This is a genomic window from Lentihominibacter hominis, from assembly GCF_014385065.1.
In the GTDB taxonomy this organism is placed as follows: domain Bacteria; phylum Bacillota; class Clostridia; order Peptostreptococcales; family Anaerovoracaceae; genus Lentihominibacter; species Lentihominibacter hominis.
In genome coordinates, this window is the sequence record NZ_JACRTA010000001.1 from 980,416 (window position 1) to 1,095,758 (window position 115,343).

The 115,343-nt window shown below is 40.7% G+C and carries 106 protein-coding genes (1 of these 106 running past the window's edge); 84 read left to right on the top strand and 22 right to left on the bottom strand.

The annotated features are described in order from the left end of the window. Window positions 1-361: the 3' end of an agmatinase gene (gene speB, locus H8692_RS04585; protein ID WP_187525072.1), read on the top strand. 551 nt of this gene lie to the left of the window's left edge; the window shows 361 of its 912 coding nt (coding positions 552-912); the start codon falls outside the window, past its left edge; its stop codon occupies window positions 359-361. 88 nt (window positions 362-449) lie between these two features. On the opposite strand, the gene H8692_RS04590 is transcribed toward speB (H8692_RS04585), so the two are convergent. Further along, a complete protein-coding gene (locus H8692_RS04590; RefSeq protein ID WP_177267509.1) occupies window positions 450-662 on the bottom strand; it encodes a cold-shock protein in 213 nt (70 codons plus the stop codon). A 295-nt stretch (window positions 663-957) separates the two neighbouring features. Here H8692_RS04590 and H8692_RS04595 point away from each other — a divergent pair, with 295 nt between their 5' ends. Then, on the top strand, window positions 958-2,616 hold the full coding sequence (locus H8692_RS04595) for a putative manganese-dependent inorganic diphosphatase (protein ID WP_187525073.1): 1,659 nt from the start codon (window positions 958-960) through the stop codon (window positions 2,614-2,616). Between the two features lie 121 nt (window positions 2,617-2,737). Here the strand turns inward: H8692_RS04595 and H8692_RS04600 are convergent, their stop codons facing one another. Next, a complete protein-coding gene (locus tag H8692_RS04600; protein ID WP_177267507.1) occupies window positions 2,738-4,093 on the bottom strand; it encodes a butyryl-CoA:acetate CoA-transferase in 1,356 nt (451 codons plus the stop codon). Window positions 4,094-4,305: 212 nt separating this feature from the next. Further along, complete coding sequence (locus H8692_RS04605) at window positions 4,306-5,832, bottom strand: helix-turn-helix domain-containing protein (RefSeq protein WP_177267506.1); 1,527 nt, start codon at window positions 5,830-5,832, stop codon at window positions 4,306-4,308. A gap of 185 nt (window positions 5,833-6,017) precedes the next feature. Between H8692_RS04605 and H8692_RS04610 the strand changes: the two genes are divergently transcribed. The 6 genes from H8692_RS04610 (at window position 6,018) to panC (ending at window position 12,673) form a co-directional block, all read left to right on the top strand. Continuing rightward, window positions 6,018-7,385, top strand: a complete 1,368-nt coding sequence (locus H8692_RS04610) for an APC family permease (protein WP_187525074.1) — start codon at window positions 6,018-6,020, stop codon at window positions 7,383-7,385. A 5-nt stretch (window positions 7,386-7,390) separates the two neighbouring features. Next, window positions 7,391-8,035, top strand: coding sequence for a cyclase family protein (locus H8692_RS04615; protein WP_177267504.1), 645 nt, complete (start codon window positions 7,391-7,393; stop codon window positions 8,033-8,035). A 12-nt stretch (window positions 8,036-8,047) separates the two neighbouring features. Beyond that, window positions 8,048-9,457 (top strand): aminotransferase class I/II-fold pyridoxal phosphate-dependent enzyme, encoded by a 1,410-nt coding sequence (locus H8692_RS04620; protein ID WP_187525075.1) that lies wholly within the window; start codon window positions 8,048-8,050, stop codon window positions 9,455-9,457. Window positions 9,458-9,687: 230 nt separating this feature from the next. Continuing rightward, a complete protein-coding gene (locus H8692_RS10910; RefSeq protein ID WP_346727745.1) occupies window positions 9,688-10,644 on the top strand; it encodes a Rossmann-like and DUF2520 domain-containing protein in 957 nt (318 codons plus the stop codon). A gap of 342 nt (window positions 10,645-10,986) precedes the next feature. Next, window positions 10,987-11,820, top strand: coding sequence for a 3-methyl-2-oxobutanoate hydroxymethyltransferase (gene panB, locus H8692_RS04630; protein WP_177269783.1), 834 nt, complete (start codon window positions 10,987-10,989; stop codon window positions 11,818-11,820). 1 nt (window position 11,821) lies between these two features. Beyond that, the gene (gene panC / locus H8692_RS04635; RefSeq protein ID WP_177269781.1) at window positions 11,822-12,673 is read left to right on the top strand and encodes a pantoate--beta-alanine ligase; all 852 of its coding nucleotides are present in this window, start codon (window positions 11,822-11,824) and stop codon (window positions 12,671-12,673) included. Between the two features lie 62 nt (window positions 12,674-12,735). Here the strand turns inward: panC and H8692_RS04640 are convergent, their stop codons facing one another. After that, the gene (locus tag H8692_RS04640) at window positions 12,736-13,893 is read right to left on the bottom strand and encodes an MFS transporter (RefSeq protein ID WP_187525077.1); all 1,158 of its coding nucleotides are present in this window, start codon (window positions 13,891-13,893) and stop codon (window positions 12,736-12,738) included. 350 nt (window positions 13,894-14,243) lie between these two features. Between H8692_RS04640 and H8692_RS04645 the strand changes: the two genes are divergently transcribed. From H8692_RS04645 to H8692_RS04665, 5 genes are all read left to right on the top strand, one after another. Then, complete coding sequence (locus H8692_RS04645) at window positions 14,244-14,807, top strand: ECF transporter S component (protein WP_346727734.1); 564 nt, start codon at window positions 14,244-14,246, stop codon at window positions 14,805-14,807. Window positions 14,808-14,818: 11 nt separating this feature from the next. Next, entirely contained in the window at window positions 14,819-15,955 is a 1,137-nt protein-coding gene (locus H8692_RS04650) for a pyridoxal-phosphate-dependent aminotransferase family protein (protein ID WP_177269776.1), read from the top strand. Window positions 15,956-16,056: 101 nt separating this feature from the next. Beyond that, complete coding sequence (locus H8692_RS10850) at window positions 16,057-17,064, top strand: helix-turn-helix domain-containing protein (RefSeq protein ID WP_283242289.1); 1,008 nt, start codon at window positions 16,057-16,059, stop codon at window positions 17,062-17,064. 91 nt (window positions 17,065-17,155) lie between these two features. Beyond that, window positions 17,156-18,814 carry a carboxylesterase/lipase family protein gene (locus H8692_RS04660; RefSeq protein WP_187525078.1) on the top strand — a complete coding sequence of 553 codons (1,659 nt, stop codon included), beginning with the start codon at window positions 17,156-17,158 and terminating at the stop codon, window positions 18,812-18,814. 173 nt (window positions 18,815-18,987) lie between these two features. Next, entirely contained in the window at window positions 18,988-19,917 is a 930-nt protein-coding gene (locus tag H8692_RS04665) for an NAD(P)-dependent oxidoreductase (RefSeq protein ID WP_187525079.1), read from the top strand. Window positions 19,918-20,011: 94 nt separating this feature from the next. On the opposite strand, the gene speB (H8692_RS04670) is transcribed toward H8692_RS04665, so the two are convergent. Beyond that, complete coding sequence (gene speB, locus H8692_RS04670; RefSeq protein WP_177269770.1) at window positions 20,012-20,911, bottom strand: agmatinase; 900 nt, start codon at window positions 20,909-20,911, stop codon at window positions 20,012-20,014. 138 nt (window positions 20,912-21,049) lie between these two features. Between speB (H8692_RS04670) and H8692_RS04675 the strand changes: the two genes are divergently transcribed. Genes H8692_RS04675 through H8692_RS10915 form a run of 3 tightly spaced genes read left to right on the top strand, consistent with a single transcriptional unit; the run spans window position 21,050 to window position 23,483 of the window. Next, window positions 21,050-21,715, top strand: coding sequence for a response regulator transcription factor (locus H8692_RS04675; RefSeq protein ID WP_187525080.1), 666 nt, complete (start codon window positions 21,050-21,052; stop codon window positions 21,713-21,715). After that, on the top strand, window positions 21,716-23,107 hold the full coding sequence (locus tag H8692_RS04680) for a sensor histidine kinase (RefSeq protein WP_177269766.1): 1,392 nt from the start codon (window positions 21,716-21,718) through the stop codon (window positions 23,105-23,107). Further along, window positions 23,100-23,483, top strand: coding sequence for a PepSY domain-containing protein (locus H8692_RS10915; RefSeq protein ID WP_207722943.1), 384 nt, complete (start codon window positions 23,100-23,102; stop codon window positions 23,481-23,483). Before H8692_RS04680 ends, H8692_RS10915 begins: the two co-directional genes overlap by 8 nt. A 15-nt stretch (window positions 23,484-23,498) precedes the next feature. Here the strand turns inward: H8692_RS10915 and H8692_RS04690 are convergent, their stop codons facing one another. Together H8692_RS04690 and H8692_RS04695 are read right to left on the bottom strand one after the other, a co-directional pair. Continuing rightward, window positions 23,499-23,825 carry a branched-chain amino acid transporter permease gene (locus H8692_RS04690; RefSeq protein ID WP_177269763.1) on the bottom strand — a complete coding sequence of 109 codons (327 nt, stop codon included), beginning with the start codon at window positions 23,823-23,825 and terminating at the stop codon, window positions 23,499-23,501. Window positions 23,826-23,848: 23 nt separating this feature from the next. Next, complete coding sequence (locus H8692_RS04695) at window positions 23,849-24,559, bottom strand: AzlC family ABC transporter permease (protein WP_177269761.1); 711 nt, start codon at window positions 24,557-24,559, stop codon at window positions 23,849-23,851. Window positions 24,560-24,841: 282 nt separating this feature from the next. On the opposite strand from H8692_RS04695, the gene H8692_RS04700 reads away from it, so the two are divergent. From H8692_RS04700 to H8692_RS04710, 3 genes are all read left to right on the top strand, one after another. Continuing rightward, on the top strand, window positions 24,842-25,735 hold the full coding sequence (locus H8692_RS04700; protein ID WP_187525081.1) for a hypothetical protein: 894 nt from the start codon (window positions 24,842-24,844) through the stop codon (window positions 25,733-25,735). A gap of 45 nt (window positions 25,736-25,780) precedes the next feature. Continuing rightward, a complete protein-coding gene (locus tag H8692_RS04705; protein WP_177269757.1) occupies window positions 25,781-26,215 on the top strand; it encodes a hypothetical protein in 435 nt (144 codons plus the stop codon). Window positions 26,216-26,292: 77 nt separating this feature from the next. Next, window positions 26,293-26,685: a putative ABC transporter permease gene (locus H8692_RS04710; RefSeq protein WP_177269755.1), complete on the top strand. Its 393-nt coding sequence runs from the start codon at window positions 26,293-26,295 to the stop codon at window positions 26,683-26,685. Here the strand turns inward: H8692_RS04710 and H8692_RS04715 are convergent. Next, window positions 26,627-28,039 carry an alanine/glycine:cation symporter family protein gene (locus H8692_RS04715; protein ID WP_177269753.1) on the bottom strand — a complete coding sequence of 471 codons (1,413 nt, stop codon included), beginning with the start codon at window positions 28,037-28,039 and terminating at the stop codon, window positions 26,627-26,629. The two genes, H8692_RS04710 and H8692_RS04715, sit on opposite strands and share 59 nt — an antisense overlap. A 214-nt stretch (window positions 28,040-28,253) precedes the next feature. Here H8692_RS04715 and H8692_RS04720 point away from each other — a divergent pair, with 214 nt between their 5' ends. Together H8692_RS04720 and H8692_RS04725 are read left to right on the top strand one after the other, a co-directional pair. Beyond that, a complete protein-coding gene (locus H8692_RS04720) occupies window positions 28,254-29,798 on the top strand; it encodes a phosphohexomutase domain-containing protein (RefSeq protein WP_187525082.1) in 1,545 nt (514 codons plus the stop codon). Between the two features lie 4 nt (window positions 29,799-29,802). Next, window positions 29,803-30,672, top strand: coding sequence for an NAD(P)H-hydrate epimerase (locus H8692_RS04725; protein ID WP_177269749.1), 870 nt, complete (start codon window positions 29,803-29,805; stop codon window positions 30,670-30,672). A 67-nt stretch (window positions 30,673-30,739) separates the two neighbouring features. On the opposite strand, the gene H8692_RS04730 is transcribed toward H8692_RS04725, so the two are convergent. Genes H8692_RS04730 through H8692_RS04740 form a run of 3 tightly spaced genes read right to left on the bottom strand, consistent with a single transcriptional unit; the run spans window position 30,740 to window position 33,009 of the window. After that, window positions 30,740-31,156 (bottom strand): MazG family protein, encoded by a 417-nt coding sequence (locus H8692_RS04730; protein WP_187525083.1) that lies wholly within the window; start codon window positions 31,154-31,156, stop codon window positions 30,740-30,742. Between the two features lie 33 nt (window positions 31,157-31,189). Further along, complete coding sequence (larE, locus tag H8692_RS04735) at window positions 31,190-32,038, bottom strand: ATP-dependent sacrificial sulfur transferase LarE (RefSeq protein ID WP_187525084.1); 849 nt, start codon at window positions 32,036-32,038, stop codon at window positions 31,190-31,192. A gap of 29 nt (window positions 32,039-32,067) precedes the next feature. After that, the gene (locus H8692_RS04740; protein WP_177269743.1) at window positions 32,068-33,009 is read right to left on the bottom strand and encodes a DMT family transporter; all 942 of its coding nucleotides are present in this window, start codon (window positions 33,007-33,009) and stop codon (window positions 32,068-32,070) included. A 510-nt stretch (window positions 33,010-33,519) separates the two neighbouring features. Here H8692_RS04740 and H8692_RS04745 point away from each other — a divergent pair. The 11 genes from H8692_RS04745 (at window position 33,520) to purD (ending at window position 46,942) form a co-directional block, all read left to right on the top strand. After that, window positions 33,520-34,140, top strand: a complete 621-nt coding sequence (locus H8692_RS04745; RefSeq protein WP_177269741.1) for a histidine phosphatase family protein — start codon at window positions 33,520-33,522, stop codon at window positions 34,138-34,140. A gap of 17 nt (window positions 34,141-34,157) precedes the next feature. After that, entirely contained in the window at window positions 34,158-35,075 is a 918-nt protein-coding gene (gene cysK / locus H8692_RS04750) for a cysteine synthase A (protein ID WP_177269739.1), read from the top strand. Between the two features lie 439 nt (window positions 35,076-35,514). Then, the gene (locus tag H8692_RS04755; protein ID WP_177269737.1) at window positions 35,515-39,279 is read left to right on the top strand and encodes a phosphoribosylformylglycinamidine synthase; all 3,765 of its coding nucleotides are present in this window, start codon (window positions 35,515-35,517) and stop codon (window positions 39,277-39,279) included. 31 nt (window positions 39,280-39,310) lie between these two features. Continuing rightward, on the top strand, window positions 39,311-39,802 hold the full coding sequence (gene purE, locus H8692_RS04760; protein ID WP_177269735.1) for a 5-(carboxyamino)imidazole ribonucleotide mutase: 492 nt from the start codon (window positions 39,311-39,313) through the stop codon (window positions 39,800-39,802). 26 nt (window positions 39,803-39,828) lie between these two features. Then, entirely contained in the window at window positions 39,829-40,536 is a 708-nt protein-coding gene (gene purC, locus H8692_RS04765) for a phosphoribosylaminoimidazolesuccinocarboxamide synthase (RefSeq protein WP_177269733.1), read from the top strand. Window positions 40,537-40,561: 25 nt separating this feature from the next. Beyond that, a complete protein-coding gene (gene purM, locus H8692_RS04770; protein ID WP_177269731.1) occupies window positions 40,562-41,611 on the top strand; it encodes a phosphoribosylformylglycinamidine cyclo-ligase in 1,050 nt (349 codons plus the stop codon). A gap of 12 nt (window positions 41,612-41,623) precedes the next feature. Further along, the gene (gene purN, locus H8692_RS04775) at window positions 41,624-42,208 is read left to right on the top strand and encodes a phosphoribosylglycinamide formyltransferase (RefSeq protein WP_177269729.1); all 585 of its coding nucleotides are present in this window, start codon (window positions 41,624-41,626) and stop codon (window positions 42,206-42,208) included. Then, a complete protein-coding gene (locus H8692_RS04780; RefSeq protein ID WP_177269727.1) occupies window positions 42,208-43,674 on the top strand; it encodes an amidophosphoribosyltransferase in 1,467 nt (488 codons plus the stop codon). Before purN ends, H8692_RS04780 begins: the two co-directional genes overlap by 1 nt. Window positions 43,675-43,678: 4 nt before the next feature. Then, a complete protein-coding gene (locus tag H8692_RS04785; RefSeq protein ID WP_177269725.1) occupies window positions 43,679-44,392 on the top strand; it encodes an IMP cyclohydrolase in 714 nt (237 codons plus the stop codon). Window positions 44,393-44,407: 15 nt separating this feature from the next. Then, window positions 44,408-45,583, top strand: a complete 1,176-nt coding sequence (locus tag H8692_RS04790) for a phosphoribosylaminoimidazolecarboxamide formyltransferase (protein WP_177269723.1) — start codon at window positions 44,408-44,410, stop codon at window positions 45,581-45,583. 36 nt (window positions 45,584-45,619) lie between these two features. Continuing rightward, on the top strand, window positions 45,620-46,942 hold the full coding sequence (gene purD / locus H8692_RS04795; protein ID WP_187525085.1) for a phosphoribosylamine--glycine ligase: 1,323 nt from the start codon (window positions 45,620-45,622) through the stop codon (window positions 46,940-46,942). A 144-nt stretch (window positions 46,943-47,086) separates the two neighbouring features. On the opposite strand, the gene H8692_RS04800 is transcribed toward purD, so the two are convergent. Both H8692_RS04800 and H8692_RS04805 read right to left on the bottom strand, forming a co-directional pair. Continuing rightward, on the bottom strand, window positions 47,087-48,352 hold the full coding sequence (locus tag H8692_RS04800) for an MFS transporter (protein ID WP_187525086.1): 1,266 nt from the start codon (window positions 48,350-48,352) through the stop codon (window positions 47,087-47,089). A gap of 17 nt (window positions 48,353-48,369) precedes the next feature. Continuing rightward, window positions 48,370-50,079 (bottom strand): amidohydrolase, encoded by a 1,710-nt coding sequence (locus H8692_RS04805; protein ID WP_187525087.1) that lies wholly within the window; start codon window positions 50,077-50,079, stop codon window positions 48,370-48,372. Window positions 50,080-50,294: 215 nt separating this feature from the next. Between H8692_RS04805 and H8692_RS04810 the strand changes: the two genes are divergently transcribed. The 4 genes from H8692_RS04810 (at window position 50,295) to H8692_RS04825 (ending at window position 55,772) form a co-directional block, all read left to right on the top strand. Next, a complete protein-coding gene (locus H8692_RS04810; protein WP_187525088.1) occupies window positions 50,295-52,070 on the top strand; it encodes a helix-turn-helix domain-containing protein in 1,776 nt (591 codons plus the stop codon). 84 nt (window positions 52,071-52,154) lie between these two features. Next, window positions 52,155-52,775 carry a cytidylate kinase-like family protein gene (locus tag H8692_RS04815; RefSeq protein ID WP_177269713.1) on the top strand — a complete coding sequence of 207 codons (621 nt, stop codon included), beginning with the start codon at window positions 52,155-52,157 and terminating at the stop codon, window positions 52,773-52,775. A 19-nt stretch (window positions 52,776-52,794) separates the two neighbouring features. Then, window positions 52,795-54,729 carry a methionine--tRNA ligase gene (gene metG, locus H8692_RS04820; RefSeq protein WP_187525089.1) on the top strand — a complete coding sequence of 645 codons (1,935 nt, stop codon included), beginning with the start codon at window positions 52,795-52,797 and terminating at the stop codon, window positions 54,727-54,729. Window positions 54,730-54,920: 191 nt separating this feature from the next. After that, the gene (locus H8692_RS04825) at window positions 54,921-55,772 is read left to right on the top strand and encodes a TatD family hydrolase (RefSeq protein WP_177269709.1); all 852 of its coding nucleotides are present in this window, start codon (window positions 54,921-54,923) and stop codon (window positions 55,770-55,772) included. Between the two features lie 132 nt (window positions 55,773-55,904). Here H8692_RS04825 and H8692_RS04830 read toward each other — a convergent pair whose 3' ends face one another. The 4 genes from H8692_RS04830 to H8692_RS04845 all read right to left on the bottom strand — a co-directional run bounded on the left by H8692_RS04830 (window position 55,905) and on the right by H8692_RS04845 (window position 58,720). Then, the gene (locus H8692_RS04830; protein ID WP_187525090.1) at window positions 55,905-56,465 is read right to left on the bottom strand and encodes an NAD(P)H-dependent oxidoreductase; all 561 of its coding nucleotides are present in this window, start codon (window positions 56,463-56,465) and stop codon (window positions 55,905-55,907) included. 18 nt (window positions 56,466-56,483) lie between these two features. Beyond that, entirely contained in the window at window positions 56,484-56,780 is a 297-nt protein-coding gene (locus tag H8692_RS04835; protein ID WP_177269705.1) for a Dabb family protein, read from the bottom strand. Between the two features lie 15 nt (window positions 56,781-56,795). After that, window positions 56,796-57,650 (bottom strand): aldo/keto reductase, encoded by an 855-nt coding sequence (locus tag H8692_RS04840; protein ID WP_177269703.1) that lies wholly within the window; start codon window positions 57,648-57,650, stop codon window positions 56,796-56,798. Between the two features lie 191 nt (window positions 57,651-57,841). Continuing rightward, window positions 57,842-58,720, bottom strand: coding sequence for a LysR family transcriptional regulator (locus tag H8692_RS04845; RefSeq protein ID WP_177269701.1), 879 nt, complete (start codon window positions 58,718-58,720; stop codon window positions 57,842-57,844). Between the two features lie 231 nt (window positions 58,721-58,951). Between H8692_RS04845 and H8692_RS04850 the strand changes: the two genes are divergently transcribed. The 13 genes from H8692_RS04850 to H8692_RS04910 all read left to right on the top strand — a co-directional run bounded on the left by H8692_RS04850 (window position 58,952) and on the right by H8692_RS04910 (window position 73,582). Beyond that, complete coding sequence (locus H8692_RS04850) at window positions 58,952-60,769, top strand: SpoIIE family protein phosphatase (protein WP_207722944.1); 1,818 nt, start codon at window positions 58,952-58,954, stop codon at window positions 60,767-60,769. 86 nt (window positions 60,770-60,855) lie between these two features. Beyond that, window positions 60,856-61,911: a tRNA lysidine(34) synthetase TilS gene (tilS, locus tag H8692_RS04855; RefSeq protein WP_177269697.1), complete on the top strand. Its 1,056-nt coding sequence runs from the start codon at window positions 60,856-60,858 to the stop codon at window positions 61,909-61,911. A 136-nt stretch (window positions 61,912-62,047) separates the two neighbouring features. Then, a complete protein-coding gene (gene ftsH, locus H8692_RS04860) occupies window positions 62,048-64,288 on the top strand; it encodes an ATP-dependent zinc metalloprotease FtsH (protein WP_177269695.1) in 2,241 nt (746 codons plus the stop codon). Further along, window positions 64,288-65,856, top strand: coding sequence for a PucR family transcriptional regulator (locus tag H8692_RS04865; RefSeq protein WP_177269693.1), 1,569 nt, complete (start codon window positions 64,288-64,290; stop codon window positions 65,854-65,856). Before ftsH ends, H8692_RS04865 begins: the two co-directional genes overlap by 1 nt. Before the next feature lie 52 nt (window positions 65,857-65,908). Further along, on the top strand, window positions 65,909-67,162 hold the full coding sequence (locus H8692_RS04870) for a serine hydroxymethyltransferase (protein ID WP_177269691.1): 1,254 nt from the start codon (window positions 65,909-65,911) through the stop codon (window positions 67,160-67,162). Window positions 67,163-67,261: 99 nt separating this feature from the next. Beyond that, window positions 67,262-68,809, top strand: coding sequence for an acyl-CoA carboxylase subunit beta (locus tag H8692_RS04875; RefSeq protein ID WP_177269689.1), 1,548 nt, complete (start codon window positions 67,262-67,264; stop codon window positions 68,807-68,809). A 12-nt stretch (window positions 68,810-68,821) separates the two neighbouring features. Then, entirely contained in the window at window positions 68,822-69,244 is a 423-nt protein-coding gene (locus tag H8692_RS04880) for an OadG family protein (RefSeq protein ID WP_187525091.1), read from the top strand. A gap of 23 nt (window positions 69,245-69,267) precedes the next feature. Continuing rightward, entirely contained in the window at window positions 69,268-69,666 is a 399-nt protein-coding gene (locus tag H8692_RS04885; RefSeq protein WP_177269685.1) for a biotin/lipoyl-containing protein, read from the top strand. Between the two features lie 98 nt (window positions 69,667-69,764). Further along, the gene (locus H8692_RS04890) at window positions 69,765-70,613 is read left to right on the top strand and encodes a type III pantothenate kinase (protein ID WP_177269683.1); all 849 of its coding nucleotides are present in this window, start codon (window positions 69,765-69,767) and stop codon (window positions 70,611-70,613) included. Continuing rightward, on the top strand, window positions 70,594-71,565 hold the full coding sequence (gene dusB, locus H8692_RS04895; protein WP_177269681.1) for a tRNA dihydrouridine synthase DusB: 972 nt from the start codon (window positions 70,594-70,596) through the stop codon (window positions 71,563-71,565). The genes H8692_RS04890 and dusB overlap by 20 nt, the downstream gene beginning before the upstream one ends. 164 nt (window positions 71,566-71,729) lie before the next feature. Further along, window positions 71,730-72,071, top strand: coding sequence for a PadR family transcriptional regulator (locus H8692_RS04900; RefSeq protein WP_177269679.1), 342 nt, complete (start codon window positions 71,730-71,732; stop codon window positions 72,069-72,071). Beyond that, a complete protein-coding gene (locus H8692_RS04905; RefSeq protein WP_177269677.1) occupies window positions 72,064-72,732 on the top strand; it encodes a DUF1700 domain-containing protein in 669 nt (222 codons plus the stop codon). Before H8692_RS04900 ends, H8692_RS04905 begins: the two co-directional genes overlap by 8 nt. Continuing rightward, window positions 72,725-73,582 (top strand): DUF4097 family beta strand repeat-containing protein, encoded by an 858-nt coding sequence (locus H8692_RS04910; RefSeq protein WP_177269675.1) that lies wholly within the window; start codon window positions 72,725-72,727, stop codon window positions 73,580-73,582. Before H8692_RS04905 ends, H8692_RS04910 begins: the two co-directional genes overlap by 8 nt. A 70-nt stretch (window positions 73,583-73,652) precedes the next feature. Here H8692_RS04910 and H8692_RS04915 read toward each other — a convergent pair whose 3' ends face one another. Continuing rightward, complete coding sequence (locus H8692_RS04915; protein WP_177269673.1) at window positions 73,653-74,468, bottom strand: response regulator; 816 nt, start codon at window positions 74,466-74,468, stop codon at window positions 73,653-73,655. A 178-nt stretch (window positions 74,469-74,646) separates the two neighbouring features. Between H8692_RS04915 and H8692_RS04920 the strand changes: the two genes are divergently transcribed. From H8692_RS04920 to H8692_RS04990, 15 genes are all read left to right on the top strand, one after another. After that, window positions 74,647-75,333 (top strand): prepilin peptidase, encoded by a 687-nt coding sequence (locus H8692_RS04920; RefSeq protein ID WP_177269671.1) that lies wholly within the window; start codon window positions 74,647-74,649, stop codon window positions 75,331-75,333. A gap of 84 nt (window positions 75,334-75,417) precedes the next feature. Next, window positions 75,418-76,221, top strand: a complete 804-nt coding sequence (gene truA, locus H8692_RS04925) for a tRNA pseudouridine(38-40) synthase TruA (RefSeq protein WP_187525092.1) — start codon at window positions 75,418-75,420, stop codon at window positions 76,219-76,221. 29 nt (window positions 76,222-76,250) lie between these two features. Further along, window positions 76,251-76,709 carry a deoxycytidylate deaminase gene (locus tag H8692_RS04930; protein WP_177269667.1) on the top strand — a complete coding sequence of 153 codons (459 nt, stop codon included), beginning with the start codon at window positions 76,251-76,253 and terminating at the stop codon, window positions 76,707-76,709. Continuing rightward, entirely contained in the window at window positions 76,709-77,797 is a 1,089-nt protein-coding gene (locus H8692_RS04935; protein ID WP_187525093.1) for an MraY family glycosyltransferase, read from the top strand. The genes H8692_RS04930 and H8692_RS04935 overlap by 1 nt, the downstream gene beginning before the upstream one ends. Next, window positions 77,794-79,173, top strand: coding sequence for an MATE family efflux transporter (locus H8692_RS04940; protein WP_187525094.1), 1,380 nt, complete (start codon window positions 77,794-77,796; stop codon window positions 79,171-79,173). The genes H8692_RS04935 and H8692_RS04940 overlap by 4 nt, the downstream gene beginning before the upstream one ends. Before the next feature lie 185 nt (window positions 79,174-79,358). Then, window positions 79,359-79,676, top strand: a complete 318-nt coding sequence (locus H8692_RS04945; protein WP_177269661.1) for a hypothetical protein — start codon at window positions 79,359-79,361, stop codon at window positions 79,674-79,676. Continuing rightward, window positions 79,676-80,353, top strand: a complete 678-nt coding sequence (gene atpB, locus H8692_RS04950; protein ID WP_177269659.1) for a F0F1 ATP synthase subunit A — start codon at window positions 79,676-79,678, stop codon at window positions 80,351-80,353. The genes H8692_RS04945 and atpB overlap by 1 nt, the downstream gene beginning before the upstream one ends. 152 nt (window positions 80,354-80,505) lie before the next feature. Further along, window positions 80,506-80,727, top strand: coding sequence for an ATP synthase F0 subunit C (gene atpE, locus H8692_RS04955; RefSeq protein ID WP_177269657.1), 222 nt, complete (start codon window positions 80,506-80,508; stop codon window positions 80,725-80,727). Between the two features lie 40 nt (window positions 80,728-80,767). After that, window positions 80,768-81,274, top strand: coding sequence for a F0F1 ATP synthase subunit B (gene atpF / locus H8692_RS04960; RefSeq protein WP_187525095.1), 507 nt, complete (start codon window positions 80,768-80,770; stop codon window positions 81,272-81,274). Next, window positions 81,262-81,801 (top strand): ATP synthase F1 subunit delta, encoded by a 540-nt coding sequence (gene atpH, locus H8692_RS04965; RefSeq protein WP_177269653.1) that lies wholly within the window; start codon window positions 81,262-81,264, stop codon window positions 81,799-81,801. The genes atpF and atpH overlap by 13 nt, the downstream gene beginning before the upstream one ends. A 12-nt stretch (window positions 81,802-81,813) precedes the next feature. Beyond that, on the top strand, window positions 81,814-83,361 hold the full coding sequence (gene atpA, locus H8692_RS04970; protein ID WP_177269651.1) for a F0F1 ATP synthase subunit alpha: 1,548 nt from the start codon (window positions 81,814-81,816) through the stop codon (window positions 83,359-83,361). Window positions 83,362-83,372: 11 nt separating this feature from the next. Continuing rightward, complete coding sequence (gene atpG, locus H8692_RS04975) at window positions 83,373-84,239, top strand: ATP synthase F1 subunit gamma (RefSeq protein ID WP_177269649.1); 867 nt, start codon at window positions 83,373-83,375, stop codon at window positions 84,237-84,239. A gap of 9 nt (window positions 84,240-84,248) precedes the next feature. Continuing rightward, window positions 84,249-85,640 (top strand): F0F1 ATP synthase subunit beta, encoded by a 1,392-nt coding sequence (gene atpD / locus H8692_RS04980; RefSeq protein ID WP_177269647.1) that lies wholly within the window; start codon window positions 84,249-84,251, stop codon window positions 85,638-85,640. A gap of 15 nt (window positions 85,641-85,655) precedes the next feature. Further along, complete coding sequence (locus H8692_RS04985; protein ID WP_177269645.1) at window positions 85,656-86,093, top strand: F0F1 ATP synthase subunit delta/epsilon; 438 nt, start codon at window positions 85,656-85,658, stop codon at window positions 86,091-86,093. 16 nt (window positions 86,094-86,109) lie between these two features. Beyond that, window positions 86,110-86,361 carry a TM1266 family iron-only hydrogenase system putative regulator gene (locus tag H8692_RS04990; protein ID WP_177269643.1) on the top strand — a complete coding sequence of 84 codons (252 nt, stop codon included), beginning with the start codon at window positions 86,110-86,112 and terminating at the stop codon, window positions 86,359-86,361. Between the two features lie 157 nt (window positions 86,362-86,518). Here H8692_RS04990 and H8692_RS04995 read toward each other — a convergent pair whose 3' ends face one another. Then, the gene (locus tag H8692_RS04995) at window positions 86,519-87,877 is read right to left on the bottom strand and encodes an MATE family efflux transporter (RefSeq protein ID WP_187525096.1); all 1,359 of its coding nucleotides are present in this window, start codon (window positions 87,875-87,877) and stop codon (window positions 86,519-86,521) included. A 108-nt stretch (window positions 87,878-87,985) separates the two neighbouring features. After that, window positions 87,986-89,188 carry a ferrous iron transporter B gene (locus H8692_RS05000; protein WP_187525097.1) on the bottom strand — a complete coding sequence of 401 codons (1,203 nt, stop codon included), beginning with the start codon at window positions 89,186-89,188 and terminating at the stop codon, window positions 87,986-87,988. Between the two features lie 113 nt (window positions 89,189-89,301). Here H8692_RS05000 and H8692_RS05005 point away from each other — a divergent pair, with 113 nt between their 5' ends. Continuing rightward, window positions 89,302-90,444: a radical SAM protein gene (locus tag H8692_RS05005; RefSeq protein WP_187525098.1), complete on the top strand. Its 1,143-nt coding sequence runs from the start codon at window positions 89,302-89,304 to the stop codon at window positions 90,442-90,444. 195 nt (window positions 90,445-90,639) lie between these two features. On the opposite strand, the gene H8692_RS05010 is transcribed toward H8692_RS05005, so the two are convergent. Beyond that, a complete protein-coding gene (locus H8692_RS05010) occupies window positions 90,640-91,449 on the bottom strand; it encodes a DUF368 domain-containing protein (protein WP_177269635.1) in 810 nt (269 codons plus the stop codon). A 458-nt stretch (window positions 91,450-91,907) separates the two neighbouring features. On the opposite strand from H8692_RS05010, the gene H8692_RS05015 reads away from it, so the two are divergent. The 19 genes from H8692_RS05015 to gap all read left to right on the top strand — a co-directional run bounded on the left by H8692_RS05015 (window position 91,908) and on the right by gap (window position 114,136). Further along, window positions 91,908-93,281, top strand: coding sequence for a putrescine aminotransferase (locus H8692_RS05015; RefSeq protein WP_346727747.1), 1,374 nt, complete (start codon window positions 91,908-91,910; stop codon window positions 93,279-93,281). A gap of 205 nt (window positions 93,282-93,486) precedes the next feature. Beyond that, on the top strand, window positions 93,487-94,290 hold the full coding sequence (locus H8692_RS05020; protein ID WP_187525099.1) for a segregation and condensation protein A: 804 nt from the start codon (window positions 93,487-93,489) through the stop codon (window positions 94,288-94,290). Then, on the top strand, window positions 94,280-94,885 hold the full coding sequence (gene scpB / locus H8692_RS05025) for an SMC-Scp complex subunit ScpB (protein WP_177267625.1): 606 nt from the start codon (window positions 94,280-94,282) through the stop codon (window positions 94,883-94,885). Before H8692_RS05020 ends, scpB begins: the two co-directional genes overlap by 11 nt. A gap of 124 nt (window positions 94,886-95,009) precedes the next feature. Continuing rightward, window positions 95,010-95,861 (top strand): D-alanyl-D-alanine carboxypeptidase family protein, encoded by an 852-nt coding sequence (locus tag H8692_RS05030; protein WP_177267626.1) that lies wholly within the window; start codon window positions 95,010-95,012, stop codon window positions 95,859-95,861. Between the two features lie 66 nt (window positions 95,862-95,927). Then, the gene (locus H8692_RS05035) at window positions 95,928-96,953 is read left to right on the top strand and encodes a hypothetical protein (RefSeq protein ID WP_177267627.1); all 1,026 of its coding nucleotides are present in this window, start codon (window positions 95,928-95,930) and stop codon (window positions 96,951-96,953) included. 63 nt (window positions 96,954-97,016) lie between these two features. Then, window positions 97,017-98,777 (top strand): sensor histidine kinase, encoded by a 1,761-nt coding sequence (locus H8692_RS05040; protein WP_177267628.1) that lies wholly within the window; start codon window positions 97,017-97,019, stop codon window positions 98,775-98,777. Next, the gene (locus H8692_RS05045; protein ID WP_187525100.1) at window positions 98,764-99,528 is read left to right on the top strand and encodes a response regulator; all 765 of its coding nucleotides are present in this window, start codon (window positions 98,764-98,766) and stop codon (window positions 99,526-99,528) included. The genes H8692_RS05040 and H8692_RS05045 overlap by 14 nt, the downstream gene beginning before the upstream one ends. Window positions 99,529-99,701: 173 nt before the next feature. Beyond that, window positions 99,702-101,234 (top strand): amino acid permease, encoded by a 1,533-nt coding sequence (locus tag H8692_RS05050; protein WP_177267630.1) that lies wholly within the window; start codon window positions 99,702-99,704, stop codon window positions 101,232-101,234. 225 nt (window positions 101,235-101,459) lie between these two features. Beyond that, the gene (locus tag H8692_RS10855) at window positions 101,460-101,594 is read left to right on the top strand and encodes a hypothetical protein (protein WP_283242291.1); all 135 of its coding nucleotides are present in this window, start codon (window positions 101,460-101,462) and stop codon (window positions 101,592-101,594) included. A 42-nt stretch (window positions 101,595-101,636) separates the two neighbouring features. Continuing rightward, on the top strand, window positions 101,637-103,019 hold the full coding sequence (locus tag H8692_RS05055; protein ID WP_177267631.1) for a TrpB-like pyridoxal phosphate-dependent enzyme: 1,383 nt from the start codon (window positions 101,637-101,639) through the stop codon (window positions 103,017-103,019). Window positions 103,020-103,097: 78 nt separating this feature from the next. Next, window positions 103,098-104,537, top strand: coding sequence for a 4Fe-4S dicluster domain-containing protein (locus tag H8692_RS05060; RefSeq protein WP_177267632.1), 1,440 nt, complete (start codon window positions 103,098-103,100; stop codon window positions 104,535-104,537). A gap of 132 nt (window positions 104,538-104,669) precedes the next feature. Then, complete coding sequence (gene rpsO, locus H8692_RS05065; protein WP_177267633.1) at window positions 104,670-104,936, top strand: 30S ribosomal protein S15; 267 nt, start codon at window positions 104,670-104,672, stop codon at window positions 104,934-104,936. 114 nt (window positions 104,937-105,050) lie between these two features. Beyond that, window positions 105,051-107,153, top strand: coding sequence for a polyribonucleotide nucleotidyltransferase (gene pnp, locus H8692_RS05070; RefSeq protein ID WP_187525101.1), 2,103 nt, complete (start codon window positions 105,051-105,053; stop codon window positions 107,151-107,153). 280 nt (window positions 107,154-107,433) lie between these two features. Next, complete coding sequence (locus tag H8692_RS05075) at window positions 107,434-108,180, top strand: DeoR/GlpR family DNA-binding transcription regulator (protein WP_177267635.1); 747 nt, start codon at window positions 107,434-107,436, stop codon at window positions 108,178-108,180. 1 nt (window position 108,181) lies between these two features. Continuing rightward, the gene (pfkB, locus tag H8692_RS05080) at window positions 108,182-109,099 is read left to right on the top strand and encodes a 1-phosphofructokinase (protein WP_187525102.1); all 918 of its coding nucleotides are present in this window, start codon (window positions 108,182-108,184) and stop codon (window positions 109,097-109,099) included. A 40-nt stretch (window positions 109,100-109,139) separates the two neighbouring features. After that, window positions 109,140-111,074 (top strand): PTS fructose transporter subunit IIABC, encoded by a 1,935-nt coding sequence (locus H8692_RS05085; RefSeq protein ID WP_187525103.1) that lies wholly within the window; start codon window positions 109,140-109,142, stop codon window positions 111,072-111,074. Window positions 111,075-111,096: 22 nt separating this feature from the next. Next, window positions 111,097-111,363 carry an HPr family phosphocarrier protein gene (locus H8692_RS05090; RefSeq protein WP_177267638.1) on the top strand — a complete coding sequence of 89 codons (267 nt, stop codon included), beginning with the start codon at window positions 111,097-111,099 and terminating at the stop codon, window positions 111,361-111,363. 24 nt (window positions 111,364-111,387) lie between these two features. Then, window positions 111,388-113,103 carry a phosphoenolpyruvate--protein phosphotransferase gene (ptsP, locus tag H8692_RS05095; RefSeq protein ID WP_177267639.1) on the top strand — a complete coding sequence of 572 codons (1,716 nt, stop codon included), beginning with the start codon at window positions 111,388-111,390 and terminating at the stop codon, window positions 113,101-113,103. 13 nt (window positions 113,104-113,116) lie between these two features. Then, a complete protein-coding gene (gene gap, locus H8692_RS05100) occupies window positions 113,117-114,136 on the top strand; it encodes a type I glyceraldehyde-3-phosphate dehydrogenase (RefSeq protein WP_177267640.1) in 1,020 nt (339 codons plus the stop codon). A 90-nt stretch (window positions 114,137-114,226) separates the two neighbouring features. Here gap and H8692_RS05105 read toward each other — a convergent pair whose 3' ends face one another. After that, entirely contained in the window at window positions 114,227-115,309 is a 1,083-nt protein-coding gene (locus H8692_RS05105; protein WP_177267641.1) for an NAD(P)H-dependent amine dehydrogenase family protein, read from the bottom strand. Window positions 115,310-115,343: the final 34 nt, after the last annotated feature.

The window sequence follows — 115,343 nt, forward strand, 5'->3', positions numbered from 1 at the left end:
AGAACTTGAAGTACTTGATAAGAATCCGGACATCACAGTGGTAAAGGCTAAAGAGGTTCATAAGATAGGACCGGAGGCTGTATATGAGAAACTAAAAAACAAATTCAGTGATTATGATGCTTTGTATTTTACTATTGATATTGATGTTCTGGATCCTGCTTTTGCGCCCGGAACCGGGACGCCGCAATCAGGTGGTCTGACAAGCATTCAGCTTACAGAGTTGTTTAAAATGATTATCGAGGGACTTCCTGTAAGAGCTGTGGATATAGTAGAGGTAGCTCCTGAACTTGACGTAAACAATATAACTTCATGGGCAGCACTTCGTTTGATTCATGAGCTTTTTGCATATTTCAGCAGATAGGCAGCAAATTTGTTATATTTTGCCTTTTTGTATACAGATATAAAAAAGAAGCTGCATATCAACTTGATATGCAGCCTTTTTTTGGAATCTATGCAGCGCGAACGTTAACTGCTTTCATCTTGCTTCTGTCTTTTGGATCAGGTTCTGTGTCGAATGTCACTTTCTGTCCTTCGTCAAGACTTTTGAAATCATCAGAGATGATAGCAGAAAAATGTACGAAAACATCTTTTCCTGTTTCGGAATCTGTAATAAATCCATATCCCTTTTGAGCATTAAACCATTTCACTATACCGTTATTCATAATCAGTACCTCCATAATCTTTGGGTGTAAAAATAAAAAAGCTTTTCCAGCAATGAATTAAAAGAAATCATTGTCTGTGAAAAGCCTTGAAATCAAATCAATTACTTTTATTAGTTTAGCATATATGGAAAGATTAATCAATTACTTTTTTGAAAAGTAATAAATTTCTTAATTCAAAAATTGCAGACTTAACAAAAAATTTACATTAATATGCACGTTTAAATAGAGCTTTTCTTTTTGAACTGTGAATAAATTGTGGTATACTATCTCCATGACTAATAGCTAGGAGAATATCATGAATAATGAAGAAAATAACACGAAAGAGAAGGTTTATGTCATAGGACACAAGAACCCGGATACTGACTCTATCTGCTCGGCTATCGCATACACGGCGCTAAAGAATCAAGTGGGCTGTGCGGATTATATAGCATGCAGAGCCGGGATCGTCAATGAAGAAACAAAGTTTGTACTTGATTATTTCGGTGTTAAGGCGCCGCAGTATATAGGTACGGTTCAGCCCGAAATAAGCGATATAGATTTGAATCTAATAAGAGGTATCGAGAGTGGAGATTCTATTAAACGTGCGTGGGATCTGATGGATGAGCAGGGGGCGCGGTCGGTGCCGGTTCTTTCTGAAGGAAAAGTGGAGGGAATAGTTTCCATAACAGATATAGCTCAGTCATATATGGATGAAAGTGACAGTCACGTACTGGCCAATGCTAAAACGAAATTTTCCAGTATTGCAGAGACTCTCGGAGGGCATATTATCTGCGGGGATCATAACGAGTGCTTTGAGTCAGGCAAGGTGACTATTGCTGCATCCAGTCCTGATGTGATGGAAGGATTTATAGAAGAATCGGACCTTGTCATTACCGGAAATCGATTTGAAACACATTTTACTGCGATAGAACTCGGGGCTAAGTGTCTGGTTATGTGTCAGGGATCTATTCCGACGAAAGCTATAAAAAAGCTTGCAACTGAAAGAGACTGTATAATTATCAGTACACCTCATGATACTTTTACAACAGCAAGGCTGATAAATCAGAGTATTCCTGTCAGCTTTTTTATGACTCATGAAAATCTGCTGACGTTTCAGCTTACTGATTCTCTTGAGTCTGTCGAGGAAATGATGAGAATCAATAGATTTCATAATTTTCCTGTGATAGATAAAGACGGAATGTATCTGGGACTGATCTCCCGAAGAAGGCTTCTCAATATCAACAGAAAAAAAGTTATTCTGGTGGATCATAATGAGATAACTCAGGCTGTCGATGGTATTGAGCAGGCGGAGGTTCTTGAGATCATAGATCATCACAGGCTTGGAGGCTTTGAGACACTGGGTCCTGTATATTTCAGAAATCAGCCTGTGGGCTGTACGGCTACCATTATTACGCAGATGTATAAAGAGATGGGAATTATTCCGGATAAAAAGATCGCAGGCCTTTTAACTGCTGCAATAATTTCGGATACACTTATGTTCAGATCGCCTACATGTACGGAAGCGGACAGAATAACGTGTACGAAGCTCGCTGAGATTGCAGGTGTTGAGCCAAGGGAACTGGCTCATAAGATGTTTGAAGCAGCAAGCAGCCTTCAGAGCAAGACGCCTGAAGAAATATGTTATCAGGACTTCAAGATCTTTTCTAATGAAGGTTATTCATTTGGTGTCAGTCAGATAACATCTATGGATCAGGAGGAACTTGATAAGATAAAGGAAAAAGTTGAGCCATCCTTAAAAGTTGTTATGGAAAACCAGGATCTTGATATGATGTTTCTTATGATGACTAATATCATAGAGACAAGTTCAGAACTTCTGTGTTACGGATCTATGGCCGGGAAGACAGCGAGAGAAGCTTTCGGTATACCGAAAGATGAGGAAAAAATAATACTTAAAGGGATAGTTTCAAGAAAGAAACAGTTCCTGCCTACATTTGTCGAGGCACTGCATAATTAGCAAATAAATATGAAAGGAGTTTAATTCCCGGGCAATGTCAGCGAGGATTAAACTCCTTTTTATATTTATGATATTAACATATAACAAAATCTGTTTTTGAAAAAGTAACGGTGAAAACGAATTATTTTCTGTTGCTGTTTCTCCAGATTCCCATTTTTTCAGCATCTTTTATCAGCTCATCTCTAAAGTCAGGATGAGCAATGGAGATGAGCGCTTCTGCTCTTTCCCATGTAGTAAGTCCTTTGAGGTTGACTTTTCCGTATTCTGTGACAACATAATGAGTATTAGTTCGCGTATCTGTCACGATGGAGCCGTCTGCCAGTGTAGGTCTGATTCTCGAATGCATTTTGCCTGCTTTGTCTGTAAATGTGGAAGAGCAGCAGATGAAGCTTTTTCCGCCTTTAGATAAATAAGCTCCCAGAACGAAATCAAGCTGTCCGCCTGCTCCGCTTATGTGCTTTATTCCTGCCGATTCGGCATTTACTTGGCCGAATAGGTCTATATCAACAGCATTGTTGATGGAGATAAAGTTATCTATGGAACTGACTACTCTTATGTCATTTGTATAATCTACCGGAGCGCTGAGGCACTCAGGATTGTTATGGATGTAATCGTAAAGTTTCTTTGTCCCGGCTCCAAAAGCATATGCCTGTCTGCCTGTATCAATGGTTTTCTTGGAACCGTTTATTTTGCCTTCCATAGCGATATCAACGAAAGCATCTACATACATTTCTGTATGGACGCCCAGATCTTTGAGATCTGATTTGGCAATCAGTGATCCTACAGCATTAGGCATTCCGCCGATGCCAAGCTGCAGGCATGCACCGTTAGGAATCTCTTCAACGATATATTCAGCAACTTTTTCATCGATTTCGCCGCTTTTGGCTGCGCCAAGCTCTTCCATAGGAGTATTACTGCTTTCAACGATATGGTCAATTTTTGAGATATGTATTTTTTCTCCGCCCGGATTTCCTCCGAGAGCCAAAGGCAGATTTTCATTTACTTCTACTACGATACATTTTGCCCTGCTGCACATATCAGCCATATGTGATGCACTCGGACCAAAGTTGAAATAGCCTTCTTCGTCCATAGGAGTGACCCTTATCATAGCTACATCCACAGGATCAGGCAGGTCTCTGTAATATCTGGGCAGCTCGGAATATCTGATAGGAGCGTAGTAAGCTATACCTTGGGCGATGGCTTTTCTTTCGATTCCTGTCATGTGCCAGCTATTCCAGCAGAGATGCTTGGGTGCATTTTCTATTTTGAAGATCTCAGGAACTCTCAGCGCTATACCGCCACGGAATTTTAGATCATATAGATCGTCTTCCTTTATTCTTTTTGCCATTTCTCTGTCCAGATCAAAAGGAATACCGGTACCCCATCCGAAATCTATCCAGTCTCCGGATTTGACCAGTTTTACCGCATTTTCTGCAGTTATCAGCTTGCTTTCATATTCTTTTCTAAAATCTTGCATATTATTTCCTCACTTTTTAAATTTGCGTTTTATGTATCAAATTATACTATAGATAGTCAAAAGTATAAAGCCTTTGATTAAAAAAAGCAACTGTTGAAAGGAAGAAAGAGGCTTTGATTTTTGAATTTTTAATATACGGAATCTGTGAATTATACTGTCTGATGTCGTTGCCTTAAGCAGCAAGGGAATAAGAAAAAATGAAGTATAAGCAATTACTTATATGATGACAGATCTACATGCAGCCTTACACATACCTCCAGAAGAAAAAGTTCATCACTGTTTTTTAATGAAAGGCCTGTAAGATCTTCTATTTTATCCAGTTGGTAAAGCAGACTTTGACGGTGTCTGCCTAATCTGCGGGCAACTTCAGAAATATTTTTGCAGGTAAGATATACTCTTAAAGTCTCCATTAGTTTGGTGCGTTTAGTTTTGTCATATTGAAGGATTGGAGTAAGAATATCGTAAGTAATTTTCATGAAATTTTCATCGGAAGAAAGTGTAGACATCATATTGTAGATAAGAGTATTCTCATAATAATATCGTTTGTTATAACGGAAATTTGCTGTGCATAATTCTTCAGCCAGTTTTGCATGAAGATAGTAATTTCTGTAGTCTGTGGGGCCTTCTTTTATTTCACTTATTCCCCATGAAAAAATAAGCTTTTTTGATGTTTTCTTTAGCTGTTCCTCCGCTATATCCAGAAATTTTGAAATCTGAGTTTTGCCTGAAGCGGGTGAGATCTCGAGGTATGTTATTATGGCGTTGTTGTGGTGAGTCATCATAGCATCTTTTCCCAGTGATGCTGCAGTTTTTATAAAAGTGTTTCTGACAGTATTTATATTAGAATCCATCCAGTTTTCTTGCCAGTCATTGGAAGGATTGTCTTCGAGGTGTACTCTGCCTACTATGCATGCATATGTACGATTTAAGTTCATTCCCATAAGCTTTGCAGTTCTGGTTACTTTCTCTGAACCGGGATCACTGCCATTGGCAAGCATCCAGATCAAATCCTCTTTTGCCATGCTTTGCGTACGTTCGATGATTTCATCTCTGTAGAACCATAAGGAAAGAAGCGGAGAAAGTGTGTGTGACAGAAGATCAAGAAGCTCCTGAGTCGTGACTGTATTAATATGTATATGACCGTAAAGATGTCCATTGGATTTAAGAGGGATACTTGTCATGTCAGCGGCTCTTGGAGCATCGTCTAAAGCATTTCCGCTGCAGTCAGTGATGGATACTTTACAGTCCAGATATTTTGATATTATCTGAGATGCAGCTTTTAAATCTGTCCCGTTAAGGAAACTTTTAAGCATATCCTCCTGAAGTCCTTCCACTTTTTTGACGGCGTTATTATAGTCTTGATGAAGAAAACCAAGAACAGTTTCGAATATATCAGCAAACCGTACATCCCACGGTATAAGCAATATAGGCAGACCGCCTTTTTCAGCTAGCCTTCTGTTATTTTCACTCAGAGACATTTCATCGCCGGGGATAGCTAAAAGGAAAATACTGGCTTCGGCATTTATGAGACCTTGTATAAATTCATGCATTAGACATTCATCCTTTACGTAGGGTGTGGCTATGCTTATAACCATTTCATTTTTTCTGATGAAATCATCTAAAGGAAGGTCATTGACAGAAACATATTCTATAGGTCTTTCTGCAGGAATATCAGAATCAGTGAGATTTTTATACCATGTTATGAGATCAAGGCCGAGAAAATCATTTATGGAAAACATCGTTGTCACCTCCGAAATTTTGATATAAGTGTATGATACAATATTTTTATACTATTTGTCTGAAAAAAATAAAAAATATTCAGACAAATCGATATTGTTTTTTTATGTTGTTTGCTATAGTATTGCATCAAGTTAAGCTTACCGGTCGACTGGAATGGTATTTTGATTGTACTGGGAGGTGAATTATGCAAAGAGAAGAAAATCTTAATAAAAAAATGGGGTTTTGGCAGATCTGGGCGTTGGGAGTAGGTGCTGTGGTGGGAGACGGTATTTTCCTAATGGTAGCCTCAGGCGCCGAACAGGCAGGGCCGTCTTGTATTATAGCCTATGCCGTGGCAGGATTTTTGCTGATGTGTATATGTATGAATGCTTCGGAGTTGGCTGTGGGGATGCCGGTGGCTGGCTCTATGTATAACTGGAGCGAGAGGATTCTCGGGCCCCGATGGGGAATTCTGGCGGCTTTCGGAAACATAACAATGGATGTGGTATTTCTCGGATCTGTTGGATTAGGAACGGGATATATCTCCAATTATTTCTTTATGTGGACAAATAATGCGGATTTGTCTGCAGTAATATGGGGGATATTGATTTTGACTATTGTGTTTTTCGTGACGCTTCTGGGAGGAGATGTTACAGGAAAAACTCAGCTGGGTTTGATAATAGTGCTTGTGGGGATTATGGCAGTATTTACCGTGGCCGGTGTGGTTTCGGGAAATATTGATGCCGTAAATTATAAGCCTTTTGCACCTTTTGGAGGAGAAGGAATTATTTTGGCTGTATGCGCGGGAACATATGCGTACATGGGGCCGTTGTCGCTTCTGGCCGCTGCCGGAGAGACTAAGGATGTCAGAATAATGCCAAGAGCTATGTTCTGGGCATTCATAACCATAATATTGCTTTATGCAGCTGCTATCGTAGTTTGTCTCGGCCTCGTAAATTATCAGGAAATGTCTACTATGGAATCTCCGTTTACCGTGGCAGCCCAGTTTGCTTTTGGTGATGCAGCCGGAATTGTAATAAATTTTGCGGCATGGATTGCTTGTGTGACATGCCTTGTAGGAGAAATATTCTCAGCATCAAGATTATTGTATGGAATGAGCTTTTATGGTGCAGTGCCTAAGGTTTTCGGAAAAACCAATAAAAGAGGTGTTCCTCATGTAGGTTTGACAGTATCATTTTGTATAGGTATTGTTCTGATGCTTCTTGGGATCGTTCCGCAGCTGGGTAATGCTTATACAATGCTTGCAAATGTGGCCACCGCCTGCGGTATCGTATGCCTTATAATAACCGTGATAGCAAGTTATATGTATAAGAAAAAATTTGCAGATGAATATGGATCTCTTCCGTGGAAATTAAAAGGCAAGACATTTTTCTTTGTAATTGCATTGATAGGATGTGGTATACTATTTTATTCTTCATTCGTGTCAAGTTTGTCTACTGCCATATGCATCATAATTTTCTTTGCAGTTCTGATGGTTTACTATCAAATTTACGCAAAACCTAATGCTGAAAAAATTCAAAGACGGCAGAATGCTGAAGACAGAAAGGAGTAACAATCATGAAAATCATTGATCTTACACATTTTATATCAGAGGACATGCCGGTATATCCGGGAACGGAGCAGCCCAAATTGAAGCAGGCTAATACTTATGAAAAGGATGGATTTAAGGAAACTCTGATGACTATGTATTCACATACAGGTACCCATATGGACCCTCCCAATCATCTTTTTGCTGACAGAACAACCCTTGATAAGTTTCCTGTTAGCCAGTTTGTGGGAAAAGCGTTAGTTATAGATTGCAAAGACCTTACAGAAGGTGATACTATAACACTGGACAGAATAGCAAGATACGGAAAAAAGGCAGAGGATGCGGAATTCCTGCTCTTTAATCTCGGATGGGATAAAAGATGGGGGACGGAAGATTATTACGGTGACTATCCCTGCATTAATGATGATGTGGTGAATTTTATAATAGAGACAGGGAAAAAAGGCGTCGGCCTTGACGTTATAGGAATTGATCCTATTGCCGATGAGGATCTGCCTATTCATAAGAAGTTATTTAGAGAACATGAAATAGTAAATATTGAGAATCTCAAAGATTTAGATAAATGCGGAGATGATTTGTTTTGGTTCTTTGCCCTTCCCCTTAAATGGGAGAATGCGGATGGCGCACCTATCAGGGCAGTAGCATTTTGGGAATAATGGAGTAGTATTATGAGAGAATTTTTACTGAAGCATGCGGACATAGAGCCTGTGTCTTTTCATATGCCGGGACATAAAGGCTCTGCTGTTTTCAGAAAATATGGATATGGGGAATTTCTGGACAGACTTGCAGACTGTGATATCACGGAAATACCGGGAGCAGATAATCTTTTTCAGGCAGAGGGAATCATCAAAGAGGTTCAGAAAAAATACAGTGAGCTTTATGGTGTAGAACGGTCATACCTACAGATAAACGGAACAAGTGGAGGAATAATAGCCTCAATACTGGCAGCAGTGAAGCCGGGAGGTAAGCTTATAATGGCAAGAAACTGCCATAAGTCAGTATTTAACGCGCTTACACTGGGAAGTATTCACCCGGTATACGCTGCTCCGGAGTTTATAAAAGAACATGGCATATTGGGAGCCATATCGCCTGAGGAGATAGAACGATGTATAAAAGAAAACCCGGATGCAGATGCCATAATATTGCCAAGCCCTAATTATTATGGAATATGCAGCGATATCAGGGCGATAGCTGATATAGCTCATAAAGAGGAAAAGGTATTGATTGTAGATCAGGCTCATGGTGCACACTTGAAATTTTTTCATACCTTTGGATGCGGTAATTCAATGCCTGCCTCTGCTGAAGACTGCGGAGCGGATATAGTTATCAACAGCATACATAAAACTTTGGCGTCGCTGACACAGAGCGCCGTTTTAAATCTTAATTCTCAGCGAGTGAATCGCTATGTACTGGAAGATAAACTGCAGGTAATACAAAGCACGAGTCCGTCTTATATACTTATGAGCTTTCTGGATATCAATGCCGATTTGCTGAAAGATCATGGCAGACAGCTCATAAGAGAGTGGCGGGATAACATTGATTATTTTTACCATGTAGCTGCCGGTATAAAAGGACTGAAAATAATGACTGCCGATAATATGGATATCACTAAAATCAATCTTGATATGGGAGATTTGGGAATAGCGGGTGCAGAGCTGGAAAAACGACTAATGGAGAAAGGTATATTTTCAGAACTTTATACGGGAGATATCCTGATGCTTATGACAGGGATAGGCAATACCAGAGATCATATGATGAAGACTCTGAAAGCGCTTGAGGAAATATCACAAACAGCCCACGTGGCAGAAGCAGAGGGAGCGGATCGCAGAAGACGCTATCAGATCCCTGCTGCAGGAAAGCTTCACAGCGTTCCGTCAAAGAAGCATTTCGTTCCTCTTGGAGAGGCGGAAGGGGCGATATGTGCCGGTTCCATAATACCGTACCCTCCGGGAATTCCGTTCGTGTGTCCGGGAGAAGAACTGACACCGGATATAATAAGGTATATTACAGCCCTCAGGCATGACGGTGAAAAGGTTATAGGAGTAAATGACAGGGGTGAAGTTCTTGTGGGGAAATAGGATAATATGATGATAGCCGGAGAGCATCGTATAAGTAAATACTGCGATGCTCTTTGCGGTGTATGGAACATTTTTACGTTAATTTCGATGGTTTTAATAAAATTTCTTTTCTTAATGCCGGTATTATGATAACATGTGTAAGGATGGGTGGTATTCGTTTTTGAAACTATACCATATAAAATAGAACTGACATATTCATTTTCCGGGTACGGCAGAAAAGCCGGACGCTTATATCCGAAAGGAACGAGACGGAGGAACACAAGACACTCTCAGAAGAGGAGGTCGGTAGATTGAATATAGGGTTTATTGGAGCAGGAAAGGTGGGCTGCAGCCTCGGCAGATATTTTGCCGAAAGAGGGCATGAATACGGTCTTTGTGTAAAGGGCTATTTCAGCCGCAGCAGCAAGTCAACGAAAGATGCGGCACATTTTACAAAATCACAGGCGTATGATAATATGAAAGCTTTGATACGTGAGTGCAATGTTATCTTCCTGACAGTTCCTGACGGAAGTATTCAGGATACCTGGAATCAGGTGAAAGGATACGATATAAAAGGTAAAACGATATGTCACTGTAGTGGTGCAATGTCTTCGCTGGATGCTTTTGAAGGTATTGGAGAAACAGGCGCCTACGGATATTCTATCCATCCGCTGTTCGCAGTAAGCGATAAATATAACGCTTACCGGGAGCTGCCGGGTGTTTTTTTTACGTTGGAGGGAGGAAATATACTTTCCGGAAACGCAGAGAAAGAACATAGCCCCGAGTTCATCAGTCTTTGCAGGACGATGAAAAGCATGGGGAATCCTACAAGAATCATTGAAGCGGAAAATAAGACGACATACCATTGTGCAGCGGCTGTGGCCAGCAATCTTGTATGCGGTCTCATAGATCAGAGTTTGCAGCTGATGTATAGATGTGGGTTCTCTCAGAATGAAGCCGTGAAAGCACTGGCGCCTATATTGGTGGGAAACATGGCTCATATCGCAGATACAGATCCGACACAGAGTTTGACGGGACCAATAGAAAGAAATGATACCATAACTGTTCAAAAACATTTACAGTGTCTTCAGAGTGAAGATGAAAAGGAACTGTATCGAATACTGAGCCGCAGGCTTGTGCGAATGGCTCAAAGCAGACATCAGGACAGAGATTATGCAAAGATGAAGGAGATTTTGGCAGATAAATGAGTAAAGACTGCTTACAAGCAGTCAAATATATGAAATGCCACAGGCATAACCTAAAGACTGCTTACAGCAGTCAAATATATGAAATGCCACAGGCATAACCTAAAGACTGCTTACAGCAGTCAAATATATGAAATGCCACAGGCATAACCTAAAGGCTGCTTACAGCAGTCAAATATATGAAATGCCACAGGCATAACCTAAAGGCTGCTTACAGCAGTCAAATATATGAAATGCCACAGGCATAACCTAAAGACTGCTTACAAGCAGTCAAATATATGAAATGCCACAGGCATAACCTAAAGACTGCTTACAAGCAGTCAAATATATGAAAGGAAGAGGATGATGAAAAATACGGTTGCGAGTTTATTGAAAATGAAGGAAAATGGTGAGAAGATCTCAATGCTGACATGTTATGATTATTCTACAGCGAAGCTGATGGAGGCTTCCGGAATAAATATGATTCTGGTAGGAGATTCATTGGGGAATACAATGTTGGGATATAAAGATACGCTCTCTGTTACAATGGAGGATATGATCCATCACGGTGCTGCTGTTGTAAGGGGTGTGAAGCAAACATTTGTCGTTATGGATATGCCATTCATGTCATACCAGCCTTCTGTATATGATGCAGTCGTAAATGCAGGCAGATTGATAAAGGAAACGGGAGCCAATGCAGTGAAACTCGAAGGGGGAGCTGCTGTGAAAGAGCATATAAGAGCCATTACAGATTCAGGTATACCGGTAGTGGCGCATATAGGAATGACGCCTCAGTCTGTGAACGCCTTTGGCGGGTTCAAAGTTCAGGGAAAGAATGAAAAAGCAGCAGAGCAGATTTTGCAGGATGCATATGATGTTCAGGAGGCAGGCGCATTTGCAGTGGTTCTTGAGTGCGTTCCCGCCAAGCTGGCTGCACTCATAAGTGAGAAGCTTATGATTCCGACAATTGGAATAGGAGCAGGCGCCGGCTGTGACGGACAGGTGCTTGTATGGCAGGATATGTTGGGGCTTTTCAGCGATTATGTGCCTAAATTCGTAAAGCACTTTGCCAATGTGGGTGATATTATGGTAAAAGCTTTTAATGATTACGATCAAGAAGTTAAAGAGGGAACTTTCCCGGCACAGGCTCATGAGTTTAAGATAGACGATGAGATAGTAGAAAAGCTCAAGGAAAAATAAAATGATAATAGCAAATACGATAGATGATGTAAGAAAAAAAGTGAGAGAATGGAAAACGTCCGGATTTACAGTAGGTCTGGTACCTACCATGGGTGCGCTCCATGAAGGCCATGCATCTCTCATAAGTGCGGCTGTGGGAGGCTGTGACAGGGTGGTGGCCTCAGTGTTTGTTAATCCGACACAGTTCTCAGCGGGAGAAGATCTTGACAGTTATCCAAGAGATTTTGAAAGAGACTGCAGGATCCTCGAGAAAAAAGGCTGTGATATGGTGTTTCATCCGTCTGTAGAAGAAATGTATCCCGAAGGATTCGGCACTTATATTAATCTTGAAACGGAGATGACAAAGCAGCTTTGCGGAAAAAGCAGACCGGGTCATTTTAGAGGAGTTTGTACGGTCGTAAGTAAACTGTTCAATATAGTAGGTCCTGATAGAGCTTATTTTGGTGAAAAGGATGCACAGCAGCTGGCTGTGATACGCCGGATGGTAAAGGATATGAATTTTAATATACAGATAGTAGGATGTCCTACCGTAAGAGAGTCAGACGGTCTTGCCAAATCCAGCAGAAACATGTATTTGAATTATGAGGAAAGAGAGGCGGCTACAGTACTGTATAGATCTATAGAAGCAGCAAAGGCATTGATTCGTGATGGGAGCTGTATGCTCTCGTCGAAGGTGGTGGCGCTGATGACTGATATAATTTCATCCGAACCTGCGGCAAGAGTGGATTATATTCAAGCGGTAGATGGAATGACGCTGCTTCCCAAAGAATCCCTTGAAAAAGGAGATCTTGTTGCAATGGCTGTGTATATAGGAAAAACAAGGCTTATAGATAATTTTACTATTGGCGGATAAAGTTATGAAAAATACCTGTGGAATCTGATGTTTCAGTTTCACAGGTATTTTGTGTCATTAATTTAATTTTTGTCACATTTTATTGCAAAAGACCATGCGGTAAAAAGAATAGCTGATATTATTGCGATGAAATACGGAAGATGATCTGCGGCCACCTGTCCCAGAAGGCTGGCAATCAGAGAGATTATAAGCGGTGTTGTAAACTGCGCTAAGTATAAAGACATGGAAAGCAGAGGCATTACTGTTACTGCTGCTGATTTTCCTGCCTGCACAGATGCTGTTGAAATGATATAAGGTATTCCCAGTCCATTGGCGAAACCTATAAAAAACGATCCTAAAATGGCTCCTGTCCATCCTCCTATTGTCCAGAGTGCGGTATATCCCAATATAAAGAGGATAGGGGCGATGATTCTGGTGGTATGGCCTGCGCATTTTTTTATATGTATGAATGACAGACCTCCCAAGAAAGCAATAAAATCCATGCCAGCCATGATCGCAGCGATAAAATGCTGTGGGATAATCCCTTCTTTAGATGTTTCTATTGCGAATTCTGTAGGGTATATGAAGAATGTGAACATGAGAAGAAACATTGCTATAATGAATCGGTAGTATTTGACGAATATACCTGATTCTCTTTTTTCTGAGTCTTCACTTATGCGTTCATTTGGAAGAAATAATACACAGAAAACGATACTGATAAGTCCTATAAGGTAAACCAGAAAGCTCAGTCTCCAGCTTACTGACGCCAGAAGGCCTGCGATTAATGTAGATATGACACCTCCCAACTGGTTCATAGCAGAAGAGTATCCCATAAGCTTGTCTTGTTTGTCTTTTGTGTAATAAAAAGAAAGTAACCCTGTGGATAAAGGCATGATGATACCGACACCGATACCTACAAGAGAACGAAAAAAGAGTACAATGTAAATATTGCTGAAGATACCCGCTATACTGCCGCCGGCAACATAAAGTATCAGTCCCGTTATAAGCAGTCCTTTAGATCTGAAATGAAGGCATAGTTTGGGGAAAATGAAACTCATTATAACTATGAAAAGGGCCGGAATGCTTATTATCATCTGAGTAAGCGTCTGATTTGCATCACTGAAATATATCCTGATAGTATCAAGAGCAGGAGCCACGGCAGCCCCAGCCATGACAGTAAGAAGTGATAGTGAAAGAATTGTAATTGTAAGATTTTTTTGGCTGCTTTTTTTTGTAATCAAATTAAACCTCGCTTTCTTGAAATGATAAATGGCGGAATCAAAGTTTTCGCTTTTCTGCCGTATATTTTCTCTTTTGATACGCCAATATTACAAAACAATATATTAATTAAAACAAGAAAAGCGTAAATCCATTTGTTTGGACTTACGCTTTTGCTACACAACATTTGAATTATATCATAAGTTTTTAAAAACAATCAAACTGTATTTTGATTGTTTTTAAAAATGTACCTTTTGATATATTTTTGTATCTTATTTTGGGAATAAAATGAAAATTGTATATATAAAAATAATTAATTTTGTATATTTTGAACATATCAGTATTCGTGTATCATAAATGATGAAAAAATAATATGTATGCAGATAACAGAAAAGAGGAAATAATGAATACTAATGTGAATACTGTTTCGGCCCGGAGCAAAACGAAAATGTTGGTGATAAACGGCCTGTTTATCGCGCTTACACTTGTGGCAACGATGTTCATCAATATCAGGCTGCCCATGATAGGCAATGGAGGTCTGATACATTTGGGAAATGTACCGCTTTTTTTTGGTGCGTTCGTGTTTGGGAAAAAAACCGGAGCTATTGCCGGAGGAATAGGAATGGGTCTGTTTGATCTTATTTCCGGCTGGACAGCGTGGGCGCCTTTTACTCTTGTGATAGCAGGGCTTATGGGCTATGTGTCGGGAACTATTTCGGAAAAGCTGAAGATCCGTCCCGTCGTGGCTAATACTATAGCTGTTGCGGCAGCTCTTGCAATAAAAATTATTGGATATTACTTTGCGGAAGTGATTCTTTTCGGAAATTGGATAACTCCTCTCGGATCTATACCGGGAAATATCGTACAGGTAGCTGTGGCAGGAGCAATCGTTATACCTTTTGCAGGTAAACTGAAAAAAATAGCTATGAAATACTAAAGGAGGCAAGCATGTATAAGATAATGACGGCAGGTCCTACTCAGGTCCGTGAGAATGTTCGCATGGCCAGAAGTTTGGAGACTACCAATCCCGATGTTGATACGGAGTTTTGTGAGTTTTATAAGGAAACTTGTGATTTGCTCCGGGATTTGGTTCATTCTTCAGGTACGGCTTATATATTGGGTGGAGAAGGAATATTAGCCCTTGAGGCTGCCTGCGCTTCTCTTACGGAACCGAAAGACCGCGTACTTGTAATAGACAATGGTATTTTTGGAAAGGGGTTTGCAGATTTTGTAAAAATATATGGTGGACAACCTGTCTTGTTTTCGTCTGATTATCACAGACCGGTAAATATAGATGAGCTGAAGAGTTTTCTTGAAAAGGATAATGATTTTAAATATGCTACAGTAGTGCACTGTGATACTCCCAGCGGGGTAATAAATGATATTTCAAGAATATGTCCTCTTCTTGATGAGTATGGGATACTGTCAGTAGTGGATTCTGTTGCGGGGATGTTCGGGGAATATGTCAATGTAGATGAGAGCTGTATAGACATACTCTGCGGGGGATCTCAAAAGGTATTGTCAGCTCCTCCTGGACTGGCTATGGTATGGGTGAGTCAAAAAGCCGAAAAAGCTATGGAAGAAAGACATGTTCCTATAGCCTCATTTTATGCCAATATACTGACATTCAAAACATATTATCAGGATAAATGGTTTCCTTATACTATGCCTGCCAGTGATATCAACGGATTCAGAGCAGCTATAGATAATATTACAGCAGAGCCTGATATCGTGCAGAGGCATGCCGGTATAGCTGCAGCAACCAGAGAAGCTGTCACAAAGGCAGGTTTGGAGCTTTATCTGGACTATGGATTTTCAAATACTGTTACAGTGATCCGTGTGCCTGACGGGTTGACTGATGTACAGATATTATCCCTGATGAAGAATAAATATAATGTAATGATTTCGGGAAGTTTTGACATTCTTGCAGGTAAAGTTCTGCGTATAGGACATATGGGGGAGAACGCCAATGTAAGAGATATGGAGATGACGCTGGATGCTATGGACAAGTCATTGACAGAACTGGGAGTTACTCTTAAATGCAGTATGAAGGAAGCCTTTTCAGAATTTATCAGATGCAGGTGAACATGCAGCAGCAGTTGAGAAGAGATTTTTAAAAATGACAATTCTTCCGATTTGCATTATAATTATTATAGGATTTTTATGCAGATGTAGGGAGCTGTGAGATGTATATAAATATTATTTTTGCATTGTATATTATAGCAATGCTTATATCATTGGTGTGCTTGGTGTTTATCGGTCTGATACTTGTACGTAAAAATGACAGGGAAAATAAGATATATATATCAGTCAGAAGATTTGCTTCTGTTGTGTTGCTAACTGATTTACTTTATTTTATATTTTATTACCGTGAAGTTGTTTCTCGGGATTATGAACTTGCGACTCCATTTCGTATAGTGGATTATTTATTGTGTGATTTTTTGTTCTTTTGCTGGATACTTGTTCTGGCAAATATTATAAACAGAGATAAGCATAAACGTGTTGTGCAGGCAGGCGCAGCTGTAACGGCGGTCAGGATTATCTTTTCACTTATCATAACAATTGTATTCATGGGGCAGTATTACAATATTGACAATCCTGAAGTACGTCTGATATGGATGGTTTCGGAAGCATGTTTCATATTAATAACAGCATTAATAATAATATATTGCAGTATATATGGGATCATTGAAAGTGTCAGCCGTCTGAGGAGAAACTATATTATAGTTTGTTCTGTTTTGCTGCTGTTTTGGAGTGTGCTTCAGGGAATCATAGATATGGGACTGTTTGCTGGTAAATATGGTGTATCAGCGTGGGAAGTGGAGACTCCGGATTTCACCGGAGCTGTATTATTTCTTGTTAATCTGGCTACATGTGTGTTCGTTTTTCGTGAGGATTTCAGCCCGTTATTTTTCGGGGAAGATGTGTATGTGGCAGAAAGTGCTGATATAGATGAAAAACTGGATTTTATAGCGGCAGCTCATAAACTTACTGTCAGAGAACGCGAAGTGCTGGGACTGGTGTATATGGGAAATACTAATCCTGACATTGCCGAAGCTCTTTTCATATCTGTGAACACTGTAAAAAAACATATTCGGAATATTTACGAAAAGTTGGATGTAAAAAGCAGGTCGGAAGTGATACATTTGATAAACGCCAGGAACATAAAAAACGACGAAAAAAACAGGATATAATCAAATAGTACCCATTCGGGTACTGTTTTTTTTGAGAATTTTAAAGTAAGATACGAGAAAATCAAAACCCCTGATATAAAAGGAGGAGATCATGAAGAAGAAATTATTGTTTATCTTACTTTCGGCGTGTTTCGCTCTGGGATTATGCGGATGCGGAGGAGCAGGGACAGACGAAGCAAAGCTTACAGCCGATTGTCAAAACGGGAATTTTGTGGGAGAAGTTGATAAGGAGACAGATGTCATTGCCTTTAAAGGAATTCCATATGCTAAATCACCTACGGGAGATTTGAGATGGAAAGCGCCTCAGGCACCTGAGGACAGTGATGAAACTTTTGAGGCAAAGGAGTTTGGGAAGACAGCTACTCAGTATTCGTGGCATTCGGAACCGGCAGGAGAAAACGAAGCCGGTGTTGGGGAAGACTGCCTGACTCTCAATGTATGGACAAAAGATATGGACGCCGAAAATAAACCTGTTATGGTTTATATACATGGCGGAGGATTCGCATGGGGAGGGACGGCAGATCCTCTCTACAATGGATCTACCATTGTTGAGCAGCATGAAGATGTGATAGTTGTAAGTATGAATTATAGACTCGGCATGTTCGGAGAAATCGATTTCAGCAAAGTGCAAGGCGGTGAAGATTTCCCTGACAGTAAAAATCTCAGTATGCTGGATCTTATGCAAGGGCTGACATGGATACAGGAGAACATAACAAGTTTCGGAGGAGATCCAGAAAATGTAACTATATTCGGAGAGTCAGCAGGAGGAGCGTTTGCATCACTTCTTACAGCAAGTCCTGACGCGCAGGGTCTTTTTAACAGAGCCATAGCCGAAAGCGGATGTGTGAATCTGACATTTGATCAGGAAGATTTTGATGCTACGGGAACGACAGAAGCGCTTCTGGAAGCAACAGGTGCGAAGAATATGGATGATTTGATGGCAATACCTGAAGAGGAACTGATAAGGATCTATACAGAAGAAGATCTTGACGGTGAGGGAACAACTCTTAATGATTTGTATAACATGCCTTACAGAGGTCAGGAAGGCATCGTGGAAGAAGATCCTTATGAAACTCTCAGAAGCGGAGTAGGAAAAGATGTAGATCTTATGATCGGTACTAATGCGGATGAGTGGAGATACTGGATAAATGAAATGGGCGATGTGGAAATGACTGAGATGGATGAGGAAGGCATAGAAGAAAACATGGCCGTATACGAGGAGGCTGTAGCTGCAGAAAAAAAAGAGGAGGCTTACGCAGTGGCTTCTGACAGAGACAAAGAAAATCTTGATAAGTTTTTCCAATTAGAGCAGATCAAAGATTTGGATGAAATATGGCAGAACACGGAACTCGGAAATGAGACAGGTTTCAGGATGGGCGCTATAGAAGCTGCCTCATGCCATGCCGAGGCAGGAGGAAATACATATATGTATTATTTTGATATCCCATCCGATAATTTTGATTTTGTGGGAGCCTGCCATGCTTCCGAGGTTGCTTATGTATTCCATAATGAAGATGAGACAGGATTCAGCGGTACGGTAGACAAGGATCTGGCAGACCAAATCTGCGAAGCATGGGTGAATTTTGCCAAGACCGGAGATCCCAGCGTAGGAGATATTAAATGGACGAAATATAATATCGATGACAGAAATACTATGGTAATTACAAAAGACGGTCTTAAGATAGAAAGTGATCCTCTGGGAGATCAGAGACAGCTGCTTCAGCCGTTTGCAAAATATTATCTTAAATAGTTTGGATATAGCGGATAGGACTGTATTGATTTAAAATCAATACAGTCCGTTTTTTAGTAATGAAGAGAGACTTTTTGTTATCTCATCTATTTGTAAGATGATTGACGTGTGGATGTTTAATGAATATAATCGATGTAACAAAAAGCGCGTAAATGACAGAAAGGATATATGATATGAAGATAGCGGTTGTGGAGCCTTTGGCAGTAGAGAAGAAGGAATTCATGAAAATAGCAAGGAAAGCGGTAGGCGATGATGTGGATATAGTATACTGGGATACACGTACTGAGGACACTGCGGAACTGGCAGAAAGAGGAAAAGATGCTGATATTATCGCAATAGGCAATGTTCCCTTTCCAAGGGAAGTGCTGGAGAAATGTGAGAATCTTAAAATGCTGGCAGTAGCTTTTACAGGATTGGATCACGTGGATCTTGAATATTGCATGGAAAAAGGGATAACAGTGAAAAACTGCGCCGGATATGCTACCGTGGCAGTAGCTGAACTTACTTTTGGTCTGATTTTGGACGTTTACAGGAATATATCGGCATGTGATAAAGCAGCAAGGCTTGGAGGCACTAAAGACGGTCTTGTAGGATATGAACTTGAAGGAAAAACCATAGGTGTAGTGGGGACAGGTGCTATAGGTACGAGAGTTATAGAAATATCAAGAGCATTTGGAATGGATATAATTGCATATAACAGGACTTTCGGCAAGGTAAAGGGTGTAGCTTACGTAAGTCTTGAGGAAGTGCTGCGCCGCGCTGATATAGTTTCCCTTCATGTTCCTCTCACAGCCGAGACAAAAGGCCTTATAGGAAAGAAGGAACTGGATATGATGAAGCCTTCCGCGATTCTTGTAAATACCGCCAGAGGACCTGTAGTAGACAGCAGAGCATTGTCAGAAGCATTAAAACAAGGAGAGATAGCAGGGGCAGCTATAGATGTGTTTGACACAGAGCCGCCTTTAGACGGTAAGGATCCCCTTCTTACAGCTCCCAATACTGTGGTTACTCCTCATGTGGCCTTCGCAACAAAGGAATCCATGGTAAAGAGAGCGATAATAGAGTTTGACAATATCGCATCATTCATAAGAGAAAATCTGTAGTCATAGGTCAAGCATGAGTCATTATATTTTTATATCAAAGCAGTTAAAATAAAAAAGCTTCTGTATATGGAAGCTTTTTTATTATATGAATAAATTACTTACTGTGATGATTCAGTACCTCGTGTATTATTCTGAGAGCAGCCCAGCTTGTTATATCATTTATATCAAGCGGCGGAGCCACTTCTACTATATCCATTACTTTTACAGGAAGGTTTTTGAGAACGCCTTTCAGGATTTTGATGAGATCTATGGGATTGAGACCTCCACAAACAGGAGTGCCTGTACCCGGAACGAAAGCAGGATCCAGAACATCTATATCCAGAGTCAGGTATATGGCATCATAATCTTTGTAATGCTGTGAAAGTCTGGACACGATGTCAGATGCTCCTATATCATAGACTTCTTCAGCGCTGATAGTTATTATATCAGGATTGTCTTGGAGAATACTGAGCTCTGTTTCTTCTGCCACACGGACTCCTATGAATGTGAGATCTTTCCCTTCAACGATATTTTCAAGAGCACGAGCCTCTGTACATGCGTGAGACCACGGGTGGCCGTCGTATTCAGGGCAGAGGTCATAATGGGCGTCAAAATGTATTATTCCTATCTTTTTTCCCCGGAAATAAGTACCGAAAGCTTTGTGAAGAGGGATGGTGACGGAATGATCTCCGCCTAAGAACAGGCAAAATTTTTCTTTCTGCATCAGCTCAAAGGCATTTTTTTCCACAGAGTCAAAATATTTTTTCCAGTCAAGCTCTGCCCTCAGATCTCCTACATCATATAAAAGCCCTTTCTTTATAGGTCTGAATTCATCAGTAGTATCCGAAAGTTCTGCCGAAAGGCGGCGCAGATGATCGGGAGCCTTTGCGGCGCCTTTGTTGAGACTCACAGCATTGTCAAAAGGTATGCCCATTATCAGTATACTGGCATCTTCCATAGTATCTGCTGACCAGCGTAGCCATGAAGCTTCATTAAAATCCGATTTTTCCAACATATCAATACCTCCGTCTTGTTTTCTTTTCTTTCAGTGTATCTATTACAGGTGAGAAAATCAATAATATAAAAATAAAAACAGGTTTTTAATGATATTTTAATTTGAAACTGATAAAATCTGTGTCATAGGAGGAGGGCTATGAGAATATTGGTAGTAGAAGATCAGAAAGATCTCAATGAAATAATAGTGCGAAAGCTTACAAATGAACATTATAAGGTGGATTCGTGTTTTAATGGAGATGAAGCTTTGGCTTTTCTCAGTTGTGCTGAGTATGATGGAGTGATACTGGATATTATGCTTCCCGGAACGACGGGAATAGGTGTGCTTAAGAATATGCGGGGATTAGGAGATAAGACACCGGTTCTTTTGCTTACAGCTCTGGGAACAGTGGAGGACCGTGTGGCAGGGCTTGACGCAGGAGCAGATGATTATCTTGTGAAGCCCTTTGACTTTGATGAGCTGATGGCAAGAGTGAGAGCCATGATAAGGCGAGGAGGAGAACGCGCAAGCAGTATCATAACGTGTGGTGATCTGATTCTGGATTCATCTTCAAGACGTGTTGAGCGAGACGGCATAGAGATATCCCTTACAGCAAAAGAGTTTGATATATTAGAATATCTTATGCAGAATGAAGGGAGAGTGCTGTCCAGGGACAAGCTGTCTAATCATATATGGAATTATGATTATGACGGCGGTTCGAATGTTATAGATGTATATGTATATCATTTGAGAAGAAAAATAGACGATGGTTTTGATCAGAAAAAAATTATAACAGTAAAGGGCGCCGGGTATATGGTGAAGTAGATGAGCAGAATATCAGTCAAAGTAAAGATAACTATATGGTATACTGTTTTTCTGGTGGTTATCACAGGCGTATTTCTGCTTGTCATCACATATACAGGCAATATAAGAGCCGGGGAGTTGGCTCGTACAAAACTGGCGGATTCGGTTTCTGATGCCAGAGATGAGATAGGTACATTGGGAGAAAATTTCATAATAGATGAAGATTTGGACTTTTATGAGGAAGGGGTATATATAAGTGTATATGATGAAACAGGCGATCTCGTGGAAGGGCGCAGACCCATTGAAATTTCGGAATTTCCCGAGCTGAAAGATAAATATATGCATAAGCTGAAAGCTGACGGGGAGATATGGTATGTTTATGACAGCAGGTTTGAGATGAACGGAAAAGCAGTCTGGGTCAGAGGCATAGTAAAGGATTTTGCTGAAGGAGGGACATTTTCTTTTATTCTGAGATTTGCAGCGGTAGCGCTCCCGGCCCTTGTTGTAATCGCTGCGCTGGGAGGATATCTCATAACAAAGCGGGGATTCAGACCGGTTAGGAATATACTTGAGACGGCTTCTGAGATAAGCCATGACGGAGATCTTTCAAGAAGAATCGAAACAGAGGCCTCATCTGAGGCGTCAAAAGATGAGATATATAAGCTGGCGGGGGCATTTAACAGTATGTTTGACAGCCTTCAGAGTTCTTTCGAAAAAGAGAAACGTTTTACTTCAGATGTTTCACATGAGCTGCGGACTCCCCTTTCAGTTATTATTTCTCAGAGTGACTATGCTCTTGAAGACGAAGGGTATAGAGAGAAAGCTTTGAATGTTATAAATCGTGAAGCAAAAAGAATGGCTAATCTGGTGAGCAGGCTTTTGATTCTTGCCAGAAGTGATTCCGGTAAGCTGAGAGCCGAAAAGGAGAAAGTGGATTTAAGCGATTTGTGCGAAACTGTGGCATGGCAGCAGGAAAGTATAGCTCGGGAATGCGATATAATCATTAAAAGTGCGGTAGAACCGAATGTATATGTTTTGGGGGATGAAGCAATGCTTATTCGGGTTCTTCTTAATATTGTGGATAATGCTGTTAAATACGGAAAGCCGGGAGGCCATGTTGAAATACAGTTGGAAACGGTTGATTCGTGGGCATGCTGTACTGTGAAAGATGATGGGATAGGAATAAAAGAAGAAGACTTGTCAAAAATATGGCAAAGATTTTATCGTACTGAGGAAGCAAGGCGTGAAGAAGGCTCGGGGTTGGGACTTGCTATGGCAGAGGCTATGGTGAAGGCTCATAATGGAATAATAGAAGCTGACAGTGTATATGGGCAAGGAAGCCGGTTCAGAATTAAGCTCCCTTTGTATCAGGAGAGTGGGGAGTTTCCGAAAGGAGGAAATCAAAGTGTTTAAAAAAAATATATCTATAATGATTTCTGCAGCAGTTATCCTGTCGTTACTGTTGTTTACAGCTTGCAGCCATGATACGGAACACAGGTCTTCTGCTTCTTCGGAAGAAAAAAAACTGTATTCAGATCATCATGATAAAGACGGAGATGATCTGCATTACCTCCAGAGCAGCGCAGATGATATAGGAATGGATGAGGCTATAGATATTGCCGTGTCTAAAGTGCCGGGAGCCTCATCATCAGATGTGACTGAGATCGAGAGAGATTATGATAATGGCCGGATAGAATATGAAGGAGAGCTTTGGTACAATGGCTATGAATATGAATTTGAGATAGATGCAGCGACAGGAAATATACTGAAATGGGAAATAGACAATTAATATTTTATGAGGATATCAGAATATGAATTGTACAAGTATCATATAGAAAATCGTTCCCCCTGCGATTGAAAGCAGCATTTGGCGTTTCCAAAGGTGGAGGAGGACAACTAATATGATAGACAGCATTTCAGGAATTCCGTGGCTGCCTGCAAATATACTGACGTTTTTCAGACAATATATGATCAGAAGTCCGAATACAGCGGAAGGGAGTACGTTGCCCAGATATTGTATGTATTTTGGAGTAGGTTTTCCCGCCGGGAAAATTATAAAAGGGATAAAGCGTGTCAGCATAGTACCTAAAACTACCATGCCTACGGTGATCATCTGTTGTGTAAGTGTCATTTTATGAACCTCGTTTTCGGATTTTAGTCTTGAAGTTTATTTTCAAGAGGCTTTCGTATCAGCGTTAGGATGCCTAATATAGCCAGCATAGCAGGAATTATGAAATTATCAGAACCAAATAATATGAGACAGAGCAGCGATATGCCGATACCTATGAAAGCACTTGCATGCTGCTTTTCTTTTAGCCATTGTTCCATAAAAATTACAGTGAACATGGCTGTCATTACAAAGTCGATACCCTCTGTGTTAAAGTGTATCAGTGAGCCGAAGATACCGCCCAGAGTGGAACCGGATACCCAGTAAAACTGATTGAATAAAGTAACGAAAAACATAAACCATCCCCGATCTACGTTATCGGGGATGTCAGCTGTGTAGTTGATGGAAAATGTTTCATCGCACATGCCGAATATGAGATATATTTTTTTTGCGCCTGTGTCCCTGAATTTGTCAAGCATAGAAAGTCCGTAAAACAGATGGCGTGCGTTTATCATGAAAGCCATTGCAAGAGCCTGTATGGGATTGAAGGCACCTAACAACATATTTACCGTAACAAATTCAACCGATCCTGCAAATATTGTCATGCTCATGAACATAGGATACCAGAAACTGAACCCGGATACATTCATATATATACCATATGTAAGGCCGAGAAACCAGAATCCGGCGAATATAGGTATTGTATGGGGAAAAGCACACAGAGCGGCTTTCCGGATGGCTTTTATATCGTGAAACATTGTTTGCTCCTGAATTTTAATTATAATTCTAATACTGATGTTATTTGTATTAATGCTGTCCATTTAATATAAAGCCATAAAAATGGAAAAAAGTCAATTTGAGAAATGTAAAAACAGGGAGGAAAATAAAACGAAAGATATCTTCAGATGAAGATCAAAGCGTAAAGCGGTAATTCTAAGAAGAGATATGTAACCTGAGTAATGAGACTGCTACTTTACTAATTTTCGGGAAAGAGTATAATATATCGAGAGTTATATTATCGGCAATAAAGGGGGATCGTAATGAAAGCTGTAAAAATAATTTCTTCTGTAATATTAATATTGCTGCTTCTTACGGCAGAATCATTTGTAATGGGTATATTTTCTGTGGACAGAGCTGTATCAAAAGAGTCAGTATATGAAGCCATGGAGGAAAGCAATATAGTTTCAGAGCTTGTAGATGAAGCACTTAGTGAAGAAACTGTTAATATGGGAGGAACATATGGAGATATGTTAGATGCGGTTTTCCGTACTCAAGCCGTAAAAGATTTTCTTTCAGATTATATGACGGCAGTAATTGATGCGGAGTTGTATGGGAATATATATGAAGAGATAGGCAGCGATGAGTTTATGCAGGCCTTTTCTGAGGGAATAGATGAGGTCAATAAATCCGGATCGTATAATATCTCAGCCATGGAAAGCGAGTTTTTGAAACAGGCTGTACAGCGTAAAGCTCCTGATCTGACACAGAAGCTCAATTCTCAGGCAGATAGGTATGATTCTCTTGACGGAGAGGCATCGGAAAAGATGGCGGACGGGATACTAAGTGATATGGGCTTTCTAAGCGGTCCGGTTAAAGCCGTTTCTCTTTTAGTTACTGCTTTAGTATGCGCAGGTCTCATAGCTTTGTGCTGGACAAGCAAGCTGGGGTTTTTGTGGTGTGCTGTTGTGACAGCGTTGATATCATCTGTATTTTGGGGATTGCATTATCTGATACAAGGTGTCATAAGCATATCGGCATCAGATACAATGATGTATCTGATGATAGAAAAAGGTTTTGGCTCGGTTTATACGGCAGGGTTTATAATAGCCGCAGTATTCATGGCTGCTTTTATAATCTTCAGGATAATTTTCAGAAACAAGAAAAAAACGACACATAATGAAAATATTTCCTACACAGAAAGTACACACATATAATAAATAATAAGGTGAAATAATAATTATATGTGAGGTATTTTTGAAATGGAAAAGAAAAACAAATTTGTTAAAGGCAAGGCATCATGTCTTGTGAAGACGCTGTATATCATTGCTGCGGTTCTTATGGCTATATGTGCCTATATGATCGTAGTCAATATTCTGTACATCAGTAATTATGCGTCCAGTTATGGTGTAGCTGTTTCGAGTATGATGGTAGACGCAATACAATATGTTATAACAGGTTCTATAAGTTATTTCATATATGGCGTACTGGTTTTTAGTGCAGGTAAGATAATAAGATTGCTTCAGAGCAGAAACGAAGAGAGATCCGGGATTTCAGAATGTGAGATACAGGAGAGCGAGCGTGTTGATACTTTTGAAAAAACAGAAACGCCGGAAGATGAGAACCCTTCGGAGGAGGACATTCCTCAGTCTGAAGATGCAATCGAAGAAACAAAAGTCATTAACGAAGAAAAATAAAAATCAGTGCGGCAGCATAATGATTTTTTCAAAAATATAACAGGACTACAACCCGAAAATCTATAGATAATATTAGTATGGGATTTATAGTATTTTTAACGGGAGCCGTAGGATATTCAATAATAGAATACTTGTTCAGAGGATATACCCACTGGTCTATGGCATTGACTGGGGGAGCGTGCCTTCTGGCCTTCTACTATTATTTAAGAGAAAGTAAAAATACTCCCACTTTGGCGAAAGCCGCGGTGGGAGCTTGTATTTTCACTGTTTTCGAATTTTTCGTAGGAATAATAGTAAATATCTGGTACAGATGGCATGTATGGGATTATTCAGGACAGCCTGGAAATGTGATGGGACAGATATGTCCTTTGTTTACATTTGCATGGTTTCTGATATGTTTGGCTATACTGATTATTTCCAGCAATCTGTATTCTTTATTCCGAGTTTTTCGGCACGGAACTTGGGATTGAGCCCTTGGGATTTTTGTTGCTGATAATCTGCCAGTACTTTCATAGCAATGCCGCCCAGAAGCAGGATAGAAAATATATTGACTGTAGCCATTCCGCCCATTATAACATCAGCCATGTTCCATGCAAGGCTAAGATCTGCTTGGGCGCCGGCAAACACCATCAGTACTGCAAGTATTCTGAATATGAACATAAAGATTTTGTTTTCACTTATGAATTTTATATTAGCTTCAGCATAGAAATAGTTTCCGATAAGTGAGGTGAAAGCAAACATACATATGCATACTGTAACGATATGGATACCGAATTCTCCAAATACAGTAGCTATAGACTGCTGAACGAGTGGTATGCCGTTGAGTGCTCCGCCTACTTCATATTTCCCTGTAAGCAATACGATAAAGGCTGTGGCCGAACATATGAGAAGCGTATCTATAAATACTGAAAGAACTTGTACAAGGCCTTGCTTGGCAGGATGTGAAACATCAGCAGCCGCAGCCGCATTTGGCGCAGAACCCATACCGGCTTCATTGGAAAACAGGCCTCTCTTTATTCCCATTACCATACATGAGCCTGCGAATCCGCCGAAAATAGATTCAAAATCAAATGCTTCTTCGAAAACTGTTGACATTGCGGAAGGCAGTACTTTTATGTTTACGATAAAGATTACTATACTTATTATTATATATATTATGGCCATTACAGGGACAAGAACAGAAGATACAACGCTGATTTTGTGAGATCCTCCGAAAAAGAGCAGCGCTGAAGCTATGGCTAAGATAAGTCCTATTATCATTGGGACATATGACTCTGAAAAATTCGCAACATAATATTCGAAGGCAGAAGATATGTTAAATGCCTGAAGCCCGTTAAATCCAAATGCGAATGTTAGGATAAGCAGTATTGCGAATACGATACCGAGCCATCTTTGACCCAGTGCTTTCTGAATGTAATAAGCGGGACCGCCTTTGAATATGGAGCCGTCTTTTTCCTTATAGACCTGAGCGAGAGTACTTTCTACGAAAGCTGAAGCTCCGCCGATAATACACATGATCCACATCCAAAAGAGCGCTCCCGGACCTCCTGCCACAATAGCTGTAGCGATGCCTGCGATGTTTCCGGTACCTACTCTGGAAGCTGTAGCTATCATCAAAGCTTGGAATGAGGACATTCCTCCTTCAGTATGACTTTTTTCGGTAACTACTCTGCATGCTTCAGGGAGAAGTCTTATCTGAACAAACTTGGAACGGACAGTAAAATAAATACCTGCTCCGATAAGAACAATGATCAGAAATTTGCTGTAAAGAAAGTCATTGCATACAGTTAGAATGTCATTGAATGTTGTTAAAAAAGTATTCATTTGTAAAACCTCTTAGAATAAAGTGTGCCGGCTGTTTCCCCAACAGCCTTAGAATGTGTCTGACTGCATGAATATCTGAAATGATATTCACAGAGCGAAAAAAATAAAATAACAGCTTTTATGTATAAGTGGGTTGGCTTATAATAAGAGCGTATGCGACAATATTTTAACATCTGCAGCGTTTAAAATCAAACAATAAATAGGAGAGTATCATATGAAAAATTATAAGAAACTGCAAAACGGCAGCGATATAAGAGGTATCGCGATAACGGGAGAACCCGGAGAATTACCTAATTTAACGCCTTACGAGGCTGTGGATATCGCCAGAGGATTTGCTGTATGGCTTTGTGATAAATTAGACAAAAATCCTGAAAGTGTGACTATTGCCATCGGAAGAGATCCGCGTATATCGGGCAAGCGTTTGATGGAAGGGCTTATGAATGGGTTTGGCCCTTATGGGATAAAGGTTTATGACTGCGGATTGGCCTCTACTCCCGCTATGTTTATGACAACAGTATTTCCTGAATTTTCATGTGATGCAGGGATTATGATAACAGCAAGCCATTTGCCTTATAACAGAAATGGATTTAAATTTTTTACATCTGAGGGCGGTCTTAATAAAGGAGATATTTCCCTCATTCTTAAATATGCTGAGGATGAAAATTCAGGTACAGCAAATCTCGGTGAGCCTAAAAATATTGAAGGGAGAGTCAGAGATTTTGGCAAATTAGTTTATCCCGCTCAGGAGGGGGATGTGATGTCTGTATACTGCCGCCATTTGAGAAAACTTATACAGGATGGCGCAGGCATGGGGGAGAGACCTCTTGAGGGGATGAAAATAGTAGTAGATGCAGGTAATGGAAGCGGCGGTTTTTTTGCCAGAAGGGTTCTTAAACCTCTCGGAGCGGATATATCAGACAGTCAGTATCTTGATCCTGATGGAATGTTTTTGAACCATGCCCCTAATCCCGAAGACCGGGAAGCTATGAACTCACTGGCTATGCAGGTTCTCCGAACGGGAGCAGATTTTGGACTTATATTTGATACTGATGTGGATAGGTCTGCAGCTGTAGACGGGAGAGGCAGAGAGATTGCCAGAAATGGAATAGTTGCTATGGCGGCTGCTTTGGTAGCTGAAGAATACCCCGGTACTACTGTAGTCACAGATAGTATTACCAGTAGGCAGCTGACTTCCTTTATAGAGGATGGTCTGGGACTTAAACACATGAGGTTCAAACGAGGATATAAAAATGTTATAAATAAGGCGCAGGAGCTTAACAGACAGGGAACAGACTGTCAGCTGGCTATAGAGACTTCGGGGCATGCAGCTTTTAAAGAAAATTATTTTTTGGATGACGGAGCCTATCTGGCTACAAAGATAGTCATAGAGGCAGCTAAACTGCGAAAACAAGGGAAGTCCCTTGATTGTATCATAGAGAAACTTGAAAATCCGGCAGATGAGAGAGAGATAAGAATACCTATTACGTATGGAGATTTTGGAACGTATGGAGATAAAATTCTCAATGATCTCGAGGATTTTGTAAAGTCTTCAGAGGAACTCTTTCTCGAAGAACCTAATTATGAAGGAGTTAGGATAGGCTTTCCCAATGGATGGTGTCTCTTGAGAAAATCATTGCATGATCCTATTCTTCCTATGAATATGGCATCAGATGAGGAGGGCGGATGTGACAGTATCGTTGATACAATGAAAAAATTCTTATCGTCATACGACGGCTTGGACCTTATGGTCATGGGGTAGAAATATGAATAAAAACAGGGAACATTTCGTTACATGCGGACAGATGAGGATCCTTGAGAAAAGAGCAGATGAGAATGGGCTGTCATATTATCAGATGATGGAGACGGCTGGTTCCTCAGCTGCTGAGATTATCTTGGAAATAGATATGTACAGAAGATTTATCGCCGGTAAAGAAGATGTTTCGGATACGGTTAACAGCAAAGTTGCAGAGACTGTATATGTTGGAAAATCAATTAAATCGCCTAAAAGCTATGTTAGTGCCGAAAATAAAGGCTGCGATGAAAAGGGCGATTGGAGTAGCAGAAGGAAAAATGTTCTGGTATTTTGCGGGAAAGGCAATAACGGAGGAGATGGTTTTGTCACAGCAAGGATACTGTGTAATAAGGGATATGAAGTCACAGTGATTTTAGTAGATGGAAAACCAGTTACAAGTAACAGCAAAATTAATTTTTCTTTGATTGAAGATATGCCCATAACTATTGTAGATATGAAGGAGAATGAAAGAGCGCTGATAGAATTAAGAGAGATTCCCGATATCATAATAGATGCGATATATGGAACGGGATTTCAAGGGGCTCTTAATGGCAACGCACTGAAAGCTGCCATTTATATAAACAATTTTTCTAAAGGCTCTTCTGATTCGACTTGCCGTGGAGGGCCGATCATATTTGCGCTGGATATCCCTTCGGGGATAAGCGGTGATCTGATAAATGAAAAATATCTGGATCACAGCTGTGTCTGCGCCGACTACACTATTGTTTTTCATGCCAAAAAACCTGTGCATCTTCAGAAGTTTGCATCGGGATATTTTGGCAGGATAGTTGTCTGTGATATCGGGATAGATGAGGAACGTCTTTGGAATGTTGAAATTTAAAATTTCAAATCCTTCGGGTCTGTAATCCCTCGAGATCACAGGCTATTTTTATTGTGTCAGGAATATTTTATTTCGATTTTTCCTGTTTTTTAATTTCTTGCCATAACTGAAGACTTTCTTCAGGAGAAGATACCTTTACATCACCAAACACATGCGGGTGTCTGCGTATCATTTTTTCGGAGACTCCTTGGATTACATCGTTTATTGTAAAATATCCTTTTTCTGAGGCTATCTGGGCGTGCATAACTACCTGCAGAAGCAGATCGCCAAGTTCTTCGCAAAGATTAGCGGTATCTTTATTATCTATGGCAGATATGACTTCCCCGGATTTTTCTATGAGACATTCTTTTAATGTTTCGTGTGTCTGCTTCATATCCCATGGGCAGCCACCCGGGGATCTGAGAAGCGAGATTATCTCTGTAAAATCATTAAAATCATATTTTCTGTCTTTATCAGAAGAATTGAATTTTTTCTTTTCTGTCATGACCATGTTCTCCTTTATGATTATGCATTTTTATTAGTTCAGATTGCCCATTTTGTATCCGCCGAGATCAAGTGCGGCGAATCTGAATCCACATTTTTTAATTTCATCATTTACTTTGTCCATAAACTTTTCATCAAAAAATTTTTTTCTGTCGTGAGGAAGCACCTCTATTCTCGCTACATCTCCGTGATGTCTGACTCTGATTTGGGTAAAACCAAGAGCTTTAAGAAAGCATTCGGCTTTATATACTGATAAAAGTTTTTCTTTTGTTATAGTTTGACCGTAAGGTATCCTTGAAGCAAGGCAAGCGAATGCGGGTTTTTCCCAGATAGGAAAAGTTTTCCCATCGTCAGATGGTATCATAAGAGCCTGTTTTATGAAGGGGTCTGTATCGGAAAGTTTTCTAAGAGATTTTCTGATTTCCGATTTTGTAAGGCCGGCATCTTTAAGAGGACTTGATATACCAAGTTCCTGCAAGGCTTTGTATCCCGGCCTGTAATCGTCGAGATCATCCAGATTAGTACCGTCTACAAGATTTCTTCCTTGTTTTTCCGCAATTTCTTTTATTGAAGAAAATATTTCACGTTTGCATATATAGCATCTGTCAGGAGGGTTATCAGCAATTACAGATAGGATGTGATCTACGGAAGCTATATCGTGTTTTATACCGAGTTCGCTGCACAGATAATCAGCATAGGCTGTTTCATCATCAGCAAAATGAGGACCTTGTGCCGTTACGGCAGATACTCTGTCGTCGCCCCACAGTTTGTAAGCGAAGGTCAGCAGGAAAACGCTGTCTACTCCTCCGGAAAGCGCAACAGTAATTCTTCCGAGATCATTTAATATGTATTCGAGTTTTTTAAGTTTTTCATAAATAGTCATAGTTATTTTATTAAAGGTCTTAGACCTTTTTACTCCTGTTCTGTAATTTTGGGTTCATCTGTATTTTTTTCTGCCTTTTTTTTCGGTGGAATCTGAGCAAGAATCACAGCTGTAAACATCAGGCCGCATCCTATGACTTCTCTGTATGTGAGGGTTTCGCCCAGAAAAACACCTCCGAAAACAACTGCGAACAATGCCTCTGTACTCAGTATTATTGAGGCAACAGTAGGGTTTAGATGTTTTTGTCCCAGAGCCTGGAATGAATAGGCAATGGCGGTAGAGAAAACAGCTGTATAACAGATAGCCGGGGCCGCGGTCAAGATAGCCGGAAGAGAAATGTCATCAAATATAACGGCAATTATCAGGCTTAAGAAACCAGCTACAAAAAACTGAAATGCATTAAGCTTCAGCACATTTATCTTTGGAGCGAAATAGTCTATGCATAAGATATGAAAAGCCCAGAAAAAAGCTCCGATCATAATTGTCATATCTCCGGGGTGGACAGAGAAATCTTCTGTGATGCACAGAAAATAGAGTCCTACTACACCTACAAGAGCTCCGAGCCATGTGAAAAGAGATGTTCTGTGCTTTAGGAATATTCCCATGATAGGGACAAGAATGATATAAAGAGCTGTAATAAACCCTGTTTTTCCGGCATCTACTGATACCAGCCCCAGCTGCTGAAGGTTAAAAGCAAAGAAAATTACGATACCGCACAGAGATCCGCCGGTAAGCAAAATTTTTCTTTCCTTTTTTTTCTTTTCTTCAGTTTTTTTCTTTAAATCTTCTTTATTTTTTATGTTCATTATAAGCAACATCACACATAATGCAGCTGCTCCTAAAATCATTCTGAAAGCGCTGAAATAAAAAGGACTTATGGAATCCATTCCTATTTTCTGTGCCACAAAAGCTGATCCCCAGATTATGGCGGTTATGAATAAACATATTGTGGATTTTGCTGTATTGTTCATATTTTTTATCCCTTTCGTACTGTGCTGCGCCGGAAGATTATATTAAACCGAAGAAGCTGCAAAAAAATTCGGACTTTGCAGATTCCGGTGAAAATGTAAGTCAGATTTTTTGTTAAAACATACTTTATTAAATTCATTGAAAGTATATCAGTAAAAAATTGAATTTTCAAGGGCAATACATATCTTTTAGGAAGGAGATATAAGTCTTTTGCAATAATCGGTTTTCACTGTCTGTCAGCTTTTTAAGCTTTCTTTGACCGAGCTTTTCTATATATGAAACAGCTGAGAAAATTATAAAACGAAAATTTTAGTGGGCAGCGCTGAGATAAAGAGGCTATCCGGCAAACCAAAATAATTCTGTTATTGTATTGTTATTAATTTACTATTTATTGCGTAAAAAATAAAATAAACACTGTCTGATGCAAACAGGTTGCGGATATGTTATCATTGTAACAAGTCATATAAAGGATGTTTCCGACGGAGAAACATTCAAAGGAAGAAGGTACACAGATGGAATCGAAGATATGCCTCATAAGGCATGGCATAACAGAAGGCAATAAGAACAGACTCTATTATGGACACGCTGATATTCCTCTGGCAGCAGAGGGAATAGATGAACTTAAACGGCTTGCCGAATCGGGACTTTATCCTGACGGTGTTAATGCGGAATTTTATACGACAGGCCTGAGAAGAACCGAACAGACTCTTGAGCTTATATATGGCCGGCAGAAACATGAATCTCTGGAAAAACTGAAAGAGTTGAATTTTGGCTCTTTTGAAATGAAAAGCCATGCAGAACTTAAAGATCTTGAAGAATATAGGATATGGAAATCTGATAAACTCGGTAATTTGCCGCCTCCTAATGGGGAAAGCCTGCAGGCTTTTTATAAAAGAGTGATTAGAGGATTTGATGATCTTAAAGAACGTAATGCTTTGAAAGCTTTTTCCATGAGACATAAAGATGATGAAGCTCTTTCCATAGCGGTATGTCATGGAGGAACAATATCAGCTATACTGGAGAGTATATATCCTAAGGTAAAAGACAATTTTTATAAATGGATACCTGATCCCGGTCATGGATACATATTGTTTATGGAAGACGGCAAAGTAGCTGATACAGAAAAATTTTAGAAGATGAGGGAGGCTTTATGAACATTAGAAATACGATAACTGATCTTATAGGAGATACTCCGTTGCTCAGGCTTCATAAAATGGAGGAATATTTTGGCTCGTGCGCGGAAATTGTTGCGAAGGTTGAAATGTTTAATCCGGCAGGAAGTATAAAAGACAGAGTAGGTTATAAAATGATTTCTGAGGCCGAGAAAAGCGGAAGACTCAAACCGGGAGGGACTATTATAGAGCCTACCAGCGGGAATACGGGGGTGGGGATCGCCATGGCTGCCGCCGCCAGAGGGTACAAAGCAGTTATGGTAATGCCTGAAAGTATGAGTATCGAAAGACGGAAATTGCTGGCTGCTCTGGGAGCGGACCTTGTTCTTACCGACAGAGAGGAGGGTATGCAGGGCAGCGTGGAAAAAGCAAAAGAGCTTTTGGAAGAAATCCCGGGAAGCATAATCGCAGGACAATTCGAAAACCCGGCTAATCCTCAGGCGCATTACGAAACGACAGCTCCGGAAATCTGGAAAGATACGGAAGGTGAGTTAGATATTTTTGTGGCTTCTTTCGGAACCGGGGGGACTGTTTCGGGAATAGGCCGTTATCTTAAGGAAATGAACAGCGCAATAAGAATCATAGGTGTGGAGCCTGCATCATCACCGCTTGTAACGGAAGGCTGGGCAGGTACACATCAGATACAAGGGATCGGAGCTAATTTCATACCGGAGATTTTAGATGCCGACATAATGGATGAGGTTATGACGGTTACAGATGAGGATGCTCTTCAGACTATGAAAAATTTAGCTCGACTGGAAGGTGTTCTGGCGGGTGTTTCATCGGGAGCTGCTATTTTTGCTGCGGGACAAGTGGCTGCAAGAAAAGAGAATGAAGGGAAACGAATTGTAACAATATTGCCTGATACAGGTGAAAGATATTTAAGTATATTTTGAAAACTGTAATAAAACGAAAACGCTGCCCGGGTTTATACTCTGGGCAGCGTTTCGCTGTCATCACACTAATTTACTATTTATTAGGAGAGGTGTTTCTTTTCCTCTTGGAGTGATTATATAATAACAGCGCAATATGCTGATTTAAAGGCATCAGTGTGAAGATACGTTGAAAAGAATGTGTGGGAAATATGACCGGAAAAGTTAAGCTCTGACTGGGATAAATCGTGTTTTTTAAGTAAAAATGCTTGTAAAAGTGGGGCATGACAGAAAAATACGGACTATAAAACCAATATTGCGGAGTAAAGTTCGTAAAATGTTGTGGAATCAAAGTTTTTGGTTGAAAAACATTGATATAATAAGGTAAAAGTGCTAACATTATCATATAAATTCAAGTGACAGAATATAAACTGGTTTTTGATTCAGAAAGGATAATAGATCGATGGTAAGAAGAATTTACGTTGAAAAGAAAAAAGGCTTTGATGTAGAGGCCGAGGCGCTCTTTAATGATGTAAAAGAAAATTTGCACATTGATAAACTTGAGGGAGTGAGAATACTGAACCGTTATGATGTGGACGGTATAGATGACTCTACTTATGAAGCGGCTAAATTTACTGTATTTGCAGAGCCAGCCATAGATGTCGTATATGAGGAAACGATGCCTGTGGATGTGGGATCTGCTATTTTTTTCGCAGTTGAATATTTGCCGGGGCAATATGACCAGAGAGCTGACTCTGCCGCTCAGTGTATAAAGCTGATGAACGCCGGGGCAGAGGCTGTTGTAAAGTTTGCCAGAACTATAGTATTGGAAGGAGATATAAATGATGCGTCATTGGAAGCGATAAAAAATTATTGTGTAAATCCTGTTGACTCTCAGATTGCTTCTGATGATAAACCTTTGGATCTTACAATGGAGACAACGGTTCCTCCTGCAGTGGCGATAATAGACGGCTTTAGAAAAATGAATGAGGCGGCTTTGGAGGAATACAGAAAAGAAATGGGATTTGCCATGAGCCGTGAAGATATAAAATTCGTACAAAAGTATTATACAGAAGATGAGCAGAGAGACCCCACTCTTACAGAATTAAAGGTTATAGATACATATTGGTCTGATCACTGCAGGCATACTACATTTAATACGACACTGGAGGATGTGGGTTTTGATGATAGTCCTTACGGAAGGCTGGTAGCGCAGGCATTTGCTCAGTATCTTGATATGAGAAAGGATGTTTACGGGAACAGAGAAAAGAATCTGTGCCTCATGGACATGGCCTGTATAGGGACAAAATACCTCAAGAAGCATGGCAAGGCTGATAATCTGGATGAGTCAGAGGAGATAAATGCTTGCAGCATTAAGGTAAAGGCAAAGATAGACGGCAAAGAAGAAGACTGGCTTGTAATGTTCAAGAATGAGACCCATAATCATCCTACGGAGATAGAGCCTTTCGGAGGAGCTGCAACATGTCTCGGCGGAGCTATAAGAGACCCGCTCTCAGGCAGAGTATACGTTTATCAGGCTATGAGGGTTACAGGCGCAGCTGACCCCAGAAAGCCTATAGAAGAGACTTTAAGCGGTAAATTGCCGCAGAGAAAGATAACGACAGAAGCAGCACATGGCTATAGCTCATACGGAAACCAGATAGGGCTTGCCACCGGTCTTGTGGACGAAGTGTATCACGAAAATTATGTTGCGAAGCGGATGGAGATCGGAGCTGTTGTAGGTGCAGCGCCTGCTGATCATGTAATAAGAAAGGTTCCTCAGAAAGGTGATGTTATAATCCTGGTGGGAGGAAGAACAGGACGTGACGGATGCGGCGGGGCTACAGGTTCATCAAAGGAGCATACAGAAGAATCAATACTGCAGTGCGGTGCAGAGGTTCAAAAAGGTAATCCGCCTGTAGAGAGAAATATACAGAGAATGTTCAGAAGAAAAGAAGTCGCTACGCTGATAAAACGATGTAATGACTTCGGTGCCGGCGGCGTTTCCGTTGCAATAGGAGAGCTGGCCGACGGTCTTGAAATCAATCTGGATAAGGTTCCAAAGAAGTATGACGGACTTGACGGTACAGAGCTTGCCATTTCCGAATCTCAGGAAAGAATGGCAGTTGTGGTTGAGGCAGACAAAGAGCAGGAATTTATCAAATATGCCAGGGAAGAAAATCTGGAAGCAACCACAGTTGCTGAGGTAACTGATACCAATAGAGTCAGGATGCACTGGAGAGGAGTTTGCATACTGGATCTGAGCAGGGACTTTCTCAACACAAATGGGGCTCAGCAGTTTGCCAAAGCATTGGTATCAGATCCGAAAGAACTATCGGAAGTTAATTCAGATCTGGCAGATATATTAAAAGAAACAAAAACGAGAGAACAGTTGCTCATAGATCTTAACTGTTGCAGCAAGAAGGGCCTTACGGAAAGATTTGATAGTACAATAGGCGCAGGGACGGTATTGATGCCTTTGGGAGGCAAATATCAGCTGTCTCCGTCGGCAGGAATGGCTGCAAAGCTTCCGGTAACAGAAGGAGAGACAGATACAGCAACATTGATGAGTTACGGATTTGATCCGGAGCTTGCTGTCAGAAGTCCATTTCACGGAGCATTGTATGCCGTTATAGATTCAGTAACCAAGATTGCGGCAATGGGAGGAGACTACAGAAATGTGCGTCTGACATTCCAAGAATATTTTGAAAAGCTGGGCAGTGATCCGGCAAGATGGGGAAAACCGATGTCTGCACTGCTGGGCGCTCTGAGGGTGCAGAAAGAGCTTGAGATACCGGCAATCGGAGGAAAAGACAGTATGTCAGGGACTTTTATGGATATAGATGTTCCTCCGACGCTTGCATCATTTGCTGTAACCACGGCAGATGCAAATGATATCGTATCATCAGAGATTAAATTTGCCGGAAGCACGTTGGTAGCTGTAACAGCTCCTATAGATAAAGACGGTGTGATAGATTTTGAAATATACAGAAATAATCTTCTCAAAATAAAAGAGCTGGCAGAGGCAGGTAAGCTGTTGGCAGCTGACGCTATAGGGCGCGGAGGACTTTATATGACTCTGGTGAAGATGGCTGCCGGAAATAAGATCGGAGTAAATGTAAATGTGGAAGGTGATATTTTATCACCAATGTTCGGCTCTCTTGTCATTGAGCTTCCTGCAGGTCAGGATGTGGATAAACTGATGGCCGGGGCGGTATATGCTGCTTTGGGAAAGACTACAGTTGACGGAAGGCTTACTGTTAACGGACAGAGCGAGGATCTCAATCAGATAATATCAAAATGGCAGGAACCTGTAGAAAGCGTATTCCCTGTGAGAACATCTGAATTTAAAAATGCAGAAGATAAAACACAGGTAGAGCAGCCTGTCTTTATCGAAAGAAATATGTCAGTGCCTGCTGTGAAGATTGCAAAACCGAAAGTCGTGATACCTACATTCCCGGGGACCAACTGCGAGATGGATTCGGCAAGAGCTTTCAAAAAAGCAGGAGCCGAGGCAGATATACACATAATCAGAAACCTTACGGCTTCGCAACTTGAAGAGTCAATAGAAGAGCTTGAAAAAAAGATAAGATCAAGCCAGATAATAATGATACCGGGAGGATTCTCCGGCGGAGATGAGCCTGACGGTTCGGCTAAATTCATTACGGCGGTGTTCAGAAATCCTGCAATAAAAGATGCGGTGGCTGACCTGCTGGATAACAGAGACGGCCTCATACTGGGTATCTGCAATGGATTTCAGGCGTTGATAAAGCTGGGGCTGGTGCCTGAGGGAAAGATAACAGAATGCGGAGAGGACAGTCCTACCCTTACGTATAACAAAATAGGCAGGCATGCTTCATGCCTTGTGAGGACAGGAATAACATCGGTGAAGTCTCCTTGGCTTTCCGGAGTGAAAGTTGGAGAAACATTTACAATACCTGTTTCACATGGGGAAGGACGGTTCATAGCTAAACCTGACGTTCTGAGAAAACTCGCAGAAAACGGACAAATAGCAACTCAGTACGTTGACTTTGACGGGAAGCCTTCAATGGATATAGCCTTTAATCCTAACGGTTCTGTTATGGCTATAGAAGGTATAACATCTCCTGATGGAAGAGTCTTCGGAAAGATGGGGCATTCGGAAAGAATAGGAAACAACCTTTATAAGAATGTGATTGGAGAAAAAGATCAGAAAATATTTGAATCGGGAGTAAAATATTTTAAATAGCCGATACACGATTTAAGAAAGGAATATTAAAATGAAAGTAGCAATAATAATGGGCAGCAAGTCGGACTATCCTGTAGTTGAGAAAGCGGAAAAGATGCTGGACAGCTTCGGAGTGGAGTATGAAACGAGAATTATCTCTGCCCACAGAACTCCTAAGCAGGCTGAAGCCTTTGCAGCAGGTGCAGAAGAAGCAGGTTTCGGATGTATAATAGCAGCGGCAGGAAAGGCGGCACATCTTGCGGGAGTTTTGGCGGCGACAACACCGCTGCCTGTAATAGGTCTGCCGATGAAATCAAGCACTATGGACGGTCTGGACTCACTTCTTTCAGTGGTACAGATGCCAAAGGGAGTTCCCGTTGCCACTGTGGCAATAGATGGCGCTGAAAATGCGGCCATTCTGGCAGTCCAGATTCTCAGTGCGGCAGAGCCGAAGCTGAGACAAGCAGTAAAGGATTTCAAGAAAAAACAGGAAGAAGACATCATAGCGCTGGACAGAGAATTCAATGAAAACAAAAATAAATAAAAACAAAAATCAGGAGGGAATACCATATGAAAAAGTTAGAACAGCTTTACGAGGGTAAGGCGAAAAAGGTTTTTAAGACAGATGATCCAAAGTGTGTAATCGTTGACTATAAGGATGATGCTACGGCTTTCAATGGTGAAAAAAAAGGCCAGATAGTAGGAAAAGGTGTTGTAAATAATACAATGACAAATATTATTCTGCAGCTCCTTGAGCAGAAAGGCGTTCCGACCCACTACATAGAACAGATAAGCGACAGAGAGACTATAGTGAAGGCCGTAAAAATCCTGCCGCTGGAAGTTATCATGAGAAATATTTCCGCAGGTTCTTTTGCCAAGAGATACGGAGTAGAAGAAGGAATCGTATTTGATGAGCCGACATTTGAGCTTTCATATAAGAATGATGATTTGGGCGACCCTCTTATGTGCGAATCACATGCTCTGGCTCTTAAGCTGGTGACAAAGGAACAACTGGCAGAGGTTAAAAAATATGCAGCCATCGTAAACGACACTTTGAAGGAATTCTTCATGGATAAAGGTCTCAAGCTGGTGGATTTTAAGATAGAATTCGGTCTTTATGACGGACAGGTAATACTGGCAGATGAGATTTCGCCTGACACCTGCAGACTTTGGGATGTGAACACCAATGAAAAAATGGATAAAGACAGATTCAGAAGAGATCTGGGCAAGATAGAAGAAACTTATGCGGAAGTTCTCAGAAGAGTAAAAAACGATTAGTGCAGAGCCTATACGGAGGAAAATAATGGAAGAAAAGAAACTTACATATAAAGATGCCGGAGTGGACACCAAGGAAGGCGAACGTGCAGTATCACTGATGAAGGAACACGTTAAGGGTACGTTTAATGAGAATGTACTTACAGGACTGGGAAGCTTCGGAAGTCTGTTCAACCTAGACGTAAAGGGTATGTCACAGCCTGTTCTTGTTTCCGGAACTGACGGAGTGGGAACCAAACTTAAGATCGCATTCCTGATGGATAAACATGATACGGTGGGTATAGACTGCGTGGCAATGTGCGTTAACGACGTGCTTTGTCAGGGCGCAAAACCCCTGTTTTTCCTTGATTATATCGCCACAGGAAAGGTAAAGGCGGAAAAGATAGCAGATATTGTTAAAGGGATAGCAGATGGATGTAAGCAGTCGGGCAGCGCTCTTGTAGGAGGAGAAACTGCCGAGATGCCGGATTTTTACAGTGAAGGTGAATACGACATGGCAGGCTTTTCTGTAGGCGTAGTTGATAAGGATAAAATAATAACCGGGGAAAAAGTAAAGATCGGAAACAAGATTATAGGAATTCCTTCCAGCGGAATACACAGCAATGGTTATTCTCTGGTGAGAAAGGTATTCTTTGACAAAATGGCAATGGATGTAAGCGAGTATGTAGAAGAATTGGGGGAGACTCTAGGAGAGGCTCTTCTCACGCCGACAAAAATATATGCGAAAGCCTGCGACGCCGTACTGCCGAAGTTTGACGTTAACGGAATCGTTCATATAACAGGCGGAGGATTCTTTGAAAATATACCGAGAATACTTCCGGAAGGAACTGCAGTGTCAATAGATGTAGGCGCATGGAAAGTACCTCCTATATTCTCATATATTCAGAAGTGCGGCAACATCGAGACGAAAGAAATGTTCTCAACTTATAACATGGGTGTGGGAATGATGATGATAGCAGATGCCGCTGATGCAGACGCCATTGTAGCCGCTCTTAAAGATGCCGGTGAAGAAGCTTCTGTTATCGGAGAAATCATAGACAGAAAAGATGAGACAGTAGTTCTCAATTATACGGAGTAGGGGATATTGAACATGAGTGATAAAACGAAAGTTGCGGTACTTGTCTCAGGAGGAGGAACAAACCTTCAGGCTCTTATAGATAAAACGGCCGGCGGGGAGCTGCCGCAGGTGGAAATCGCAAAGGTGATCTCCAGCAAAGACGGCGCATTTGCTCTGGAAAGAGCTGAAAAAGCTGGAATAGCTACAGCTGTAGCCAAAGAGCAGGCTGAAGTCCTCGATGAACTTAAAAAATCGGGAGCTGAAATAATCGTGCTGGCAGGCTATATGAGAGTCCTTTCTCCTGAAATTATAGAAAACTACAGAAACAGGATAATAAATATACACCCATCTCTTATACCTAAATACTGCGGCAAGGGATTTTATGGGATAAGAGTACATAAAGCGGTTATAGAAGCCGGAGAGAAGGAAAGCGGAGCTACTGTTCATTACGTGGATGAGGGCGTAGACACAGGGGAAATTATCATTCAGAAGAAAGTCCCTGTTATGAAAGGAGATACACCTGAGGATCTTGCCGCAAGAGTTTTGGAAACAGAACACAAGATACTTGCAGAAGGGCTTAAGTTAGTAATTGACGGCTTAAAAGGAGGTAAAAAGTAATGGGCGGAGTAATAGGCTTCGTTTCCAAACAGGATTGCGTCATGGATTTGTTCTTTGGAACAGACTATCATTCACATCTGGGAACGAAAAACGGGGGGTTGTGTGTACTTCAGGATGGAGGATTCAATCGTTCAATACATAATATAGAAAATTCACCTTTCCGAAGCAAATTTGAAGCGGATATAGAGGAAATGTCAGGCAGGATGGGAATAGGTGCCATAAGCGACGGTGATCCGCAGCCCTTGACTGTACGAAGCAGACAGGGCGATTACGCCATTACTACCGTAGGGCGCATAAATAATAAGGAAGAACTGGTGGAAGAACTTCTTGAGGAAAGAGCCGGTCAGTTTATGTCTATGAGCGGCGGCCCTATTAATAATACAGAACTTGTGGCGGCCCTTGTATCTACCGGAAAAGATATTGTGGAAGGTATCAAAATAGCACAGGCTAAAATAGACGGTTCTATGACTATGCTTATTCTCACTGAAGAAGGGCTTTATGCTGCAAGGGATAAATATGGCAGAACTCCTCTTATAATTGGAAAAAAGAAAGGGGCTTACTGTGCAGCGTCCGAATCTTTTGCATTTATAAATGTGGGATATAAATATAAGCGCGAATTGGGGCCGGCTGAGATAGCCTTTATAACGGCAGAAGGAGAGAAGACCCTCGCAGAACCTCAGAAAGACATGAAGATCTGCGCATTTTTATGGACATATTTTGGGTATACCACATCCATCTACGAAGGAAGAAATGTAGAGCTTATGAGAAATAAAAACGGCGAGTTGCTGGCGCGTAAAGACGGTGATCTTGATGTTGATTATGTGGCAGGAGTGCCGGACAGCGGTGTGGCGCATGCTTTAGGATATGCCAATCAGTCAAGAGTTCCTTATGCGAGGCCTCTTATAAAATATACGCCTACATGGCCAAGAAGCTTTATGCCTCAAAACCAGAAAGCGAGAAATCGTATAGCGAAGATGAAGCTGGTGCCGGTATTTCAGATAATAAAAGATAAAAAGTTCGTACTTATTGATGATTCTATCGTAAGAGGCACTCAGCTTTCTCAGACGGTGACTTATCTGATAGAAAACGGAGCTAAAGAGATTCATGTCAGATCAGCATGTCCTCCTATAATGTACGGATGTAAATTCCTCAATTTTTCACGTTCCGTAAGCGATATGGAGCTGATAACCAGAAGATGTATCAGAGAGCTGGAGGGTTTGGATGATCCCGGGGATGCCTCAGCTAATCCTGCGGATTTTGACAGCGATATTCAAACAGAAATAAGTGAGGAGATATTAGCCGAATATGCTGATTCCAAGACAGAAAGACATAGGAAAATGGTAGAACTCATAAGGAGCAGACTGAATTTTGACAGTCTTAAGTTTCAGGAGCTGGAGGATACTATAGAAGCTATCGGTGTAGACAGGTGTAAGCTTTGTACGTATTGTTGGGATGGAAAGGAATAAAAATATGAAAAAATTATCATTAATGAATATTCTTAATGAAAATTCATATCCCGGAAGGGGTATTGTCATCGGTAAGTCCGCTGATGGAAAAAGTGCTGTAGCCGCGTATTTTATCATGGGCAGAAGCGTCAACAGCAGAAACCGTGTGTTTGTTGAGCAGGAGGAAGGTATCCGCACAGAGGCCTTTGACGAATCAAAGCTGAGCGACCCGAGCCTTATAATATATGCACCTGTAAGAGTGCTGGGAGATGCTACTATAGTTACAAACGGAGACCAGACTGACACTGTATATGATCTTATGGCTGAGGGCAAGACTTTTGAGGAAGCTTTAAGAACACGTGAATTTGAGCCGGATGAGCCTAATTATACCCCGAGAATATCCGGTATTATGAATGTTAAGGGCGGAAAGTATGATTTTGCCATGTCCATACTGAAAAGCGACGATGGCAACCCTGACTTTTGTATAAGAAACACCTTCACATATGATGGCTGTCCGGCAGGAGAGGGACGTTTCATACATACTTATGTAGGAGACGGTAATCCGCTTCCGAGCTATGAAGGCGAGCCTAAAAAAGTGGAACTCTCAGGAAGTATAGACGAGTTTACGGATTTAGTGTGGAACAGTCTCAATGAAGACAATAAAGTATCACTGTTCGTAAGATATATAGATATAGAAACGGGAAAATACCAAACCCGTATAGTAAATAAAAACAAATAATTGAGGAGAGAAATAATGAAAGAACTGGAATTAAAATACGGCTGTAACCCTAATCAGAAGCCTTCCCGTATATTCGTGGAAGATGGAGATTTGCCGATAGAGGTACTTAACGGAAAACCCGGCTATATTAACTTTATGGATGCCTTCAACGGATGGCAGCTTGTGAAGGAATTAAAAGAAGCGACGGGACTTCCTGCGGCAACTTCATTCAAGCATGTTTCACCGGCAGGGGCCGCTGTGGGTCTTCCTCTCAGTGAAGTTGAAAGAAAAATATACTGGGTGGACGATCTTGGCGATTTATCTCCTTTGGCATCAGCCTATGCCAGAGCCAGAGGTGCTGACAGAATGTCTTCCTTCGGAGATTTCATTTCTCTTTCCGATGTATGTGATGTAGACACAGCCAGAATCATAAAGAGAGAAGTATCCGACGGTGTGATCGCACCCGGATATGAGCCGGAAGCGTTGGAAATTCTCAAGACAAAGAAAAAAGGAAATTATAATATAATCAAGATAGACCCATCTTTCAAGCCTGATCCTGTTGAGCATAAACAGGTATTTGGCATAACTTTTGAGCAGGGAAGAAATGAAATGCCTATTAACGATGAATTCTTGGGAGATATTGTCACTAAGACAAAGGATATATCAGAAGAAGCAAAGCGTGATCTTATCATTGCTCTCATAACACTGAAATATACTCAGTCCAATTCGGTATGTTATGTAAAGGGTGGACAGGCGATAGGTATAGGTGCGGGACAGCAGTCAAGAATACACTGTACGAGACTTGCGGGACAGAAGGCTGACAACTGGCTTCTCCGTCAGTGTCCTAAGGTGCTGAACCTGCCTTTCAGAGAAGATGTGGGAAGACCTAACAGAGATAACGCCATAGATGTATATATGAGTGAGGACTATATGGATGTACTGGCTGACGGACAGTGGGAACAATTTTTCACTGAAAAGCCGGAACCACTTACAAGAGAAGAAAAGAGAGAATGGCTTGACCAGATGGATGGAGTGGCTCTCGGTTCTGATGCATTTTTCCCATTCAGCGATAACGTCCAGAGAGCATACCGAAGCGGCGTGAAATACATAGCTCAGCCGGGAGGCTCCATAAGGGATGATCTTGTTATCGAAGCCTGTGATCAGTATGGAATAGCAATGTACTTCTCAGGAATGAGACTGTTCCATCACTAAAAACAGAGAGACCCTTTCCAGGAGGTAGAAATAACAATGAAAGTATTAGTAGTAGGTGGAGGCGGCAGAGAGCATGCTATATGCTGGAAACTGGCGCAGAGCCCAAAGGTGGGCGAACTTTACTGTGCGCCCGGAAATTCAGGGATAGCTCAGATAGCTCAGTGTGTCGATATTGCAGCAGAAGACATAGACGGAATCTGTACATTCGCTTCCGAAAACAGTATTGATCTGGCGGTAATAGGACCTGAGGTTCCATTGGCTATGGGAATAGTGGATGAGCTGGAAAGCAAAGGTGTAAAGGTTTTCGGTCCCAACAGAAAATGTTCACAGCTTGAAGCCAGCAAATCATTCACCAAGTCTTTCCTTGAAAGACATAATATTCCGACAGCAGGATATAAAGAGTTTACTGACAAGGATGAACTGCTGAATGCCGTTGGAATTTACGGATACCCTATGGTTATCAAGGCTGATGGTCTTGCAGCGGGTAAAGGCGTTGTAATCGCTGAAAATGAAGTGGATGCCAGGATGGCAATAGAAGAAATGATGGGGCAGAAAGTTTTCGGCGCAGCCGGAGATAAAGTTGTTGTTGAAGAGTTCTTGACAGGAATAGAGGCCTCCATGCTGTGTTTTGTGGACGAGACTTCCATTATACCGATGGAATCGGCGCAGGATTACAAAAGGATATTTGACGGAGATAAAGGTCCGAATACGGGAGGGATGGGCACATATTCCCCAAGCCTTGTATTCACACCGCAGCTTGAAAAACAAATAAAGGAGCAGATACTTGAACCTACGCTCAAGGGATTTCAGGATGACGGACTGGATTTTAAAGGAGTGCTTTTCATAGGTCTTATGATTTCTGATGACGGCCCTAAAGTTATAGAGTTTAATAATCGTTTCGGAGACCCCGAGACACAGTCGGTACTGCCTCGTCTTGATAGTGATCTTCTGGATATATTTATGGCGGTTACGGAAAACAAACTGGCAGATGTGAATATAAAATGGAAAAAAGAAAAGGCTGTTTGTGTTGTCGCCGCTTCAGGAGGGTATCCTGGAAGCTATGAAAAAAATAAGGTCATAGGCGGACTTGATAAGGTGGATGAAGATGTAATAGTTTTCCATGCAGGAACTTCGAAAAAGGATACATCAGAGTTGGGTTGCGCCGATGAAAATAAGGAAGGCTGCAAAGGCAGATCTCACATGGCCACAGTCACATCGGGAGGCCGAGTTCTCGGAGTTACTGCGCTTGGCACAACTCATGAAGAAGCAAAAGCCAAGGCGTATGATAATATCAGAAGAATACGTTTTGAAGGAATGCAGTACAGAAAAGATATTGGAATAGTAAACAGCGAGAAATAAAGCTATATAAAACGGATAAGTTTTAAGAGAATGCAGCACTGAGGAAAAACTCTGGTCAGTGCTGCAGTTTTTTGTATCTTAATTAGACTTATTAATTGTTTTATATTTTTACAATCCTGATTTTTGAAAAATCTGATTGTCAATTTATAAGTCTGCTTTGAATTTTCTTTTGCTGCTTGTGCAGATTCCTCGTATGATCGCGACTACAAGCAGTATTGCGGCCATATAGAGCCAAGGCATTTTGTACGTTCCGTAGCTTTGTACCAGCATTCCCACAGCAGCGGCACCGATCGCGCCTCCTATTCCTATAAATACATTGACATAGCCGATAAGTTTGCCAAGATCCTTTTCTCCATACATATGACTCATCAGAAGCGGTGAAATAATATTTATTGCAGGAACACCGAAAATATATCCTGCTGTAAAAAGAATTATTCCTACAGATCCGGAGTTCATGAAGGCGAGGCCTATTGTCGCTATACAGAAAAAGATACTTGTTCCTACTGCTGCCACACTTAGCTTTTTATCGCAAACGATTCCTACGATGGGGCCTGTGAACATCATTATTACAGACATTGCTGAGACTATGGCTGTGGCACTGGTTTGATTATGTCCGGCCATTACCATAGTGGGGATGCCATGCTGAAGGATAGAACTGGAGACTATGACTGCTAAAGTACAGGAAATAAACGCTATCCATGTGATGGGTTTTTTAAGTGCTTCTATAAAAGACACGCCTTTTACTTCTGCAGAATTTATTTCTGCGAGTTCTTTTTCATTTAGATCTCCCATGCGTTTCATATTTTTTTCGGCAGGACTCCAGGATACTGTTTTAAAAGCTATCAGAAGGCATATTAAGACACATGCTGATAATGTTATGTAACCGGCCTGCCAGCTTATATTCAGGACTATATAGTTCAGCGCATTCATAAGGACTACAGTTATAAGTGACATACCTGTCAGGAAAAAACTCATAGCTTTACCACGCGCTTTTTCTCCGAACCAATTTGATACAAGGATCTGACATGGCGTCATAGTGAAAGCTCCAAAGCAAAATCCCTGCGGAACAGCAAATATGTAGAACCAAATCAGAGACCTTGCCATGGCGAATCCTATGAATGATATAATTCCTAAAAGTGCGGCAATTGTCATGATCTTTTTTATATTTTTCGCCGTAAGAAATTTTGATATACTCAGTAAAGTGACTATTTGGGTCAGGGACATGATCGTCATATAAAATGAATATCCGCCTATGGGCAGTTTTAGCGAAGCGGTAACCGGAAGAAGGAAGACCCCTGTCACCGAGACGATCCCGCTGTAGACAAGGCCACATATGATAGCGGCGGTTAAGACGATATACCATCCATAATATATTTTTCCGGTTTCATCTTTTAAACTGAAGTTTTTCATGATTATAACCTCCTTATTTAGAATATTTTTTTTCCTCTAAAGTAAACTGATTCTGCTTTAAGGCTATCAAGATCTTCAAGAGAAGTGTCTGATATAGAGCGGTCCAGTATGACGAAATCAGCTGATTTACCATTTTGAAGGCTTCCTGTGATATCATCGCAAAATGTTTGATAGGCAGGTCCGATAGAATACATCTCTATCATGTCGTTAAGGTCCACAGTCTCACTTAAAGGATCATTTTTTGGTCCAAGAGGACAATTTCTGTATATTTTATATTCGGGATGAGCTTTGTTCACGGTACGGGTAGTTCCTATTTTAAAACCAAGAAATGGACTTGGCGGAATTATCACAGGAAAATCAGTTCCAGCGGCCATTTTTATTCCTTCCTTTTTAAAACTTCCCATAGGGTATTGTGCCCGAGCTCTTTTATCTCCCAGCATTTCTGTTATTATGGTTTCTGTCATGCTGTAATAACATCCCCATATAGGCTGGACGCTGGCTATGACATTGAGTTTTGCCATACGTTTTTTATCTTCCTCTTTTATGGCCATAAAATGAGCTATTGTATTCCTCATTTTCTCTACTGCAATTCCCTGATTTTTCGTGTACTCTATAGCATCTAAAGTCATTTTTGCAGCGCCGTCTCCCATGCAATGTACATGTACAGGCATTCCGGCTCCATTCGCTTTCATAAAGATTTCTCTCAATTCGCTTTCTGTCCATTGGGGATGACCATTATATCCTTCTTTCATACCGATAGTTTTAAGATATTCCGGCTCATAGGGTTTATCCATGTAGATAGACAGACCTGTTCCGTCGGCAAATACTTTTACAGTGTTCCTTCTGAAGATTTCACCTACATCCTCAGATCCACGTTGTTTGATAATATGATCAAGCTGAGATAAAGGTTTTTCAGGGTCGACAGCATATACTGCCGTAACTCGCATGTTAAGTTCATCTCTTACAGCCAGATTCTTATATGCTTGTATGGCGTTTTCTGTGGCAAGTGCGTCGAAGATGAGTGTCGTACCATATGCATTGCCAAAATTTTTTTGATAATACATGATACCTTTTTCATATTCTTCAATAGAGTAATCTCCGTAAGGAACACTTTTGAGAATTAGATCTATTGCTGAATTTTCTTGGAATATTCCTGTGGGATTCATATTTTCGTCTCTCCATATAATCCCGTTTCTGGGTGAAGGTGTATCCTTTGATATCCCTGAATCTTCAAGAACCTTACTGTTGACCCATAGGTAATGATGGTCATAAGATCTTAATATAACGGGAATATTGCTGCATACTTTATCTATGTCTGATGCTGTAGGCATGGATTTAAGATCAGACATAAAATATGACGGATCCCAGCCTGTTCCTCTCAAAACTTTGACAGAGCGGTTTTGTTTAATATTTTTTCTGATAATATTTTGATAGATATTCATTGCTTCTGAAGGTTTCGCGTCATATGAAAGCCCGATGTTATACATATTAAAGCTGAAGATAAGTTCACATGTGCTTGAAGCATGTAAATGGGCATCCCCCAGACCGGGTAAGACACTTCGGCCTTTTAGATCTATCAGTAAAGTATCCTCCTTTTTATAAGACATTGCGTTTTGTGAGTCACCGACATAAACCAGTTTGTCATTACAGACGGCAAAGGCTTCACAGATTCTGCGGCAGGAATCCATAGTATATATTTGTCCGTTATAAAAAATTTTATCTGCCATATCTGCTCCTTTCCTTGATAATAAGAAATAGTGTGATTAGATCTATTCACTGCAAAAATTATATTTTAAATTATCAGAAAATTCTATGCCGATTATTGTTGAAGATTAATATAAAAATCGTTTTATTGCATAAAAATATTTACGTAATAATAGCAATATTAATATTTTTCTGATATTATTGTGGTGAAAAAAGTATCTTAATGGGGGGCGATGTTGTGAGTGAAACAAGAAATTATATAAAAGGAGAAATCGTATCTGTAGCTATATATGATGTTGAAGAGTATCCAATGCATCATCATAAAGACCCTGAAATTATATTTATCATTGATGGTCAGGCCTCTGTACATACCAGCTTTTATTCTATAGATGCAATAGAAGAAAATCATTTTATTTTTATAAATGCGGATACTATACATAATATAGAAAAGATAGGAGGGCCCTGCAGAGTAATGAGTATACATTTTCACATGGATCATATTGCGCATCTTTACAATGTGCCTGCTTTTTCAGCCTTCAGTATGGCTAGTTTTGATCAATATTCTTCCACTCAGACTATAGAGCAGCTGAGGCGATATCTTATAAATATAGCGTGCTGTTATATGGAGAAAACGTCTTCATATAAATCAGAACTTTCGGATATAGTATTGGAATGCTATACATATATGATGAATAATTTTCAATGGTTTTATTATGATGACTATATTCTTCATAATTATCCCCAGAGGCTGCCTCTTACACAGATAACGAGGGCGGAAGAAATCCTTACGTATCTACAGGAGCATTACAGTGAAAAATTAACCCTTTCTAATGTGGCTGATGCTTTTTATCTGAATAAGTATTATCTTTCTCATCTTCTTAAGGATACTCTGGGAATGAGCTTTCAGGATCTGCTTAATGCTATAAGACTGAATATAGCTTTGTATCCTCTTTTGGAGTCAGGAAAGTCTGTCGAGGAAATAGCCGAAGAGTGTGGATTTTCATCGGCTGTTTATTTAAGAAAAGCTTTCGCTGTTCATGCCAAAGTGTCCCTGAGTACATATAGAAAACGTTACGGCAAAAGAAATCCCGAAGACAGCATACCTGATATAATATGTTATGGAAAAGAAGAACAGCTTTCTTATCTTAAAATGTATCAGAGGAAGTATTATCCTGAAGATTTTCTTGTCGAGAACACTGAACGTTTGTCTGTCTATGTAATTCTCGGCAATACATATGAGAACTCTGATAATATTTTTCGAGCAAGGCAGCTGCAAGTCACCCCTCAGACCTTATTTCATATGGATTATATGAGGGACATTTTCTGTGAAATGGATTTTGACAGAGTGTTTGCCAAAACATCTGACTTTGACAGATTATATGAATTTTACGGATCATATGAATTTTTTAGCCCTGTGAGAGATCTGTGCCGTGAATTTGGAATAGACATGGAAATTATTGGAGAAGAAGACGAAGAAATAGAAAAAATAAATGAAACGGCTTCAGTTTTTGGCAGAGAAACTTCTATGTATGGAGAAAAGGGATTTCGTACAAAATGGTATTACTTTCACTTTCTTATAAACCGGTTATATAATGAAAGAGTCTTTGATAAAGAGTTTTGTACTGTGTCTCGGCAGGGGAAAAAGATAAGCATATTATGTAATAACATAGGTGAAGATAAATATAGACAGGATCTTTCCAGAAAAGAGATATTTCTGCATATAGAAGATATACAGTGCAATTATTCCATCTTTACATATACTTTGCAGTTTCATGGAGATGATGAGGTTGCTGTGTGGAGGAGTATAGGTGCTCCGAATTCGGTAAGTCGTCCGCTTCGTGAAACCATAAGAAGTTGCTGTTTTCCTAAAGTAAGTCATTCTCGTTCTACTGCGCAGTATGATTTGCTCAAAGGCATAACTTTGGAGCCGGGAGAAATGAAACTGCTGATGTTGGTTCCTGAGGAAGAGTCGCCTGAAAAGGTTAATTCTGTTACAATCAAAGATAAAATGTGATATAATGTACCAACAAAGCCGTCCGCTGAAAAATTATGCGAAAATGGTTTTGTTCTGAAAAAACCGTCTAAGGGAGGAAGCCATATGAAGAGTGATAAAAAAATAATAACCATAAGTCGTGAATTCGGAAGCGGAGGAAGGCTTATAGGAAAGCGCCTTGCAGAAAAGCTTGGCGTACCGTATTACGATAAAGAGCTTTTAGATAGGATTGCTGAGGAGTCGGGATTTTCCAGAGAAATGATGGAGGATGCGGAGAAGAAGGCGAAGAACAGTTTTCTCTACAGTCTTATATCTGCTATGGGAACAGCTGAAGCCGGTCCGGAGAGTCTGTCTCTCAATGAACGTTTTTTTCTGGCGCAGTTTGATACTATTAAAGAAATCGCCGGCGAAGGTTCCTGTATAATAGTGGGAAGATGCGCTGACTATATTCTGAGAGGTATGCCGGAGGCTACAAATGTGTTCATATATGCCGAAGAGGAAGACAAGATAAAGCGGGCTGTAGAAGAATACGGAATTCCCCAGGAACACGTAAAGAAGCTGATGAAAGATACCGATAAAGCAAGAGCCAATTATTACGCTTATCATACAGGACAGAAGTGGGGAGAGCCTGTCAATTACCATCTTTCCATAGACAGCGGTTATATCGGAATAGAAGATATAGCAGACCTTATAATAAAATATACAGATGTGAAACTGTTCAGATAGAAAGGAATGATCAGATAAAATGGCAGAAAATAAAGGCACTTATTATATTACTACACCTATTTATTACCCGAGCTCAAATCTTCATATAGGGCATACTTATTGTACTGTCATGGCAGATGCTATGGCCAGATTTAAACGCCTTTCTGGGTATGATGTGAGATTTCTCACAGGAACCGACGAACACGGGCAGAAGATACAGACTATAGCAGAGAAAAAAGGCATGAAACCGCAGGATTATGTGGACGAGGTGGTCGCCGGGATAAAGGATTTATGGAAGACTATGGAGATATCTTACGATGATTTTATCAGAACTACCGAAACCAGACATATAAAGAGGGTTCAGGAACTTTTCATGAAGCTTTATGAAAATGGTGATATATATAAGGGTGAGTATGAAGGCCTTTACTGTACTCCTTGTGAATCATTCTGGACGGAGAGTCAGCTTATTGACGGCAAATGCCCTGATTGTGGAAGACCTGTGGAGAAAGCAAAGGAGGAAGCATATTTCTTTAAGCTCTCCAAGTATCAGGATAGGCTGTTGGATCTTTTTGAAAATAATCCTGAATTTTTACAGCCTGATACGAGAAGAAACGAGATGATAGCTTTTGTAAAACAGGGGCTTGAGGATCTGTGTATTTCCAGATCGACATTCGACTGGGGTATTCCGGTACCTCTTGATGAAAAGCATGTTATGTATGTATGGCTTGATGCTCTTTCAAACTATATAACAGCGCTGGGGTGGCCGGATGAGCCTGAGCTGTATGATAAATACTGGCCTGTCAATGTTCACCTTGTGGGAAAAGAAATCGTAAGATTTCATACGGTGATATGGCCGGCACTGCTTATGAGCGCAGGACTTCCCCTTCCTAAACAGGTTCTCGGACATGGATGGCTGCTGCTGGAAGGCGGTAAAATGTCAAAGTCCAAGGGTAATGTGGTAGATCCTGTGAAACTAATAGAGCAATATGGAATAGATGCTCTTAAATATTTTCTTTTGAGAGAATATACTTTTGGTCAAGACGGGGTATTCACTAATGAGGTGATGCTCAAGAGAATGAATTATGATTTGGCTAATGATTTAGGGAATTTGGTATCCAGAACAGTATCCATGATAGAAAAATATAATGGAGGAATAGTACCTGATTTGACTGATGCATCGGATTCTGTAGATGAAGATCTTAAAACTGTTGCATTGGGCGCGGCAGATAAAGTTGAGTCCAATATGGATAAATTTGCTTTCAATATGGCTCTTGAGGAGATCTGGGTAGTTGTAAGACGTGCCAATAAATATATAGATGAAACGATGCCGTGGGTTCTTGCTAAAGACGAAGCGAAGAAGCCAAGACTTGATAATGTGCTCCATAATCTGGCTGAAACTATAAGAATTATTTCCGTTTTGATTCATCCATTTATGCACACTACTTCCGATGCTATACGGAAGCAGCTGGGCCTTTGGTATGCTGATGTGGCATGGGAAGATGCTTTTAGCTTTGAAATGATGCAGGGTGAGCAGGTAAAAAAAGGAAATGCTATTTTCCCGAGACTTGACATCGAAAAGGAGCTGGAAGAGCTGGAAGCTCTAAAAGGCGGCGGAGAAGATGCAGATATTCCGCTGGAGTTGAAACCGGAAATAGAATTTGATGATTTTGACAAGATCGATTTCAGGGTAGGTACCATAATATCGGCAGAGAAACATCCCAAGGCCGATAAGTTGCTCGTATTTCAGGTTAAAATGGGGACTGAAAAACGCCAGATAATTTCAGGCGTATCCAATTACTTTAAGCCTGAAGAATGTGTAGGAAAGAAAGTCGTTGTGGTGGCCAACCTCAAGCCCCGAAAGCTCAGAGGTCTTGAGTCTAAGGGAATGATAATGTTTGCCGATAATATTGTGGACGGCAGAGAAAGAATAGAATTTGTTTCCACAACAGCAGATGATGGGAATCCGGTAACATAAAATATAATCAGCTCTGCAGAACTGACTCAGCCAGATCTGCAGAGTTTTACTATGCAGAAAAAACAGTTGGAGTTATATAGGCTCTTCGTGTAAAATAGTCCCATGTTATGTAATTTTTAAGTATTGCAAAGCCATATTCTCTGCTATAATTTAATGAAAACAGAAAAATAACGAAAAGAGGGAATACGATAATGTTTTTTGATTCACATGCACATTTGAATAATGAGATGCCGCAAGAGGCAAGAGAAGAAATGATAAAGGCCGTGCAAAACTCACAGCTTGATTATGTGATGGATATCGGGTTTGACCTTGCCAGTTCAAAATTAGCGGCAGATCATGCCGCAAAATATCCATGGTGCTATGCAGCTGTAGGATGTCATCCTCATGATACCAAAGATATGGATGATATGCAGCTGGCGATGATAAAAGGGCTTGCAAAAAAGAAAAAAGTAATGGCCATAGGAGAGATTGGCCTTGACTTTCATTATGATAATTCTCCCAGAGATGTGCAGCGTGAATGGTTCAGAAGGCAGATACGTCTTGCTAACGAGCTTAAGATGCCTATAGTGATACATTCACGTGAGGCAGATCAGGAAGTAATGGATATTCTGAAAGAGGAGGGTGCTTTTTCGCAGGAACGTAAAAGCTGGTTTCCCAAGCGTCCGGATACTCAAGGGTATGCAGACAGACATTCAGGTTTATGCAGTGATTCAAGAGTACTTCTTCACTGTTTTTCGGGAAGTGCTGAGCTTGGACGGCAGTATGTAAAATTGGGGGCTACACTTTCAATAGCGGGACCTGTTACCTATAAGAATAATAAGAAAACCGTAGCTGTTGTGGAGGAAATCCCTATAGACTTTCTTTTGGTGGAGACTGATTCGCCATATCTCACACCGGAGCCTTTCAGGGGAAAGAAAAACACGCCTCCCATGGTAGAGTATACTGCGGCTAAAGTGGCGGAAATAAAAAAAATGAATCTCCAGGATGTAGCAGAGAAGACAAAGGAAAATGCTATGAGGTTTTACGGTATTATTGGGAAATAGCTGACTGCCTGATGACAGGTAAAAAATAGAATTTTGCCGGGCTTTTGGGGTTAATGAAAGCCCGGCAATTTTTAATATTAAGTAAGTATATATTTGATTACATGTTTTGTTGCAAGAAATTTTTATATTTAACTAATTTAATGTCTGCAATAATTTTAATAGTTTATTTGTATGTATGGCCGTTTTTTCTTTTAGTTCTGTTTCTTTTTCGGCATCATTCCGATTTTGATAAGAGACTCCTCCGGTATAAATATAGCCTGAATAATCTAATTCACATAAATTACACATAGCTTTTATTGGTGTGAGAAAATCATCTATAGGGTAATGTTGTTCTCCCTCATAACTATACATAAATTCAGGGGCGCCTGTAGTGAAAGAGGCAATCAATTTTTTGCCTTTAAGTTTATTTCCATCTGAACCATGAGAAAAGCCGTGCTGGAATGTCTCTTCGATCCAGCGGCTTAATAGTGATGGCATGGCATACCAGAAAATTGGAAATTGTAAAACGATGATATCAGCGGTTACAAGCTTTTCCTGTTCTGCTTTGACATCAATTTGAAAATCCGGATAAAGTTTGTCCAAGTAGACAAATTCGGCTTGCGGCAGGGCGGACTCAAGATTTTCCAATATAGATTTATTTGCGGCTGAATTGTTTAGATCTGTGTGTCCGGAAATTATTAATATTTTTTTCATATTTGATATCGCTCCTTTTTAATATTCTATTTGTGTTAAAATAAAATTATCTGTTCTGAAAAAGTCAGGTGCTGTTTTACTTACATTCTGATGTGCAGAGCTTTGGATAACTTTATCAAAATCCTGTTTGCTTTCTACATCAATCGTCATAGCAACAACATTGCTTAAGCCAATCCATCCCGTGCTTTTTTCTACGATAATTTCTTTGATTTCCGGAAGTTCATTTTTCATGTTTCGCATCAATTCAATTTCCTTTTGAATTTCGCTGTCAGTTACACCTTCTTTGATTGTTGCAATAAAAATATTTCTTATCATGGTTGAGTTCTCCTTTTATTTGTTTCCGATCTTAAACATTTTGAAGAATCTTTCAATATCTTCTGCGTTTTCATGGTCCATAAATACATTTTCGCCTAAATCCAGTTCTTCAATTTTCTTTATGTTTTCATTTGATAATGAAAAATCAAATATATTGAGATTTTCTTCCATTCTATTTTTATGAACAGACTTTGGAATAGCAATGATACCATTTTGAATTAAGAAACGCAGTGCCACTTGCCCTATTGTTTTGTTATGCTGCTTCGCAATTTGCATTAAAACTTCATTTTCAAAGATACCGTGGCTGCCTCTGGCAAATGGTGCCCAAGCTTCCAGTTTTGTTCCGTATTTTTCTAAAAATTTTTTATCATTTTTATGTTGCTGGAAAACGTGAGTTTCTAACTGATTTATCATAGGATTAATTTCACTGAAAGTTACTAAATCCATAAATCTGTCCGGATAAAAGTTAGAAACACCAATTGCTCTTACTTTTCCTGATTTGTATGCTTCCTCTAAAGCTTTCCATGTGCCGTAGTAATCATTAAAGGCCTGATGAATGAGAACTAAATCAATATATTCTGTCTGTAATTTTTTCAAAGACTCTTCAAGAGAGCGTTTTGCCTTTTCATATCCTGCGTTTTCAACCCAGATTTTTGTTGTAATAAACAATTCTTCTCTGGATACACCGCATTTTACGATTGCATTTCCAACACCTTCTTCATTGCGATATGCTTGTGCTGTGTCAATCAATCTGTAGCCGACTTGAATTGCTTCCGTAACGCAACGTTCGGTTTCATCATTACTCATTGTAAATGTTCCATATCCGAGTATAGGCATTTTTACACCGTTACTTAAAGTTATAAATTTCATTTTTCCATCTCCTTTAAATTTGCTTATTTTGCAATTTGTGCCATAAAAAATCCATTTTCTGCCCTTTTCAAAGAAAATAGGTGCAAGATAAGATAGTGATTTATCTTACTTACACCTATATTTTAAAATCAATTTATTGATATGTCTAATGCTTATATTACATCATTAGAAATGCAAAATTTGAATTTCTATTATCCTTGTTTATACTGCTCTTTTATAAAATTTATAAAGGTATGTGTTGCTTTTGAATATAATTGCCTGTCTTTCCATGCCAGTACAGAAGTCAATTCAAGTTTTGGTTCAAAAGGAATAAATATCATATTATCATAGTAATTATCTAACTTTACACAGATAACAGCCCCTTTTTTCTCCTTTGCAACAATCACAGCATTATACAGAAGATTATAGTTTACACATGACTTCATTTCTTTGGCAAAATCACCTGACCAGTTTGCCAGCTCATGATGAACGGGAGTATTGAGATGTATGGTTATAACTTTTGTACCAACTAACTCTCCGGGATGAATTGCTTTTTTTTGAGCAAGGGGGTTATCCTTATGAATCAAAACTCCCCACTGTTCCTTTGTCCTCATGCGGATGAAATTGCATTTTACAACATTTACAGGTTCTAATAACAGCCCCAAATCTAAAGAACCTTGCTCCATTCGTTCTTTAATATTTTCATTATTTCCGCTGTATAGCTCAAATTGCACTAAAGGATATCGGTTTTGAAAATCAGTGATAAGTTTTGCGATTTCTTGCGCACTTCTCATTTCTCCGCAGCCTATAGATATATTGCCTGACAGTATATCTGCATCTTGTTTTAGTTCTGCCTGTGCTTTATCTGCCAAGTTTACCATTTCCTGTGCGCGCTGGCGAAACAGCAAGCCGCTGTTTGTTAAATATATACTGTGGCTGCTTCTTCGAAACAGCTTAACTCCCAATTCTTCTTCAAGCTGTATTAGCTGTCTTGAAAGAGTAGGCTGTGTTATATGAAGAAGCTGTGCTGCCTTGGTTATATTTTCTTCTCTGGCCACTACTAAAAAATAATTCAAAACTCTTATATCCATATTTATTGATTACCTTTTTTGTTTTATTATAAAACAGCAGAAATGTGCTTACAATATTTCCTATTAAAATATGAAATGGACAGGGCTGATACCATAATGTAAATTTACATTAAAAGCATGATTTTTTCACACTTTTCGTATTATGGAAAACATGACAAAAAATAAATTGCTGTTACAGGAGTTTTGACAAATTTCGATGAGGACAGGCTGTATAATGTGCTTGTATTGGGAATGGAGATTTTTAAAATGGAAAACACCACCAAAGCAGGCGCTTTTAATTTAACGAAAACAAAAATAGCGCGTGTAGTCATATTAATATTGTTTACTTTTGTCATAAGCCATGGTCCTTTAATGGACGGATGCTTTCCCGCCGCGGTGGCTTTTGTTGCGTATATGACTTGTAGAAGCGTGACAAATTTGTATTTAGCCATACCCGCGGCGGCAGGTATTTTGCCTTATATTACAAAAGGATATGATCCGTGGGGGGATTTGGCGGCAGTTGCTGTCTGCGGTATTTTATTTGCGGCAGCCAGAAAAATGAAGCTGGAAACGTGGCAGACTGCCATGATCTCAGCTGCCATAGGCATTATATGTATGAGTGTGAGCAGGCTTGCCACCTCGACAGTATATAAGATAAGCCCTGAGAAACTGATGCTTTACGGATTTCTTATACTGGCGATGGTATTCATGTTTGATGCTGTACACAGCATATGGGCAGACAAGGAGAATAGAAAAACTGATGTTTTGCAGGAACTGCGGCTTGTGTCGGCCGTGTCAATGTGTCTTATGGTAGTAAACGGTCTGGGGATTTCGTTTTTATCATGGCCAGTCATTTTGTTTCTGACCTTGCTTACTCTTGTATATCTGGATTCGACAGCTGCTTTTTTGACGGTTGCTATAGGGGGAATCTGGACAAGCTTTATCGGTCAGGAGCAGTGGGGATTGCTTGCTACTGCAGTTATAGGCGTAACTGCGGCGATATTCGCTAAACGTTTCGGGGGGCTTATTTGTGCGGCTGTTTTTGTCCTTACATGCTGGTCCTTGGGATTTGCAGAGAGCGGAATAGTTTTGGGGGTTGATAATTACTGCCTTTTATTGGCTTCGGCAGTATTTGTCACTGTAAACTGGAAGTTTGGATCTAAGCTGAAAAAAAGTATAGTAATATTAGCGGGAACCGAGGAAAATGCAAGGGCTGAAGCTGACAGCAAAGCATCTGGGATACTCAAAATAAAGGCTGAGGACATGGCGGACTTGGCAGAACTGTATTCAACATATTTGGACAGCAGATCAGTTCTGGCAAATCAGTTTGATATAACAAGGCAAATTATGAATGATGTAAGGCACAGATTAAATGAAGGGGTAAGGAGCTCAGTATCTCTGAATCATGAAAGGTTTAATGTGGATATTGCAGTCGCTCAGTGCGCAGCTTCCGGTGATATCAATGGCGACTGCTGTGGATGGCAGGATATCGGAGACGGAAAGATTGCCATGATCGTCAGTGACGGAATGGGCAAGGGAAAGAAAGCAGCGGCAGAGAGTCTGATGGTAACTAAGACAATAATATCACTTTTGAAATCCGGAGTGACTACGGATCTTGCTCTTAAAATGATAAATGCTGTTATGCTGATGAAAGATGATGAGGATTCATACGCCACTGTGGATCTGGTTATAATTAATAAACGCACAGGAAAGACTAAATTTTATAAAATAGGTGCAGCGCCTACACTTATCCGTCGCAGGGATAAAGTCGAAGAAGTAAAACTGTCAGCTGTCCCTTTGGGAATAGTCAATGGACTTAAAATAAGATATATGGAAACAGTTCTTAAAAAAGATGACTGGATAATAATGATGTCTGACGGAGTGAGTGATGGGGGAGTCGGCGGAAATGGAAGAAATGATGTGTTTCTGAGCGTGCTTAAAGAGACTGCTGCTAAAGTAAGATCCGCAGATCCGGCAACTATGAGCGACCTTATATTGAATCAGGCAGCAGACAGTTATATAGGAAAAGAACGTGATGATTTGACTGTGCTGACAGCAAGAATTATTTGACGTTTCATTGTGGCTTACAGGGGAATTTCATGGTACAATAGATATAAATATCAGAAACGGAGTTTTGCAATAGTAAAAACGATAGAATGTTGATCCAGCAAGTCAGAAAAACCATAAAAGAACACCATTTAATAGAAAAAGAACAGCATATCGTATTAGGGTTGTCAGGAGGCCCTGATTCGGTATGCCTTTTTCATGTGCTGATGTTACTGAAAGAACAGATGGGTATAACGGTATATCCCGTACATTTGAATCATAAATTCAGACCGGGAGAGGCAGAAAGAGATCAGCGATATACAGAAAATTTGTGCCGGCAGATGGGCGCGCAATGCAGAACTTTTACAGTAGATTGTGCAAAAATGGCTGAGGAGCTTTCTGTTACAGGAGAAGAAGCGGGAAGGATAGCCAGATATGATGTGTTTTATGAAACTGCTGAGAAGATAGTTTCTGAACTTATGGAAAAAGGTGAAGATGAATGCAAAGCAAGGGAATCGGTTAAAATAGCAGTGGCGCATAACGCTAATGATCAGGCGGAGACTATTCTTTTCAGGTTTCTTCGCGGAACAGGAACAGATGGTCTGGCAGGAATAGCTTACGAAAGGAAGGAAAGAGGATTCAGCGTTATAAGGCCTCTATTGGATGTGTACAGGGATTCTATAGAAAGCTACTGTCATGAGAACAGACTTGATCCTGTCACGGATCACACCAACAATGAATCGGTTTATACCAGAAATAAAATAAGACTTGAGCTTATACCTTTAATAGAAGGTAGTTATAATGAGAATATAAAGCAATGCCTTGTGAGGCTCGGGCAGATAGCTTCTGAAGATAAAGACTATCTGTGGCAGCAGACTGAAAGAGTATATGAGACAGTTGTAATTCGAAAAGAGAATAAAGAAGCAGGCGGTGCAGGAGTTGTTGTCATGAAACGCGAGGAATTGAGCAAGATTCATGATGCCATACGTCACAGGCTTATCATGAAAGCATTTTCTGATATAGGACTGGATAAGGATATCTCACAGGAACGCATAAAATCTGCGGATGCTGTAATAAAGAAAAAACAAGCACCCAAGGTAGTGGAATTCCCACACGGATACAGATTGAAAGTCGAAAAAGGAAAAGTGATATTCTTTAAAAACTGAAGTTTGTGTGAATTTACCATAAAAAAGATGATGCTTCTATTGAAGGAACTTGGTTTACATGATAAAATGACATGATAAATTTGTATAAAATAACAAAAAAATTACAGATATAAACATTACCGGGAGGAAAATTAACTTGAAAAAGGCAAAAAACATTGGAATCTATGTGGTCATATTCGGGCTTGTACTGGCAATGGTGTGGTTTTACAACAGCGGTACTACAGAGGAACAGAAGGAAGTGAAAACTTCCACTATGGTTAAATACCTGAAAGAAAATGAAGTAGAGAATATTAACGTTACGGAAACGAAACTCACTGCCGAGCTTAAATCGGGGGAGAAAGTGTACGCTTATGTCAACAGTGCGGTAGACTTGAGCTATATATATGATTCATATATCATGCCTCAGGTTGATGAAGGCAATCTGAAGCTGGAGAGTGATGAGCCGAAAAAGGAATCCATATGGATAAGCTTGCTGCCGACGCTGATAATGATTGGCATAATGGTAGTATTCTTTATTCTGATAATGAATCAGAGCGGCGGCGGAGGTAAAGCTATGTCTTTCGGAAAGAGCAGAGCTAAACTCCAAAAGGACAGTGATCTTAAGAAGATAACCTTTAAAGATGTGGCCGGACTTAAAGAGGAAAAGGAAGAACTGGAAGAAATCGTAGACTTTCTGAGACATCCTGCCAAATATAACAGTTTAGGAGCCAGGATTCCTAAGGGTATATTACTTGTAGGGCCTCCGGGAACAGGAAAAACATATATTTCAAGAGCAACCGCAGGTGAAGCAGGCGTTCCGTTCTTTACCATCAGCGGATCGGATTTCGTTGAAATGTTTGTAGGTGTAGGAGCTTCAAGAGTAAGAGATTTGTTTGAGCAGGCTAAGAAAAATGCTCCGTGTATAGTGTTCATAGACGAGATAGACGCCGTTGGCCGAAAGAGAGGCGCAGGTTTAGGAGGCGGTCATGATGAAAGAGAACAGACTCTCAATCAGCTTCTGGTCGAGATGGACGGTTTTGCTGATAATGCAGGAATAATAATACTGGCAGCCACCAACAGACCTGATGTTCTTGACCCGGCACTTCTCAGACCGGGAAGATTTGACAGACAGATAGTGATAGGAATCCCTGATATAGTAGGAAGGGAAGAGATTTTCAGAATACATTCCAGAAACAAACCTCTGGATGAAGGTGTGGATCCAAAAGTCTTGGCAAGAAGAACTCCGGGATTTTCGCCTGCCGATATAGAGAATATGCTCAATGAAGCGGCGCTTTTGGCTGCTCGAAGAAACGGCATGAAGATAAGGATGGAAGAGATAGAGGAAGCTATAACCAAGGTAATTGCCGGGCCTGAGAAAAAGAGCAGAGTTATAAGCGAAGAAGAACGGAAGCTTACGGCCTATCATGAGGCGGGTCATGCTGTGGTGGCTCACGTACTTCCTAAGACAGATCCAGTCCATCAGATAACCATAATACCGAGAGGAAGAGCCGGCGGATTTACAATGATACTTCCTAAGGAAGACAAATACTATGGAACAAAGGAAACCATGCGGGAACAGATAATCCATTTGCTGGGAGGTCGTGTGGCCGAAATGTTGACGCTGGATGATGTCAGCACAGGTGCCAGCAATGATATACAGCGAGCTACGGATATAGCCAAGGAAATGGTTACAAAGTATGGATTCAGTGAAAAACTGGGGCCTGTAAACTACAGCTCATCAGACGAAGTGTTCCTGGGTAAAGATTTCTCCACGAGGAAGAATTATTCAGAAGAGACGGCATCCGAGATAGATGAGGAAGTAAAGGCAATAATTGAAGAGGCTTATGCTGCTGCAAAGGCTATCCTTCAGGAAAATATGGAACAGCTCAAGGCAGTAGCTGAAGGTCTTCTGGAAGTTGAGACCCTTGACAATGAACAGTTTATAAAGCTTTACGATGGAATTCTCACACCTAAGGAGCTGGCAGAAGAGCTTAAGAGCAAGATGGAAAAGAAGCGTGAGCTTGATAGAATTGAAGCTGAACAGTCCGAGAAGATGCGTAAGAGAGAGGCGGAGCTGGAGAGAAAGAGACTTGAGGAAGCTGCAAAAGAATTAGAAGAGAAGAACAGAAACTCAAAATTCAAGCCGACTATAATGATATACAACGATAAGACTAAAACAGCTGAACCTTTTAATCCTACAAATCTGTCAAAACCTCAGGACGAGGTTCCTGCTGAGGATGAAACTCCTTCAGAAGAAGATATCAGTGATGATGATATGCCGAGTGAGGAAGAACTTGCAGTCTATGATACAGATTATCTCAATGACGATGATGATCAGACTGATGAAGAAGACGGCGATGATGATCAGCAGTCTCATGATGGAAAGAGGAATGAATAATGAAGGTTACTGTTGCGGACTGTCTGGAACTGGAAGCATTTGAAGGTGCAGAGGTAGTTGCCGGCAAACTGAATCTTTCTAATGACGTCAAATCCATATCTGTTCTTGATGCATGTGATAATGATGATTTGAAATTTTACCGTGTAAACAAAGCGGAGATCTTTCTTACAGGTTTTCTGGGAATAAAAGATGATGTAGATAAGCAATGCAGTTTTGTACGTCATATCGCCAGAAGAGGCTGTGCGGCGCTGGCTGTATATTATGTAGGAAGAGCCGTAAGATCTCTTGATCACAGGGTTATAGAGACAGCCGAACGTGAGCTTGTGCCCCTTATTCTAATGCCGGCAGAAGCTGAGTATACAGAAGCTATCACTGAGGTTATGGATAAAGTCTTGTACGGCGATAACTTCAGCAACAGCCTTATAAGCAATACGGTTTTTCATTTGCTTAATTTTGAAAAGCATAGTAATTTTCAGTCTGCCGTGAGAGAGGCAGCTATAAACAATGATTTTCAGCTGATAATATTAAGCGAAGATTTTAACCCTATACTAACGGTGGAAACCCGGCATAAGGCAACCATATCTGATGCTATAAAGCTTGGAAAAGAGCGTAATGTCGAGAGCAATTCCAAGGTATACACCATGATAGATGTTAACGGTGTTCTTACGTACTGGGGACCGGTAAGTATCAACAATGACAAATACTATATGTTTATCGTGGATAATGAAGACTCGTATACGGCCGGTGAGATTACAAAGCTGGCTGAAATAATAGAACTTGCTATGGGGATGTGGAAGTACACTCCTGAGCGGGATGCCAAGGCTGAATTTATAAAAGCTTTGATAAGAGGCAATAAAAGCCTTGCTTATACACTTAAAGATGAAGCTAAGATAAGCGGTGATGATATCCTAAGTGTATTCTTTTCAAAAGGAATAGGAACAGAAGTGGAAAGTCACGTATTCGCAGAGTTTGAGAAAGAGGAAGATCTCAATGTTATGAAGATCACCGAGGGTGATGAGACATATGGAATGATACTGACTTTTGAAGACAGTGGGGGCAGTGCGGCTCTCAAAAATAGCTGTGTCAGGCTTTTCGACAAGCTCAAGGGGAATAAAAAAGCGAGGATATTTCATGTAACAGGGCTTAACGGCATAGAGGGTGCGGGAGATGCATACAGGCTTATAAGCGAGAGCTGGTCTTTCGTGCAGAATGTTTTTCCCTATAAGCGAGTATTTACTAAATATGAACTGACTTTAGTCAGTAACTGTATCAATATACAGATACAGGGAGGTTTTGTAAAGAAAAATTATATACAGCTTCTGGACCCGTTCAAAGAAGCGGGAGAGAACAAAGGAAAGCAGCTTCTTGAGACTCTTGAAACTTTTGTGCTCGATGCAGGCATGAACAGCGGCAAGACTGCTGAATTCATGGGTATACACACTAATACGGTACAGTACAGGCTTAAAAAGATCAATGAGATGTTGGGAGTGGAGATAACCGGAAACAGAATAATTCCGGGGCTTACCATGGCGCTTGCATTGAAAAGGCTGGAAAGAGTCGTCAGCTGACAGTAAAAATATTTCAAATCACATATAACATACAGGAAGATAGGAGAAGAAAATGTACTTTAATTACTTGGAGAAAGCGGATCCGGAAATTACGGCAGCAATAAAGAAGGAGATAAACCGTCAGGAAACGAAGATTGAGATGATAGCTTCGGAGAATTTTGTTAATTATGAAATTATGGAGGCTGCGGGGAGCGCTCTGACAAACAAGTATGCTGAAGGATATCCGGGAAAAAGGTATTACGGAGGCTGTGAGTGTGTAGATGAAGTAGAGACACTTGCAATAGAGAGGGTAAAAAAGATTTTCGGTGCGGATCACGCCAATGTTCAGGCTCACTCAGGAGCTAACGCCAATACTGCTGTTTATCAGGCAGTCCTTGAGCCGGGAGATACCGTTATGGGAATGGATCTGTCTAACGGAGGCCATCTTTCTCATGGATCCCCTGTAAATATTTCCGGCAGACTTTATAATTTTGTGTCATATGGGCTGAATCCTCAGACAGAGATGATAGATTTTGATAATGTCAGAGAGCTTGCGCTCAAGCACAGACCTAAACTTATCGTAGCCGGTGCGTCTGCTTATCCGAGGACTATTTATGCGGACAAGTTCAGAGAAATTGCTGATGAAGTAGGGGCTATTCTTATGGTGGATATGGCTCATATAGCAGGCATCGTTGCTGCGGGGCTTCATCCTAATCCTATGGAATACGCTGATATCGTTACCAGCACTACTCATAAGACGTTAAGAGGTCCCAGAGGAGGACTGATTCTCTGCAAAGAGGAATATGCCAAAGCTATAGACAAAGCTATATTTCCGGGGACGCAGGGCGGTCCGCTCATGCATATAATCGCAGCTAAAGCGGTATGCTTTAAAGAAGCGATGGAGCCTGAATTTAAGGAATACCAGCAGCAGGTTCTCAATAATGCCAAAGCCTTGGAGAAAGCTCTGAATGCAAAAGATTTTGAGCTTGTTTCAGGAGGTACAGATAACCATCTTGTTTTGGTTAAGCTTGTTAATAAAGGAATAACAGGGAAACTGGCGGAAAATCTTCTTGATGATGCCAATATAACTACCAATAAAAATGCTATACCTAATGATCCTCAGAGTCCATTTGTGACCAGCGGTCTTAGATTGGGAACACCTGCCATGACAAGCAGAGGATTTAATGAAGATGATGTTGTGAGAACAGTGGATGCCATTGCTCTTGTAATAGATAATCCGGAAGATAAAGAGGCTATGAATGAAGCCAGAGCCATCGTAAGAGAACTTACGGACAAGTATCCGCTCCATAAGAAATTCAGAGACTAAGATTTTATATACCTTCCGGGCATGATAGCGTGTAATATTGAGCTTTCTGTCCAGGAGGTTTTTGCGTAGAATCGGAAGGTTTTAAGGAGGGAAGGATAGATGAATAAGCTGGATCAGCTTCGGAAGATGAAAGAAGAACTCGCACAAGGTGGAGGCGAGAAGAGGATTCAGGCACAGCATGCCAAAGGAAAACTTACAGCAAGGGAAAGGCTTGATATACTTTTTGATAAAAATAGTTTTGTAGAAATCGATGCCTTTGTTAAGCATCGATGCAGTAATTTCGGTATGGATAAGAAAGAACTGCCTGGAGATGGTGTAGTTACAGGATATGGACAGGTTGACGGAAGACTTGTGTTTGCCTTTGCTCAAGATTTTACTGTCAGCGGAGGATCTCTGGGAGAATATCATGCGGAGAAAATCGTCAAAGTACAGAATATGGCTCTTAAGATGGGGGCTCCGATAGTAGGATTGCAGGATTCGGGAGGAGCCAGAGTTGAGGAAGGTGTAGCGGCACTTTCCGGATTTGGCAAGATTTTCAGAAACAATACCATATCGTCAGGTGTGATACCGCAGATATCAGTAATAATGGGACCATGTGCGGGAGGAGCCGTTTATTCGCCGGCGATAACAGATTTCGTATTTATGGTGGACAAGACAAGTCAGATGTTTATTACGGGACCTGAAGTAATAAAAACGGTAACAGGAGAGTCAGTTACAGCGGAGCAGCTGGGCGGAGCGATGACGCATAATACTGTTAGCGGAGTTGCTCACTTTGTGGGTAAGGATGACGAGGAGACATTGATGATGGTAAGAGAGCTTCTCGGTTATATGCCTTCCAATAATATGGAAGGATCTCCTGTTTATGAGTGTGGCGATGATATAAATAGGATGATTCCGGAGTTTAATGATATTATTCCTGATAATCCTAACAAGGCGTATGATATGTATGAAGTTATTATCAAAATTGCTGATAATGGTGTGATCTACGATGTCATGCCTCATTATGCCAAAAATATGATAACATGTTTTATAAGAATGGATGGGGCCACGGTTGGAGTTATTGCAAATCAGCCTAAATTCGGGGCAGGTTGTCTTGATATAGATGCATCTGATAAAGCGGCAAGATTTATAAGACGTTGTGATGCTTTCAACATACCGCTTCTTACTATAGAGGATGTTCCGGGATTCCTGCCCGGTACAGGTCAGGAATACGGAGGTATAATAAGGCATGGAGCTAAGATGTTATATGCCTATTGTGAAGCTACTGTTCCTAAGATAACAGTGATCTTGCGAAAAGCTTATGGTGGAGCATACATAGGAATGTGCAACAAAGAACTGGGAGCGGATATGGTAATGGCATGGCCGACAGCGCAGATAGCTGTAATGGGTGCTTCAGGGGCTGTTAATATAATTTCGTCTGTTAAAAAGGAGATAAAGAGTGCTGATGATCCCGATGCGTTAAGAACTGAAAAGATAGCAGAATATGAGGAAAAATTCAATAATCCTTATATAGCAGCGGGGCTCGGTTATGTAGATGATGTGATCGAACCGGCAGCTACAAGACAAAGAGTGATAAGTGCGCTGGATATGTTGAGCACGAAAAGGGAATCGCTGCCGGCTAAAAAGCACGGTAATATCCCTCTTTAAGGAGGTGTCAGAATGAGCTTTGTAGAAAAATTTACTGATTCCGCTCCTTTTATGATTATTGGTATATGTATAATTCTGTGTATTTTTGCAGTATTGATTCTGCTGATCACAATGTTGGTACGACATATAAGTCGAAAGAAAAAAGATACGGCACGGGCGCAGCTTCTGCAGAACCTGCTGCCGGATATTCCGGAACCCGTTTTTAAAAAAGAAAATATTGAAAAGCTAAAACTGCAGAAACCTCAAACAGCAGACAGTGGCGAGAGTATATCTGAAACAGAACTGGCGGCAGTAATAATGGCTGCTATTGCGGCTTATCGGGCTGACTGTGGATCGAGTTCTCTGATAGTGAGAAAAATCACGAGAATATCAGGAAATGATACATCATGGTCTAACGCAGCCAAAATGGACTGTATAGAAAGCAGAAAATTTTAATGGTATCGGAGGAAGTTTGACATATGAAAAAATATAATATCACCGTAAACGGCAAGACATATGAAGTAGAAGTAGAAGAGGCGGGAAGCTCTGCACCTGTATATAAATCTGCGGCAGCTTCTGCAGCGCCTGTATCGGCAGATATTTCTGAATCTGCAGCAGCAGAACCTGAAAAACAGGAGTCTGAAGCAGCAGCGATAGCTGAAGGAGAAATTCCTGTTACAGCGCCGATGCCGGGAACAGTGCTGGATGTAAAAGCGGCGCCCGGACAGAAGGTAAGCAGCGGCGATGTGCTGGTTATCCTTGAAGCCATGAAGATGGAAAACGAGATATTGGCTCCGTCATCCGGAACAGTTTCATCTGTACCTGCAGTAAAAGGGACATCTGTAAGTACCGGAGATGTTCTCGTGACTCTTAAATAAAAATGTTTCGAATATAGTTATATTTATGATACAATAGAGCCGTTGCAAACGGACCGTCTTTATTTTAAGTAAAAATCTACAGAGCAAAGGAGAATACCATGCTACTGGCATTTGATGTTGGAAATACAAATATAGTATTGGGAGTATTCAAAGATGGTAAGATGATCACCAATTGGAGACTTGAGACTGATAATAATAAAAGTGCAGATGAATATGGAATGATCATCGGGGCTTTGTTTCAGTATGAGGGATTAAGTGTGAAAGCCGTTAAAGATGTGATAATTTCAACGGTAGTTCCATCAGTGCTTTATACGCTGCAGCATCTTTCACTGAAATATTTTCACCGTAAAGCAATAGTTATCGGTGCAGGCATAAAGACTGGTATAGTAGTAAAATATGATAATCCCAAGCAGGTCGGATCTGACAGGATCGTTAATGCTGTGGCAGCACATGCTAAATATGGTGGCCCTCTGATTATAATAGACTTTGGAACTGCGACGACCTTTTGTGCGATATCAGAAAAAGCGGAATATATAGGAGGAACTATAGCGCCGGGACTTAAAATATCTTCAGAAGCTCTTTTTGAGAAAACAGCAAAACTTCCGAAGGTAGAGCTTGAAGTCCCGGGAAGTGTGATCTGCAGAAATACTATAAACAGTATGCAGTCAGGGCTTGTATATGGTCATATGGGAATGGTAGACTATATAGTTAAAAAGATGAAGAAAGAGCTTCGTGAGTACAGCAATGATGATTCGGCTGATGTTAAGGTTATTGCTACAGGCGGACTGGCAACGATGATAGATTCGGGAATAGACTGCATAGATCATGTTGATAAAATGCTGACGCTTGAAGGCTTGCAGCTTATATATGAAAAAAATAAAAAAGTGAGAAAATCTGATTCTAAAGCAGAACAGGAAAGGTGTGAATATGGAGAGGAAACTTTTTAATATAGGATCCTTCAAACCCGATAGTCCTTTTTTTCTCGCTCCATTGGCAGGAATAACTGATAAAGCGATGAGAAGCCTCTGCGCCAAGCAAGGGGCTTCTTTAGTCTGTACGGAAATGGTGAGCGCCAAAGGACTGTGGTATGGAGACCGGAAAAGTCAAGTTTTGTTAGATATGGGAAAGGACGAAGGCGCAGTAGCGTTTCAGCTGTTCGGTAGTGATCCTGAGATTATGACCTTTGCAGCAAGGACGTTAAAACACCGGGATAATGTGGTGCTCGATCTTAATGTAGGTTGTCCGGTTCCTAAGATCGTAAAAAATGGAGAAGGGTCGGCGCTCCTGAAAAAGCTCGATGTTCTTTATGATGTGATAAGCGCCATGGTAAAAGCCGCAGAAAAACCAGTGACAGCAAAAATACGCATGGGTTTTGAACGAGGAACGAATACAGCGGTGGAGACTGCAAAAGTGTTGGAATCAGCAGGAGTGAATGCCATAACTGTTCACGGCAGGACAAGAGAACAGTATTATGAAGGAAGATCAGATTGGCAGGTGATTGCGGATGTCAAGAAGAATGTATCAGTGCCTGTTATCGGAAACGGAGATGTTTTCAGCGGTCAAGATGCCGTGAACATGTTGAAAAAAACCGGATGTGACGGTGTTATGATAGCACGCGGAGCGTTAGGCAATCCATGGATATTTAGAGATGCAAGAGCGCTTTGGGAGGGAGGAGAACTTCCGGATCCTCCTTCAAAGGAGGAAAGAGCCGATATGCTTCTCAGACATTTTGATATGGTTATAGCAAATAAGGGAGAACATATTGCCGTAAGAGAAATAAGAAAACATGTAGGATGGTATATTAAAGGGATCCATGGTGCAGCGGCACTCAGACATAAAGCGAATACGATAACGGATGCCGATGAAATGAGGCAGATTATAAATAAAATTAAAATATGAGGCATCTGAGAAGAGGCTTTGGCTCAAGGGAAAATCCATGAGGCAAAGTCTCTTTTGCATTGAAATTTTTCATAATAAAAAATACAATTTCTATTGACAAATAATATTATATAATATATAGTATTAAACAGAAAACAATATTGTGCAAATAAAAGGAGGGAAGTATGGGTTTCAAAATTGAGTCGGGCTTGCTGGATGCATGTGCTTTAGCGATCCTTAACGGCGGAGATACGTATGGGTATGAGATCACTCAGTCCATGAAGAAAGCGATAGTGGTCTCCGAATCTACCCTGTATCCGGTTCTTAGAAGACTGCAGAAAGAAAAATTCTGTAAGACATATGATAAACCATATCAGGGGAGAAACAGGCGATACTATTCAATAACCGAAGAAGGAAAAAAGAAACTACAGGAATATAAAGTACAATGGCTGGATTACAAAAATGCTATAGATACATTTTTGGATGATGAGCCAAAGAGGAAAGTTGGAGGAGGAGAAGATGACTAGGAAAGAATTTATAGAAAAACTAAGATCAGAAATATCAAAATTGCCTCAGGAAGAAATAGATGCTGCCATTGAGTATTATGAAGAGTACTTTGACGAGGCAGGAAAAGAAAATGAACAGGAAGTTCTTGAGCATCTGGGCAATCCTAAAAAAGTAGCGGGACAGATAAAATCTGAGTATGCGGTCAGATTGTTTGATGAAGATGATAAACCTACTGTTAAAAAAGGACTTTCTGCAGCGTGGTATGTAGTGATAGGAATATGTTCAGCGCCTGTTTCCATCCCTCTGGCTGTGGCGCTTGGGGCACTTGTCATAGCTATCTTTGTGGCTTTGATAGGATGCGTGGCAGCTGTTTTCGCAGCCATTATTGGTTGTTTCGTAGCTGCGGTAGCCTTTATCGTTTTCGGATTTATGGCAGTTCCGGTTGCTGTACCTACAGCATTGCTGTTTCTGGGAATAGGAATCGGTACATTGGGATTCATGGCGGCAATGGGAGTATTGCTTGCGATGGGAGTAAAAGCAGGAACCAGCGCTATGGTGAGCGCTGCCAGAAGACACAATGACAGAAGACGTATAAAGAAAATGGTAGATTTAAATGAACAAAAAAAATGGCGTTATAAAGATGAGATGACTGGTGAAGAAGGAGGCGGGAAAGATGAATAAAGGTCTTAAAAAATTTTTTATAATATGTGCTGCAGCTGTATGCATGGGCCTTATCCTATCTGTTGTGGGATACGTTACAGGGGGAATTCACTTTATGGATAAGCTCAGTGAGAAATATACATGGTTCAGAGGGGGAAATGTGGAAAGGACATATACAAGTCTGAAGGAAACAGACCAGTTTGACTCATTAAGCGTAAAAGGGGATATAGATGTGATGATCTGTAAAGGAGACATCTCTAAGACAAGAGTATCTTTTGACAAGAACTCCAATAATCCTATATTCAGAGTAGAAAATGGAGTTCTCACGGTTGATGCAGGAGAGATGAAAGGCGGAGTTTTGATAGATCTGGGGACAGGAGACAGATCCCCTTATCTGGAGGTATATGTTCCGGAGGGAATAAATATAAAGAATATAGACATAGATACAGACTATGGCGATGTGGAGATAAGCGACATATCAGCAGGGACGGTAAGTATAAATGCAGATTCCGGGGATATAAGCATGGATAGAGTTTCATACGATACGATGAATATAATATCTGATTACGGAGATATAGAAGGGCGTGTTCTTAAAAGCAAAGGTCTCTCTATCGAGGCGGATGCGGGCGATATAGATTTACAGGGTGAATTTTACGGTAACACAAATATTAAGTCTGATTACGGAGATACAGATATAGTTACAACACTGAAGGAAGAACTTTATACTCTCGATCTGTATACTGATTTTGGAGATGTGGAAGCAGGTTCGCATAAATATGAGGATTTCGGTTATATCAATCAGGGAAACGGCGAGAATATTATAAAAGTTGTCAATGATTCAGGAGACATCAATATAAGTTTCGGAAGATAAAGGGATATTTATATAAGGATAAATAATGAAAAAGAGCAGTCACGAGACAGAGTGAAGTGACCGCTCTTTTTTATAGTTGCATCTGACATATGGACCTGATATCATCATTTATTGAAGTGAGAAGCTGAGATATTTTAAACATATTTGTCGGTGTATCTTCATCAGGGGTATCCTCTTTTTTCAATATATCTTCCAGAGCAATTATATGTTTATATAAAGCTGTGAGACCCAGCATACCGGAAAGCCCTTTTATAGAGTGGCAAAGTACAGCTGCATCGGAACACTGCCTGTTTTCTATGAGCTCTGTAAGCCTTAAAGAGAGATCCGCGTTATTTGTTTTGAAGTTGTTGAAGTGTTTCATGAACAGTCTCGGACTGTTTCCCATATTTTCTATAGCTGTGTGGATATCGCAGACTTCAGGATCAAGATTGGAAAAAGTTGCAGTGCCGTTGGATTTGATTTCAGGAAGCAGTGAACGGAGCAGTGCTAATTTTATATACGGTGATATGGTAGTGTAAAAAACAGATGAATTAAAAGGTTTAAAAAGAAGAAGTTCGAAAAGATCTTCGGCTTCTGCTACTTTTATTTTTTCTTCATCTTTACTTGCAGCAGTAACAGCGATCACGGGAGAAGTTACTCCCATTTTTCTCATTTTCCTTGTGGTCTCAAGTCCGTCCATACCGGGGAGGTTTATATCCATAAGAATCAGGGAATAATAATTACTTTCCACAGAACTGCACATTGTGATGGCTTCCATGCCATCAAAGGCATTCTCGCATTTAACTCCTATATCATTTAAAAATGTTTGTATTACTTCATGGTTGGCCGCTGTATCGTCAACGATCAACACTATGTCCCTTTCAGGCGATAATATATTATTTATCATAATCGTTCTCCTTAATGTTCATCATTTGTGCCGTTAATGAGATTTTATAGGTAAAATAACGGTTTTGCTATACAAAACGTACGACGGCATTCCCCATATTACGACAAAATATCCAAAATAATATTGTGGTTAAAAAAGGAAATTGATAGAATAAAGTAGATAAAGGGGGAATAAAGGTATGATAATTATTATTGTAAAAATAGTCGTAAGTTTGTTTTTAGGGACTCTTGCGGGATTCGCGGCAATATATATTTTCAATAAGATGCCGGCCAAGTGGTTGTGTGATTACGGACATGCTCCTTCACAGGAGCTGAAAGACCCATATATACAGCGGGTAAAAGGTTTTCCATGGAGATGGATATATGCAGCTGGGTTTATTTGTCTTCTCATAAGGCTCTCCTTTTTTGATGTGAGACTTGCTGCAGCAGGCCTTTTCGCGTGCTGGGCAATGCTCATAATAGGGCTGGCGGATTTAAAATATATGGTTATTCCGGATCAATTTGTTATAATGCTGGCGTTGTCAGCATTCGGTTTTATCCCCTATCACAGTTCTGTTTGGCAGCCTCTTACCGGAGCGCTTATAGGCGGGGGCGTTATGCTTATGGTGGCTGTGCTGGGCGGAGCAGCTTTTAAAAAAGAGGTGATGGGGTTTGGGGATGTAAAGCTTTTCGCCTCTTTGGGGCTGGTTCTGGGGATTAAGGGGACTGTGTCGGTTCTCATAGCCTCATCGCTTTTCAGCGGTATTTTTGCAGCGGTCGGTCTGGCTTCGGGAAAATATCGCAAAGATGAAGTCAGGCCGTTGGGACCGTATATATGTGGATGCGGGATATTTTATATATTCGCAGTATGGCCTTTTTTATTATAATATCATGGTTTGACTCGTGTTTTTCGCAGAAATTCAATCAACCTCTATAAATTGAAAGAAAAATATTATATAATAAAATCTAATATGGAAAAAAACATTTTATTGACAATAGAATATGATGGCTCGGAATTTTCCGGATGGCAGAAACAACCGGATAGACCGACTGTGCAGGGATACCTTGAAAAAGTATTGTCGGACCTTCTCAAAAGAGAAATCGCACTCAGTGGGACAAGCAGAACGGATGCCGGTGTACATGCTCGCGGCCAGAAAGCGTCTTTCAGAACCGATATAAATATACCTACTGAAAGATTGGCTCTTGTGATAAACAATATACTTTGCGGGCATGAAAAGGGGGCTTTTGCTCTGTCGCCGGTGAAAATCGTTTCAGCTGAGGAAAGGCCGCTTGATTTTCATGCGAGATTTGATTCAAAGGGAAAGAAATATATTTACAGAATAAGAAATTCCAAAGAAACAGATATTTTTATGAGAAATTATATGTATCATGTGGCCGCACCTTTGGATATGGATGCCATGAAAACGGCTGCCGGCTATATAGTAGGTACTCATGATTTCAAATCTTTTGAAGCATCAGGCGGGACACCCAGGGAGACTACTGTCAGAACCATTTTTGATATCGATATAAAAGAAAACATATACCGAATAGATAATGTTAATGATGGAGATATAGGAAGAGATATAGAGCTTCATGTAAGCGGAGACGGCTTTCTGTATAATATGGTCAGAATAATCACAGGAACTTTAGTGGATATAGGAACCGGCAGGATTCCTCTCTATGACATGAAAAAAATATTAGAAGCAAAGAACAGGAGTAAGGCAGGCCATACGGCTCCTCCTTACGGGCTTTATCTGGCAGAGGTTTATTATTGAAACTTTCGTTATATTACAAGGAGAATATTATGGACAACAGACCCAGCTGGGATGAATATTTTATGGATATGGCGGTTTTAACCGCAAAACGCTCTACTTGTCTTAGGAGACATGTAGGCGCTGTAATAGTAAAGGATAAACATATAGTTGCTACAGGATATAACGGAGCGCCCAGGGGGCTTGAACACTGCGGCGACCGTGAAGGAGGGTGTTTGAGACAGCAGCTGGGTATACCGTCGGGAGAGAAGCATGAGCTGTGCAGAGCCCTGCATGCAGAACAGAATGCTATAATACAGGCTGCCACATTAGGTCAGAGTATAGAAGGGGCTTCTATTTACATAACACATCAGCCTTGCGTCATATGTGCTAAAATGATAATAAATGCGGGAATAAGCAGAATAGTAGTAAAGGAAGGTTATCCGGATCAGTTGTCTGTGGATATACTTAAGGAAGCCGGATTGAAAATAGTAATGTTAGGAGAGATTTAGTGACAGCGACCAGTATAGAATTATGGGGCCCGTTTGCGGTGGCTTTGATAGTGACAGCGGCGGCGACTCCTTTAGCTATTTGGACGGCTCCGAAAATAGGAGCCATGGATATTCCCAGAGATGAAAGAAGGGTACATAAAAAACCCATGCCCAGATTTGGAGGTACAGCCATATATATAGGCATTATGGTTGCTCTTGCTGTCTTTGCTTCGGATCATAAAGATATTCTGAGTATAATGGTGGGATGTACGCTGATATACTTTCTGGGGCTTATAGATGATCTTAAAGATCTCAGTCCCCTCATAAAATTGGGCGGACAAGTAGTATGCGCAGCAGTTATCTATATCATGGGAATACGTATAGAATTTATAACTAATTATTTCGGACCCGGGAATATGATGTTCGGAGATGCTGCGTGTTGTATAGTAACGATAATATGGCTAGTAGCCATAACAAATGCAGTTAATCTGATAGATGGTCTTGATGGTCTTGCAGCTGGTATATCAGCTATTTCTGCATTGTGTATAGGATATGTTTCATATATACATGGGCAGTATATACCTACACTGGCAATGATGGTTATAGCAGGGGCAGCTCTTGGATTTCTTCCTTATAATTTCCATCCGGCTAAGATATTCATGGGAGACAGTGGATCGGAGCTGTTAGGTTTTTCTATAGCAGCGGTATCTATACTGGGAACAGCCAAAAGTGCTACGATAGTAGTTGTGATAATTCCGGCTCTTGTGTTGGGGCTTCCTATTTTTGATACTCTGATGGCTATAGTAAGAAGAGTGGCGAAGCATCAGTCTATAGGGACTGCTGACAGGGAGCATCTTCATCACAGGATAATGAAAGCGGGATTTGGACAGAGACGTTCTGTTATGATATTGTATTGCATAAGCGGGATCATGGGTATCGTTGCTGTTTTGTACAGCAGAGGTTTGGTAATAGAATATCTGGGACTTATTGCGGTGGCTATTATGTTGATATATGTTCTGCTGTCGGATACAGGAAACAGAAATATAAGTCTGAAAGCTGATAAGATAACAAAGGAGAAAAGAGAAGAAGAAAGCGGGAAAATCAAATGATTAAGACGGAATGTCTAAATACCCTCAATAACAGAGAACTTCTGGGAATGATGACAAAAGTGGCTCTGCCTATAGCGCTGCAGAGCCTTATTGGTTCAAGTCTGAGTTTTATAGATAATCTTATGGTGGGAAGCCTTGGGGAAGTGGAGCTTAACGCTGTAGGAGTATCAGTACAGATTTTTTTTATATACTGGATGCTCCTTTATGGTTTTGCCGGAGGATCGGCAACTTTCATATCTCAGTTTTTCGGTGTCAGGGATTTTAAAAATATAAGAAAGACAACAGGCTTTGCCTTAACTGTGGCATTTGGCATAGGTCTGCTGTTTTTTATTGCGGGAATTGCTTTTCCCGAATACATACTGCGCATATTCACAAAATATCCTGAAGTAATAGAGGCAGGAGTAGGTTATGTGAGAATAGGCTCCTTCACATTCCTTATGCTTGCTGTGACCCAGCCCTTTACTGTGGCGCTTAGAGCGACACAGCAGTCTGTGCTGCCTCTTATAGCAAGTGTCATAGCCTTGGCTACGAATACGTTTCTTAACTGGGTATTTATATTTGGGAAACTGGGGATGCCTGCTTTGGGCGTAGAAGGTGCTGCGCTGGCTACTGCTATAGCAAGACTTTTTGAAATGCTGATAATATTATTTGAAGTTTTCGTGTTGAAAAATAAAATCGCTGGACGTTTCAGGGAATTCTTCGGATATAGCAGAGAAATTGCTTTTAAAATTGTAAAAAATGCGCTGCCAACTACGACTAATGAAACTCTGTGGGGCATAGGGACATCTCTTTATATCGCAGCTTTTTCCAGAATAGGAATTGCAGAAGGGGCAGCTATTCAGGCGTGTAATACTATAAATAATATGTTTGCTATGGCTGCATTCAGCATAGGCGATGCTATATTGATTTTGGTAGGTCAGAAACTGGGAGAAGGGAAAACAGAGCTTGCGTATAATATGTCTAAAAAGATGGTCAAAATGGGACTTGTTATCGGAATATTGTTCGGAGTTGGTGTAATTATGGCTGGTGAGCCGTTGCTCAGCTTATTTAAGTTTTCTGAGGAAGGCGCTGATTATGCTCTGAAAATTCTTATTATATACGGAGCCACTATGTGGCTTACTGTATATAATGCTATGCATGTAACCGGAACGCTCAGATGTGGAGGAGATACAAAATTCGCAATGATAACGGAAACTTCTACTGTCTGGCTCATAGGAGTGCCTATGGCTTTTATAACATCTCTTTATTTTCAGTTCCCTATATATCTTGCGGTGTTGGCTGTTAAAATGGAGGAAGTGGTAAAAGGTATATTTCTTACAAAACGATATTTCAGCAGAAAATGGCTTAAGAATGTAATAAATGAGATTGACGATTGACGATATGTCAAAAATATGACAAAAAAGTTTAGGAATTTTATCTGTTTTTTAAGTTACAAAAATTGTAAAAACGCTGTATGCGTTGAAAAAACTGGATTGTTAATTAAAAAATTATTCAAAAATGGTTTCACAATTCCAGCAAATTGGTGTATAATTTAAAGTCATAAGAGAGGAGATGAGATGGGTTGACTTATGTTATAGGCGCTATTGCAGGGCTGATATTGGGAGGAGCAGTAGGTTACCTTAAGAATCTTTTTCTTTGGCAGCGGTATCTGCAGGAAAGTGAGAAAAAAACTGCGGAGGAGGAAAAGGTGGGAGGCCTTTATGCGCGAGCACTCATCAGTTATGCAGTAAATATACTGACATTGCTTTTGGCCTTTGTTGTAAGGAATATTGTTCCTTTTGATGAGGCTGCTTTTTTGATAGGAACAGCTATCGCTTTAGTGGTGATGAATAAAATACTTGCTGCAGGACAGAAAAAAACGATGGAAAAGGAGGCTTGATGTCGATGATAGAGGCGTTGAATTCTATAGGGATATCAAATGGCATGATAACAAGTGCGGTCATTACTGTACTGCTTTGTGTGATTTCTGTTATAGCCGGCAGGAGGCTTCAGACCATACCGTCGGGTTTTCAGAATTTTGCTGAATGGGCTATAGAAGGGTTGTTTGGATTTTTTGAGGGAATCATGGGAAGCAAAGCCTGCAGACGTTATTTTCCATTGGTAGCAACACTGTTTATATATATTCTGCTTGCCAATTACTCGGGACTTCTTCCCGGATCAGGGCACATCAAAGGGCTGGCAGCTCCTACAGGATCGATAAACTGTACTATGGCAATGGCAATAATCGTATTTGTGGCTATACAGATTATAGGAATAAGAGAACATCATGGACTCAGATATTATAAACATTTGCTCAAGCCTTTTGCATTTTTGCTTCCGTTGATGGCTTTGGAAGAGATTGTAAGACCTGTATCTCTTACTTTGAGGCTTTATGGAAATATTTTTGGCGAGGAGACTGTTACAGAATCGTTCTTTGATCTGGTACCAATAGGCCTGCCTGTAGTGATGCAGATGCTTAGCGTGCTGATGGGATTGGTGCAAGCACTGGTATTTTCGCTTCTTACGGCCATATATATAAAAGAAGCGCTTCCGGAGGATGAGGAAGAACATTTATAGATAGATTGGATGCTGAACACCATTGAAAGTTCGGCTGAAAATATTTCAATTATTGATATGATCACTTTTAGCGATCAAAGTAATGAAACACCGCAAGGGTGTAACCTGGATGATCGTCAATGGCGATCAAAGTAATGAAAGGAGAAAGAATTATGGGTTTAATAGCAATAGGAGCGGCTTTAGCAATAGGATTAACTACTATCGGGCCCGGAATCGGACAGGGAATAGCAGCGGCAAAAGGTTTAGAAGGCATGGCACGTCAGCCTGAAGCAGCAGGTATGCTTCGTACTAATATGATACTTTCATTTGCATTCATGGAATCCTTGAGTATTTACGGACTTCTTGTTGCATTTTTGTTGTTCACAAAGATCTGAAAACAAGATCAGAGATCTGTAATGGAAGGAAGGCATAATTATGGTTGAAGCATTAGGAATCAGCTTAAAGGAATTTATATTTTATTTAATTAACTTCCTGATCTTAGTGGGGATATTGACCAAGTTTCTGTATAGGCCTTTTCTGGATATGCTTGCTAAAAGAAAGCAGTCTATAAAGGATGCGCTTGATAACGCAGAACTTACCAACAGAAGAGCCGATGAAAAGATGGAAAACTATGACAGACGCATAGCTAAAGTAGAAGAGGAAGGGCGCGAGATAATAAGAAATGCTAAGATGAAAGCTGACGCTCAGGCCAGAGATATTATAGATGAGGCAAATAAACAGGCAGCTGATATGATCGCCAAAGCAGAAACGGCCATTCAGAAAGAAAAGGAAAAGGCCATGGTAGATATGAAACATGAAATCGCAGCACTTGCTATTCTCGCCGCTGAAAAAATCGTAGAGCATGAAATACAGAAAGTAGGACAAGAAGCTGTAGTTGATGAGATCATAAGACAGGCAAGGAGTACGGGATGGAAGAACTGACCATTGATCTGACTTACGGCACCGCTTTGTTTGAGGCGGCAGCAGAGACCAAGAAGACCGAATTGATTAAAGAAGAAGCATCAGAGTTGGCAGAGGTTTTCAGTCGTGAGCATGATTTGTATACATTCATAAACTCCCCCGGCATATCAGCCGAGGAAAAGAAACGGGTTTTCGGAAAAATTTTTGAGGGAAGAATCTGTGATGAACTTCTTAATTTTCTTTATATACTGATTGACAAAGGCAGGACTATGCATTTTGATAAAATGGTTAAAGTTTATAAAAAACTTGTAGACAGAAAAGAAGGAATTTCATATGGAACAGTATACTCGGTAATCCCTCTTGATCAGAAGCGTATAAAAGAGCTGGAAGAGCAGACCTCCGAGCTTTTCAAAGTGAATATAAAGTTAACTAATGAAATCGATCCCAAACTGATAGGGGGAATCAAAATCCTCGTGGAGGGTAAGATGATAGACGCTTCTATCAGAAAAAGATTTGACGATATGGACAGTCAAATTAATTTGAATTAGGGAGGAGACGAAATGAACTTAAGACCGGAAGAAATCAGCGCGGTAATAAAAGAACAGATAAAAAATTATAAAAACAAGCTGGATGTTTCCGATTTCGGTACAGTAATACAGGTCGGCGATGGTATAGCCAGAGTTTACGGGCTGGAAAACTGTATGGCGGGCGAATTACTGGAATTTACCGATAATACTTATGGGATGGCATTGAATCTTGAAGAAGACAATGTGGGTGCCGTTATCTTAGGATCTGACAGGGAGATACGGGAAGGCGATGTTGTTAAACCCATGGGCAAGGTAGTCGAAGTGCCTGTAGGAGAAAATATGTTGGGCCGTGTCGTAAATGCATTGGGTCAGCCTATAGACGGTAAGGGCACTATTGTTACACAGGATTTTCGCCCTATAGAATGCGCAGCGCCCGGAGTCCTTCAGCGAAAATCAGTAAATCAGCCTCTGCAGACAGGTATTAAGGCTATAGATTCTATGATACCTATAGGACGGGGGCAGAGAGAACTGATAATCGGAGACAGGCAGACGGGCAAGACAGCTATAGCTGTAGATACGATTCTCAACCAAAAGGGTGAAGATGTTATCTGTATATATGTGGCTATAGGACAAAAAGCCTCTACAGTGGCGCAGCTTGTACAGAATCTTGAAGATAAAGGCGCTATGGAGTATACCATAGTGGTATCAGCTACGGCATCGGACGTAGCTCCTTTGCAATATATAGCCCCTTATTCAGGATGTGCTATAGCAGAGCATTTCATGTATCAGGGTAAGGATGTACTGATTGTTTATGATGATCTGTCAAAACATGCGGTGGCGTACAGAGCGATGTCACTGCTGCTGAGAAGGCCGCCGGGGAGAGAAGCATATCCCGGAGATGTATTCTATCTGCATTCAAGATTGCTTGAAAGAGCAGCAAAACTTTCGGATCAGTTGGGCGGAGGTTCCATTACGGCATTGCCTATTATAGAAACTCAAGCAGGCGATGTTTCGGCGTATATACCTACAAATGTTATTTCTATTACTGACGGCCAGATATTTCTTGAGACAGAGCTGTTCTTTACAGGGCAGAGACCGGCAGTGAATGCAGGTATATCAGTTTCCCGTGTAGGAGGAAATGCTCAGATAAAAGCAATGAAAAAGGTTGCCAGTTCCGTAAAACTTGATCTGGCTCAATATAGAGAGCTGGCAAGTTTTGCTCAGTTCGGATCAGATATAGATAATGAAACGAAAGAGAGACTTGAACATGGCCGTATACTTATGGAGATTCTGAAGCAGCCGCAGTATCAGCCTGTACCTGTGGAACGACAGGTTATGATAATCTATGCAGCTATAAACAAATATCTCGCCGATATCGGCGCTGATAGTGTAAAAGATTTTGAGAAAAAGCTTTACAAATTTATGTCCGAAAACTATCCACATGTTGAGAAAGCTATAAAAGAGAGCGGACAGATCAGCGAAGATACTGAAAAGCAGCTTTGTGAAGGAATAGAGCTGGCTAAGAAAGAATTCGAGAAAGAATCCGGGATGGGCAGTACGATACAGGGCAAAGCAGATTAGGAGGTGTGATAATGGCATCAAATAATATGCAGGATATAAAGAGACGTATAAAAAGTGTTACAAGCACCGAGCATATAACCAATGCCATGAAACTGGTGTCGGCAGGAAAGCTTAGAAAGGCAAAGGCTATATTTGAGAAAACCAATGCCAATTCTCACTATATCACACATACTATAGCAGAGATCTTTCACAGCGGTCAGGATATTCCTCAGGAATATCTTGCCGGGAACAGAGAAATAAAAACTACATGTTATATAGTTGTTACCAGCGGCAGAGGACTTTGCGGAGGTTTTAATACCAATGTTCTCAAAGAAGCTCAGAAGGATATAGATAATGACTGGGAAGAGCCTATAATATATGCTATAGGTACTAAAGGAAAAGAATACTTTGAAAAAAGAGGTTATAAGATATATGGAGATTATTTAGCTCCGCCTGAAAATATATCGTTCCTTGAGACGCGAAAAATGAGTCTTCCTATTATAGAAATGTATAATAGAGGAGAAATTGATGAGGTCGTGCTCATATATACCTCTTTTATAAGTTCCATGGAACAGGAAGTGAAGAATATAACTTTATTGCCTTTTGAGGTAGATGAGGAAACTGATATAATAAGGGATACCAAGCAGGTGGAATATGAGCCTTCGGTAGAAGCTGTATTCAATTATCTGGTTCCCAAGTATGTAGAGACTATGATATATGCGGCGGTGGTGGAATCAGCCACATGTGAGCACGCGGCGAGAAGAACTGCCATGGAAAATGCTACGGAAAATGCCAGAGATATGCTGGATCAACTGTCTCTTTATTACAACAGAGCCAGACAGTCTGCTATAACTGATGAAATTATAGAAATCGTAGCCGGTTCCGAGGCGCAGAAATAGGAGGCGAAAATGAACAAGGGAATTATACATCAGATCATAGGCCCCGTAATAGATATAAAATTTAATGAAGACGAGATGCCGGAGCTTCTCAATGCGGTGAATATAAAATACGAGGATAAGAATATAGTTACTGAAGTGGCGCAGCATATAGGTGATGATGTTGTAAGATGCGTTGCATTGTCATCCACTGACGGACTGAGAAGAGGAATGGAAGCTGTAGACACGGGAGAGCCTATCAAGGTGCCTGTCGGAAAAGAAGTTCTCGGAAGAATGTTCAACGTTATCGGTGATACCATTGATGAAAAAGGCCCTGTTGAAACAGAGCTGAGAGCAGCTATACACAGAGCAGCGCCTCCTTTTGAAGAACAGGATACATCAGCCCATATTTTTGAAACCGGTATAAAGGTAATAGACCTGATAGCGCCTTATACAAGGGGAGGCAAAGTAGGTCTGTTTGGAGGTGCGGGTGTAGGAAAGACTGTACTTATTCAGGAACTTATAAGCAATATAGCCAGAGAACACGGAGGAATTTCTGTATTTGCAGGTGTTGGAGAACGAACACGAGAGGGAAATGATCTGTATTATGAGATGATAGAATCCGGGGTTATAAATAATACAGCGATGGTGTTTGGCCAGATGAACGAACCTCCCGGAGCAAGAATGCGAGTAGCCCTTACAGGGTTAACCATGGCAGAATATTTCAGAGATAAGGAAAATCAAGATGTACTTTTATTTATAGATAATATTTTCAGGTTTACTCAGGCGGGTTCTGAGGTATCTGCTCTGCTTGGACGTGTTCCTTCAGCTGTGGGATATCAGCCTACACTGGCGACAGAAATGGGAGCGCTTCAGGAAAGAATTACTTCAACGAAAAAGGGGTCTATAACATCAGTGCAGGCGGTATATGTTCCGGCTGATGACCTTACAGATCCGGCGCCGGCAACTACATTTGCTCATCTGGACGCTACAACGGTTCTTTCAAGGTCTATAACCGAACTGGGGATATATCCTGCGGTAGATCCTCTTGAATCTACATCAAGAATAATGGATCCGCTTATTTTAGGAGAGGAACATTATCAGACAGCAAGGGGTGTTCAGGAAGTCCTTCAGAGATATAAAGACCTTCAGGATATAATCGCTATACTTGGTATGGATGAGCTTTCGGATTCCGACAAGCTTGTGGTATCAAGAGCCAGAAAGATACAGAGATTTCTGTCTCAGCCTTTCAGTGTAGCGGCTCAGTTTACGGGAATGGAAGGAAAATATCTGCCGCTTAAAGAGACTATCAGAGGGTTTAAAGAGATTCTGGATGGAAAACATGATGAGATACCGGAGCAGATGTTCTTGTTTGCAGGCGGTATAGATGAAGTTGTGGAGAAGTTTGAAAAGAGCCGGAAATAAAAATAGGAGATTATTATGGCAAACAGCGTAAAATTAGAAATAATAACTCCATCCAAAATGTTTTACCGCGGTTATGTAGAAATTGTGATAACTACGACACTGGAAGGTGATGAAGGGTTTATGTACGGTCATTCATGGGCATGCAAACTTCTGGATATCGGAGAATTGTGGATACAGGAAGCAGGAGCAGCAAAAGACGAATTTAAAGTCGCTGCTATTGCCGGAGGTTTCATAGATGTGAGGGACAGTATCATTATCTATACTGATGCCGTAGAATGGTCAGAAGATATAGATATGGACCGGGTGCTCAGCGAGAAAGCCAAAGCAGAAGACTGGCTCACTCATCATGAGAAAGATGGTGATCCTAACGATGTCATAAAGGCTAAGATCGCTATTTCCAAAGCTATAACCAGAGCACATGTAGCCGAGGGAGGATATAGGAGGAAGCATTAAGGATAAGGAGGTAAATATGAGTAGTGAAACGAGAACTGCATTGATAGGAATCATTGTAGAAAATGAAAATTCAGTAGAAGAACTGAATAGATTGCTCCATGAATATCGCCGCCATATAATAGGCAGAATGGGAGTGCCTCATCCCAGCAAAGGGATATCGATAATAAGTATAGCTCTTGATTCGGATCAGGATACCATAAGCGCTTTGTCCGGAAAGCTTGGCGCATTGGAAGGTGTCAGCAGTAAAACTATATATTCCAAGAACTGATTGGTGCTGAAAAAACAGATTATATTGCCAGAGGCTTTCGCGTTGGGAAAAATCCTTTGAGGCGGAGCCTCTTTTTTCATATAGTCGGACATTTACAGCAGCGGCAGCTTGTTTATTCTTTTAACCGGGCAATGATATCATACAAAAACAGTTCATATCAAAGATTTATTGGAGATAGTCTTTGTTTTGACTGTTTTTTTATATTAGTCATCATAATAAGGCAGAGAGATATTTGTACTATGGTGGAAGCTGGAGTAGCCAGACCTATGTGAAAAAGTGTTGCCTCGGGGATATGGCTTATTAGTACTACAAGTGGGATTCTTACACAGAAAGCTCCTGCAAGCCCCTGTATCATGACGAATAAAGTTTTTCCGTATCCGTTATAGTAGCCTATAAAACAGAATAAGAATGGTGTGAGCATGCAGTCTATGGCGTAAGCTTTCAGATAATCATGAGCTTCTGGTATGACGGCGGCATCATTCGAAAATACAGAGGACAGTACATCTCCGTGAAAAAATGAAAAGTATGCCATGATAATTCCAATGGAAACAGATGTGATAATTCCGTAAAGAAGACCTTTTGATGCTCTCTGTGGTTTTTCGGCGCCTGCATTCTGGGCAACGAAAGCTGCCATAGATTGCATATAAGCAGACGGAACAAGCATTATAAATGTGCAGAGTTTTTCAGCCACCCCCACTCCGGCGGATGCAGTGACGCTGATAGTGTTGACCACCATCTGAATAACAAGAAATGAAGTGCCCACAAGAAGTTCCTGAAGGGCTACGGGAGAGCCGAGCTTAAATTCGGTCCATATTATATTTTTATTAAAGCGGATAAATTTTCTTGAAAAAGTAAAAGGAAGCGTGCGTTTTCGAATTATAAGAAGAGATATGACCACACTTACAGCCTGTGATGCTACCGTGGCAAGAGCTGCTCCCGCTACGCCCATATGAAAAACAGCGACTAAAAGAAGATCGCCGCCTATGTTCAAAACGCAGGCAATGGCCACTGTAAGAAGAGGTGTTTTGGAGTCGCCGATACCTCTGAATATACTTCCTAAAACATTATAAGCTACGATAAATATGCAGCCGCCTCCGCATATTTTTATGTAGAGATCAGTTTGGGCGAATGCTTCTTCAGGAGCCTGCATAAGGCGGGCGATAGCACCTGACCATATGATAATGCACACAGTAAGAATAAAGGAGACCACGAGGAATAGGCAAAGTCCGCTTCCGATAGCCTGACCTGCTTTGTAAGGGCTTTTTTCACCTATCCGCTGACCTACGAGAACTGTTATTCCCATGGCAAGTCCTGTTATGGTCATTGTAAGCGTCTGCATTACCATACTGCCTGTAGCGACGCCAGATACGTCGGCTGTAGAAGCAAATTGGCCTACGATGAGAAGATCCACACCTCCGTATAAGGCTTGGAGAAACAAGGCAAATAATACAGGCATGGCGAAGCGGGTTAGAGAACTGAGTATTTTTCCTTCTGTTAAGTTATTTGTTTTTTTCATGATAACCTCTTTGAAAATATTTGAGGTAATTATTATAACAGAAGGTTTTAAAGTAATGCAATGATATGAAGCACATTGTAAAAATCGTTAGATTAAAATTTGAGATTATCAGTGACAGAACAGTATTCCCAGTTGATATACGATAAAGGATGCGCCCCATGCAATAGATGTCTGGGTAGTTATCATGGCTATGCTTTGCCGCCAGTTACCTGTTTGATTTTTCACAGCGGTAAGAGTAGCGATACAAGGAATATATAAAAGGCAGAATATCATAAATGAAAATGCGCTGAGTGGTGAAAAGATGTCAGAGAGCAGCGTGTAAAGAGAGCCGTCTGATGCAGTATTTGATAGCACGGCAAATGTGCTGACTGTGGCTTCTTTTGCAGAAAGCCCGGCAATAACAGCAGATGCTGCCCTCCAGTCGCCGAACCCTAAAGGAATGAATATGGGAGAAGCGTATTTGCCTAAAAGAGCAAGAATACTGTCTTCACTGTTTGATACTATCTGCAGGTTACAATTAAAAGACTGGAGAAACCATATTATAACAGATGCCATAAATATAACAGTGAAAGCTTTTTTTATAAAGCCTTTTACATTGTCCCATACTGCTGCAAAAATGATTTTCACATCAGGGATTTTGTAAGAAACATGGGCTTGCGGATTATGACGTGTTCGCTGCAATCCTTTTGATATACGAGTATGTTTAAGAAAGAGGGCATAGAGGATTGCTGTCGCTATGCCTGCTGTGTATATCCCGGCCATAGCCCAGACTCGGTGATCTTCAAAGAAGACTGCCGTGAACATAGCATAGACAGGTAATTTGGCGCTGCAAGACATAAAGGGGATGAGCAAAATAGTTGTTTTGCGGTCTTTGCCGACAAGCATTGTCCCGGCGGCAAGAACAGCAGGAACTGAGCATCCGAATCCCATGATGAGAGGAACGATACATCTTCCGGATAGCCCTATTTTGCTCATTGGAGTATCCATCATGACTGCTACTTTAGGAAGATAACCGGTTTCTTCCAGAACGGTCAAAAGAAAGAATAATACTGCTATAATAGGTATGAATGAAAGTACACTTCCTACTCCCGCACATATCCCGTCTATTATCAGTGCATGAAACAGTGGATTGACTCCTGCGCTGAGAAGTTTATAACTTAAAATGCTTATTCCATTATTTATAACTTCTGATAAAAGATCGCTTAAGAATTTACCGGCAACATTGAATGTAAGGTGAAATGTTGTGAGCATAACCAGAAGAAATATAGGAATTCCTGTAAATCTTCCTGTAAGTATTTTGTCTGCAGCCATAAGCTCTCCTTAAATTATACTTAAATACTCTTATTTGATGTGATATAATAGTAAAACAAAATGTATAATAATTGATATGAATATACATAAAATTTAATTACAGGAGAATTGATATGGAGAGAACTTTTAGAATAGGTCCCATAAGACCGCCAAGTGAAGCTGAAAGCCTGCTGCTGCAAGTTACTAATGGCTGTACTTGGAATAAATGTAAGTTTTGCCAGCTTTACAGGCATACTAAATTCAAGGCGTATAGCGCTGACAGTATCAAGGCTGATATAGATAATATGGTGTATCAAGCACAGAAAGTTGAAAAATACAGAAACAGCAACGGTACATGGGATATAGACGGACTCAATAGAGCGCTTATGGAAGGTACTGATGAGGAACGGCAATGTCTTTATATGATGGCAAACTGGATAATAGACGGAGCTGAAAATGTATTTCTGCAGGATGGGAATACTACGGCTCTAAGCAGCGGAAGACTTACTGATGTACTGATATATCTCAGACAGGCATTTCCTACTATAAAAAGAATAACCTCATATGGAAGGGCAGAAAATCTTGCTAAAGTAAGTCCTGAGGAGTTTGCCGAGCTTAAGGCTGCCGGCCTTGACAGGATACATTCAGGATTTGAATCGGGATCGGATGCTGTTTTGAAAAAGATAAATAAAGGCGTGACACAGCAGGAAGAAATCACCGCAGGCAAGAATGTAAAAGCAGGCGGGATTGAGCTTTCTATATATTTTATGCCTGGAATAGGGGGATATGAACTTTCAGAAGATAACGCGCTGGGAACAGCTCACGTAGTCAATGAGGTCGACCCTGATTTTCTGAGGATAAGGACAGCTGCTGTAAAACCCGGGACAGAGCTTTATGATGATTTTATGTCAGGCAGCTTTACGCTGTGCAGTGACGATGAGAAGCTTTTGGAACTCAGAACTGTGATAGATAAGGCTAAAGGAGTGGATACAAGGCTTGTAAGTGATCATATTATAAATCTTCTTCAGGATGTAGAAGGCAGTCTCAAAAATGAGAAAGACAAGATGCTGGATATTATTGATCAGTATCTTGCTATGCCGGATAAAGACAGGAGAATGTATCAGGCTGCCAGAAGAATGGTACGGGTCAGTAAACCTGCCGATATGTTAAGGCTTTCTGCTGAAGAGCTGCATCGGCTGGAAATTATGGCAGAGTCTGTAATTGATCCCTATGAATGGGAAGTCAAGATGAATAGTCTGATTTCAAGATATATTTAACAAGTTTTCAAAGAAATAGCGCTGGTGTGCTATTTCTTTTTGTGGAAAAAGGGATGAAACTTAATTCAATAAAACACTGGGTATTGTGCTATTGTTGCCAGTAAGATAATCTTAAATATCTTCGAGGATATGAAAAAATTATAGTGCCATAATCAGGAGTTTGATATTAACAGTTATGAAATTATGACTGAGGGATTATTTTCGGCTGGAAAGCAGATATGCCATAAGTGTAAATACGATAAGCCCTGTTATAGCTATAAGGCCTTGAATATCGAAAGTGAATCCGGGACGAAGGACAAAAATTGATCCTACCATAAGGCCCAGTATACCAAAATAGAGAGCCTGAGGATGAAACTTGAGCATTTGCTTTATGACTTTTACACCTGTGATGCCGCCGGCAATGAGTCCCAGACCTATAACCGCTATAAGCGCTATATTGAATGTAGCTATGGCTTCCATTACAGCAGCGTATGTTCCGAATAAAAGAAGTACCAGTGATCCGCTGACGCCGGGAAGTATCATGGCGATCATTCCAACGGCTGCAGTAAAAAACAGCCATCCGCATAACCAGAAACTGAGGCCGCCGAATTCTTCTATGGACTTATTAGCTGCAGCTTCTGAATTGACAAAAAACAGAAAAATCATAAAAGCTAAGGCGAGAATAAAGAATATCCAGTTCTTTTTATGAAAAGTTTCTCCTTTCGCTCTTTTATATAATGCAGGAATACTTCCGAGAACAAGACCTATAAAACAAAATTTTAAAATAACGGGATAATTTTCCATAGCCTTTACGATAACGTTGCTGAGTCCATATATTCCTACAATGGCTCCCACAGCGAGCGGAATGAGAAATTTGAGATGATTTTTTATGTTTTTCAGACTGAGTGAATACATTATTTTATCATATATATTCAGTATTACAGCCATGGTTCCGCCGCTGACGCCGGGAATAGCATTAGCGATACCGATGAGCAGTCCGAAAATCAGGTTTTTAAAATATTCCATATTATGAGCTGAGATCCTTTCTGTATGATTTTCTGAATAACATATAATATATCACAGTTTGATGATTGTTTTAAGATGGTTTATCAATTGGGGATAAAAAATTATAATAAGATTTATTTGGCGGAAAGATATATGACTATAGCAAAGTTTGTCTCAAAAATGATAAATGGTCTCAAAAATGTAACACAAATTTAAGAAAATTATGCTTTTCCGCAATGAAAGTTAAAGATGGCTCTAAAAATATTATTTTCTTTTATAAGCCTTGTACACCGCTAAAAACAAGGATTTATCAGAAAATTTGTTTTTTCGAAGGACAAAATAATTATAGATTTGAAGTATTTGGCATGGATATTGAATATATAATATGCAGAAGTTACATCGATTGTCGTTAATTTCAGGCGACGAAAGAAAAAACACCTTAATTGTTAAAGAGGAGGAAAATTATGACAGAAAGAAACATGAAATTAGCTTTAGAAGAAGCTAAAAGAGTTGTGGACATGATCGAAGCTGATGAGCTTTCAGAAGAGCAGAAAGCAGCGGTTATCTCAGACTCAATTGCAAACTTTAACGAAAACGTTAACCCAGGTTGGTTAGAATACAGAAAATCAGTATCAACTGATTCCGCATTCGTAGAATGGGCAGACAAAGATTCCGTATTCGTAGACGTATATGGAAACGAATTTATCGACTGCTTAGGCGGATTTGGTATCTATGCTTGCGGACATAACAATCCGGAAATCAAAAAGACTGTAAAGGCTCAGTTAGACAGATACTGCTTACATTCACAGGAGCTGGTTGACCCATTAAGAGGTTACCTTGCTAAGATCTTAGCTATGATCACTCCTGGAGATCTCCAGTATTCATTCTTTACAAACGGTGGTGCTGAAGCTATCGAAATGGCTATGAAGCTGGCAAGATTAGCTACAGGCGGCAGATGGTACATATCAACTGTAAACGCATTCCACGGCAAGTCAATGGGAGCTATTTCATTAGGCGGTAAGGGATCATACAGAGAAGATTTCATCCCTATGATTCAGCAGGTACAGCACGTTGAATATGGTAATGCAGATGCTACAAGAGCTGCAGTTGCTAACCTTACAGCAGTTGGCGAAAAAGTTGCAGCTATCATCGTAGAGCCTATTCAGGGTGAAGGCGGAGTTATTATTCCACCAGATGGCTACCTCAAAGAGCTGAGAGCTATCGCTGATGAATACGGCATTTGCCTGATCTTCGACGAAATCCAGACTGGTATGGGAAGAACTGGTACAATGTGGAGAGCAGACTATGAAGGAGTTACTCCTGATATCATGACTTACGGTAAGGCATCCAGTGGTGGTGTAGTACCTATCACAGGTATCATTGCAAGACCTTGGACTTATGAAAAGTCAGGTATCGGTACTGGTAGCGAAGGTAAGATGTTTGACAATCCATGGATCTTAGGATCACCTACATTCGGCGGAAACCCTCTTGCTTGTGCAGCATTTATTTCAACTATCAAATATATGCTTGAGCACGATATCCCTGGACAGATGAAGGATAAGGGAGACTATTACATGAAGGGTCTTAAGAAGTTACAGGAAAAGTATCCTACAGTTCTTAAGGATATCAGAGGTGCTGGACTTCTTATCTGTATGGAATTCCCAGAAGCAGAAGTTGGCCACGAAGTAACTAAGGGTCTGTTTGCAAGAAAGGTTATGACTGCCGGAACATTAGTAAATGCGAAGACAGTAAGAATTGAGCCACCTGCAACTCAGAGCTATGAAACTATAGATAAGGTATTAACTGCTCTTGATGAAGCTATCGCAGAGGTAAAAGCTGCATTCAAGCTGTAAGAGAATATAAAAAAGTAGATCAGAATATCGGTGTAATATTCATCTAAATACCTCAGGACCCCGCCGTAAGGCGGGGTCTTGATTTATGGGAATTTTCAGCGGCATTGTCAATTCGTTCCGCTGTTTTTCTTTTTTTAAGTTGAGCGGTTATTTGTATATGTGTTACAATAACTTTGCTGTATTTTTTGGCGGTATGGAGGAGAATATGGGATACCGAGTAAAAATTGATATATTTGAGGGACCTTTTGATTTGTTGGTATATCTGATAGAACATGCTCAGATGAGTATATATGATATCAAGATATCAGAGATAACAGATCAGTACATGGCGTATGTAGGGGATATGAATAAAGCGGATGTCAATATTTCTTCGGAATTTATGACCCTGGCTGCGGCCCTTATTGAGATAAAGTCTAAAATGTTGTTACCCAGATCAGTTCCGCAGGAGGGCAGTGGGAATGTATCTGAGGATCCGAGAACGGAGCTGGTGGCAAAGCTTGTGGAATATAAACGTTTTAAGACCATTTCGGAATTACTGGAGGATCGCTGGGAAGATACAGATATGTATTTGGAAAAACCGCAGGAGGATCTCACAGAATATACGGGAGAATCTGATGAGTATCTTAATCTTGATATAGATCAGTTTAGGACGGCTTTTGAGAAATTTTTAAACAGAAAGAGAAAACTCGAGGAAATAAAAAAACATCATAAGAGAAGTGCAAAACAGCGTATAACTACAGAGACAAGAATGGAAAATATAAAAGATTTTTTCAGAAAAAGTCATTTGAAAGAGGTTGATTTTAGACAGCTGGTTCATGAAAAAAATGACAGATATGATATTGCAGTGACTTTTTCCTCAGTATTGGAAATGATGAAACAGCGCAGGCTGGATGCCAGTCAGCCTTATATATACGGGGATATAACGGTTAATCCCACAGCAGAACTGTTTTGTGAAAATCAGATGCAGGAATCAGACTTGCAGGTAAAGGAGGAGCATCATGGCAGGTAGGAAAACAATAAAATCAGCGATAGAATCCATGATGTTTGTATGGGGAAAACCTCTGGACATAAAGGAAATAGCCGAAGTTCTAAATGAAAACAGAAATGAGATATATGTATGTTGTAAGGAACTTCAGGATGAGTATGAGCGTGAAGGCAGAGGTATTGTGATAAGAGAGGTAAACAGGAGTTTTCAGTTTGTTACACGAAAAGAAAATATAGATTATATAGAACGTCTGTGTACTCCGGTAAAACATAAACGGCTGTCTCAGTCAGCTTTGGAGGTGCTTGCTATCATAGCTTATAAACAGCCTGTGACCAAGGGGGAAATAGAGGCAGTCAGAGGGATAAAATGTGATAGGGTTATCGAGGGGCTTGCAAGGAAAGATCTTGTGGCGGAAGTCGGCAGATCTGATGCCGTTGGAAGACCTATCCTTTATGGGACTACCGATGAATTTCTGAAACAGTTTGGGTTTGAAACACTGAAGCAGCTGCCGGATATAGAAGATATAGAAGGCGCTATGTCAGATGACGAACAGGAGGCATTTGACATAGAGGGTGTGTATGCACAGCAGATATCGTTAGATCTAAAGGAAAAGAAGTAATAAATGGCCCTTTTGTCGCGTAAGGTGACAAAGGGGATTTTTTATACAGAAAATATTGCATGAGATGTTCTAATAATGTGAGACAGTCCCAAATTTTAGAAAGGAATCGGCTAAGCCGCTTTTTATGAAAAGGAGAAAAACGATATTTATTTTTGCGGTAGCTGTGGCAGTAGCTGTCGGATTTGCTTTTTATGTACAAAAGCATGGAATCGTGGATACTGCAGCAACAAAAGAAATAGGTATTTCAGCTGGCCAGGCGATACTTATTGATGGAAACACAGGAAAGGTTCTGTACGAGAAAGCAGCTGACGAGAAGGCGTATCCGGCAAGTACGACAAAAATAATGACAGCGCTGATAACGCTGGAGACCCTTGAAAAATATGACAGCCCTCTGAATCAGAAAGTAAAGATCCCTGCTTTGGCAGAAGGCGTGGAGGGCTCATCTATTTATCTTAAATCCGGAGAGGAGATATCCATAGAAGATTTGCTATATGGCCTCATGCTTGTTTCCGGAAACGATTCGGCAGTAGCTTTGGCGGAGATAATAGGAGGAAGCCAAGAGAAGTTTGTCGAAATGATGAACGATAAAGCCTCCAAGCTTCACTGCGACAATACGCATTTTGCAAATCCTAACGGATTGTTCGACGAGAATCACTATACTACGGTGAGAGATATGGCCATAATTGCCAGAGAAGCTATGGGAAACGAAACTTTTCGTAAAATAGTTTCAGAGAAAGACTGGAAAGCAGAAAGACCGGAAAGTACCTATCTAACTTTTCATAATAAAAATAAGACCGTTAATGAATATGAGGGTGGCAATGGTGTGAAGATAGGCTATACAAAAAGTTCCGGCAGGACGCTTGTGGCTTCTGCTACAAGAGGTGAAAAAACTATGATTGCTGTCGTTATGAGTGCTCCTGACTGGTTTAATGACGCATACAGACTGATGGATTTTGGATTCAGTCAAACAAAATGAACTCCTTTTGATAGATATGCATAATATAAAAAGAAAATATATTATGTATATTTTGGGAGGAGAACCATGACATATATAAATAGTTTATGTGCTGACGTAGGAACAGACAACTGTCCTTGTCCTCTTGCTGAAACAGGGGACTGTTTAGTGTGCAGCAGACTTGCCGGGCGTCGGGAATGTGACTGCTGTTGGGCAGGCGTCTGTGTATATAATGAGTACATCCAGAACGGAAGCGTAGTAAGACAGAAACGTGAAAATGAACCTACAGAAATTTTAAAAAAAATCTGGTATGGCAGTGATCTGCTGGTAATTGTTTTGAAAGTGTCTAAAGGATTTGCGTTAAAGGCAGCGCAGCCGGGAGCCTTTGTGTTTGTAAATCCTGTAGGAAAAAGCGAAATCTCCAATGTTCCTGTATCAGTGATGAGGAGCGAGCCGGAAAGCGGCAGACTATTTTTGGCGTTAAAAGTAATTTCGGCTAAAACAAAGGCCGTAGCTGAGGTCGAAGATACTTTGATGCTCAGAGGCGTATATAAGAACGGTCTTTTAGGCGGAGGTCTGTCGGGTCTGAAGCAGGACATGAGAAGTTCAGGAAACAGTAACGGAAAAAGATGGCTGATAGTGACTAAAGGTGTTGGATTTGCACCTGCGGTAAATCTTATGACCTGTACATCAGGCGATATAAAAGTTGATTTTTTGATAGATACTGAGAAGATTAATGATGAAATTGTCATAGACACTTTGCAGAAAAGCATAGATGATGAAGGGATAGAAGCAAGTTTCAGAAAAGAGTCTCTGCATGAAATAACCAATGCTTTGCAGGCAGAACAGTCAAAGGGGAGACGAGGTCTTCTGGCGGGAACATATAACGCTGATGAATATGATAGAATTATACTGATGACATCAGATTATTATATAAAGACTTTATCAGAATATATGGAAATACCGGAGCATAAACTGGTGTTCTGCAATAATTTCAGAATGTGCTGTGGTGAAGGTATCTGTGGAGCTTGCGGACATATAGATGAACATGGAAATGTCAGCAAAATGTGCAAATGCCGTAATATTAATATCAGAGAACTTTTGCAGAGATAACGGCATTTTCTGACAATAACGGACATTATATGTTATAATCAAAGTGATATGAACAAATCTTTGATGAAAACAATTTGCATAATAACAGTGTTTTCTATGACGATAGCTCTCATTGTAGGCTCCATAGCTACTATGAGGAGTACGTCATATCTGGAAACCGAAATAGATAAAAAAATTATCACTACAGCGGAAAAATATGCCAATGATTTTAGCGCAGAGTTCAACCATATGGAAGGGCTTACGGATTCACTCGCTTCTTATGTGATGACGACATTTGACAAGTCTGCCTATGAAGAAGATCATTCGGGATATCTTGATTTTTACAAAAAGGACTTGGCTGAGATGATAAAGAGTGATCTTGCGACAATAAAAAGCGCTCACAGTCTTTATGTTACCTTTAACCCGGAGCTTGCATCCAGGAATGATGAAGTATGGTATTCGGTGATAGATGGGAAGGTGAAGGAAATCTCCGCTGATTTTCAAAATAACAGCAGAGATTTCAGCCTGCCCTATGAGAAAAATATGGAGTATTTTTTCAAGCCGCAGGGAAAGGATCACGGAGTGTGGATCTCTCCTTATTATGATGAAGATATAGAAAAAGAAGTTTTTTCATATTCCAGTCCTATTTATGTGGACGGGCTCTTCATAGGCGTTGCTGGAGCCGATATAAGTGCAGAGGACATCGTTAAGGTAATAAAAGAAATGAGTCCTTATGCAGGTGGATATTCTGCCTTGCTTGATGAAAATTACCAATTCATAATTCACAATGATGAGGAATCTTTCTCTGAAGAGGAGGATATAAAGTCACTTCTTAAGAGTGAGCTTGACAAGGATGGCCGGAATGTTTCCGGGAAATTGAATTATAATTTTCGCGGAACAGAGAAAATAATGAGTTATTCAAAAATGAGAAACGGTTGGACGTTTATAACGACACAGCCCCAGGAAGCTGTATATAAGCCTATAGATTCGCTGAGGGGAACTATGTTTCTTTTGGGGATATTCTTGGTAATAGTTTTTATTGCCTTTCTTATAGCATTTTCCAGGCCGTTTATAAAAAAGACAAATACTTTGGAGGAAGAAAACAGAAGAAAAGAAATAATAATCATATATCAGTCCAGACAGGCCAAGATAGGCGAAATGGTCGGCAATATAACGCATCAGTGGAAGCAGCCGCTGAATACTATAAATCTTATCCTTGCAAATTTGCTGGACAGCTATCGTTATGGTGATCTTGATGAGAAGAGACTGGAAAAAAGTGTAAACAAAGTAGAGAATATAGTAGACAAGATGTCTGAAACAATAACAGATTTTTCTGATTTTCTCAAACCCACTAAAGAAAAAGTATTTTTTGATGTAAGAGACTGTATAGAAAGCGCTGTGTCATTGATGGAGGAAAGTATAAATCTGCATAAGATAAAAATGCGCACATGCTGTGAAACAGAGAAAAAAGCATATGGGTATTATAATGATACGACACACGTAATATTTAATCTTCTTAACAACGCGAGAGATGCCATACTGGAGTCTCATCCTGATGAACGGAATATTGAAGTTCGCATATTGCAAGAAGGAAATATGCTGAAAGTTTCCGTTATAAATCCGGGAAAGGGAATAGCTCCGGAAAATCGAGAACATATTTTTGAGCCGTATTTTACTACGAAAGGAGAAATGGGAGGAACAGGTTTAGGTCTTTATATTTCCAAGCAGATAGTTGAAGATAGACTCAACGGAGAAATTTCTATGGAAAACATCACGGGTGGAGTGAAGTTTGATGTTTTGATACCGACAAGACCCGGAAAAGAGGAAAAAAATGAACACGGATGAAATATTAAAAAACATGAAGGTCTTATACGTTGAAGATGATGAGGAAGCGAGGGAAGAACTGACAGACGTTCTTAAGAGACGTGTGGGAAAAGTGATTGTAGGAGAGAACGGAAAACGGGGACTGGAGCTTTATAATGATTTTCTGCCGGATATTATTATAGCGGATTTTTATATGCCTGAGATGGATGGTATAGAGATGATCAGAAGGATAAGGCGGCAAGGGGCTGATCCGGCAGCGATAGTTATTTCGGCAGTCAGTGAGGTTAATATTATACTGAGTGCTATAGACGTGGGGATAGATAAATATATACTTAAGCCGGTTAATGTTCAGGAGCTTTTGGATGCTATGGGAGAACAAGCTAAAGTTATATACGGAAGAAAGAAGAAAAGTACGGCAGCGCTGCCGGAGAACAGAAAGAAGATAGAGGATGAGATAAAGCGGGAATTTGCAGCGATGCTAAAGAACATGACAGGCAAAGGGCCTCGTAATGTAAGCGTTTTTATGTCAAATGGTGCCATAGAGATAGTAGCCAGTGAGGTGATGACAATTTTTGAAAAAAACCTTCTTGACAATTTTCGAAATGTTGCTATAATAAGGCATGTCAGAGAGATATTTTTCTCCGTTAAAGCGGAAGAGATCTGCAGTATGATTTTACGGATATCAGGCCATAAAGTCATGTTGAGTGAAATTTCCGTCAATGTGGAGAATGATAAAAATAAATTAATATTTACTATCAATCAGAAGGGATAATGCCTGAAACAATATACTTGGTGTGGAAGGAACCGATCTGAAGAGATAGTGATGTATTTAGATTTGTACGCTTAAACGGATAATGTTTATTAGTGGCTGTTTAGGATCATACAATTAACTTTGTATGATCCTTTTTGTTTTTTGCATTAATTTATTTTAAGGAGGGATGTTATATGACACAGAGCAGCAGTGGAGGCAATGAGCTGCAAAGAGGCATTAAAGGCTGGCAGGTAACATTTATCGGTCTTGGAGGAGTTATCGGTTCATGCTATTTTTTAGGCATAGGTGTCTGCGTCAGAACGATGGGTCCTGCAGTATTGCTGGGATTTGCTATTGTATCATTCGTTATTTATGCAGTAATGGTGGCTTATGCGGAATTGCTGGTGAATGTACCGAGGACAGGCTCATTTATCTCGTATACTAAAGAGTTTCTGGGACCTCAGTGGTCCATAGGAATGGGCTGGGCGTTTTGGTGTAACTGGGTTGCATTTGTACCGTCAGAGTGTATAGCGCTGGCGTCTACTGTTAAGTATATGACCGGTTCGGACAGTCCGGTGCTTTATGTTTCGGTAGCAGTAGGTGCCCTGGCAGTCGTTACTATCATCAATATTGCAGCAGTAAGTCTGTTTTCAAGGGTAGAAGGCATACTGGGAATAACAAAGGTAAGTGTAATCATATTATTTATTGTCGTAGCTATAGGAATCTGGCTTGGTCTGTGGGGCAATGAGAATGCATTTATAGGAACGTCAGTAAACTTCGGGGGAGCCGCTTCACTGATGGATGAACTGTTCCCTAAGGGATCGTTGATCGTATTTACACAGATGACGCTGATACTTGTAACATGTGAAGGTACAGAACTCATAGGTCTGGCTGCGGCAGAGGCACAGGATCCCGAACATTCCGTGCCGAAAGCCTGCAAGAGTGTTATTTGGAGAGTACTGGGACTTTATCTGGTGCCTATAATTCTGATACTGCTGGTTTATCCATGGGGTAATGCGCACGATGATGTGCCTATTTTTGCAGACATCTGTAACAGCTATGGCTTGCCGATTATGGGATTCATAATGTCAGCAGCAGTATTTGTAGCTGCATTCTCCTGTTCAAATTCAGGCTTTTACGGATCGGTAAGAGGTATGTATGGACTGGCTACGGAAGGGCTTGCTCCTAAGTTCCTGACTAAGGTCACGAAAACAGGAAATCCAAGAAACTGTGTTTGGCTTACCATGACATGTATGTGGGTAATCATGATATTAGGTCTGGTTTCACAGCTTACAGGAGCTCTTGAAACATTATATGCCAGCCTGTTGTCGCTTGCAGGATTCACAGGAACAATGTGCTGGATAGGAATATGTCTGTCGCAGGTAGTGATGAGAAGAAGGCTTAAGCAGAGAGGATATGATCCTAAGACATGTCTTAAAGCTAAAGTAAATGATAAAGTCGCATGGCTTCCTCTTGTGGCCGCTATAGTACAGATTGTGGTGCTGGTAATGCTGGTACTCGAGGATCAGCTTGTATTCGGCATTGCGGCAGGATGTACAATAGTACCTATGATAATAAGATACATAAATGTAAAAAGAGGAAAGGCCAGAGATGTTGTCAAAGCCAATGATAAGGAAAAGTCGTTTGACGAGTTGTTCCCGCCTCTGACTGAAGAAGAACATAAGGAGCGCGCAGCAGCGTATGCTGTAGAAGCAGCGAGAGAATAAATTCTTGACAAATATATTCAGGATGAATATAATTACACCATAATAATATAAAAACTTTAAACCGATGATTAAGAATAGTAGGTCAGGTTTTGAATTCAAAGAGAGTCGCGTGCGGTGGGAGAGCGATAAGGATAACCGGATCGAATGGACTTATGAGGGCAGACGAAAAGCTGTATAGCCGAGTAGAAACTGACGGGATCTCCGCCTGTTATAAAGGGAGTGCGTATGATAGCTGTACGTGAAAAGATAAGGGTAGAATCGTTATCCTTGGGTGGCATAACAAAAGCAGCGCTTTTGTCCCGTAGCTGGGGCAAGAGCGCTTTTTATAATTGGGAGATATTGAGTTTTTCTATTTCCTGAAAAAATATTATTAACAATGTCAGTAAGTGAAAGGAGTTTTAAATGAAAACTAAAATACCGCACAGAATATATCTTACAGAAGATCAAATTCCCAAGCAATGGTATAACCTAAGGGCAGATATGAAGGAACAGGCCGCTCCTCTGATTAACCCTGCTACAGGCAGGCCTGCGGCTCTCGAAGATCTTTATCCTGTGTTCTGCGAGGATCTGGCAAAGCAGGAGATGGATGATGAAACCAGATATTTTGATATTCCTGAGGAAGTTTTGGATATTTACAAGATTTACAGACCATCACCTTTATGCAGAGCCTATAATCTTGAGAAAGCTTTGGATACACCGGCAAAAATATACTATAAATTTGAAGGAAATAATACATCCGGAAGTCATAAACTGAATTCTGCTGTGGCTCAGGCATATTATGCAGGAAAAGAAGGTCTTAAAGGAGTAACTACAGAGACGGGAGCCGGCCAGTGGGGGACAGCTCTCTCGGAAGCTTGCTCATATTTTGGACTGGATCTGGAGGTTTATATGGTTAAGGTATCATTCCAGCAGAAACCTTTCAGAAAAGATATCATGAAGACTTTTGGAGCAAAAGTTTTCGCATCACCTTCAGAGAGAACGGAGGCTGGACGAAGGATCTTGGCGGAAGATCCGGATAACAGCGGAAGCTTGGGCTGTGCCATATCAGAAGCGGTGGAAAGGGCTGTTACAAGCGATGGGTATAAATATGTACTTGGCTCGGTCCTCAATCAGGTGGTGCTTCACCAGTCTGTCATAGGCCTTGAATCGAAAACGGCTATGGAACTTTGCGATGAATATCCTGATATAGTTATAGGATGTGCGGGAGGCGGTTCGAATCTCGGAGGCCTTATAGCTCCGTTTATGCAAGATAAGCTGACCGGTAAGTCAGATCCGCGGTTTATTGCTGTAGAGCCGGCTTCGTGCCCATCTCTTACAAGGGGTGTTTATCGATATGATTTCTGTGATACAGGAAAGATTACTCCTATGGCTAAGATGTATACGCTGGGCTGCACATTCAAGCCGTCGGCCAATCATGCAGGCGGCCTTAGATATCACGGGATGTCCCCGATACTGTCCAAGCTGTATCATGATGGATATATGGAAGCTGTAGCGTATGAACAAACTAAGGTCTTTGAAGCAGCAGTTCAATTTGCCAAGCTTGAGACGATTCTTCCTGCCCCGGAATCGGCTCACGCCATCAGAGCGGCTATAGATGAGGCTTTGAAATGCAGACAGACGGGAGAAGCAAAGACTATTCTATTCGGTCTTACAGGAACAGGATACTTTGATATGACAGCGTATGCTGCGTATAATGAAGGGAATATGAATGATTATATCCCTAGTGATGAGGAACTTAAACCTGCTATAGAGGCTCTTCCTAAGATACCGGGAATACAGGAATAGTAAATATGGGTGTTTACAATTCTTCATTTGTATCTTATTATATAAATAGAAAGTTATAAATTTAACAGAGAGGTATTTATGAGAATTTTTGACACCAAAGTACAAGAATTAAAGTATACGGTATTAATGGAGCTGGCATGGCAGACATGGAGGGGCAATGATGCCTTCATGGTGTTTAATGAGATAGCCGATGAGATTGTCAAGAAGGATGCGCCTCCGATGAGCTGCTGTATTTACAAGGACAGAGCCATAGTGGCAGAGAGAATCAGGATTGCCCTTGGCGGTAATAAAAATAACCCTAACATTATTCAGGTGATAGATATTTCATGTGATGAATGTCCTGTGGCCGGTCATGTTGTAACAGATCTGTGCAGAGGATGTGTAGCTCACAGATGTTCTGATGCGTGTAAACTGGGGGCGATAACATTCGATGATGAGCAGATGGCTCATATAGATAAGGATAAGTGTGTGGAATGCGGAAAGTGCGCAGAAGTGTGTCCTTACAGTGCCATAACCAATTTTAAGCGGCCTTGTGAAAAAGCCTGCAAAGTAGATGCCATATATATGGCAAAAGATGGTGTCGCCACTATAGACAGCGAGAAGTGTATTGCCTGTGGCGCATGTGTATATCAGTGTCCTTTCGGAGCTACTCTTGATGTGTCCAGTATAACCGATGTTATCAAGACGATAATGGCCAGTGAAAACAATGAAAAATTTAAAGTATATGCGGTAGTAGCTCCGGCTATTGCCAGCCAGTTTACATATGCCAAACCGGGACAGGTAATAACGGCGATCAAGGAAGTTGGCTTTTACGGAGTTGAGGAAGCTGCACTGGGAGCTGATATCGTGGCTTATAATGAAGCGGAAGAGCTTCAGGAAAGAGAGCTGATGACATCGTCGTGCTGTCCTGCTTTTGTCCAGTATATAAAGAACAATTTCCCGGAGATGGAGAAGTATATATCTACCAGTCTGTCTCCTATGGCTGAAGCCGGAAAACTCATAAAAAAATATGACCCTGACTGCAAAGTTGTGTTCATAGGGCCGTGTACCGCTAAAAAAGGGGAAATAAAGGATCCAAAGGTGGCTGAATATATCGATTATGTTTTGACTTTTGAAGAACTTCAGGCTCTGATAGACAGTAAAGACATTGAAGTAGAGGAACTGCCTGAGACGGATCTTAATACGGCGTCGCCTTTCGGAAGAAATTTTGCAAGATCAGGAGGCGTTGCAGACGCGGTTGCGGAAGCCGTTAAAGAGAGAATAGGTGATGAAGTTAAAGTTAATCCGATAGTGTGTGACGGTATTGATCAGTGCAAATCTGCACTGACCAGAGCAAGCAGAGGGGTACTGCCCAATAATTTCATAGAAGGAATGGTGTGTGACGGAGGCTGCATAGGTGGGGCAGCTTGTCTTACCCATGTGGATAAAGCCAATAGGAAAAAGATCGAGGCGTATGGAATAAGCGCCAAGATCAAAGAAATACAGGAAGCTGTAGAGCAAGCCAACAACAGAGAATAAAAAATTATATAGCTTGCAATGATTATATTAATATGGTAAGATGAATTGTTAGCAAATTTACCTGCGGCTTAGTCGGGCGAAACTCCGACGGCGACTCGGCGGCAGGCGAATAAGAATAAGGAGGAACAGAATATGATAACAACTGAAAAAAAAGCGGAAATTATTAAGGAATATCAGAGAAAAGAAGGAGACACAGGTTCTCCGGAAGTTCAGATAGCAGTACTGACATACAGAATAAACGATCTGAACGAGCATCTTCAAATACACAAGAAAGACCATCATTCAAGAAGAGGTCTTTTGAAGATGGTAGGACAGAGAAGAAACCTTCTTAATTACCTGAGAGAGAAGGATCTTGAAAGATACAGAGATCTTATCACTCGCTTAGGTTTGAGAAAGTAAATTAAACTTAAAAATTTAGGCGGGCTCATATTGATCCCGCCTGTTTTTTATCATGCAGGAAATATTGCATAGATGTTGTTAGAAGAAAGAATAAACAGGAGGTAGTTGTTTATTATGAAATTTACAGATTACAGGACTTTTAAGACAGCCATCGGCGGCAAGCTTCTCGAACTTGAGATAGGAAAAGTATGCGAAATGGCTAATGGACAGGTTATGGTGAGATATGGCGATACTGTGGTTAATGTTACGGCCGTAGCGTCTAAAGAACCGAGGCCTGATATTGATTTTTTCCCGCTTTCTTGCGACTATGAGGAAAAGATGTATGCAGCCGGAAAGATTCCCGGTGGATTTATTAAAAGAGAAGGCCGGCCGAGTGAAAAGGCTATACTTAATTCAAGGCTGATGGACAGACCTTTGAGACCGTTGTTTCCTAAGGGTTTTTTCAATGATGTGCAGGTGGTGGCGACTGTTATGTGTGTCGATCATGATGCGCCGTCTGAAATTGCCGCTATGATAGGATCATCAGTGGCGCTTGCGATATCTGATATTCCGTGGGACGGACCTACGGGATCTGTTCTTATAGGAATGATTGATGGACAGTTTGTGGTGAATCCGTCATTGGCGCAGAGAGAGGAAAGCAGTCTGCATTTGGTGGTTTCCGGTACTAAAGAAGCTATTATGATGGTAGAGGCGGGCGCTGAAGAGGTGTCTGAGGAAACTATTCTGGATGCTATAATGTTTGCCCATGAAGAAATAAAGAAGATAGTAGAATTCATAGATGAGATCGTGAAGGAAGTCGGCAAGCCTAAAATGGAGCTGGAGCTTTATAAAGTGCCTGAAGATATAGAAGCAGCGGTCAGAGAATATGCAGAAGATAAGATGAGAGCCGCTATCCAGACTTATGACAAAATGGAGAGACTGGATAATATGGATGCTGTGGAAGCTGAGACAAAAGAACATTTTGAAGAGATATATCCTGACAACAGTAAGGATATCGGCAATGTGCTTTATGCTATAACCAAGGAGCAGGTGAGAAGTCTGATCCTTGATGACGGAATCAGACCGGATAACAGGAAAGGTACGGAGATCAGGCCGATATGGTGTGAAACCGGTCTTCTTCCGAGGACACACGGTTCAGGCTTGTTTAAAAGAGGACAGACTCAAGTAATGTCTATTGCGACTCTGGGACCTCTGGGCGAAGCGCAAACTATTGATGGAATAACGGAGCAGACTGAGAAAAGATATATGCATCACTACAACTTCCCACCTTACTCTGTGGGAGAAGCAAGACCTATGAGAAGTCCGGGAAGAAGAGAGATTGGACATGGCGCATTGGCAGAAAGAGCGCTTTTGCCGGTATTACCTGATGAGGAGGATTTTCCTTATGCTATCAGGGTAGTATCTGAGGTTCTTTCCTCTAATGGTTCTACATCGCAGGCATCTGTATGCGGAAGCTGTCTGGCTCTTATGGATGCAGGTGTTCCTATTAAAGCTCCTGTTGCCGGAATAGCCATGGGACTTATAGAACGGGTGGAAGAAGACGGAAGCAGTAAGATGGCAATCCTTTCAGATATACAGGGTATGGAGGATTTTCTTGGGGATATGGACTTTAAAGTGGCTGGTACAGCTAAAGGTGTGACAGCTATTCAGATGGACATTAAAGTACACGGTCTTTCGAAGGAAGTTCTGCAGAATGCTTTGAAGCAGGCTTATGAAGGCAGAATGCATATAATGAAAGAAATGCTGGATGAGATATCAGAACCGAGGAAAGAGCTTTCTCCTTATGCTCCGAGGATTATATCTATGCAGATCGATACCGACCAGATTAGAACTGTTATTGGACCTGGAGGAAAGACTATTAATAAGATAATCGCTGACACCGGAGTAAAGATTGATATCGATGATACAGGGCTTGTATATATTGCTGCTCCTGATATGGAATCTGCTCAGGCAGGAGTTAAGGAAATCGAGATGTTGCTTAAAGAACCTGAACCCGGTGAGATTTATGAGGGAAAGGTGACACGAGTGATGCCTTTTGGAGCATTTATAGAGATTCTTCCGGGAAAAGAAGGCTTGCTGCATATTTCGAAAATGGCAAAAGAAAGAGTGGAAAAAGTGGAAGATGTCATGAATGTCGGTGATATGGTGACGGTAAAAGTTACTGAGATAGATAATCAGAACAGGATAAATCTTTCAAGAAAAGAACTGCTTAAATAAATTAAGAAAATATAAAACATCCGGTTTTAAAAGAGACCGGATGTTTTTTTATATAACTTATAGTATTTGGAGAGTATGAGAGTCGATATTTGTGTAAAAGCTAAGATTGCAGTTTCGCATTTTTTTGTTTTGTATGAGAAAAGCATGCGATGTAAGAATGATAATTAGTTGGGATTCTGATAAAGTGTGGAGAAATTTGAATGAAAATGAAATATTTTGAATGAAAATGATTGACTTTGAACGAGATTGTGTTATTATTAAAACACAAAGGAGAAAAGATATGCTGCAGGAAGAAAGATTCAATAAGATATTGGCAGAGTTATCCGAAAAAGGAGCCGTAAAAAATATCAGGCTTGCCGAAATGCTCAATGTCAGCGAATCTACAATTCGACGAGACATAAATGAGCTTGATGATATGGGCAGATTAAGAAAAGTTTTCGGCGGAGCAATGCGGATAGAAAAAGATGTGAATACACTGGAAGAAGACATTATCACGAAGTCTTCAGTTCATGTTGATGAGAAAGAACTGATAGCCAGATATGCGGCCGGCCTCATAGATGACAATGATTCAGTATTCATAGATGCCGGCACGACTACGGAAAAGATGGTAGAGCATATAGAAAATCATACAGCGACTTACATGACCAATGGCATAATTCATGCTCAGAAGCTTGCTCAGAAAGGAATGGATGTAAGTGTAGTATGCGGGAGAGTAAAGGGAAAGACACTTTCCGTAATAGGTGCAAGAGCTGTGAAGTCAATACAAAGCTATAATTTTACAAAATGTTTTATGGGTGTCAACGGTATAGATGTTTCCAAAGGATTCACGACGCCTGATCTGGATGAGGCTATGATAAAAGAGGAGGTTGTGAAGCGGTCTCATACATCGTATATATTGGCAGATTCTTCGAAATTTGATCAGATATTTGCGGTGACATTTGCAAAATTAAAGGGATCATGTATTATTACTGATACATTAAATAATGATTTATACAGAGAATATGCTGTGATAAAGGAGGTTAAGTGAGATGATATACACGATAACCATCAGTCCCGCTATAGATTATGTAGTACATCTTGATTTGCTGAAAGAGGGAATGACTAACCGTTCGACCCATGAAGAATATTTTCTGGGAGGGAAAGGGATAAATGTATCTCAGGTACTTAAAGAACTTGGAGTGGGGAGTGTGGCTCTTGGATTTGTCCGCGGATTTACCGGGCAGGCTCTTGAATCGGGACTTCGGGATAAAGGGATAGATACTGACTTTATTCATTTGACACAGGGGATAACCAGAATAAATGTAAAAATCAAAGCAGATGAGGAAACGGAGATAAACGGACAGGGAACTGTGCCTACAGCAGCGGATTTTGACAAATTGGCAGAAAAGCTGAAGAAACTTAAAGATGACGATATTCTCATTATATCCGGCAATATACCTAAGGTACTTCCTCAGGATACTTATGATAGAATATTGAAGCTTACCAAAGATAAAAAAATGAGAATAATAGTGGATACAAACGGCGATCTTCTCATAAATTCACTGAAATACAGACCCTTCCTTATAAAACCTAATATAGACGAGCTCAAAGATATTTTCGGAAAAGACATCAGCGCTGAGGAAGGGGCATTAAAGCTTCAGGAGTCCGGAGCGCGTAATGTAATAGTTTCATTAGGCAAAGATGGAGCAGTCCTTCTGGCAGAAGACGGTAATATATACAGAGCAGGAGTATGCACAGGGAAGGTTCTCAACACAGTTGGATCAGGCGATTCCATGGTGGCGGGATTTCTTGTAGGATATATGCAGACAGGTGACTATAAATATGCTCTTGATCTGGGAAGTGCGGCAGGATCCGCAACGGCACTTTCGCCGGGTCTTGCTGAAAATCATAAGATATACGGTTGTTTAAAAGAGTTGAGGGGCACCGAAGATGTGCAGCCTAAATGATCACTTTAGTGATCTGAACTAAAGGAAAGGAGAATTAAACATGCGTATTACAAATTTATTAAACAAGAGTGCTATGATTCTCAATGCTGATGTTTCAGACAAAAACACCGCAATTGAAGCATTGGTTGAGATGCATGACAAGGCCGGGAATCTTTCTGATAAAAAGAAATACAGAGAAGATATTCTGGCAAGAGAGGCAGAGAGTACTACGGCAGTAGGCGAAGGTATAGCTATACCTCATGCTAAAAGCAGCGCGGTATTAAAACCCGGTCTTGCTGTGATGACTGTAAAAGACGGGATAGATTACGGAGCCCCTGACGGAAAGCCTTCAAATCTTCTTTTCATGATAGCGGCTCCTGAAGATGGCGATCTTCACCTTGAAGTCCTCTCACGTCTTATGACACTTTTGATGGATCTTGATCTCAGAAAGAATCTGCTGGAAGCCGGAAGTAAGGATGAATTTTTAAATATAATAGATAAAGCCGAAGAAGATAAATACGGAAAGCCTGAGTCTTCGGCGGTTAAAAAGAGCGAAAAAAAATATCAGCACAAAGTAGTAGCAGTAACGGCGTGTCCTACAGGAATAGCACACACATATATGGCAGCAGAAGCGCTGGAACAGAAGGCTGCCGAAATGGGTGTACAGATAAAGGTGGAGACTAATGGTTCAGGCGGAGCTAAAAATGTATTGACTCCTCAGGAAATACAGGAAGCAGACGGAGTTATAATAGCTGCTGATAAAAACGTTGAAATGGTACGTTTTGATGGGAAGCCTGTTTTGAAAACTACTGTATCTAAAGGTATAAATGAACCGGAGGAACTGATACAGGAAGTAATAAAAGGCAAAGCTCCTGTATACACGTATGAAGGAGGGAAAACAACAGAGATCAATGTTTCAAGTGAATCTGCGGGACGTCAGATCTATAAGCATTTGATGAACGGTGTTTCATATATGCTTCCATTCGTTATTGGCGGAGGAATAATGATTGCTTTAGCATTTCTGATTGATACTATTGCAGGAGCGCCGAAAGATTCTTCCTTCGGAACTTATACTGCAGCCGCCGCTTTCTTTAAGACGATAGGAGGATATGCATTCAGCTTTATGCTTCCGGTACTGGCAGGATATATAGCAAGAAGTATTGCTGACAGACCCGGTCTTGCTGTAGGCTTTGTGGGAGGTTTTATAGCCACAGTAGGAAGTACATTTGCACAAGTATCGGGTGACAGCTCAGCTATTTCGGGATTCTTGGGAGCTTTGATAGCAGGGTTCGCAGGTGGATATATCGTACTTCTTCTTAAAAAGATCTTCTCATTCCTTCCTAAATCACTGGAAAGTATGCTGCCTGTATTGATCTTGCCTCTGTTGGGAACAATAATAATCGGACTGTTTATGTGTGCTATAAATCCGGCTGTCGGAGCATTGAATATGTGGATCACAGATCTGCTTAATTCTATGGGAGAAACCAGTAAGATAATACTCGGATGCGTAGTAGCCGGAATGATGGCGATAGATATGGGAGGACCGTTTAATAAAGCGGCATATGTTTTCGGTACAGCAGCAATAACTACAGGAGGCTTTGATATCATGGCGGCTGTAATGATCGGAGGTATGGTTCCGCCGATAGCAATCGCTCTCTGTGCTACATTCTTTAAAAACAAATGGACTGATACAGAACTGAAATCAGCTCCTATAAACTATATTATGGGACTATGCTTTATAACGGAAGGAGCTATACCATATGCGGCGTCAGATCCTATTAGGGTTATCCCTTCATGCGTAGTGGGTTCTGCCGTAGCAGGCGGACTTTCTATGGCATTCGGATGTACTTTGAGAGCTCCTCATGGAGGAATATTTGTATTCCCTGTAGTAGGAAATGTACTGTTTTATGTGATTGCACTTGTGGTAGGAGCTGTTGTAGGAATGGCGCTTTTGGCTATATTAAAGAAAAATATTGCCAGAAAAGTTTCAAATTAGATATTGAGCGGAGGAAAATAAAATGGTATCAAAAAAAATGAAGGTGGTTAATTCACAAGGATTTCATATGCGCCCTGTAACCGAATTTGTAAATAATATGAATAAATATAATGCAGACGTTAAAATTATCGCTAAAGGAAATGAGATTAACGGAAAAAGTCTTATGAACATAGTTGCCTCCTGTATAAAATTCGGAGATGAGATAGAACTTCAGTGTACCGGACCGGATGAAGATGCTGCGCTTAAAGCGGCAGCAGATATGATTGAATCCGGATTTGGCGAAGAATAGATAAGATTTACGGAGGATCAAGTCATGCTGAAAGGAATCCCGGTGTCGGAAGGAATAGCGAAAGGTATCGCTGTTTGTATAAAATCCGAGGATAAATCGGAAAATAAACAATGCATTTATAAAAAGGCAGAGGATAAAGATCAGGAATCACGCAGGTTTAATACGTCGCTTCAATCGTTTCTGGAGGATACTCAAGAGTCGGTAAATAAACTTAAAAAACGAGGAATGGAAAAGGAATCGGGAATACTGAAGAGCCATATGGAGATAGTAAAGGATCCTTCTGTGATATCAAAGATAAATGAGGAAATCGAAAATGGATGTTGTGCAGAAGAAGCTGTAGATAAAACAATGGGATTTTTTGCCGATATCTTTGAAGCAACAGGTGATGAACTTACTATGCAGAGGGCAGCGGATATACGTGATGTGAATAAAAGTCTCAGAGATAAACTTACAAAATCAGAGTCTGCCGATTTATCTAATATTCCGAAAGGCTCGGTGATAATAGTAGATGAATTGACTCCATCTATGGCGGTTTATATAGACCCTGAGAAAGTCACGGGTATTATAGCTGAGTCGGGAGGGTATACTTCTCACTCTGCAATACTTTCCAGAGCGCTGGGAATCCCGGCGGTACTCAGTGTTCCTGAAGCTCTTTTGAAAATAAATGACGGAGATGAGCTGATTGTTGATGGAACGACAGGTGATGTAATAAAGGATCCTACGGATGCAGATGAAGCTGAATATATGAAAAAGGCAGAGGATTTCAAAAAGCATAAGGAATTGCTCAGAGAATTTTCAGGTAAACCGAGTATGACATTATGCGGGGAAAAAAAAGATGTCTTTGCTAATATAGGAAATGCTGCAGATGCCGAGAAAGCCAGATCTGATGATGCTGAGGGAATAGGTCTTTTCAGAACGGAGTTTCTTTACATGGATAGAGATTCTGCACCCGGTGAAGAGGAGCAGCTTGAAGCTTATAGAAAAGCGGCAGATATATTTGCTCCTGCGCCTGTTATAATAAGGACGCTGGATGTAGGCGGGGATAAAAATATTCCATATATGCATATGGGCAAGGAAGATAATCCTTTCATGGGATTTAGAGCAGTAAGATATTGCCTTGAAAACCAATCATTATTCAAGACACAGATAAGAGCCTTGCTTCGGGCTAATACACAGGGGAACATAAGGATAATGTTACCTATGGTAACGAATCTGTGTGAAATAAGGGATGTAAGAGATATGATAAATAAATGCTGCGAGGAGTTGAAAGCAGAGGGAAAAGAATTTAATTCGAATGTCTGCTTGGGTATTATGATAGAAACACCGGCTGCAGCGGTTACGGCAGATATACTTGCCGGCGAAGCAGATTTTTTCAGTATAGGGACCAATGATCTTACAGGATATATGATGTCTGCAGACAGAGGCAATGCCAAGGTTTCATATCTTTATAAGGCATATCAGCCTGCCGTGCTGAGGATGATAAAATTTATATGTGAATCAGCTCATAAAGCGGGTATCCCTGTGGGTATGTGCGGAGAAGCTGCGGCAGATACGATACTGACTCCGTGTCTCATCGCTTTTGGGCTTGATGAATTCAGCGTAGACAGCGGAAAGGTGCTGGAAACCAGAAAAAATATTTCTATGTGGAGTTTTAATGAAGCAGTAGAAGTATCTGAAAAAGCCATGGCTTTACATACTGCTGAGGAAACAGAACAGTATTTGAACAGTGTAAAAAGATAAGGAGGATATCATTATGAGTACTAAGGTTGCAATTAATGGATTCGGAAGGATCGGGAGACTGGCTTTCAGAAGGATATTTACAGACAGTGAATTTGAGGTGGCTGCTATAAATGATTTGACAAAACCGGAGATGTTGTCATATTTGCTTAAATATGACAGTGTTCAGGGAGCCTACAGTGGTCATAATGTTGAAAATACAGAAAACAGTATCATAGTAGACGGAAAAGAAATACCTGTATTTTCTTCGCCGGACCCCGGTCAGCTTCCATGGGGGAAATTGGATGTAGATGTAGTTCTTGAATGTACAGGTTTTTTTGCTTCAAAGGATAAGGCAAGAGCGCATATTGAAGCGGGAGCTAAAAAAGTTTTGATATCAGCGCCTGCCGGAAATGATCTACCGACTGTTGTCTATGGTGTAAACCATGATATCCTCACTAAAGATGATGATGTTGTTTCGGGAGCAAGCTGTACTACAAACTGTCTGGCTCCTATGGCAAAGGCTCTCAATCAATACAGAGAACTCAGGACAGGTTTTATGACTACGATACATGCTTATACCGGAGATCAGATGATTCTTGACGGACCTCATAAGAAGGGTGATTTCAGACGTGCGAGGGCCGGAGCTGTAAATATCGTGCCTAACAGTACAGGAGCGGCTAAAGCTATAGGCCTTGTTATCCCTGAGCTTGACGGTAAGCTTATTGGGTCGGCTCAGAGAGTGCCTGTTCCTTCAGGATCACTTACAATCCTTGATGCTACTTTGAAAGACGAAACAGACAGTGTATCTGTTGAGGGAATAAATGAAGCTATGAAGGCCGCTTCAAATGATTCTTTTGGTTATACCGAAGAAGAGCTTGTTTCCAGTGATATAATCGGTATGTCATATGGTTCGCTTTTCGATGCTACACAGACTCTTGCAGAAAAATGCGGTACACATATTTATGAGGTTAGAATTGTGTCATGGTACGATAACGAGATGAGCTACACTTCTCAGCTGGTAAAGACTCTCAAACATATGGGAACCTTGCTTTAAGAAGATAATTCCTATACCACATTATTAAATAACAGAAAATACGCCGAAAAGAAATTGTTTTCCGGCGTATTTTCTGTTTGTCAGAGAATTTTACAAACTTGTGATATATTCGTTCATGGGTTTTACCATATAACTACTGTATGGAAGTTTGTCAGTACTGATATAGCCTGCGGGAGCATCGATGAGCTGCGGCAGTCTGTTTAGTATTGTAGCGCATGTCAGTTCGACAGTAGACGGTTTGTTTACTATGATTGTTGTATCGGGTTCTCCGTAAAGAGTCCACTGATTTTTATCAAATTCTTCAGGTGCATATACTTTTCCTATGCATTCTGTTTCAAGGACTATTCCTTCAGCTGTCTTTGTGGTAACAATAGCTGACATACCAGTAGCATTTCCGGCTTTTACAGTCATACCGAGAGTATCTGATCTCAGATCCTTGTGATAGGTGTGGGGTATGCATTTTTGTGTCTGAGATATGATAGTGAGCCCCAGCTTACTGCAAAGCCATCCGTTTTGGTTCCACATATATGATGGAATATATTCCCCTTTTTTGACAAGAGCGCCTATTTCTTCTGAGGATAGGTTGTTGCAGGTGCCTATTTGCTTTTCGAATTCCTCTATGCTTAGCCCTGCTCCGTGCCCTTGGGCAAGGGCTATTCCGTAATCTTCTACGTTATAACTGCTGCTTCCTTTAATTTTAGTTATTTTTGCAAGAGATGCGGCGATATTAGTTATCATGGTTCCCCAGTAAAGATCAGGATATCCGCTTCCACATAGTGTACAGTTGTTTTTCTTTGAAAGCATATCTAAAGCCTTTGTTATGTCAGGTGATGAATTCCATGGATAAAGAGATTCTTCACAAGTCGAGATAGCATTGATTCCATTTTTTGCACATACTGAGAAGGCCTCTTTCAGCTCTTCCATAGTGCTGCGTGTGGCAATGATACATGCGTCAGGCTTTGTATTTTTTAGAATGGTATCCGCATCAGATGCAGGGGAGATTTTTAATCCGACAGGATTACCGCCGGTGATGATACTGATATCCTTTCCAACTATATCCGGATTTACATCAAAGGCTGCAACCAACTCAGCTCCTTTTTCCAAAACATAACTTATCAAATATTTACTCATTTTACCGCACCCGTATTGTGCTATTTTTACTTTACGATTCATAATGATACCTCCCATTTTATTGAAGTATGGACTG

Bases quoted from the DNA above. Each gene is read 5' to 3' on its own strand.
- H8692_RS04745 (WP_177269741.1), top strand. From the start codon at position 33,520: ATGGAATCGAAGATATGCCTCATAAGGCATGGCATAACAGAAGGCAAT.
- atpD (WP_177269647.1), top strand. From the start codon at position 84,249: ATGAACAAGGGAATTATACATCAGATCATAGGCCCCGTAATAGATATA.
- H8692_RS05075 (WP_177267635.1), top strand. From the start codon at position 107,434: ATGCTGCAGGAAGAAAGATTCAATAAGATATTGGCAGAGTTATCCGAA.
- atpG (WP_177269649.1), top strand. From the start codon at position 83,373: ATGGCATCAAATAATATGCAGGATATAAAGAGACGTATAAAAAGTGTT.
- purE (WP_177269735.1), top strand. From the start codon at position 39,311: ATGAAAGTAGCAATAATAATGGGCAGCAAGTCGGACTATCCTGTAGTT.
- H8692_RS05040 (WP_177267628.1), top strand. From the start codon at position 97,017: ATGAAAACAATTTGCATAATAACAGTGTTTTCTATGACGATAGCTCTC.
- H8692_RS04620 (WP_187525075.1), top strand. From the start codon at position 8,048: ATGAGAGAATTTTTACTGAAGCATGCGGACATAGAGCCTGTGTCTTTT.
- rpsO (WP_177267633.1), top strand. From the start codon at position 104,670: ATGATAACAACTGAAAAAAAAGCGGAAATTATTAAGGAATATCAGAGA.
- H8692_RS04780 (WP_177269727.1), top strand. From the start codon at position 42,208: ATGGGCGGAGTAATAGGCTTCGTTTCCAAACAGGATTGCGTCATGGAT.
- pfkB (WP_187525102.1), top strand. From the start codon at position 108,182: ATGATATACACGATAACCATCAGTCCCGCTATAGATTATGTAGTACAT.
- H8692_RS04995 (WP_187525096.1), bottom strand. From the start codon at position 87,877: ATGAAAAAAACAAATAACTTAACAGAAGGAAAAATACTCAGTTCTCTA.
- larE (WP_187525084.1), bottom strand. From the start codon at position 32,038: ATGACTATTTATGAAAAACTTAAAAAACTCGAATACATATTAAATGAT.
- pnp (WP_187525101.1), top strand. From the start codon at position 105,051: ATGAAATTTACAGATTACAGGACTTTTAAGACAGCCATCGGCGGCAAG.
- atpB (WP_177269659.1), top strand. From the start codon at position 79,676: ATGTCGATGATAGAGGCGTTGAATTCTATAGGGATATCAAATGGCATG.
- H8692_RS04905 (WP_177269677.1), top strand. From the start codon at position 72,064: ATGACTAGGAAAGAATTTATAGAAAAACTAAGATCAGAAATATCAAAA.
- H8692_RS05045 (WP_187525100.1), top strand. From the start codon at position 98,764: ATGAACACGGATGAAATATTAAAAAACATGAAGGTCTTATACGTTGAA.
- H8692_RS04805 (WP_187525087.1), bottom strand. From the start codon at position 50,079: ATGGCAGATAAAATTTTTTATAACGGACAAATATATACTATGGATTCC.
- H8692_RS04740 (WP_177269743.1), bottom strand. From the start codon at position 33,009: ATGAACAATACAGCAAAATCCACAATATGTTTATTCATAACCGCCATA.
- H8692_RS04710 (WP_177269755.1), top strand. From the start codon at position 26,293: ATGGGATTTATAGTATTTTTAACGGGAGCCGTAGGATATTCAATAATA.
- H8692_RS05000 (WP_187525097.1), bottom strand. From the start codon at position 89,188: ATGGCTGCAGACAAAATACTTACAGGAAGATTTACAGGAATTCCTATA.
- truA (WP_187525092.1), top strand. From the start codon at position 75,418: ATGGAAAAAAACATTTTATTGACAATAGAATATGATGGCTCGGAATTT.
- H8692_RS05085 (WP_187525103.1), top strand. From the start codon at position 109,140: ATGCGTATTACAAATTTATTAAACAAGAGTGCTATGATTCTCAATGCT.
- H8692_RS05090 (WP_177267638.1), top strand. From the start codon at position 111,097: ATGGTATCAAAAAAAATGAAGGTGGTTAATTCACAAGGATTTCATATG.
- H8692_RS04720 (WP_187525082.1), top strand. From the start codon at position 28,254: ATGAAAAATTATAAGAAACTGCAAAACGGCAGCGATATAAGAGGTATC.
- H8692_RS04650 (WP_177269776.1), top strand. From the start codon at position 14,819: ATGTATAAGATAATGACGGCAGGTCCTACTCAGGTCCGTGAGAATGTT.
- H8692_RS04790 (WP_177269723.1), top strand. From the start codon at position 44,408: ATGAAAGAACTGGAATTAAAATACGGCTGTAACCCTAATCAGAAGCCT.
- H8692_RS04840 (WP_177269703.1), bottom strand. From the start codon at position 57,650: ATGAAATTTATAACTTTAAGTAACGGTGTAAAAATGCCTATACTCGGA.
- H8692_RS04605 (WP_177267506.1), bottom strand. From the start codon at position 5,832: ATGTTTTCCATAAATGATTTTCTCGGCCTTGATCTCATAACATGGTAT.
- H8692_RS04800 (WP_187525086.1), bottom strand. From the start codon at position 48,352: ATGAAAAACTTCAGTTTAAAAGATGAAACCGGAAAAATATATTATGGA.
- H8692_RS04700 (WP_187525081.1), top strand. From the start codon at position 24,842: ATGAAAGCTGTAAAAATAATTTCTTCTGTAATATTAATATTGCTGCTT.
- cysK (WP_177269739.1), top strand. From the start codon at position 34,158: ATGAACATTAGAAATACGATAACTGATCTTATAGGAGATACTCCGTTG.
- H8692_RS10850 (WP_283242289.1), top strand. From the start codon at position 16,057: ATGTATATAAATATTATTTTTGCATTGTATATTATAGCAATGCTTATA.
- dusB (WP_177269681.1), top strand. From the start codon at position 70,594: ATGGAGAGGAAACTTTTTAATATAGGATCCTTCAAACCCGATAGTCCT.
- H8692_RS04835 (WP_177269705.1), bottom strand. From the start codon at position 56,780: ATGATAAGAAATATTTTTATTGCAACAATCAAAGAAGGTGTAACTGAC.
- H8692_RS04615 (WP_177267504.1), top strand. From the start codon at position 7,391: ATGAAAATCATTGATCTTACACATTTTATATCAGAGGACATGCCGGTA.
- H8692_RS05035 (WP_177267627.1), top strand. From the start codon at position 95,928: ATGACATATATAAATAGTTTATGTGCTGACGTAGGAACAGACAACTGT.
- H8692_RS05105 (WP_177267641.1), bottom strand. From the start codon at position 115,309: ATGAATCGTAAAGTAAAAATAGCACAATACGGGTGCGGTAAAATGAGT.
- H8692_RS10855 (WP_283242291.1), top strand. From the start codon at position 101,460: ATGATAGCTGTACGTGAAAAGATAAGGGTAGAATCGTTATCCTTGGGT.
- scpB (WP_177267625.1), top strand. From the start codon at position 94,280: ATGGCAGGTAGGAAAACAATAAAATCAGCGATAGAATCCATGATGTTT.
- gap (WP_177267640.1), top strand. From the start codon at position 113,117: ATGAGTACTAAGGTTGCAATTAATGGATTCGGAAGGATCGGGAGACTG.
- H8692_RS05030 (WP_177267626.1), top strand. From the start codon at position 95,010: ATGAAAAGGAGAAAAACGATATTTATTTTTGCGGTAGCTGTGGCAGTA.
- H8692_RS04645 (WP_346727734.1), top strand. From the start codon at position 14,244: ATGTATGCAGATAACAGAAAAGAGGAAATAATGAATACTAATGTGAAT.
- tilS (WP_177269697.1), top strand. From the start codon at position 60,856: ATGTTGATCCAGCAAGTCAGAAAAACCATAAAAGAACACCATTTAATA.
- panC (WP_177269781.1), top strand. From the start codon at position 11,822: ATGATAATAGCAAATACGATAGATGATGTAAGAAAAAAAGTGAGAGAA.
- H8692_RS04680 (WP_177269766.1), top strand. From the start codon at position 21,716: ATGAGCAGAATATCAGTCAAAGTAAAGATAACTATATGGTATACTGTT.
- H8692_RS04595 (WP_187525073.1), top strand. From the start codon at position 958: ATGAATAATGAAGAAAATAACACGAAAGAGAAGGTTTATGTCATAGGA.
- H8692_RS04885 (WP_177269685.1), top strand. From the start codon at position 69,268: ATGAAAAAATATAATATCACCGTAAACGGCAAGACATATGAAGTAGAA.
- H8692_RS04590 (WP_177267509.1), bottom strand. From the start codon at position 662: ATGAATAACGGTATAGTGAAATGGTTTAATGCTCAAAAGGGATATGGA.
- purC (WP_177269733.1), top strand. From the start codon at position 39,829: ATGAAAAAGTTAGAACAGCTTTACGAGGGTAAGGCGAAAAAGGTTTTT.
- H8692_RS05055 (WP_177267631.1), top strand. From the start codon at position 101,637: ATGAAAACTAAAATACCGCACAGAATATATCTTACAGAAGATCAAATT.
- H8692_RS04600 (WP_177267507.1), bottom strand. From the start codon at position 4,093: ATGCAAGATTTTAGAAAAGAATATGAAAGCAAGCTGATAACTGCAGAA.
- H8692_RS04705 (WP_177269757.1), top strand. From the start codon at position 25,781: ATGGAAAAGAAAAACAAATTTGTTAAAGGCAAGGCATCATGTCTTGTG.
- H8692_RS04755 (WP_177269737.1), top strand. From the start codon at position 35,515: ATGGTAAGAAGAATTTACGTTGAAAAGAAAAAAGGCTTTGATGTAGAG.
- metG (WP_187525089.1), top strand. From the start codon at position 52,795: ATGGCAGAAAATAAAGGCACTTATTATATTACTACACCTATTTATTAC.
- H8692_RS05050 (WP_177267630.1), top strand. From the start codon at position 99,702: ATGACACAGAGCAGCAGTGGAGGCAATGAGCTGCAAAGAGGCATTAAA.
- H8692_RS04850 (WP_207722944.1), top strand. From the start codon at position 58,952: ATGGAGATTTTTAAAATGGAAAACACCACCAAAGCAGGCGCTTTTAAT.
- purM (WP_177269731.1), top strand. From the start codon at position 40,562: ATGGAAGAAAAGAAACTTACATATAAAGATGCCGGAGTGGACACCAAG.
- H8692_RS04890 (WP_177269683.1), top strand. From the start codon at position 69,765: ATGCTACTGGCATTTGATGTTGGAAATACAAATATAGTATTGGGAGTA.
- speB (WP_177269770.1), bottom strand. From the start codon at position 20,911: ATGTTGGAAAAATCGGATTTTAATGAAGCTTCATGGCTACGCTGGTCA.
- atpF (WP_187525095.1), top strand. From the start codon at position 80,768: ATGGTTGAAGCATTAGGAATCAGCTTAAAGGAATTTATATTTTATTTA.
- atpH (WP_177269653.1), top strand. From the start codon at position 81,262: ATGGAAGAACTGACCATTGATCTGACTTACGGCACCGCTTTGTTTGAG.
- H8692_RS05020 (WP_187525099.1), top strand. From the start codon at position 93,487: ATGGGATACCGAGTAAAAATTGATATATTTGAGGGACCTTTTGATTTG.
- H8692_RS04660 (WP_187525078.1), top strand. From the start codon at position 17,156: ATGAAGAAGAAATTATTGTTTATCTTACTTTCGGCGTGTTTCGCTCTG.
- H8692_RS04785 (WP_177269725.1), top strand. From the start codon at position 43,679: ATGAAAAAATTATCATTAATGAATATTCTTAATGAAAATTCATATCCC.
- H8692_RS04985 (WP_177269645.1), top strand. From the start codon at position 85,656: ATGGCAAACAGCGTAAAATTAGAAATAATAACTCCATCCAAAATGTTT.
- H8692_RS04675 (WP_187525080.1), top strand. From the start codon at position 21,050: ATGAGAATATTGGTAGTAGAAGATCAGAAAGATCTCAATGAAATAATA.
- H8692_RS04715 (WP_177269753.1), bottom strand. From the start codon at position 28,039: ATGAATACTTTTTTAACAACATTCAATGACATTCTAACTGTATGCAAT.
- H8692_RS04865 (WP_177269693.1), top strand. From the start codon at position 64,288: ATGAAGGTTACTGTTGCGGACTGTCTGGAACTGGAAGCATTTGAAGGT.
- purN (WP_177269729.1), top strand. From the start codon at position 41,624: ATGAGTGATAAAACGAAAGTTGCGGTACTTGTCTCAGGAGGAGGAACA.
- H8692_RS05060 (WP_177267632.1), top strand. From the start codon at position 103,098: ATGAGAATTTTTGACACCAAAGTACAAGAATTAAAGTATACGGTATTA.
- H8692_RS04875 (WP_177269689.1), top strand. From the start codon at position 67,262: ATGAATAAGCTGGATCAGCTTCGGAAGATGAAAGAAGAACTCGCACAA.
- H8692_RS04930 (WP_177269667.1), top strand. From the start codon at position 76,251: ATGGACAACAGACCCAGCTGGGATGAATATTTTATGGATATGGCGGTT.
- H8692_RS04870 (WP_177269691.1), top strand. From the start codon at position 65,909: ATGTACTTTAATTACTTGGAGAAAGCGGATCCGGAAATTACGGCAGCA.
- H8692_RS05010 (WP_177269635.1), bottom strand. From the start codon at position 91,449: ATGGAATATTTTAAAAACCTGATTTTCGGACTGCTCATCGGTATCGCT.
- atpA (WP_177269651.1), top strand. From the start codon at position 81,814: ATGAACTTAAGACCGGAAGAAATCAGCGCGGTAATAAAAGAACAGATA.
- ptsP (WP_177267639.1), top strand. From the start codon at position 111,388: ATGCTGAAAGGAATCCCGGTGTCGGAAGGAATAGCGAAAGGTATCGCT.
- H8692_RS04940 (WP_187525094.1), top strand. From the start codon at position 77,794: ATGATTAAGACGGAATGTCTAAATACCCTCAATAACAGAGAACTTCTG.
- purD (WP_187525085.1), top strand. From the start codon at position 45,620: ATGAAAGTATTAGTAGTAGGTGGAGGCGGCAGAGAGCATGCTATATGC.
- H8692_RS04690 (WP_177269763.1), bottom strand. From the start codon at position 23,825: ATGACACTTACACAACAGATGATCACCGTAGGCATGGTAGTTTTAGGT.
- H8692_RS04900 (WP_177269679.1), top strand. From the start codon at position 71,730: ATGGGTTTCAAAATTGAGTCGGGCTTGCTGGATGCATGTGCTTTAGCG.
- panB (WP_177269783.1), top strand. From the start codon at position 10,987: ATGAAAAATACGGTTGCGAGTTTATTGAAAATGAAGGAAAATGGTGAG.
- H8692_RS04915 (WP_177269673.1), bottom strand. From the start codon at position 74,468: ATGATAAATAATATATTATCGCCTGAAAGGGACATAGTGTTGATCGTT.
- H8692_RS05015 (WP_346727747.1), top strand. From the start codon at position 91,908: ATGAAATTAGCTTTAGAAGAAGCTAAAAGAGTTGTGGACATGATCGAA.
- H8692_RS04990 (WP_177269643.1), top strand. From the start codon at position 86,110: ATGAGTAGTGAAACGAGAACTGCATTGATAGGAATCATTGTAGAAAAT.
- H8692_RS04610 (WP_187525074.1), top strand. From the start codon at position 6,018: ATGCAAAGAGAAGAAAATCTTAATAAAAAAATGGGGTTTTGGCAGATC.
- H8692_RS04815 (WP_177269713.1), top strand. From the start codon at position 52,155: ATGAAGAGTGATAAAAAAATAATAACCATAAGTCGTGAATTCGGAAGC.
- H8692_RS04845 (WP_177269701.1), bottom strand. From the start codon at position 58,720: ATGGATATAAGAGTTTTGAATTATTTTTTAGTAGTGGCCAGAGAAGAA.
- atpE (WP_177269657.1), top strand. From the start codon at position 80,506: ATGGGTTTAATAGCAATAGGAGCGGCTTTAGCAATAGGATTAACTACT.
- H8692_RS04910 (WP_177269675.1), top strand. From the start codon at position 72,725: ATGAATAAAGGTCTTAAAAAATTTTTTATAATATGTGCTGCAGCTGTA.
- H8692_RS04730 (WP_187525083.1), bottom strand. From the start codon at position 31,156: ATGACAGAAAAGAAAAAATTCAATTCTTCTGATAAAGACAGAAAATAT.
- H8692_RS04880 (WP_187525091.1), top strand. From the start codon at position 68,822: ATGAGCTTTGTAGAAAAATTTACTGATTCCGCTCCTTTTATGATTATT.
- H8692_RS04665 (WP_187525079.1), top strand. From the start codon at position 18,988: ATGAAGATAGCGGTTGTGGAGCCTTTGGCAGTAGAGAAGAAGGAATTC.
- H8692_RS04920 (WP_177269671.1), top strand. From the start codon at position 74,647: ATGATAATTATTATTGTAAAAATAGTCGTAAGTTTGTTTTTAGGGACT.
- H8692_RS05005 (WP_187525098.1), top strand. From the start codon at position 89,302: ATGGAGAGAACTTTTAGAATAGGTCCCATAAGACCGCCAAGTGAAGCT.
- H8692_RS04725 (WP_177269749.1), top strand. From the start codon at position 29,803: ATGAATAAAAACAGGGAACATTTCGTTACATGCGGACAGATGAGGATC.
- H8692_RS04830 (WP_187525090.1), bottom strand. From the start codon at position 56,465: ATGAAAAAAATATTAATAATTTCCGGACACACAGATCTAAACAATTCA.
- H8692_RS04825 (WP_177269709.1), top strand. From the start codon at position 54,921: ATGTTTTTTGATTCACATGCACATTTGAATAATGAGATGCCGCAAGAG.
- H8692_RS04695 (WP_177269761.1), bottom strand. From the start codon at position 24,559: ATGTTTCACGATATAAAAGCCATCCGGAAAGCCGCTCTGTGTGCTTTT.